Origin of the sequence: Marinobacter sp. KM021, assembly GCF_050707965.1 — a bacterium.
Lineage (GTDB): Bacteria > Pseudomonadota > Gammaproteobacteria > Pseudomonadales > Oleiphilaceae > Marinobacter > Marinobacter shengliensis.
On sequence record NZ_CP136129.1, the window covers coordinates 2,059,640 to 2,174,982 of the forward strand.

102 protein-coding genes and 1 pseudogene (2 of these 103 running past the window's edge) are annotated in these 115,343 nt (G+C 55.7%); 45 read left to right on the forward strand and 58 right to left on the reverse strand.

Translation table 11 applies throughout. The annotated features are described in order from the left end of the window. The 9 genes from pseG to RVM24_RS09755 all read right to left on the reverse strand — a co-directional run. A protein-coding gene (gene pseG / locus RVM24_RS09715) for a UDP-2,4-diacetamido-2,4,6-trideoxy-beta-L-altropyranose hydrolase (protein ID WP_431475319.1) crosses the window boundary here: on the reverse strand, window positions 1-953 show its 5' portion. It extends 157 nt beyond the left edge of the window; 953 of the gene's 1,110 nt are visible here — the first part of the coding sequence; it begins with the start codon at window positions 951-953; its stop codon lies off the left edge, out of view. Beyond that, window positions 953-1,660 carry a pseudaminic acid cytidylyltransferase gene (gene pseF, locus RVM24_RS09720; protein ID WP_431475320.1) on the reverse strand — a complete coding sequence of 236 codons (708 nt, stop codon included), beginning with the start codon at window positions 1,658-1,660 and terminating at the stop codon, window positions 953-955. The genes pseG and pseF overlap by 1 nt, the downstream gene beginning before the upstream one ends. Then, a complete protein-coding gene (gene pseC / locus RVM24_RS09725; protein ID WP_431475321.1) occupies window positions 1,657-2,820 on the reverse strand; it encodes a UDP-4-amino-4,6-dideoxy-N-acetyl-beta-L-altrosamine transaminase in 1,164 nt (387 codons plus the stop codon). Before pseC ends, pseF begins: the two co-directional genes overlap by 4 nt. 2 nt (window positions 2,821-2,822) lie before the next feature. Next, window positions 2,823-3,821 carry a UDP-N-acetylglucosamine 4,6-dehydratase (inverting) gene (pseB, locus tag RVM24_RS09730; RefSeq protein WP_114334064.1) on the reverse strand — a complete coding sequence of 333 codons (999 nt, stop codon included), beginning with the start codon at window positions 3,819-3,821 and terminating at the stop codon, window positions 2,823-2,825. Between the two features lie 39 nt (window positions 3,822-3,860). Beyond that, window positions 3,861-5,102 (reverse strand): lipopolysaccharide biosynthesis protein, encoded by a 1,242-nt coding sequence (locus RVM24_RS09735; RefSeq protein WP_431475322.1) that lies wholly within the window; start codon window positions 5,100-5,102, stop codon window positions 3,861-3,863. After that, window positions 5,099-6,076: a Wzz/FepE/Etk N-terminal domain-containing protein gene (locus RVM24_RS09740; protein WP_431475323.1), complete on the reverse strand. Its 978-nt coding sequence runs from the start codon at window positions 6,074-6,076 to the stop codon at window positions 5,099-5,101. The genes RVM24_RS09735 and RVM24_RS09740 overlap by 4 nt, the downstream gene beginning before the upstream one ends. Window positions 6,077-6,152: 76 nt before the next feature. Beyond that, the gene (locus RVM24_RS09745; protein ID WP_431475324.1) at window positions 6,153-8,708 is read right to left on the reverse strand and encodes an SLBB domain-containing protein; all 2,556 of its coding nucleotides are present in this window, start codon (window positions 8,706-8,708) and stop codon (window positions 6,153-6,155) included. A gap of 35 nt (window positions 8,709-8,743) precedes the next feature. After that, window positions 8,744-10,225 (reverse strand): capsule assembly Wzi family protein, encoded by a 1,482-nt coding sequence (locus RVM24_RS09750; protein WP_431475325.1) that lies wholly within the window; start codon window positions 10,223-10,225, stop codon window positions 8,744-8,746. 20 nt (window positions 10,226-10,245) lie between these two features. Then, the gene (locus RVM24_RS09755) at window positions 10,246-11,625 is read right to left on the reverse strand and encodes an undecaprenyl-phosphate glucose phosphotransferase (RefSeq protein WP_431475399.1); all 1,380 of its coding nucleotides are present in this window, start codon (window positions 11,623-11,625) and stop codon (window positions 10,246-10,248) included. Between the two features lie 921 nt (window positions 11,626-12,546). On the opposite strand from RVM24_RS09755, the gene RVM24_RS09760 reads away from it, so the two are divergent. The 3 genes from RVM24_RS09760 to RVM24_RS09770 all read left to right on the forward strand — a co-directional run bounded on the left by RVM24_RS09760 (window position 12,547) and on the right by RVM24_RS09770 (window position 15,667). Further along, complete coding sequence (locus tag RVM24_RS09760) at window positions 12,547-13,434, forward strand: EAL domain-containing protein (protein ID WP_058089945.1); 888 nt, start codon at window positions 12,547-12,549, stop codon at window positions 13,432-13,434. A gap of 90 nt (window positions 13,435-13,524) precedes the next feature. Beyond that, complete coding sequence (locus tag RVM24_RS09765) at window positions 13,525-14,610, forward strand: hypothetical protein (protein WP_227513260.1); 1,086 nt, start codon at window positions 13,525-13,527, stop codon at window positions 14,608-14,610. A 49-nt stretch (window positions 14,611-14,659) separates the two neighbouring features. Further along, on the forward strand, window positions 14,660-15,667 hold the full coding sequence (locus tag RVM24_RS09770) for a putative solute-binding protein (protein ID WP_058089944.1): 1,008 nt from the start codon (window positions 14,660-14,662) through the stop codon (window positions 15,665-15,667). A 67-nt stretch (window positions 15,668-15,734) separates the two neighbouring features. Here RVM24_RS09770 and RVM24_RS09775 read toward each other — a convergent pair whose 3' ends face one another. The 16 genes from RVM24_RS09775 to RVM24_RS09850 form a co-directional block, all read right to left on the reverse strand. Further along, window positions 15,735-16,019, reverse strand: a complete 285-nt coding sequence (locus tag RVM24_RS09775; RefSeq protein ID WP_106695081.1) for a hypothetical protein — start codon at window positions 16,017-16,019, stop codon at window positions 15,735-15,737. A 91-nt stretch (window positions 16,020-16,110) separates the two neighbouring features. After that, on the reverse strand, window positions 16,111-16,509 hold the full coding sequence (locus RVM24_RS09780) for a hypothetical protein (RefSeq protein WP_106695080.1): 399 nt from the start codon (window positions 16,507-16,509) through the stop codon (window positions 16,111-16,113). A gap of 14 nt (window positions 16,510-16,523) precedes the next feature. Beyond that, on the reverse strand, window positions 16,524-16,892 hold the full coding sequence (locus tag RVM24_RS09785) for an STAS domain-containing protein (RefSeq protein ID WP_058089941.1): 369 nt from the start codon (window positions 16,890-16,892) through the stop codon (window positions 16,524-16,526). Beyond that, the gene (locus RVM24_RS09790) at window positions 16,883-17,308 is read right to left on the reverse strand and encodes an ATP-binding protein (RefSeq protein ID WP_431475326.1); all 426 of its coding nucleotides are present in this window, start codon (window positions 17,306-17,308) and stop codon (window positions 16,883-16,885) included. Before RVM24_RS09790 ends, RVM24_RS09785 begins: the two co-directional genes overlap by 10 nt. Continuing rightward, the gene (locus RVM24_RS09795) at window positions 17,250-19,661 is read right to left on the reverse strand and encodes a GAF domain-containing SpoIIE family protein phosphatase (RefSeq protein ID WP_230714468.1); all 2,412 of its coding nucleotides are present in this window, start codon (window positions 19,659-19,661) and stop codon (window positions 17,250-17,252) included. Before RVM24_RS09795 ends, RVM24_RS09790 begins: the two co-directional genes overlap by 59 nt. 26 nt (window positions 19,662-19,687) lie before the next feature. Continuing rightward, complete coding sequence (locus RVM24_RS09800) at window positions 19,688-21,547, reverse strand: pilus assembly protein TadG-related protein (protein ID WP_374814344.1); 1,860 nt, start codon at window positions 21,545-21,547, stop codon at window positions 19,688-19,690. Then, on the reverse strand, window positions 21,540-22,412 hold the full coding sequence (locus RVM24_RS09805; protein WP_431475327.1) for a tetratricopeptide repeat protein: 873 nt from the start codon (window positions 22,410-22,412) through the stop codon (window positions 21,540-21,542). The genes RVM24_RS09800 and RVM24_RS09805 overlap by 8 nt, the downstream gene beginning before the upstream one ends. Before the next feature lie 71 nt (window positions 22,413-22,483). Next, window positions 22,484-23,356, reverse strand: a complete 873-nt coding sequence (locus tag RVM24_RS09810; protein WP_431475328.1) for a type II secretion system F family protein — start codon at window positions 23,354-23,356, stop codon at window positions 22,484-22,486. Next, window positions 23,349-24,263 carry a type II secretion system F family protein gene (locus RVM24_RS09815; RefSeq protein WP_431475329.1) on the reverse strand — a complete coding sequence of 305 codons (915 nt, stop codon included), beginning with the start codon at window positions 24,261-24,263 and terminating at the stop codon, window positions 23,349-23,351. Before RVM24_RS09815 ends, RVM24_RS09810 begins: the two co-directional genes overlap by 8 nt. Further along, a complete protein-coding gene (locus RVM24_RS09820; RefSeq protein ID WP_106695073.1) occupies window positions 24,260-25,459 on the reverse strand; it encodes a CpaF family protein in 1,200 nt (399 codons plus the stop codon). Before RVM24_RS09820 ends, RVM24_RS09815 begins: the two co-directional genes overlap by 4 nt. Window positions 25,460-25,470: 11 nt before the next feature. Next, window positions 25,471-26,646 (reverse strand): hypothetical protein, encoded by a 1,176-nt coding sequence (locus RVM24_RS09825; RefSeq protein WP_061331471.1) that lies wholly within the window; start codon window positions 26,644-26,646, stop codon window positions 25,471-25,473. 13 nt (window positions 26,647-26,659) lie between these two features. After that, window positions 26,660-27,856, reverse strand: a complete 1,197-nt coding sequence (locus RVM24_RS09830) for a type II and III secretion system protein family protein (RefSeq protein WP_374814352.1) — start codon at window positions 27,854-27,856, stop codon at window positions 26,660-26,662. Then, window positions 27,846-28,742, reverse strand: coding sequence for a Flp pilus assembly protein CpaB (gene cpaB / locus RVM24_RS09835; RefSeq protein ID WP_374814354.1), 897 nt, complete (start codon window positions 28,740-28,742; stop codon window positions 27,846-27,848). The genes RVM24_RS09830 and cpaB overlap by 11 nt, the downstream gene beginning before the upstream one ends. 58 nt (window positions 28,743-28,800) lie before the next feature. Continuing rightward, window positions 28,801-29,241: a TadE/TadG family type IV pilus assembly protein gene (locus RVM24_RS09840; protein WP_106695069.1), complete on the reverse strand. Its 441-nt coding sequence runs from the start codon at window positions 29,239-29,241 to the stop codon at window positions 28,801-28,803. A gap of 48 nt (window positions 29,242-29,289) precedes the next feature. Next, the gene (locus RVM24_RS09845) at window positions 29,290-29,511 is read right to left on the reverse strand and encodes a hypothetical protein (RefSeq protein ID WP_106695068.1); all 222 of its coding nucleotides are present in this window, start codon (window positions 29,509-29,511) and stop codon (window positions 29,290-29,292) included. A gap of 203 nt (window positions 29,512-29,714) precedes the next feature. After that, a complete protein-coding gene (locus RVM24_RS09850; RefSeq protein WP_106695067.1) occupies window positions 29,715-31,082 on the reverse strand; it encodes a hypothetical protein in 1,368 nt (455 codons plus the stop codon). Window positions 31,083-31,302: 220 nt separating this feature from the next. Between RVM24_RS09850 and RVM24_RS09855 the strand changes: the two genes are divergently transcribed. The 4 genes from RVM24_RS09855 (at window position 31,303) to RVM24_RS09870 (ending at window position 36,977) form a co-directional block, all read left to right on the forward strand. Further along, window positions 31,303-31,899 carry a hypothetical protein gene (locus tag RVM24_RS09855; RefSeq protein ID WP_061331476.1) on the forward strand — a complete coding sequence of 199 codons (597 nt, stop codon included), beginning with the start codon at window positions 31,303-31,305 and terminating at the stop codon, window positions 31,897-31,899. A 174-nt stretch (window positions 31,900-32,073) separates the two neighbouring features. Further along, window positions 32,074-33,165, forward strand: coding sequence for an OmpA family protein (locus tag RVM24_RS09860; protein ID WP_061331477.1), 1,092 nt, complete (start codon window positions 32,074-32,076; stop codon window positions 33,163-33,165). Window positions 33,166-33,180: 15 nt separating this feature from the next. After that, window positions 33,181-35,175 carry an Ig-like domain-containing protein gene (locus RVM24_RS09865; protein WP_431475330.1) on the forward strand — a complete coding sequence of 665 codons (1,995 nt, stop codon included), beginning with the start codon at window positions 33,181-33,183 and terminating at the stop codon, window positions 35,173-35,175. Between the two features lie 245 nt (window positions 35,176-35,420). Next, window positions 35,421-36,977 (forward strand): methyl-accepting chemotaxis protein, encoded by a 1,557-nt coding sequence (locus RVM24_RS09870; RefSeq protein ID WP_431475331.1) that lies wholly within the window; start codon window positions 35,421-35,423, stop codon window positions 36,975-36,977. A 62-nt stretch (window positions 36,978-37,039) separates the two neighbouring features. Here RVM24_RS09870 and RVM24_RS09875 read toward each other — a convergent pair whose 3' ends face one another. From RVM24_RS09875 to cysQ, 8 genes are all read right to left on the reverse strand, one after another. After that, window positions 37,040-40,012 carry a parallel beta-helix domain-containing protein gene (locus tag RVM24_RS09875; RefSeq protein ID WP_431475332.1) on the reverse strand — a complete coding sequence of 991 codons (2,973 nt, stop codon included), beginning with the start codon at window positions 40,010-40,012 and terminating at the stop codon, window positions 37,040-37,042. Between the two features lie 84 nt (window positions 40,013-40,096). Next, window positions 40,097-42,583 (reverse strand): hypothetical protein, encoded by a 2,487-nt coding sequence (locus RVM24_RS09880; protein WP_431475333.1) that lies wholly within the window; start codon window positions 42,581-42,583, stop codon window positions 40,097-40,099. 202 nt (window positions 42,584-42,785) lie between these two features. Next, window positions 42,786-44,150: a DUF1329 domain-containing protein gene (locus tag RVM24_RS09885; protein ID WP_431475334.1), complete on the reverse strand. Its 1,365-nt coding sequence runs from the start codon at window positions 44,148-44,150 to the stop codon at window positions 42,786-42,788. A gap of 26 nt (window positions 44,151-44,176) precedes the next feature. Then, the gene (locus tag RVM24_RS09890) at window positions 44,177-46,081 is read right to left on the reverse strand and encodes a DUF1302 domain-containing protein (protein WP_431475335.1); all 1,905 of its coding nucleotides are present in this window, start codon (window positions 46,079-46,081) and stop codon (window positions 44,177-44,179) included. Between the two features lie 95 nt (window positions 46,082-46,176). Further along, window positions 46,177-49,323 carry a hypothetical protein gene (locus RVM24_RS09895; RefSeq protein ID WP_431475336.1) on the reverse strand — a complete coding sequence of 1,049 codons (3,147 nt, stop codon included), beginning with the start codon at window positions 49,321-49,323 and terminating at the stop codon, window positions 46,177-46,179. A 234-nt stretch (window positions 49,324-49,557) separates the two neighbouring features. Then, entirely contained in the window at window positions 49,558-50,829 is a 1,272-nt protein-coding gene (locus RVM24_RS09900; RefSeq protein WP_431475337.1) for a GGDEF domain-containing protein, read from the reverse strand. Between the two features lie 180 nt (window positions 50,830-51,009). Beyond that, the gene (gene rfaH / locus RVM24_RS09905; protein WP_061331484.1) at window positions 51,010-51,489 is read right to left on the reverse strand and encodes a transcription/translation regulatory transformer protein RfaH; all 480 of its coding nucleotides are present in this window, start codon (window positions 51,487-51,489) and stop codon (window positions 51,010-51,012) included. A 72-nt stretch (window positions 51,490-51,561) separates the two neighbouring features. Next, window positions 51,562-52,329, reverse strand: coding sequence for a 3'(2'),5'-bisphosphate nucleotidase CysQ (gene cysQ, locus RVM24_RS09910; RefSeq protein ID WP_431475338.1), 768 nt, complete (start codon window positions 52,327-52,329; stop codon window positions 51,562-51,564). A 165-nt stretch (window positions 52,330-52,494) separates the two neighbouring features. Between cysQ and RVM24_RS09915 the strand changes: the two genes are divergently transcribed. Further along, window positions 52,495-53,145 (forward strand): transposase, encoded by a 651-nt coding sequence (locus RVM24_RS09915; RefSeq protein ID WP_286922178.1) that lies wholly within the window; start codon window positions 52,495-52,497, stop codon window positions 53,143-53,145. 60 nt (window positions 53,146-53,205) lie between these two features. Here the strand turns inward: RVM24_RS09915 and RVM24_RS09920 are convergent, their stop codons facing one another. The 3 genes from RVM24_RS09920 to rlmE form a co-directional block, all read right to left on the reverse strand. Next, window positions 53,206-54,567, reverse strand: coding sequence for an MBL fold metallo-hydrolase RNA specificity domain-containing protein (locus RVM24_RS09920; RefSeq protein ID WP_431475339.1), 1,362 nt, complete (start codon window positions 54,565-54,567; stop codon window positions 53,206-53,208). 175 nt (window positions 54,568-54,742) lie between these two features. Continuing rightward, window positions 54,743-55,381, reverse strand: coding sequence for a c-type cytochrome (locus tag RVM24_RS09925; protein ID WP_431475340.1), 639 nt, complete (start codon window positions 55,379-55,381; stop codon window positions 54,743-54,745). A gap of 104 nt (window positions 55,382-55,485) precedes the next feature. Further along, window positions 55,486-56,124 carry a 23S rRNA (uridine(2552)-2'-O)-methyltransferase RlmE gene (rlmE, locus tag RVM24_RS09930; protein WP_431475341.1) on the reverse strand — a complete coding sequence of 213 codons (639 nt, stop codon included), beginning with the start codon at window positions 56,122-56,124 and terminating at the stop codon, window positions 55,486-55,488. Between the two features lie 170 nt (window positions 56,125-56,294). Here rlmE and RVM24_RS09935 point away from each other — a divergent pair, with 170 nt between their 5' ends. The 6 genes from RVM24_RS09935 (at window position 56,295) to RVM24_RS09960 (ending at window position 60,729) form a co-directional block, all read left to right on the forward strand. Further along, window positions 56,295-57,932 (forward strand): NAD(P)/FAD-dependent oxidoreductase, encoded by a 1,638-nt coding sequence (locus RVM24_RS09935; RefSeq protein WP_431475342.1) that lies wholly within the window; start codon window positions 56,295-56,297, stop codon window positions 57,930-57,932. Then, window positions 57,929-58,699 carry a TrmH family RNA methyltransferase gene (locus tag RVM24_RS09940; protein ID WP_431475343.1) on the forward strand — a complete coding sequence of 257 codons (771 nt, stop codon included), beginning with the start codon at window positions 57,929-57,931 and terminating at the stop codon, window positions 58,697-58,699. The genes RVM24_RS09935 and RVM24_RS09940 overlap by 4 nt, the downstream gene beginning before the upstream one ends. Next, window positions 58,696-59,046, forward strand: a complete 351-nt coding sequence (locus RVM24_RS09945; protein WP_431475344.1) for a hypothetical protein — start codon at window positions 58,696-58,698, stop codon at window positions 59,044-59,046. The genes RVM24_RS09940 and RVM24_RS09945 overlap by 4 nt, the downstream gene beginning before the upstream one ends. Before the next feature lie 85 nt (window positions 59,047-59,131). Further along, window positions 59,132-59,890, forward strand: coding sequence for a hypothetical protein (locus tag RVM24_RS09950; RefSeq protein WP_431475345.1), 759 nt, complete (start codon window positions 59,132-59,134; stop codon window positions 59,888-59,890). Window positions 59,891-60,044: 154 nt separating this feature from the next. Continuing rightward, a complete protein-coding gene (locus RVM24_RS09955; RefSeq protein ID WP_431475346.1) occupies window positions 60,045-60,431 on the forward strand; it encodes a glutaredoxin family protein in 387 nt (128 codons plus the stop codon). Between the two features lie 16 nt (window positions 60,432-60,447). Beyond that, window positions 60,448-60,729: a pyrimidine/purine nucleoside phosphorylase gene (locus RVM24_RS09960; protein WP_342630798.1), complete on the forward strand. Its 282-nt coding sequence runs from the start codon at window positions 60,448-60,450 to the stop codon at window positions 60,727-60,729. 64 nt (window positions 60,730-60,793) lie between these two features. On the opposite strand, the gene RVM24_RS09965 is transcribed toward RVM24_RS09960, so the two are convergent. Further along, complete coding sequence (locus tag RVM24_RS09965; protein WP_354448428.1) at window positions 60,794-61,186, reverse strand: DUF1622 domain-containing protein; 393 nt, start codon at window positions 61,184-61,186, stop codon at window positions 60,794-60,796. A gap of 333 nt (window positions 61,187-61,519) precedes the next feature. On the opposite strand from RVM24_RS09965, the gene RVM24_RS09970 reads away from it, so the two are divergent. From RVM24_RS09970 to RVM24_RS10010, 9 genes and pseudogenes are all read left to right on the forward strand, one after another. After that, entirely contained in the window at window positions 61,520-61,714 is a 195-nt protein-coding gene (locus RVM24_RS09970; protein ID WP_431475347.1) for a hypothetical protein, read from the forward strand. Window positions 61,715-61,842: 128 nt separating this feature from the next. Next, window positions 61,843-62,154 carry an IS66 family insertion sequence element accessory protein TnpA gene (gene tnpA / locus RVM24_RS09975; protein ID WP_431475348.1) on the forward strand — a complete coding sequence of 104 codons (312 nt, stop codon included), beginning with the start codon at window positions 61,843-61,845 and terminating at the stop codon, window positions 62,152-62,154. Between the two features lie 113 nt (window positions 62,155-62,267). Beyond that, on the forward strand, window positions 62,268-62,522 hold the full coding sequence (gene tnpB / locus RVM24_RS09980; protein ID WP_431475400.1) for an IS66 family insertion sequence element accessory protein TnpB: 255 nt from the start codon (window positions 62,268-62,270) through the stop codon (window positions 62,520-62,522). 57 nt (window positions 62,523-62,579) lie between these two features. Continuing rightward, window positions 62,580-63,791: pseudogene (tnpC, locus tag RVM24_RS09985) on the forward strand (IS66 family transposase); the annotation flags it as partial. 100 nt (window positions 63,792-63,891) lie between these two features. Continuing rightward, complete coding sequence (locus tag RVM24_RS09990; RefSeq protein ID WP_431475349.1) at window positions 63,892-64,881, forward strand: IS30 family transposase; 990 nt, start codon at window positions 63,892-63,894, stop codon at window positions 64,879-64,881. 142 nt (window positions 64,882-65,023) lie between these two features. Beyond that, a complete protein-coding gene (locus tag RVM24_RS09995; protein WP_431475350.1) occupies window positions 65,024-66,292 on the forward strand; it encodes a glycosyltransferase family 4 protein in 1,269 nt (422 codons plus the stop codon). Between the two features lie 2 nt (window positions 66,293-66,294). After that, complete coding sequence (gene asnB, locus RVM24_RS10000) at window positions 66,295-68,133, forward strand: asparagine synthase (glutamine-hydrolyzing) (protein WP_431475351.1); 1,839 nt, start codon at window positions 66,295-66,297, stop codon at window positions 68,131-68,133. Window positions 68,134-68,249: 116 nt separating this feature from the next. Beyond that, on the forward strand, window positions 68,250-69,416 hold the full coding sequence (locus tag RVM24_RS10005) for a glycosyltransferase (RefSeq protein ID WP_431475352.1): 1,167 nt from the start codon (window positions 68,250-68,252) through the stop codon (window positions 69,414-69,416). A gap of 5 nt (window positions 69,417-69,421) precedes the next feature. Continuing rightward, a complete protein-coding gene (locus tag RVM24_RS10010) occupies window positions 69,422-70,351 on the forward strand; it encodes a lysylphosphatidylglycerol synthase domain-containing protein (RefSeq protein WP_431475353.1) in 930 nt (309 codons plus the stop codon). On the opposite strand, the gene RVM24_RS10015 is transcribed toward RVM24_RS10010, so the two are convergent. The 5 genes from RVM24_RS10015 to RVM24_RS10035 form a co-directional block, all read right to left on the reverse strand. After that, complete coding sequence (locus RVM24_RS10015; protein ID WP_431475354.1) at window positions 70,328-71,113, reverse strand: TylF/MycF/NovP-related O-methyltransferase; 786 nt, start codon at window positions 71,111-71,113, stop codon at window positions 70,328-70,330. The genes RVM24_RS10010 and RVM24_RS10015 overlap by 24 nt on opposite strands. 32 nt (window positions 71,114-71,145) lie before the next feature. Then, a complete protein-coding gene (locus RVM24_RS10020) occupies window positions 71,146-72,009 on the reverse strand; it encodes a glycosyltransferase family 2 protein (RefSeq protein ID WP_431475355.1) in 864 nt (287 codons plus the stop codon). A 126-nt stretch (window positions 72,010-72,135) separates the two neighbouring features. Next, the gene (locus tag RVM24_RS10025) at window positions 72,136-72,654 is read right to left on the reverse strand and encodes a pilin (RefSeq protein WP_431475356.1); all 519 of its coding nucleotides are present in this window, start codon (window positions 72,652-72,654) and stop codon (window positions 72,136-72,138) included. A 72-nt stretch (window positions 72,655-72,726) separates the two neighbouring features. After that, window positions 72,727-74,685, reverse strand: coding sequence for a hypothetical protein (locus RVM24_RS10030; protein ID WP_431475357.1), 1,959 nt, complete (start codon window positions 74,683-74,685; stop codon window positions 72,727-72,729). 199 nt (window positions 74,686-74,884) lie between these two features. Further along, window positions 74,885-75,496, reverse strand: coding sequence for a pilin (locus tag RVM24_RS10035; RefSeq protein WP_431475358.1), 612 nt, complete (start codon window positions 75,494-75,496; stop codon window positions 74,885-74,887). A gap of 222 nt (window positions 75,497-75,718) precedes the next feature. Between RVM24_RS10035 and pilB the strand changes: the two genes are divergently transcribed. The 12 genes from pilB (at window position 75,719) to RVM24_RS10095 (ending at window position 89,793) form a co-directional block, all read left to right on the forward strand. Further along, the gene (pilB, locus tag RVM24_RS10040; RefSeq protein WP_431475359.1) at window positions 75,719-77,431 is read left to right on the forward strand and encodes a type IV-A pilus assembly ATPase PilB; all 1,713 of its coding nucleotides are present in this window, start codon (window positions 75,719-75,721) and stop codon (window positions 77,429-77,431) included. Between the two features lie 2 nt (window positions 77,432-77,433). Then, entirely contained in the window at window positions 77,434-78,651 is a 1,218-nt protein-coding gene (locus RVM24_RS10045; RefSeq protein ID WP_431475360.1) for a type II secretion system F family protein, read from the forward strand. Between the two features lie 87 nt (window positions 78,652-78,738). Then, window positions 78,739-79,614 carry a prepilin peptidase gene (locus tag RVM24_RS10050; RefSeq protein WP_431475361.1) on the forward strand — a complete coding sequence of 292 codons (876 nt, stop codon included), beginning with the start codon at window positions 78,739-78,741 and terminating at the stop codon, window positions 79,612-79,614. Between the two features lie 98 nt (window positions 79,615-79,712). After that, entirely contained in the window at window positions 79,713-80,318 is a 606-nt protein-coding gene (gene coaE / locus RVM24_RS10055) for a dephospho-CoA kinase (protein WP_431475362.1), read from the forward strand. 82 nt (window positions 80,319-80,400) lie between these two features. Continuing rightward, a complete protein-coding gene (locus RVM24_RS10060; protein WP_286922195.1) occupies window positions 80,401-81,399 on the forward strand; it encodes a hypothetical protein in 999 nt (332 codons plus the stop codon). 1 nt (window position 81,400) lies between these two features. After that, complete coding sequence (gene tsaA, locus RVM24_RS10065) at window positions 81,401-82,150, forward strand: tRNA (N6-threonylcarbamoyladenosine(37)-N6)-methyltransferase TrmO (RefSeq protein WP_286250908.1); 750 nt, start codon at window positions 81,401-81,403, stop codon at window positions 82,148-82,150. A gap of 43 nt (window positions 82,151-82,193) precedes the next feature. Further along, window positions 82,194-84,548 (forward strand): response regulator, encoded by a 2,355-nt coding sequence (locus RVM24_RS10070; protein WP_286922196.1) that lies wholly within the window; start codon window positions 82,194-82,196, stop codon window positions 84,546-84,548. A gap of 34 nt (window positions 84,549-84,582) precedes the next feature. Next, the gene (gene yacG / locus RVM24_RS10075; protein WP_058089895.1) at window positions 84,583-84,771 is read left to right on the forward strand and encodes a DNA gyrase inhibitor YacG; all 189 of its coding nucleotides are present in this window, start codon (window positions 84,583-84,585) and stop codon (window positions 84,769-84,771) included. A gap of 166 nt (window positions 84,772-84,937) precedes the next feature. Then, the gene (locus RVM24_RS10080) at window positions 84,938-85,504 is read left to right on the forward strand and encodes a YfaZ family outer membrane protein (RefSeq protein ID WP_374812229.1); all 567 of its coding nucleotides are present in this window, start codon (window positions 84,938-84,940) and stop codon (window positions 85,502-85,504) included. 128 nt (window positions 85,505-85,632) lie between these two features. Further along, window positions 85,633-87,852: a hypothetical protein gene (locus RVM24_RS10085; protein WP_342630814.1), complete on the forward strand. Its 2,220-nt coding sequence runs from the start codon at window positions 85,633-85,635 to the stop codon at window positions 87,850-87,852. Between the two features lie 85 nt (window positions 87,853-87,937). Then, the gene (locus tag RVM24_RS10090; RefSeq protein ID WP_342630815.1) at window positions 87,938-88,864 is read left to right on the forward strand and encodes a glucosaminidase domain-containing protein; all 927 of its coding nucleotides are present in this window, start codon (window positions 87,938-87,940) and stop codon (window positions 88,862-88,864) included. 32 nt (window positions 88,865-88,896) lie between these two features. Further along, complete coding sequence (locus tag RVM24_RS10095) at window positions 88,897-89,793, forward strand: acyltransferase (protein WP_342630816.1); 897 nt, start codon at window positions 88,897-88,899, stop codon at window positions 89,791-89,793. Here the strand turns inward: RVM24_RS10095 and RVM24_RS10100 are convergent, their stop codons facing one another. From RVM24_RS10100 to zapE, 5 genes are all read right to left on the reverse strand, one after another. Further along, window positions 89,794-92,469, reverse strand: a complete 2,676-nt coding sequence (locus RVM24_RS10100; protein WP_342630817.1) for a helix-turn-helix transcriptional regulator — start codon at window positions 92,467-92,469, stop codon at window positions 89,794-89,796. 273 nt (window positions 92,470-92,742) lie between these two features. Beyond that, window positions 92,743-94,104: a DUF1329 domain-containing protein gene (locus RVM24_RS10105; RefSeq protein WP_342630818.1), complete on the reverse strand. Its 1,362-nt coding sequence runs from the start codon at window positions 94,102-94,104 to the stop codon at window positions 92,743-92,745. Window positions 94,105-94,137: 33 nt separating this feature from the next. Further along, on the reverse strand, window positions 94,138-96,036 hold the full coding sequence (locus tag RVM24_RS10110; RefSeq protein ID WP_286250929.1) for a DUF1302 domain-containing protein: 1,899 nt from the start codon (window positions 96,034-96,036) through the stop codon (window positions 94,138-94,140). Window positions 96,037-96,256: 220 nt separating this feature from the next. After that, a complete protein-coding gene (locus RVM24_RS10115) occupies window positions 96,257-97,441 on the reverse strand; it encodes a thiolase family protein (protein WP_061331515.1) in 1,185 nt (394 codons plus the stop codon). A gap of 165 nt (window positions 97,442-97,606) precedes the next feature. Then, entirely contained in the window at window positions 97,607-98,704 is a 1,098-nt protein-coding gene (zapE, locus tag RVM24_RS10120; RefSeq protein WP_286255699.1) for a cell division protein ZapE, read from the reverse strand. Window positions 98,705-98,980: 276 nt separating this feature from the next. Here zapE and RVM24_RS10125 point away from each other — a divergent pair, with 276 nt between their 5' ends. Continuing rightward, window positions 98,981-99,418, forward strand: coding sequence for a YhcB family protein (locus RVM24_RS10125; protein ID WP_058092005.1), 438 nt, complete (start codon window positions 98,981-98,983; stop codon window positions 99,416-99,418). Between the two features lie 278 nt (window positions 99,419-99,696). Here the strand turns inward: RVM24_RS10125 and RVM24_RS10130 are convergent, their stop codons facing one another. The 11 genes from RVM24_RS10130 to RVM24_RS10180 form a co-directional block, all read right to left on the reverse strand. Beyond that, on the reverse strand, window positions 99,697-100,440 hold the full coding sequence (locus RVM24_RS10130; RefSeq protein WP_431475363.1) for a Nif3-like dinuclear metal center hexameric protein: 744 nt from the start codon (window positions 100,438-100,440) through the stop codon (window positions 99,697-99,699). A gap of 214 nt (window positions 100,441-100,654) precedes the next feature. Beyond that, window positions 100,655-101,716 carry a histidinol-phosphate transaminase gene (gene hisC, locus RVM24_RS10135; RefSeq protein ID WP_431475364.1) on the reverse strand — a complete coding sequence of 354 codons (1,062 nt, stop codon included), beginning with the start codon at window positions 101,714-101,716 and terminating at the stop codon, window positions 100,655-100,657. Continuing rightward, a complete protein-coding gene (gene hisD, locus RVM24_RS10140; RefSeq protein ID WP_286922207.1) occupies window positions 101,709-103,028 on the reverse strand; it encodes a histidinol dehydrogenase in 1,320 nt (439 codons plus the stop codon). The genes hisC and hisD overlap by 8 nt, the downstream gene beginning before the upstream one ends. Window positions 103,029-103,274: 246 nt before the next feature. Continuing rightward, window positions 103,275-103,928, reverse strand: coding sequence for an ATP phosphoribosyltransferase (gene hisG / locus RVM24_RS10145; RefSeq protein ID WP_138437228.1), 654 nt, complete (start codon window positions 103,926-103,928; stop codon window positions 103,275-103,277). Window positions 103,929-103,954: 26 nt separating this feature from the next. Continuing rightward, the gene (gene murA / locus RVM24_RS10150; RefSeq protein WP_106695024.1) at window positions 103,955-105,217 is read right to left on the reverse strand and encodes a UDP-N-acetylglucosamine 1-carboxyvinyltransferase; all 1,263 of its coding nucleotides are present in this window, start codon (window positions 105,215-105,217) and stop codon (window positions 103,955-103,957) included. Between the two features lie 19 nt (window positions 105,218-105,236). Next, complete coding sequence (locus tag RVM24_RS10155) at window positions 105,237-105,485, reverse strand: BolA family protein (RefSeq protein ID WP_061331522.1); 249 nt, start codon at window positions 105,483-105,485, stop codon at window positions 105,237-105,239. Between the two features lie 60 nt (window positions 105,486-105,545). After that, the gene (locus RVM24_RS10160) at window positions 105,546-105,863 is read right to left on the reverse strand and encodes an STAS domain-containing protein (RefSeq protein ID WP_286250945.1); all 318 of its coding nucleotides are present in this window, start codon (window positions 105,861-105,863) and stop codon (window positions 105,546-105,548) included. After that, window positions 105,860-106,513, reverse strand: a complete 654-nt coding sequence (locus RVM24_RS10165; protein WP_061331524.1) for an MlaC/ttg2D family ABC transporter substrate-binding protein — start codon at window positions 106,511-106,513, stop codon at window positions 105,860-105,862. Before RVM24_RS10165 ends, RVM24_RS10160 begins: the two co-directional genes overlap by 4 nt. Before the next feature lie 31 nt (window positions 106,514-106,544). Beyond that, window positions 106,545-106,994, reverse strand: a complete 450-nt coding sequence (mlaD, locus tag RVM24_RS10170) for an outer membrane lipid asymmetry maintenance protein MlaD (protein ID WP_061331525.1) — start codon at window positions 106,992-106,994, stop codon at window positions 106,545-106,547. A gap of 21 nt (window positions 106,995-107,015) precedes the next feature. Continuing rightward, window positions 107,016-107,798 carry a lipid asymmetry maintenance ABC transporter permease subunit MlaE gene (mlaE, locus tag RVM24_RS10175; RefSeq protein ID WP_058092015.1) on the reverse strand — a complete coding sequence of 261 codons (783 nt, stop codon included), beginning with the start codon at window positions 107,796-107,798 and terminating at the stop codon, window positions 107,016-107,018. Next, a complete protein-coding gene (locus tag RVM24_RS10180) occupies window positions 107,795-108,607 on the reverse strand; it encodes an ABC transporter ATP-binding protein (RefSeq protein WP_230713041.1) in 813 nt (270 codons plus the stop codon). The genes mlaE and RVM24_RS10180 overlap by 4 nt, the downstream gene beginning before the upstream one ends. Before the next feature lie 217 nt (window positions 108,608-108,824). On the opposite strand from RVM24_RS10180, the gene RVM24_RS10185 reads away from it, so the two are divergent. From RVM24_RS10185 to rapZ, 9 genes are all read left to right on the forward strand, one after another. Then, complete coding sequence (locus tag RVM24_RS10185) at window positions 108,825-109,814, forward strand: KpsF/GutQ family sugar-phosphate isomerase (protein WP_230713042.1); 990 nt, start codon at window positions 108,825-108,827, stop codon at window positions 109,812-109,814. Beyond that, entirely contained in the window at window positions 109,814-110,383 is a 570-nt protein-coding gene (locus tag RVM24_RS10190) for a KdsC family phosphatase (RefSeq protein ID WP_286922208.1), read from the forward strand. Before RVM24_RS10185 ends, RVM24_RS10190 begins: the two co-directional genes overlap by 1 nt. After that, window positions 110,380-110,979, forward strand: a complete 600-nt coding sequence (lptC, locus tag RVM24_RS10195) for an LPS export ABC transporter periplasmic protein LptC (RefSeq protein ID WP_286250959.1) — start codon at window positions 110,380-110,382, stop codon at window positions 110,977-110,979. The genes RVM24_RS10190 and lptC overlap by 4 nt, the downstream gene beginning before the upstream one ends. Next, on the forward strand, window positions 110,963-111,499 hold the full coding sequence (lptA, locus tag RVM24_RS10200) for a lipopolysaccharide transport periplasmic protein LptA (RefSeq protein WP_286922209.1): 537 nt from the start codon (window positions 110,963-110,965) through the stop codon (window positions 111,497-111,499). The genes lptC and lptA overlap by 17 nt, the downstream gene beginning before the upstream one ends. Before the next feature lie 7 nt (window positions 111,500-111,506). Then, window positions 111,507-112,232, forward strand: coding sequence for an LPS export ABC transporter ATP-binding protein (lptB, locus tag RVM24_RS10205; RefSeq protein ID WP_058092020.1), 726 nt, complete (start codon window positions 111,507-111,509; stop codon window positions 112,230-112,232). A gap of 189 nt (window positions 112,233-112,421) precedes the next feature. Then, the gene (locus RVM24_RS10210) at window positions 112,422-113,951 is read left to right on the forward strand and encodes an RNA polymerase factor sigma-54 (RefSeq protein ID WP_286922210.1); all 1,530 of its coding nucleotides are present in this window, start codon (window positions 112,422-112,424) and stop codon (window positions 113,949-113,951) included. Between the two features lie 73 nt (window positions 113,952-114,024). After that, on the forward strand, window positions 114,025-114,327 hold the full coding sequence (hpf, locus tag RVM24_RS10215) for a ribosome hibernation promoting factor (RefSeq protein WP_094623924.1): 303 nt from the start codon (window positions 114,025-114,027) through the stop codon (window positions 114,325-114,327). A 98-nt stretch (window positions 114,328-114,425) separates the two neighbouring features. Next, a complete protein-coding gene (ptsN, locus tag RVM24_RS10220) occupies window positions 114,426-114,893 on the forward strand; it encodes a PTS IIA-like nitrogen regulatory protein PtsN (RefSeq protein WP_286922211.1) in 468 nt (155 codons plus the stop codon). 40 nt (window positions 114,894-114,933) lie between these two features. After that, a protein-coding gene (rapZ, locus tag RVM24_RS10225; protein WP_431475365.1) for an RNase adapter RapZ crosses the window boundary here: on the forward strand, window positions 114,934-115,343 show its 5' end (the start). The gene runs 475 nt beyond the window's last position; 410 of the gene's 885 nt are visible here — the first part of the coding sequence; its start codon is at window positions 114,934-114,936; the stop codon falls past the right edge of the window.

Sequence of the window (115,343 nt, forward strand, 5' to 3'; positions counted from 1 at the left end):
TTTTCAGCAGGTCCCATAAAATGGACGAGCGACAGACGGCCCAGTTCCTGGTTTATTTTCTCCTGGTTACGCGCCACGCTCACTACAATTGCGGGTAACCCCAAACACATTCGCTCCCAGTTCGTTGCCCCACCGGCACCTAGCATTAGGTCTGCTCTTACCATCAGTGCAGACAGGCTGGGGAGTCCCGAATAGAGCCTTGCCCCTTCTTGGCGATCTACCATCTTCTGAACGATATCGGGCGAGGGGTGATTATTTCCAATGACCACATCTATCGACAGACGTTTGAATGAGGGGCAGGCCAGGGCCTCAAGATACCGTTCCGTAAGATGGTGCGGATCGCTCCCCCCTACAAAAATCAAAACTCTCGACACACATCCATCACGCTGCGGCAAAGCGCTGGCTAATATTCGATACTCCTGGCTCAAAAGAGCATATTGGGGCCCCAAGAGCAGACGACAATCCCGGTTTATTAAGTCCTGATACCGCTCCTTTATCTGATTTCCCAGCGCATTCTGATCCAGAAGAATATCTGCCTGATGTTCTCGATCAGCCAGATCGTCAATCACCAATATACGTTTAACTTTACTGGCAATTTGTCGCTCCCACCGCGAATCCAGCGCATAATGATCGGCGACTAACCAATCGACTTTTTGACCGAACAGAACTCTATTTGTTTGTTCCGCATCTTGCTGCCATGGAACCCCCAACCATTCAGCATGCGCAAGTAGATTATCGCTTTCGTTCTCCAGATCGGTCGGAATCTTATGAGTCAACAGATGAAGCTCATACCCGCGTCGAGTAATCAGCTCGGACAGACATCCCGGATGATCCCGGCAGATAAAGAGGCATTCATGCCCCTGAGCACGCAGCGCGTCCGCCAGGGTAAGGCAGCGCATAACATGGCCGGTGCCAATTCGAACGGAAGCATCTGCCCGGAATGCTATCCGCATTATTCAGTGCCCTGCTCTTGCATGGCTTTAAACAGCCACTCGGCTCGTACCCAGTCTTCCGGTGTATCGATATCCTGAACCCTATGCCGCGGGAGCGTTACAGGTGCGGCATCCTCCGAAAAGATGAGGCGTTCTTCTTTCCAGGCTTGGGCTGTTCCCCAATAGAACTGGCCAGCATCGTGCCAGGCTTCTTCAAGATCCTGGGATCGAGTCTGGAAGTGTTCCGGATTGAACATGGCTACTCGCCCGCTACCTGTGATGCGAATGGCACGCTGGATAGGGAAAGCGTAGCTGGTTACCGAAAAGGCATAGCTGCAGACTTCGCTTTCCAGCAGTTGCTGGCCCCGATTCAGATCTTCAGGGGAAACAAATGGGGCGGTCGCGTAGATACAGCAAGCTTGTGACACCGCGCAGCCATTGTCGGCCAGCCATTCAACCGCATGCCGAATGACGGGGATGGTTCCGGTGTAGTCGTCTGAGAGTTGGGCCGGGCGCATAAAGGGGGTTTCAGCCCCGTATTGCCGGGCAACCGCAGCGATTTCCTCATCATCCGTCGACACGATCACCCGGTCAAAACAGCCGCTTTCCATCGCGGCCTCAATAGACCAGGCAATCATCGGCTTGCCGCAGAACTCTTTGATGTTTTTGCGCGGAATGCGCTTGCTGCCGCCGCGAGCGGGAATGATTGCTACAGCACTCACTATCACTCTCCCGCCAGCGCATTGCGAAGCGCCGAAACCACTTCGTCTTGCTGATCGTCGGTCAGGCCCTGAAACATTGGCAAGCTGATGGCTTCCCGGTAATAGGCCATGGACTGCGGAAAACTCTCTGGCTTAAAACCCATCAACTCATAGTACGGCTGCGTGTGCACGGGAATGTAGTGCAGGTTGACGCCAATTCCCTGTGCCCTCAGAGATTCAAAGACCTTTCTGTGCGTACGGGAGATACAGTCTAACTTCAAACGGATCACATAAAGGTGCAAGCCTGAGTAACTGTCCGGGTGTTGCCAAGGCAGCACGACGGGTAAATCCGCCAGCAGGTGGTTATACCTTTCTGCCAACTCGTGCCTACGAGCCACAAACGCATCCAGCCGCTGCATCTGGCTTACACCCAGCGCTGCCTGCAATTCTGTCATCCGGTAATTAAAGCCCAGATCCACTTGCTGGTAATACCAGGGCCCGTCAGGTTCATGGGTCATCAAGGCTGGGTCTCGGGTAATGCCGTGGCTGCGCAACAGATTCATTTTTTCCGCTAACCGCGCATCGTTGGTTACCGCCATACCGCCCTCGGCCGTCGTCACAATCTTGACCGGGTGGAAGCTGAACACAGTGATATCGCTGTAACGGCAGTTGCCGATGAACTCGTCCTGATATTTGCCGCCAATCGCGTGGGATGCGTCTTCAATTACCTTGAAGCCGTACTCTTTCGCGAGGGTACCAATCGCTTCCATGTTGCAGGGCTGGCCGCACAAGTGAACCGCCACCACCACTTTCGGCAAACGGTCTTCCTGCTTTGCCTGTTCAAGCTTTTTCTTTAGCGCAACCGGGCACAGGTTGTAGGTTTGGGGGTCGATATCCACAAAATCGACCTTCGCACCACAATACAACCCGCAGTTAGCGGAGGCTACAAAGGTAACAGGCGTGGTCCATAGCCAGTCGCCCTCCCCCAGGCCCAATGCCAGGCAGGCAATGTGCAACGCTGAAGTGGCACTGTTAACTGCCAAAGCGTAGTTAGCGCCGACATGCTGGGCTACAGACTGCTCGAATCTCGGCACCATCGGGCCCTGAGTCAGGAAGTCTGACTTCAGCACCTCCAGTACTGCATCGATATCCGCTTGGTTAATGTCCTGCTTACCGTAGGGAATCATGGTCAGATCTTGCCAATTTCGCTGTTGTGGCGATCAATCCAGGATTGCAGCTCTTCGTCTGTCATCCATTCGGTGTTGTTATCACTGGCGTACACAAAGCCTTCAGGCACCGGCTTGCCGTCTTTGATGCGCTCTTTACACGTTCCCCAATCATTGATGTTGGGCAGAATTTTGAAATGCTCGGGGTACTCGTAGGTGAAGTATGAATCCTCGGCACCAATCATCTGCTCATGCAGCTTCTCGCCCGGGCGAATACCTACGATTTCCTGCTCGGCTTCTGGGGCGACAACGCGGGCTAGATCCGTCACTTTCATGGACGGAATTTTCTTCACGTAGATCTCGCCGCCCACCATGTCTTCAAAGGCATGCCATACCAGCTCCACGCCCTGCTCCAGGCTGATCATGAAACGAGTCATACGGGGGTCGGTAATGGGCAGTACGCCTTTGTCTTTGATAGACATAAAAAACGGGATAACTGAGCCGCGGGAACCCATTACGTTGCCATACCGTACCACGGAGAACTTGGTTTGGTGGCCACCCGCGTAGGAATTACCTGCAACGAACAGCTTGTCAGAAGCGAGTTTGGTGGCACCGTACAGATTGATTGGGCTACTGGCTTTATCGGTGGAGAGAGCCACAACGCCCTTGATGCCTTTATCGATGGCGGCGTCGATCAGGTTCATGGCGCCGTGGATGTTGGTCTTAACGCACTCGAACGGGTTGTACTCGGCGGTGGGTACAATTTTGGTGGCGGCTGCATGCACTACGTAGTCCACACCATCCAGCGCCCGATATAAGCGGTCTCTGTCCCGGACATCACCAATAAAGAAGCGCAGGCGGTCGTCGCCCTGGAACAGTTTGGCCATCTCCCACTGCTTCATTTCATCCCGGGAAAACACGATGATTTTCTTGGGGTTGTACTTTTCCAGGGTCATTGGAATGAATTTATGGCCGAAGGAGCCAGTGCCGCCGGTGACGAGGATGGTGGAATTTTCGAGCATAGTCACTTTCTCTGGGTTTTACGGTAAAGATGAATGGTATCACCGCCAGTCGGCGGGTGTTAATCGGTAGAACTGGAAGGTTTTCCAGGCCAGCATAAATGCGAAGGCGGAGATCAGCCCAAAAGGCACGGCCAGTTCTCCGGCTATCGACGCCAGGGCCGCAGTACTGGCCAGGAAAACCACGAATCCGGCTATATGAGCGACAATCAGCGCTTTGTCTTTGCCCCTGGCGTACAAGCCATAATGCGGGATCATGCCAACAACGAACAGACCGGTGGAGAGAAGCAACCAGGCAAACAGATCAATACGCTCAAGATAAAGCGGTTTATCCAGCCACTGCAGTAACGGCATGGCCGCCAGCCACGCACACGCAGAGAACAGTGCAGTAAGGGCTATCGTCTGCCAGGCCAGCTGATGGTACTTTTTCCGGAACTCTGCGGCATTGTTGTTGGCATGGGCGGCGATCATAGCCGGGTAGAGAAAAGTAAACACGCCCGCATCCATAAAGCCCAGCAACGCCATGCACATACCAATAAAAAGCACGTACGCCCCGAGCACATCCAGCCCTGCGAGGGCTTCAAACCAGTACCGATCCACGGTGTAGATGCCACGCAATGCAAGTGTGGCAATCAGCATGGGAATCGCAATCTTCAGGCCTTTTTTCAGCCACCCCCAATCTACGCTTTTAAGCCATCCACCCATCGGTATTCGCCATAACACGGCAACACCAATCAACATCCCGATACTGCTGCCGGCTATCCAACCGGTAAGTACGGTTGGCAGTTCCTGGCTGGGCTCATTGAGGAACATAACTGCGACCACTGCAACACACCAGGCGCCGGCGCGGAAGAACAAAACCCAACTAGCGACGAGTTGCCGTTGCAGCGCCACCAGAAGGCGGTTAAGTTCCTGAGTTATATGCTCCAATACCAGAATGACCAGAAACCAGGGAAGCAACCACCAAGGGAGCAATTCCAGGGCGAACAAGCCGAAAGTAAGCGGCAAGAATACCGCGTACAAGATTAGACTGAGAGCAACCTGACTCTTAAGCAGCTGGCCTCGGTTTTCCGGCTCTGTTTTCAGGATCTCACGGGTGGTAAAGATGTAGAAATCAAAGCCCAGAAAATAGAGCGCATAACTGATGGTAACCGTCAGCAGGCCATATAAGCCCAGCTCGGCGGGCTCCAAAAACCTCGCCAGCATGAAAATGAGCAGAAATTTGCTGACCAGGGTTGTGCCCCGGAGCCCGAGATTGGTAAGCCTGATGAAAAGGTGTTTCATTCGTTGACGGACAGAGCCTGCGGCGTTTCCCGCGAACCTTGATCACTGGGGTTGTCGTTTTTGATGAACGCTCTAATGAAGACCAAAAAAACGCCCAGCATTCCCCCCAGCAGAGTGGCAATCACTACAATTAATGCACGTTTAGGTTCACTCTTTTCTTCCGGAACCACTGCCGGGTCTACGGTGCGGAACACATATTCTCGCTGAGCATTGGCGAGCATTACCGTGCGGGTTTCGTTTTCGATGAGTTGGTAAAACACCTGCTGCATGCCGGCAATGTTGGTTTCCTTGAGTTTGGCGTCCAGGTAGGCAATGCTCGCTTCTGCTTCTTCAACATCCTGTACTCGCATGTGCTCATTAATATCGTGCACTAGCCATTGCGCCCACTGCTGCGCCGCGCGGGGTGAGTAGTGTTTTACACTCACAGTGATCATTCCGGTGTCTTTGGCCTCGCTCACACTGAGGTGGTCTTCTCTGAAAGCCTTTACCAAATCCCAGTTGGTGGGCTCTTGGCTCTTACCTTTACGGTCTGGCAACCATTCTCCCGTGTTCGGGTTGTAGACATCTGTGTCGTAAATCCATTCATCGGTTTCCTCTCGCCAGCCTTTGATAGCATACAAAGGAATCACCAGGTTATGGCGGTGGATGAAGGATGTGAGGAAGGCCCGTGACTGCAGGACCTCTTTAGCAATAACAGTCTGATTGGAGTTTCCTCCACCCAGGCTGATACCCGCGAGGCTGGCCAGGCCACCGAGCTGGCCACTAATACCGCCCAGCTTGCTTTCATCATTAGCTGGGGCCAGAAGGACGCTTGCCTGGTAGATGTTGGGCTTGTAGAGGGCGTAGGCTATGCCTGCGGCGGCGAAGACGAATGTTAAACCCAGGATAAGCCATTTTCCTTGCCATAGGGTGGCGAAGAGTTCTCGGAGGTCTATTTCGTCGTCTGGGTAATGTGTTGTGGTTTGTTCGGCCACGGATATTGTTCCTTGGTTTAGCTTGGGTGCCTGGTGGGTCAGACCCCGTTCGGGGTCAGACCCTTGGCCGCTGATATTACAGGTTGCCGACGGCGGCGGCGCCCAAGGCGATTTGGTAGACGATCTGGCTTACGTTGGTCCAGAGTTCGAGCTGGTTCAGGCGGTCTACGTCGATCGGCATGATGATGGTGTCGCCGGGTTCGAGTTGCTGGCTTCTGCCGCCGAACCAGCGGCTGCGCTGGGGCAGGGTTACGGAGCCGTCGGCTTTTACTACGTAGACTCGGCTTTCGTCTGCCTGGCGGGTGGGGCCGCCGGAGCGTTCGAGGTAGTCATCCACGGTTAGGCCGGCCTGGTGCAGGTGGCTGGTGGGGAATTGTACTTCGCCGAATACGGAGACGGACTGCGGGATGGTGGGTATGGTCAGGCGGTCGCCGTCTTGCAGGCGGATGGCCTGGTAGTTTTCGTTTTCCAGTACCGCAGCCAGATCTATGACCATTCGGCCGACTGGGCGGCTGTTTTGTACTTCTTCCAGCAAGCCTTGTACTTGCTGTACCCGCTCGGCGTTTTGGCCGCCGAAGCTGTCGCCTTGCAGCTGTACGCCAAGCAAGTCACCTTGCAGGCGTTCTTCGGCTTCGCGCAGGCGCTGGGCTTCCAGTTGGCGGAGTTTTTCACGGGTGAATACGGCGCCGCGGGGGAAGGCGTTGCTAGTTACGCCCCCTGCCCTTTGCAGTACGTCTTTCAGGGTTTCGCCATCGCGGAAGGTGTATTCGCCGGGGTAACGCACTTCACCGGCCAGGGTGATGGTGCGAGTTTTGGCGAAGTCCGGGATGGACTTGATCAGGATGGTGTCGCGGCTTTGCAGGCTGAGGTCTGCGTTGCCGGCCATGGCGTCTGCCAGGTTCACGTTGAGAATGTTGGTCTGGCCGATGCCATCGTCATCGGTGGTGTAACGGGCCACTTCGGCTTGATACAGAGAGGCGGAGTCTTTCAACCCGCCAGCAACAAATACGGCATCCGCGAGGCTGCGGGTGGCAGGCATGGGGTATTCGCCGGGGTAGCGCACTGGGCCACTGATGCGGATGGTCTGTTGGGGGCTACCGGGCCGGGCCTGGGCTTTCAGGCGCTGGAGAACCGGTGCGAACAGGCGTTCCCGAGTGAAGTTCTCCGGGCCCTGTTCTGACGCGCCTTTCTCAGCGGTAGCTAAAGCCCCGTTCTCGCGCTCATTTTCTGGTTTCTGCTGCAGGTCCACTTTGCCTGCGTCGGAAAACAGGAAAAGGCGGTCTCGCTCTTCCAGCTCCAGGTCGTGCTCGCCGCCCGGGTTTCGTGCCGCTACTCTGAGACGGAGGTTAAGCACGGAAATGGTGTCGTCTTTGGGGTTGGTACGAACCACAGCTGCGTATTGCTTGTCTGCGACCGGGAGCAGATCGGCATCCAGGTTGCGGATTATGGAACTCACGCGCATGCCCGGCATCCAGGCGAATTTACCAGCACGGGTGGCTGCGCCTTTTACTTCCACATATTGGCCGGTGATGTCTGAGATAGACGGTATGCGAACACGGTCGCCGGCTTGTACGCGGGCATTCTGGCCCTGCTGGGCGGTGTAGTCTGCCTCAGCGATGATGCGCAGGAAGTCCCGGTTGGTTCGCTCGATGTTAACTCGCTGGGGATAGGCTTGCGGGGTTAGGCCGCCGGCCATACGCACCAGGTCCGCCAGGGTGTTGTCGCCTTTGAGCTCGTACAGGGCCGGGCGGTAAACCTCACCCTCTATACCGGCGCGTTTGCCCACGGGCGGGATGAAGATGACATCGCCCGGTTGCAGACGGTTGTCTGCGCTGCTGTCGCCTTTCAGGAGCAGGTCGTACAGGTCCAGGGTGCCTACCAGTTTGCCGTTGCGCTTGTGTTGTACGTTGCGCAGGGAGCCGTTTTGCTTTACCCCGCCGGAGACATAGAGGGCGTTGGTGATGGTAGACAGGGAGCTGACGGTGTAGGAGCCGGGGTTGCGGGCTTCACCCAGAACGAACACCCGCATGCTGCGCAGTTCGCCCAGTGTAATGGAGGCTTCTACGCCGATGTACTGTTCAGATACCCGCTTGCGGATTTGTTGGCGGGCTTCGTCGAAGCTCAGGCCTGCCACGGTGACCGGGCCGGAATCCGGGAAGCTGATGGTGCCATCGCGGCTGATGGGCAGTTCCAGGTTCTGGTTCTGGTTGCCCCACATTTGTATGCGCAGCACGTCGCCCGGGCCCAGGGTGTAATCGGAGGGTACGGGGATTTCGGTTACTGGCGCGAAGGTGGTGGGGCTGCCGGCGAAGAGGTCGTAGCCGTAGGGCTTGAGGCCACCGTTTTTGGTGGTTTGTTTGTCTTCCTGTTCTCTTTGTTCTCGAGCCCGGTCGCGTTCTTCATCAGTGATGGTGGTTACCGGCTCTACTACGTTGACCTGTTCCGGACGCTGGGTGGTGCGTTGGGCGCCGGTAAGACTGCCAAGATCCACACCATATTGACGTGCCAATGCTTCTTGTTGAGCCTGGGGTAGACGCTTGAATTGCTCAATCTGGGCTTGGCTGGGAGCCTGGGCACCAGCCGCCAAAGGGAACAGTATCGCGAGTGCCAGTAACAGCTTTTTCAAATTCACTTGGGCTGATTCCATTTGTTTGTGTGCAAAGTCGATCAAAAGCGGTAAGTCCAGCTTGCTGCAGCAGACCACTGGTCTTGTTCACCGCCTAGCAGCCGGATTTTTTTATCTGTGGCTTGAACATTCAGGCTCAACCAACCGTTCATGAATTCTGTTCCATAACCTGCGCTGGCTATAACAGCTTTTTGCGCACCATCCGGCACAAAGTAGGCAATCTTGTTATCAGGCTGAACAACTCGATTTCCGCCGTCTTTGTTCAGGTTGGCGTGGCTGAGTGAGAAGCTGAGGTCGCTGCCATTATTCATGAAATGAAACAACCCTAGTGTGAGGGTTTCCGAATCGCCATCAAATGTTGGAGCCATGTTTCTACCCAAATACTGGTAACCCGTTCTGTATCGGTAATGACTGTAGGCGTAGTTGGGTATACTGTCCCCGATAAGATCGTCTGCAAGTGTAATGGCATACTCGACAAACCATTGCTGGTTGGCATCTAGAAATTGGGTAGTCCAGTCGGATCCGAATAACCAGGATTTCCGGGAGGGCATATACCCTGCCTCATCTTCCCCCATCATTTCCATATATAGGCTCATGGTTTGACCGCCAACTGGAAAGCCATAACGGATATCGATCGCCCCCAGTTGATTGCCTGGGTCTGAACCATCAATAGAATTATCGTCCCCAATAAAGGCATCCCAAAACGTGGAAAGGCTATTGGAAAAGCCTTCCCCACCAAACATGATGGCCCTGGAGAAGCCTATATCAAGCCCAGGCAAGGGCCTCAAAGCCAAACGCATTCCAACCAGTTGCGTATCGGGAACGACACGCTCCTTTTCCATCTGCCCCGCAAAGACGGTGAGATTCCAGGGGCCAATCCAGCTAAGCCAAGGGTGCTCTGGTGCGGCTGTATCGGCTCGGTTCACGAACACCGCTGGCATTGGTCTGGCATTTGTAGAGAGGAGCAAAGACGATTGCCAACCTGGCCCCCACCAGCGATCAATGGCACCAACCCCGACCACCCAGTTTCCAACAACGCCAGCCACATAGGAGCCGTCTGCACGGAAATCCTTATCATCTGACGGGTTGGCGGCGTATTGAGGCGATAATCCCATGGCCAGGTATTCACCTTGCCACTGAACCGTCAGGGCTACCTCACCCTCTTCCCTCGGTTTTTGTTGGAAACCTCTCACAAAACCAGGCTCAGAAGTGCCCCCAACCATGATTTCTGAGCGGAACCCGGAGCGCCCCTGTTCTGTTCGTTCGAAACGCAAATAGGCATTTTGGGAACCGGTAGCGGGAAGGTCGCTGGAAACGCCAGTCGTTATCCCACTATCTATGTCATTCCACATAATCGGCCAGGTCGTTACACCCCGCTCGTAATGGCCACGATCTGCCAGTTTCTGAACGGCGTGCCTGGCTCTCAAATCGCCCGGTTCAAGCCATGGTGCGGCATTCAGTGCCGATGACGCTAAAAGCGCAGGTACAAAGACGGTTAAACGACGGTTCCGAAGGGATTTCATTAAAATTTTTCCGCTTGTGCTCAATAGATATTCTTAGACAGCAGCGTAAATGGTGTTTTGAGCAGGATTTTGATATCCAACCAAAGACTCCAGTGGTTGATGTACTCCAGGTCTAACTCCACTCGTTTTTGCATTTTATCGATCGTATCGGTTTCACCACGATAGCCGCTGATCTGGGCAAGCCCGGTAATGCCGGGTTTAATACGATGACGGGCCATGTAAGCAAGAATCTTATCTGAGTAGTAGTCATTATGAGCTACAGCATGCGGACGTGGGCCAACTAAAGACATGTCTCCGCGTAAGACGTTGAATAGTTGAGGCAATTCATCGAGAGATGAACGGCGAAGAAAGCGCCCAACTCCGGTTACTCTCGGGTCTTCCTTCTGCGCCTGTTTAACCTGAGCATCATTGTGAACCTTCATCGAACGAAATTTCAGGACGTTAATAATATTTCCGTTCCAACCATGGCGCTTTTGCTTGAAGAGGATCGGGCCTGGGGAGGAAATTCTAACCGCCATTGCGCAAGCCAAAAGAACCGGGCTGGCCAGAACGATGCCAAGCAAGGCAACCGTTCGGTCCATGAACGATTTCATCAACGCACTGCCTGGATACGAGGTTAGAGGGCTCTCATTAAGGTGTATAGCCGCAAGCCCTCCAAGATTGTGGATACTGTGATTGAGCAGTTTCAGGTTTGCGAAGTCAGGTACCCATATGACGTCGACATTGGCGTCCAGCAAATCTACATACAGCCCTTCTATCTGATCAGTTTCCCTGGCGGGAAGCGCTATGTAGACCCGATCTACCTTATTCTCCTGAAGCAAGGCGCGCAGCTGGCTTACCACGCCCAAAGTCGGGAAGTAGGTTGTTTGCGCCAAATCAGAATCCTGATCTTCGTCAAGCGCAACAATACCAAGCATTTGTTCTTTGCGCTCATATCGAAGCTTGGTGGCCAGATTGAATGCCAGTTGGCCAGAACCAATGACAATCGAAGCCGTTGACGCACTCAGCTTATCTTCAAACTTTCTCGCGAGTCTATGCAGTGACAGGTACGCGACAGCCTGAAAGGCAAAACCACCACTTATCCACTGAAGAACCACTTCTCGTGAATATACTTCCGTCGTTTTGGTGACGAATCCAATAAAAATCAGCGTTCCAGTCAGAGTCGCCCACACTGCCGCCAATCGGGCAATTCCTACCAAATAGCCATTGCGGGTGCTGTACAAACGGAACAAGGCACAAAGCGGCACCGCAAGAAGCGCAGAAATAACAGCCAGGATCCGGTACGCGGAGGAAACGTCACCGGACTTATCCAACGTAAGTGCCACCAGCAATCCCACCTGGATAACAGTAGCAATAAACCATTGCCCCCAGAATATTAACTGGACGGGCGCACTCGCCATTGGGGCGAGAGGGTATTCGTGGCGCGGTTTACTGAGTTTCACACCGGCGATGGATTGAGCGTTAAATTTTGGGCGAGACAGATCGTTCATCTATATCCAAACGCTGACGTTGGTGGCTCTGGCTGAGAGAAGTGCACGGTCAAACACGCTACCGCCCCACCGACCAGGGCCCAGTGTTTTGAGGTCATAGGATTTTGTTTTCTTGAGACAAGGATATAACGAAATAAGCGGGAGGAAAGTTCCTAACGCGATCCTTGTCAGGTTGTTTATGGTGTGTTTCAGAAGTGTGACGATTCTACGGGATGCTGGATTACACGCAAGTGACAAAAAGGCTGACTGAGTATTTTGTGGACAGATTTGGGGGTTAAAGTTTGTCAAATATTTGGGAACGCAAGTAACTTGGTCACATTTTCGGCAAGGGTCTGTCCTAGGGGTCTGTCCCCGCATGGGGACTGACCCATTTTGGACCCATGGGCTCTAGTTTGGTGGCAGGGACGGGCAAAGGGGGTCAGCCCCCATGCGGGGACAGACCCTTGGGACAGACCCATAAAAACCAAAAAAAAGCCCGCGGCAGTGGCGGGCAAACAGAACAAGCGACTTCAGTCTCGGTCAGGTCGGCAACACGCTTTACGGAGTACAGCTTTGCAGCGTTCCGAGACTGAGCGAACCAAAGCGTTCGGAGGAGGACTACGATTGGGGCCGGAAACCCCGCTTTAGTTCGCATTTATTATGCTATACGATGCTTTTGCGTTTTTCATCCTTTTCTGTGGATTTTTATGGAATAACGTCAGCGGTTTCTATTTCAGTCGAGCGATTGGCCAAGCCGCCTGCTGACGTCTGCCATTTACGCCATAACCCTGGCCTGTTCTGCACCTGTATAGTCAGAATACGCAACCTCATTCGATAACAAGAAGGTGTGTCATGCCGGAATGCGCGGTTTCTGAGCTCGGTAAGATTGATTCTGCAACACGGATTCGGGATGTCATCCGGTCTGTGGGGTTTGACCTGGTATTTCAGCCCAAGGTGGCGTTCAGCCATGGCAAGCTGGGCGGTATTGAGGTGCTGGTGCGGTGGCCAGAGGTGGTGTCTGGCCGGCAGGCGCCGGATCAGTTTGTGCCCCTGGCGGAGCAGCATGGGCTGGCCCCGATGCTGGACCTTCACGTTCTGGAGCGAACGCTTCGAACCTGGCGTTCCTGGTCTGCCCTTACCCGCCTTTGCTGGAGCCCTTTCCCTATTTCGGTGAATGTCTCTGCCATGAGCGTTCAGGATGAAGACTTCCTGCGCTCGGTTACCTGGCTGCTGGCCGAATCACCCCGGCCCAAGCTGATGTTCGAGCTGACCGAAACCGCGCCTTTCCATAACCCGTTGGCAGCGGCACAAACCCTGGAAGCGCTCTCAGGCCACGGTATTCAGGTATCGCTGGATGATTTCTGCACCGGCTTCAACAACCACGAACGCCTGGACACGTTGCCGGTGGCGGAACTGAAGATCGACCGGGAAGATACCGCCAAACTCGACACGGTTGCCGGCATTCGCCATGTGGGCCAGATGATTGAGCAGGCCAAGGCCGCAGGGCTGACGGTAACGGCGGAAGGTATCGAATGCCGGGACCAATGGAAGACGCTGCGCACCCTGGGTTGCGATTACGGCCAGGGCTACTGGCTGTGCCCGCCCCTGAGTGCTTCAGATGCGGTGGAGTTCGTGCAGGGCTACACCCCCAGCCGGTTGCTGACGGCCACCAACGAGGAACACAGCGCCTTCGAGGCCGTTGATCTTGCCCCGGGACTTGTCCATAATTTGCCAAAATGAATTAAGCATGAATTAGTCCATTCGATTAGTTTAATGTAAGAAAACCGATAACAGACCAACACATCCAACAATTACAACAAGAGGCAGCCCATGACAAAGGCCTTGATCCATCGCTTACGTGAACGTAGCGCCCAGGCGCTGGGTGCATTCTCCGCTGGCAAAACGGTTCTGCTTGCCGGCGCCGCCCTTACCCTGGCCGGCTGCTCGGCCAACCCGGTATACACCACCACGGGCATTGTGCTCTCCAATTACGCGGAGGGCGAAGCCACTCCCTATGTGCTGGAAATGAAAGACCCGGAGATGGCCTGTGCACTGGGGTTGTCACTGGACCCGCTGGTGTATTCCTTCTCCCGCGTGACTTCCCCACCCGACACCACCGGCTCTTTGCTGATGCTGCTGGCGGCGAACTGTTCTGAATACAACGCCATGGAGGCGGAGATCACGTACCTTCGCGCTAACCACGAGGGCAATGTGAACGAAGCGCGGGATGCCCGGGAGCGGGTCAAGCGGCTGAACGCGGAAATTGCCCACCGCCGCCTGCTGGCGTTTGAACGTGCCATGGCGGCCTATAAGTTTGACCCGGGTGCCGAGCCCCTGGAGTGCCCGTTCCTGTTTGATGATCAGGATGAACTGACCTTCCTGATGGGCCTGGTCACCGGGCTGCAAGCCATCGTGAACGATGCCAACTCCGGCGCCATGGCGGGCATTCCGCGCAACATTGCCCCACAAGCCGAGCGGGCCGTGCGCTGTGTCGAGAATGACAAGTGGGGCGGCGTGCCCAATGCGGTGCGGGCCCTCGTTTGGCTGTTGCTGCCGGATACCCGCCCACCGATGTCCCCAGACCCATGGCAGGTACTGGAACACAGTCGGGAGCTGGGCTTTGATCGCGGCTTCCGGGTAGCCAGTGCATTGGAAGTGGTGGCAGCGGAAACCTTTGGCCGGCCGGATGTGCTGGAAGAAGCCATCCGGGCAGCCGCCGATGCGGAATCGGATATGGAGGTGTCTTCAGCCTACCAGTTGCTGGACAGCGTCGCGCACCGGGTGTTGCTGCATTCTTCGGATAAGCACTGGGCTGCCAACTATGGCTACCGAACACCGTCCAACTCATTTGGTAGCCTATCGCCGGTATCGTCCAACCGGTCAACCCAAACAATGGATCTGGACGACCTCCTATAAGGTCGCCCCTGACTGAAAACAAAGACAATGTCTGACGGGAGTAATAACCATGCGTAAGTTTATCGGAGCCCTGGCACTCACTTGTGCCGCCCCGCTGGCCTCGGCCAACACCATGTCTGTTTGCGTGTTCGATGTCATCGGTGCCAACGGCGATGTGTTCAACGTGATGAAGGATTATGCCCTGGAGATGCGTTCTCTGGGGGTTAACCTGCAACTGAAGCCCTATACCGATGAAGGCGTGGCGGTGGGCGATTTCAACGCCGGCCAGTGTGATGCGGTGGCCGCCACAGACCTGCGAACCCGGCCGTTCAACAAGTTTACCGGCTCGATCAGTGCCGTGGGTGCCCTGCCCACCTACGACAACCTGGAAACCCTGCTGGCTACCCTGGCTCAGCCCCGGGCAGCAGATTTGATGAAGAGCGACGGCTACGAGGTGCTGGGTATTTTCCCGGTGGGTGCCGGTTACCTGTTTGTGAATGACCGCTCCATCAACACCGCTGGCGCCCTGGCGGGCAAGCGGATGGCCACCCTGGACTACCAGAAAGACGCCATCCACATGGTGAACTACGTGAAGGCCACCGTGGTGCCATCCGACATCACCAATTTTGCCGGTAAGTTCAACAACGGCTCCGTAGACACCGCCTACGCGCCGGCCTTCGCCTATGAAGCACTGGAACTGTACAAAGGTATTGAGCCAGATGGCGGCGTGGTGGACTATCCGCTGGCGCAGTTGACGGTACAACTGATTGCCCGTGAGGGCGTGGTAGATGGCGACACCGCCCAGAAGGCCCGGGAAGCGGCCTGGGACATGTACCCGCAGGTGATGAACCTGATCAAAAGCCAGGAAGCGGCCATTCCGGATGAAAAATGGATCAAGATCCCCGATCAGGACATTGTGGGTTATCAGGAAATGTTCCGGGAGAACCGCCTGGAGATGCGGGATGGCGTAAACCGTGCCCCATCTGTCTACGACCCGCGCATGCTTAAACTGATGGCGAACATTCGCTGCTCAAGCAATCCGGGTGCGGCTGAGTGTACGGCGGATAATCGGGAATAAACTTTTGGGGTCAGACCCCAGGACATTTGATGAGGTGAAATGTCCGGGGGTCTGACCCCAATTTGGTTTACGAGGTGGTTTTGGCGCGTTGGCTGGTGGTGGCGGTTTTGGTTTCGCCCTGATCGCGTTTGATCAATTGCTCTGCGCTGATATCTGACAAGGCCAGTGAGCCGTGGCATACCGCGGCTACCTGACGGCTGAATTCCTGGGTCATGTAACGTTCAGACGTTTGCGCCTCGGCTTCACCAGAGCGTGCCCTGAGCTCACGACCACTGAGTAGCTGTACGGTCATTCCGTTCTCTGCCATGGCTCGGACGGCGTTTAGGTAGGCGTTCTGGTATTCCTGGCGCATGATGTTCTCCACTGTCTCAAATTAACCATTTGAGTTGCGTTGATTCTTTCAATAAATACATACGTCCTTTCTGTATTATCAGCTTAGTATATTAGCCTACTTTGGCTAATTCGCTGACCATTGTCACATAATCCTCATAATACTTTACAGGAGTAATCCACTCCCGTCGTATCAGACCTTCGTCTGAGGCTATGTCATCGCGCAGGCAGGAGATCAGGATGTAGCCGTAGGTTTTGTAGAAGGCTTTGATTTCATGACCCTGATGCACATCCGCAGATGACTGCCAGTCGGCATAGACCACGTATTCTTCGCCATCCAGCTCGAACGAGACCATCTGGGGCGAGGCCTTGCCAAAGGATTCGTTCAGGAATACGGCATTATTGGGCGCACCGCCGGAAGCCGGCAGGCCATAGAGGAACCAGATCACGTTGGCGACATCACCGCTCTGATCTCTCTGGATTGCGACTGTTCCGTCCAGAACAATAGCCATAGCTTCTCCTTGTGTTACAACTCTTCGCGCCGTTGAATAGCTTCCAGGTACTCGTCCATCTCAGCCTGATCACCAAACACGGTGAGGTCCGGCATGATTTTGACGATTTCGAACACCTTTTTCACCCCTTTGCTCATCTGGCTGACACTTACCTGCCCCTTTCGGGCTTTCATCAGTTTCAGGGTTTTGAAGATGACCCGCAAACCGGCGGAGCTGATAAAGCTGACACCGGCCATGTTGAAGGCCACCAGCCGGGTGGTTGGGGTGATGGCTTCCGCCAGGCGTTCGTCCAGCTGCGGTGCGGTGTCGCTGTCCAGCGAGCCTTGAAGCTCAAAGCTCAACGCCTCATCCGAGGTGTACTGCTCGATAATGGTCAAAGGCATGGGTCGTCTTCCCTGGGCAATGTGGTGTCGAGTGCTACCGTGAGCTTGTTGGTGCCATTCTCGTAGCGATAGTTCATCTCGTCGCTCAGTTGCGACATGATGGCCAACCCCAAACCACCGATGGGGCGGGCCTCCACAGGCTGTTCGCCAGGAGGGTTCGAGTGCGTTGGGTCGAACCCCGGGCCAGCGTATTCAAATTCCAGTTTTACCTTGCCATCATCACACACTACCTCAAGAAACCACTGACAGCTGTCAATTTTTGTAGCGACATGCTCTTTAATATTGGCATGAAATTCATCAATGATGGTGTAGCAGTCACTCACCCTGTCGTTATCCAGGCAATGCTCGCCGTAGTGATCACGAACTTTTTGCAGGATGCTTGCTATCGTCTCTGTGGACTGGATGGATAGTGCCATGATGTTGGATTGTCAGTAAGGTAATGTCATCGGATTGGGGCGCGCCACCAGCGAAAGACAACAGCTGCTCTCGCATGTAACCAAGCAGCCCCTCGCTTTGGTTTATAGCCCGGTAGCCCAGGTTCAGCAAACGCTCTTCGCCAAATTCCTGCCCTTCTTTGTCGAAGGCTTCGGTGACGCCGTCGCTGTACAGGGTAATACTTTGGTCCGGCTGTATTCTGGCACTCTGTACCGTGTAGTCCACGTCTTCATACACGCCAAAAGGTGCTGCAGGGTTCCCCTCCATGAGTTTGGGTGTGGATTTACCATCCACAAACATGGGGGCATTGTGGCCGGCGTTCAGCCATTGTACTTCGCCGGAACTGAGCTCCAACACCCCGAGTACCATGGTGACGAACATGCAGGCGTCGTTAGCCCGGCACAGTTCGTTGTTGAGGGCGTGGGCCATGCCGGCCAGGTCGCCGTCCATGGAGCGGGCCAGGTAATTCAGCAGGCTGACGGTCCTGGCCATGAACAGGGCCGCCGGAGCGCCTTTGTCTGAGACATCGCCCACGGCAATCAGCAGTTTGCCACTGGGCAGGCGGATAAGCTCATATAAGTCCCCGCCCACGGCCCGAGCCGGTTGCAGCCAGGCTTCGATGGTCCAGTTGCGATACTGCTCTCGCAGTTGGCCACCACCGGGCACCATGGACATCTGGATGGAACGGGCCACCGAGAGCTCGCCTTCCAGCTTTTTCCGTGCCCGCTGCTCACTTTCCATATCGCTGGCCATGGAGAGCACCAGGCGGCGGTTGAGCAACACGGTGCGCACCATGGAGCCGATCACCTGCAGGTGATCAATGGTGGCCTGGGGGATGTACATATAGCGGGACTGCACCGCCAGGAAGCCTATAAATCCGCTTTCGTTGAGCTCGTCTGTCAGGGCCGTCAGAAGGATCGGCTTTGGCTCGTCGGTCAACCGAATCCGGTTGTAGATGGTGTCTTGTGGCGTGAGGTATTCGGCTGCGGTTTCGGCCAGCATTTCTCCCACGATGGTCATGGGAATCGGTTGCGCCGAGTTGTTGCGGGTCTCCGAAGCCCCGGAGGCTGACGTATTCTGTTGCACCGTAGCCAGGCACGAAAAATCCTGATCATCTTCGTTGCGCTCCCACAGGGATAAGGCACCGAGTTCGTACTGGGTGACGATGCGGTGCAGCAGGTAACGAAGATTGGGCTCGAATTCCTCACCGCTGGGCAGGTTGACCAGGTCCACCCCAAGCTGGCGAATAAAGCGTTCGCTGGATGCCGCAGCCTCCAGTGTTCTCTGCCACTGCTTGCGCTCGATGGCCAGGCCGGTGAGCGACACGATGGAGGCCAGGTCTTCCAGTTGCTGTTCGTCCGGGTTGCTGGGTTGCTGGCTGAATATGGTTACTACGCCCAGCAACTGATCTTTTTGGCCGACCACGGGCTCAGACCAGGACGCCTGTAAACCCAGATCTGCCACCACCTTGGTGTAGCCCTGCCATCGGTGGTCATCCATGATGGATTCACACACTGTGCGGTTGCGGGTGTAGGCAGCGGTACCGATGGAGGTACTGCCATAGCGAGCGGGAATGGCCGGCAGTGTTTCCCGGAAGTCTTTGGCGAGGCCGCTGTTGCCCACCGGTGTGAGGGTGTCACGCTGCTGGTCGTAACGGGTAATCAGGCACCGGGTATTTTGCAGGCGGATCTCCGCCAGCTTGCATAGGCTGTCGGCCAGGTTTTCCATGGGCGCACTGCTGTTGATGCCGGTAAGAATACGATTGCGCAGTTTGTCCGCCGCCTGGTTCATCTTGTAGGCGTGGATGTTGTTGGCACTGAGCGTACGCGCCGGGCGGCCCTCGAAAACGGTATTGCTGATGTAGCAGTCCATCCAGATGCCTTGTTGCCCCTCTGTGCTGAACAGCCATTCCTGGCGCAGGAATCCGGAAGTCTTGAGCTGGCTGATCCACCTTTCAAAATCCAACAGGGAATAAGGTTTGGTCTGCCAGGCATCCGGGCGCATGAGCACGGTGTCAGACAGCTCTTCAACGGAGTCGCAGCCGAACAGATCCAGGGCGTGGCGGTTGGCGAACAGGAGCGTTAGCGTGATGCGATCGAACACCATGATCACCGAAGAGCCTTGGTCCAGCATGGCCCGGGTGTCTGACATGGAGGAGCGCAGCCGCCGCTGGGCGTCTTCCTTTTCGTTGGCAAGCTGATGCTCTTGCCGCTGAAAGCGGTTGCGGGTGCGCAGATGCCATGCGGCAAGGGCAAGCAATGAAAGACCCAGCAAAGCGACCAGAATTGTCTCTGGTTGCAGTAACCGCTCTGGCCAGGCCGTGCCCTCAAACATCTCTACAGCTCTTTGGTTGCTGGGGGTTATTCTTCAAAGACTACATTCTCTACCAGCTGGGAGCCAGTTTGTTCGGCGCCCAGTACCCGTAAGTGCATGCCACCGAGGTCTGCGCCCAGTGCGGAGAGTAGTGGGGAGACGAGGGTGGTGACGACTTCCTCCAACACCACAGAGAGGAGGCTTGTGAGTGGGCTTACCAGTCCACCGATTAACGTGTCGATCACATTCTGTTCATTACTGGAAGTCGAGCCACTGCATTTGAGCAAAGAAACGTTGTTCACTTCTACATTAATGCTGTCGAGGCCGCCTGTGGATTTAATCTCCCCGATTTCACACACTCCGCCGGGACAAGAGAGGTTGTAGGGGGCCAAGGTTTCGTATTTGGCGCTGGAACCTATATCCACATCCGCGTCTGCGCTGAGACAGACTTCCATATCCACCAGTGTAACCACTCCGAGAAACTTCGCTTCTACATCCAATATTGGTGCGTAAATCGGCTCTGGCACTATCTGTCCATTTGCCGGGTTCAGTGCACCGGACTCGGCACTAACTGCCCCTCCTTCTACTCGAAAATCGAAACGGGTGGTGTTGCTGTCGCCCTTGGCACAATCCGCACCCTCAAAAAAGGCCTCACCACCGCCGACTTTGACAACAAGGGGAATTCGAATGCCACCGTCATCATCCGTTAAGAGTTTGACGTCCAGTGATCCTAGCGTGAGCACGTTCAATAAGGTGGTCACCGTGCCAATCAAACCGGAGCTGAGATCCACCTCTATCCGGGCATCCAGGCCAATATCGGCGGCTGACACCTTCGTCATCCACTGGCCATCACTATCTTGCCGTGCAGGGCCAATAACGATCTTCGGAGGCTCATTCACCCACAAACCCAATGCCACATCCACATCCGCAAGCAGGCTTTCGGAACCTACAAGACTGTTCAGCAACGCTGAATCTGAGGTATCCAGGTCCAGCGACAGCAAACCACTGCCAGCCTGATTTGAAGCTCGAACGCTGTTCATAACCAAACTGATCACGAAATCGTAGACCGGAACGGTCGTCTGCTGCGGAGGTGGCGGTTCTGCCAAAACTTCAAAGATTGCCGATGCGTTCAGGCCGCTGAGACCAAGGGCACCTGTCAGGTCATCCACCACCCGGCCAGCCGGAGTAACTGTGCCACCGGCAAGCGTGACCACGGCGTCCAGCACATCCAGCAACGGCTCGTCGACCAGATCGGTCAGGTTGTCCACGCCTAATGCAGCCAGCAAGTCACCGAGCCCGATCAACGTATTTTCAAGACTGCTGAGGTCAGTAGCATTCAGACTATAGCCAGGCATACCCAACAAGCTGCCAATCAACATGCCCAGCAGGCCGTCCTCCACCGTGGCGGTTGAACCGGCGGCACTCAGGGTGGCGTAGACTTCCTTACGAGCGACAGCATCGGCGGAAACGGTGATGGGCGGGAACAGGGCCTGTGGCAGCAGGAAAGAGATTGGCTCCGTGCGGGTATAACGCACATGGGTGGCGTTGGTCTGGGCCATTTCTGTGGTCGGGTTTCGGCTGGCGAAGCGCATGGGGCTGGTGGCGGTTTCACCGGGGCGGAGCACACCCGGGAGAATTTCCAGATCGCTCGCCTCGCCGTCAAAGCCTGCCGCTTGCGCCGCCAGCAGGGCGCGCTGCTGCATGGCATTCCAGGTAACGTCTGTGCCACCACAGGCCTGGGCTTCATCGGCTGCAGCGGTGGCCGCGGAGTTCACCACAGACTGCATTTGTGACTGCATCATCAGCAGTCGGGAGCCGTCGATCAGCAGGGTCACGAAGATGAACACCAATGCCAGTAGCAACGGTGTTGCAAAAATCAGTACGCCCTGCTGCCGACTCTTATTCATCGCGGGTAGACTCACCTATGCGTTGCGGTATCGGTTGCTGGAAGGACTCTTTGAGTCTTTCCAGGGTCTGGATAACGACCGGTTCGCTCAGCTCACCGCCCCTGGCAGGCTGTTCAGATTGGGCTTCCAGAATCCGGGAAACCGTTGAGTCCGATTGTTGCGCAAAAGAGAGGCCGGCCAATTGGCTCGCCTGACGTTTGCCTGCGGCAATGTGTTCTTCGGTCAGGCCGATTTGCCGCTGCAACTGTTTGATCGCCGCATCGCCACCGTTCAGGTAATAGGCGGCAATCAGATTCTGCCGGGTAGATCGCCTGCCCCGCGACAGCTCGTAGGCGGTGCGCAATTCAAACGCCGCGCGGTCGTAGCGGCCGGCGCGCATCAGGGCGTAGCCCAGGTCGTTACGGATATCGGCATTGGCCGGTGCCTGGGATTTGGCCTTGGTCAGCAAATCGATCGCTTCAAGGGTGTTGTCTTTTTTCACCTGTACCACACCCAGGCCATGCAGTGCCTGGTAGGAATTGCATTCGTCCACGATGGCCCGGAACACTTCCTCGGAATAATCCAGCTGGTCTACCTGCCCCAGTAGCTGAGCCCAGCGCAGCCAATGGGCCTGGGTGTCGAACGACAGCCCTTCCAGCCTGGCCAGTGCTGCATAGTATTGGCGGTCTTCCATGGCGGCATCGATGGCGTCCAGCTCTACCCGGTGCTCGGGCTGCGCCACCTCAGAGCAGTTGATCAGGTAAACCCCGTTATCCAGCGAACCGCTCGTTTTGGCTGGCCCGGTGCTGCCTGTACCTGTGGTGGCCATGGAGGAACAACCCGCCAACGCCAGGCCCAAACCTATAACGCCCAGCTTCGCTGCCATTCCTTGCCATTTGCCTGATGTGTTTACTACCCGCATGGTCAGAGTTCACCTTTTGTTGTCACGGTTATGCGCTATCGCTGGAATGCATCAAGTATCGACAGTACCGCCGGCCCGCCGATTAACATGAACAGAGACGGCAGCATGAAGATCATCATGATGATAGTCATTCGGGCGCCGATCTTGTTGGTTTCTTCTTTCAGTTTGCTGCGTTCTTCGTGCTGGGCTTCTTCCACTATCTGGTCCAGCCCGCCGGCTACCTTGGAGCCCAGGGTGCCGGACTGTTTCATCAGGGCCACGTAATGGCGCAACACGGTGAGGTTTCGGTTTCGTCCCAGTTCGTCCAGGGCGGCGGTGCGGTCTGCCCCGCTTTCCATCACCCGGTTGAACCGGTCAATGCGGTGAATCAGCCGGGGCATAAGATCCCGGGCCTGATGGGAGATCAGTTTCAGGGAGCGCTCGGGGCTGAGGCCGGCCTCCAGCAGCATTCGGGTCATGTGGCAGAGCTCGATGGCTTCGCGGTTCTGCAGTTTTTCGGCGTCTTCACCGGCACTGCGGGCAAAACGCCTGGGCAGGTAGAAGGCTGCCAGCAATACCAGGGCGGCCATGACGAACTCCAGCCACCAGAAGGCGGCAACGGCAACGCCAAATGGCACCAGCCAACACCAGAACAGATAATGTTGACGAGACTGGAGCGGTGTTTTGCCGGTGGCGTCCAGGGCCGGTTCCAGTTCCCGGAAATCCGATGCAAAGAGCTTCCGGTCTACCAGCCACATCAAAAATTCGCTGTAGGGAGATTCCGCCTGGCCGGAGTCCATGGCAATTCGCTCACGGCGTAAACGGGCGCTCACCCGGGCTTTTAGGGCCCAGCGCGGTGCCCCGTAAACACCGGCAATCACCGCTAATACCGCCAGCACGGCGGCCAGAATCAGGGCAAGATCAGCCACGGCCCACCCCCCTGATCAGGTTCCAGATCATCACTATACCCAGTAGCTGCAGGCCGCCAGACACCATTAACAGGGTTTGCCCCACCTCCGAGTGCAGCAGTTTCTCGGAGAACTGCTCGTTCAGCACCACCATGTACACCGCCAGGCCCGGCGGCATGATGGCGAAGACAATGGCGGTAAACCGGGTTTCCGCCGTGGCAGCCATGAACTCCCGGCGCAGCTCCTGCTGGGAACGAATGGCCTTGGCCACTTCAAACAGCACGGGTTTAACCGAAGAACCAAACCGAGAGGAGGTTCTCAGGGCAATGGCGATCTGGGTAAAGGCAGGAATCTGGTAGAAGCTGGCGAAGGCATCCAGTACCAGTGTGTAATCCCGGCCCTGGCTGACGGCGTTTTTAAGCCGGAACACCATGGGGTCGAACACCGGGGAGGCATCGCTGAAGGCGTTGACGATACTCTGTTCCACGGAGCGGCCAACGGAAATGGAGCGCAGCATGCCATCGAGAATGCCGGGCAGTTCTTCAAAAATCTGCCGGCGTTGGCGCTCGAATTTTACCCGCCAGGTGGTCACCAGGGCAGTGATCACAAAAAACAGGGATACCAGCACTTCAACAAGCCCCTGCAAGATAAATACGGCCACCAGTGTTGCCAGTAAAAGGATCGCCTGCAGCAGGATTCTGGCACTGGATACGCGGAAACCCGCCCGTAGCAGCACGCTTTGCAGTGGCCCGAGATCAATCACCGATGGTTTTTGCTCCACCGGCACCTCCGGTGCCAGGCGCCGGGCCGTGCGTTTTTTGATGTCATCGGCGGCCAGCAGGCGGCTCAGGGTGAGCTGCAGCATGATCACCAGCACCGCGGCCACACCGGCCAGCAGGCACAGCAGCCAGGTCAGCTGGGTATTCACGGGGCAACCCCGGTATCTTCCGGCGCCAGCCAGTCCAGTTCGCTGGAGCGGTACAGGGTTTCCATGCGGTAGGGGTCGTCTTTGGTGGGGCGCAGGGCAACCACTTCGCTCACCAGACGGCGGCCGTTGGGCAGGCGGGTGAGCTGAACCACCACATCCAGGGAGGAGCCAATCAACCGGGCGATGGCCCGTTCGCCGGCGTCGTAGCCGTTCACCGCCAGCAGGGTTTCGATACGAATCAGCGCATCTTTGGCGGAGTTGGAGTGGATGGTACTCATGGAGCCTTCGTGGCCGGTGTTCATGGCCTGCAGCAGTTCGATGATTTCTCCGGAGCGAACCTCGCCCACAATTACTCGGTCTGGCCGCATCCGCAGGGCGTTGACGATGAGATCCCGTGCGGTGACGCGGCCGGTGCCTTCGGTGTTGGCGGGGCGGGTTTCCAGGCGCACGATGTGCGGATGGTTCAGCTGCAGCTCGGCGGAATCCTCAATGGTGACGATGCGCTCGTCTTTGGGAATGAATTCGCTGAGCAGGTTCAGGATGGTGGTTTTACCGGTGCCGGTACCGCCGCTGACCAGCAGGTTGCGGCGGGATTCCACAATACCCGCCAGCAGGTCCAGACATTCACGAGTCATGGAGCCCATATTGACCAGCTGGTTGGCGGTCAGATGTTTGCTGGAGAACTTTCGGATGGACATGGACGGCCCATCCAGGGCGATAGGCGGAATGATGGCATTTACCCGGGAGCCGTCCGGCAGGCGGGCATCCACCATGGGGCTGCTTTCGTCCAGCCGGCGCCCGAGGGGGGCCAGAATGCGGCGAATGATGCGCAGCACGTGGTCATCATCAATAAACCGAACCTGCACTTTTTGCAGCACGCCGGCAATTTCCACGAACACACTGCGGGCGCCGTTGATCAGGATGTCATTCACCTGGTCATCCGCTAGCAGCGGCTCCAGCGGACCAAAGCCCACGACTTCGTCCACCATTTCCCGCACCAGCATGGTCTGGTCGGCCATGGCCAGGGGGATGCGGTTGACGGACACGTACTGGTCTACCGTGGACTGGATGAACCGGTGAAGCTGCTGGGCGTCTATCCGTTCAACTTCGATACCCTCTTCGTCGAGGCGTTCCACCACATGGGTGTGAACGTTCTTTTTCAGGTTCTGGTAATCGTCGTCAATACGGGTCGCCATAATCCGCCCTCTTAAACCGCTGTGCGTTTAAAGGTGAATTTGCGGCGGGTTTCCCCGGCGGCACAGCAGGTGTGTATAAAACCGCCCAGGCTCCGGTGATAGGTGCTTTTATGGAGCAGGTTAGCGATGGGCAAGCCCGCGTTCATCGCGTCCAGGCGGTAGCGCCATTCCAGAGGCAGGGCCAGGTCACACTTGTGGTCGAGGGTTTTCTCGATATCAGACAACGATAGGCTGGCCCGTTTCTCATAGCCATCCACCACCACGTAGCGGGAGCACTCGGTAGCCACCCACTCGTTGATTTCCTGCAGCAACTTTTCTGTCGCCTGCACCTGGTCCACCACCGGATGAGTCACGGTGATGATGCGATTAACGTTGGCGCCGATGGCTCGGAGCCATTCCCCTGTGTGGGCGGGATCAACACGGATCACCATGTGGTCAAACAGGGTCGCCAGCTGGCTGATCGTAATATAGAGATCTGCGGCGGCATCGCCTTTCAACAGTTCGCTGCTGATATCTCCAGACAAAAGCCGCAGGCCATCCTGGTATTCTTCCAGGGCGGTTTCCACCAGTGATCGGTCGATGCTGTCGCCACGGCTGATGAGCTCGTCCAGGGTCAGGCGGCTGAGGTTGTCAAAGTAGAAGGTGCGGTTGGCCTCAGAGTTGGAATCCATGGCCAGTATGTTTTTGCCGGCCTGGTATTCGTTCAGTTCCGCCACGAAGTTCTGGCAGAAGAAACGTGTGTCCACAATGCTGGACGCAGACACCACCAGGGTGATGTCGCCCCGGCCGGCACTGGGTGCGGCCGTTGGCGCCTGGGCGGCGGAATCGGCTATGCGGCGAACGCGATCGCGGGCGGTATCGGCGTCCACGCCGGTCACCAGGCAATCCCGGGCACCGGCACGCATGATGCTGAGCAGCAGGTCCTGGGACAGCCGATGGGCAACCCCAATCAGCTGTGAGTTCGGGCAGGCTTTCTGAATGGCGGCAAACACCTTCAGGGCCCGGTTGGCGTCGTTCTCATCGATGGCCACCAGCACCACCGGTGCCCCGGTTGCCTGCACCAGACGGCTGACACGAGACAGATCCATGGAGCTGAGGCATTCCAGATTCCACTCGGATTCGAGCACTCGCTCAAGCCAGACGCGGGCACCTACATCATCGGCTACGCAGATTATGGATTCGCTCATGGGTACCCTTCCCTTACCAGCTCAGGCCGCTTTCGATCGGCTCGCCTGCACTGCGACTATTAATCACCATGTCCAGCCAGCCGGTGCTGCTGTACTCATACTCTTTACCGAAGTTGCGAACATCCGCCGGCAGCTTTCGCTGCGGGCTAACCAGCCTGGGGGTGACCACCATGATCAGCTCCTTGTCTTCGGAGGCGATGCGGTCTGACCGAAAGAACGCGCCCAGAATGGGGATGTTGCCCAGGCCCGGCAGTCGGTCGCTGGTATTGGTAGTGGAGCGGCTAACCAGGCCACTGATGATGAAGCTCTCGCCGGAGGCCATGGAGACCATAGTTTCGGTGCGGCGAATGCGTAACCCGGGCACAGCAACGCCGCCGGTGGCCACGCCTGATGAGAAATCGAGCTCACTGACTTCGGGGGCCACTTTCAGGATGATCTGGTCTTCACTGACCACGGTGGGTGTTAGCGCCAGGCTGACGCCAAATTCCTTGAACTCAATCTGGATATCGCCGTCCCGGGACGACACCGGAATAGGAAACTCACCACCGGAGAGAAAGGTGGCTGTCTGGCCACTGAGGCTGACCAGCGAGGGTTCCGCCAGGGTGTAGGCAAAACCGCCGGATTCCAGGGCGTTGATGATGCTGAGGGAGCTGGAACCAAAGCTGAACAGATTGAAGCCTTCGGCGCCCACGCCCGGCACACCGGCTGCGGAAGCGCCGGGGAAGCCCCGGGTGGCACCGCTGCCCGGCGGGGCGATGGTAACGCTGTTGTTACCGCCATTGAACAGTCGCGAGTAATAAACGCCCAGGGTATTGAGCTCGGAGCGGTTCACTTCCACCACGCGAATGTCGGTTTGCACCTGCATGGGCAGCGGGTTTTTTGACCCCAGAACATCGGACACCTGGAAGTTGGTCTGGCGCGGGCTGGTTTCGCCTTTCAGCCAGGCGCGGACAATGGCGGAACCCTGGGCTTCTGCTGTCACCAGCACTTCCTGTTTTCCGGTGGCGGTGACGGACACGACATCCGGATTGGACACTGAGAGCTTTTCCAGCGGTTTCATAAAGGTCAGCACGTGTTGCTCACCTGGAGCCACGGATACCCTGTCGGCATCGGCCATCGCCGGAGTGGCAATCAAGAGCAACGAGGCAACCAAAGCGGTGGCGAACGCCCTGCCCGATGGCTTCAGGCGGGAACAGAGATCAGCGTACATAGACACTCCTTGTGCCGGAACCTTCGTAAATCTTGACCTCTTGGCCGGGGTTTCTGGCAGGCGCCTGTCGGGGTTGCTGCGCAGGGGCAGGCTTGGGTTTGGCACTGGGGCGGATGTCTGTAAGCAGGCTGATCTGCTGTTCTTCCACCGCTTTGCCGGCGATGTCATCCAGCGCTTCTTCGCCAATGGCTTTCAGCTCTGGTCTGGCGGCGACAAAGCTCAGTCGCGATTCCGAAGCGGCGAGGACCAAACGGGCAACCTCCGCCTGCGGCACTGACAGCACCATGGTCTGGTTGCGGCGCTGGGCGTCGTCACTGGCGTCACTGCCGGGTTCCAGGGCACCGCGTACTGCCAGCACCTCGACATTGCGCATCAGGCGGGTGGTGCCGGTATCGGTTCCGCCAGAACCCTTGAAGGTCGCGTAAATATCCACCTGGTCGCCCGGCTGGATCAGCCCACCGACGCTGGACAGAGCGTTCAGTTCAAAAGCCATGGCGCGAGCGCCGTCGGCCAGGGACAATTGCAGCGGCGTGCCCGAATCAATGCTGGATTGCGACAGCAGCATGCCCGCTTTAAGCGGTCTGTTTAGAGCCGTTCCAAACGGGGCTTGATCTGGGGAGAGAGCGCTTTCCAGGGCCGCCGGCAGTTCAAACTCCTGGAACTGTTCCTGCGCGAGCACGGTGCCGGCTTCCAGGTCCTCAATGGCGACCAGATAGCGGAAAACCGGTGCCGCCTCTTTCTCCTCTACCGCCTGGGCCGGCGCCTGTTCCGCTAACGGGGTGGCTACGGGTGTTTCAGGAGATTGCATGAGCCCGTAGAGGGCAAGGCCGATGGCGGCCAGTGCCAGAACCAGGGAGGGCGCTGCGTATACGAACTTTGACCTCATTCAGCCTGTCCTTATTGTTCGCAATGAGAGTTGCCGCGCAGGGGCAAGGTTTGTCACGTCAAAACGCAATGGCGGAGCGGGCGGTCAGCTGACTGGGCATGGGAGGAAACGCACCAATGCCCGCAAACCGCACCTGGGGCATGAAGGAAGAGTCACCCGCATCTGCCACCAGCACACACTCCAGCAGCTGCACACCACCATGGTTAACCACACCGCATTCGCGGGTAGCAATGTGGTCGGCTGCCGCCGCCGGCAACCGGCCACTGAGCGCTGCAAGCACTTCGCTGCTGTAGGCTACGGCGTTATCTGAAAAGGTGCTGTACTCACGCCGGTCGAGCGAGAATACGGCTGATGCGGCGCGGTCGACTGCTACCTGCATCTGGTACTTGTTATAGAAGAGTACCCCGTATCCCGCCGCCCCATAGATAATTGCAAGAATCATGGGGAAGACCAGCAGAAACTCCAGAGCAATAACGCCTTTTTCTTTTTTTATAGTCATAAGGCACCTGTGCAAATCAATACTTGTACTGCACAAACAAGTTGTTGATCAGTTGGCGTCTACTTGATCCTGAGCGTTGCCAAGCAGGGAGTTGAAAGTATCAACTATTTTACTGCCAATGCCGCCTTCGTCGCCGGCGGTTGCGATGACCACCCCCAGAATAATGACAATGACCGCCCCAAGCATCAGATACTCCAGCGAGGAAGCACCCTTCTGACGAGAACCGGCGAACGGTTTAGAAAGCAGGTTCGAGATATTGTAATTTTTCATGACCAGGCCTCTTTATATAACAAAACAGCATTTATTTGTTTTCCGAATGAATCCAGCTTCTAGTTTATGCGTACAGAATAACTGGGCGCATTCGATCATAGTTCCGTGATCACAATTTCATCCTAACTGCATTATTCGGACTTGACACCTTTATAACTGAAAAGGTTTGTAAAGTTATTTGCCCGAAATGCCAAGTTTCAAGGCTATTTGTGCCAACGGCCATCCCGCCAGAACTGCCCGAGGTCCAGCCCACGGGCGATAACCTCCTCCTCTACACACTCACGCATGGCCCGGTAGATTGGTTCCCCTTTCTGCCTTTGCTGCCAGAAAACGGTGGCAAGGCGGCGGGCGAAGAATGGACAAGCGGCCTCTGGCTCCGCAAATTCATAGCTCATTACCCTGGATGCCCCGAACAAAGGCGCCAGCTGGCTCAGCTTGAAGTCCGGATCTTCCTGCTGGATGGCATCGAAAATGTCACGACCAGAGGCCGGTACCGGCATGAACAGATCGATATCGTCCGGGTAGCGGAACAGATAACGCAGGAGAATAGAGGTAGGGGCATCGATACGCTGGTTCGCCCGCTGGCGGAATCGATAGAAGGCTTTTACCTGAATACCAAATACCCAGTATGCCTCGGCACTGGTGAGGCCAAAGCTTTCCCGGAACAATGAGAAGGGGCTGTCACTGCGACCCAGAATCGGGCGTTGGGCGCGGCTATAGGAGGCCAGTTTCTGGTCAGACACCTCTTCGGTGTTGGTCCATTTACCTTTCTCGATCGCCTGCTCAGGACTGGTATCCCGTGAGGCGGCCTCGTCTTTCAGAATGCCAAGGTATTGATCGTTGAACCAGACCTGAAAGCGCTGATTCACATCGTTTTCGAAGTTCAGCAGCAGTTCATCATTCATCCAGTCAGTTAGTGAATCCCGCTCGCGGAGCAGGGCCCAGCCATTCAGGTTCTTTGCGGTGGCCAGGACATCAGCGGGCACTTCTGGGGTTTTGCTGGCCAATGCCGCGAGTGCGTCTGCGAATGCACGGGCATACTTTGCCACCACCAGTCGCTGCAGGCGAATGATGGGCAAACCGGCCCCTTGGGAGCCGTCAGCGCTCTCTGACAGCAGTTTGTAGGAAGAAATATACGAGCGGCCAAACAAAGGCGCAAAGCCCGCCTTGTTGGGTGTTCTGCCATCCGCCCCCGGCATAAACGGCTGCAGCAGGGAAAACACTTCCGGGTGGGAGGGGCGCAACGGAATGGGTACCCACTCCGGGTGTTTCAGCAGCAACCGCACCAAAATGGCCTGGCTTGGCCGCAATCCGGGAAGTTCGGCCACCGCGTCGTCGTCATCGGCCAGGCCCAGGGTTTCATCGGGCGTTACGTCTCGCCCGACCGTTTCGATAGAGCTTTTCGCTCGCTTAAGCTGGCTCAACCGATTCAACGGGACGTTCATCAGCATGGCCAGATCAAGATCACGGACTTCGCCGCCACCAAGGTAGCTCTCCAGCACTGCTTTGAGGCTCATCAGGGATTGGCCGTTGATCGGTTTTGACGGGTGAGTGAGTTCGCTTCTTGCCATGCTTTGCCTTTATCCTTTAATACTCATTGATAATATCCACACTGAATCACAAATGGCACGCTTTCGTTTTTGTATAATATTTTTTCAATGTTACCATACGAAGCTGAACAGTCTGGGTGCTTCTGATGGACATTGAGCAAACGCTCTGAGGTGCAGAAAATAGTGCACTGACCATTACCCAGGCTTTCATCATGCTGATTTTCCGGAGTGTAAAGCCACCGTGTCTGCCATTGGTACCAAAACGTTCTTCTTCTACGAGGGCGAACAGCAACCTGCAGAATACACCATCTGCCAACCTGACTATTTTCAGGGGCCGGATTTTCAGCTTCCCCGTAAAGGCATTACCCTCCTCTATGGCAACAAGGGCCCTGGCAGTCTGATCGGCGCTGCCGTTCGTGAAAGCGCATCGACAGGCTTGGGCGTCTGCTTTGCCGATATCAAAGTCGATATTGGCGATTGGGACAGCAATAAGCAGAAGCTGTCTACCTTCAACGCTTGCCGCTTCCTCAACTTGCCCCTGCGGGCCAACCGGGAAGTGCTGGACGACGTTAACCGGTTATGGAACCAGTGGCTGGACGCAGAATGCGCTCCCCGTGAGGATTTCCCCCGCAAGCCTTCCAACCGGATGGACCTGCTGGACAAACTGGTGGAGCTGGCCCCATATCGGGAGTTAACGGCCATTGCCTATGACGCCGTCACCCGCTTCGGTACCGCCAAGTTCGTCACCATCTATAACCTGGACGCCATTCTGGACGACCAGATTACCGTGATCCCACCGCAGACAACGCTTCGCTTCTCCCTGCCCGAAAACGCCTGACCCCTTCCCTGCTGCACCACTGCATAAAAGGCCATTAAGCCGCCCCCTACCCCTGCGCAAAGCAAGCCGCTCGGGCCAGAGTGTCAATTAACGTGAAATTGTGTAATCTTTTGTTTGCGTATCGCATAATACAACTTATACTGATTTTGCATTGAGATCACAAGGAGATAATCCATGCAACGACGCATTCTGGCTCTGGCTGCACTGTTCGGTGCCGCCCTTGCGACCGGCCTGGCCGCCGCTTCTGAAAACTTTCCGATCAGTTACACCACGTTGGGACTGGAGGGCAGCTATGTCGACTCCGGCAACTCCCGCAATAAATCCGCGGTGGAGGATAACCTGGCCAATTACTGGGAGGGTGGCCTCAACATTACCCACCAGTTCAACCCCAATTTCAGTTTGTTCGGCCAGGCCAGTTACGCCGAGCCGGAAACCCGCGTAAACAATGTCGATATTGAACTGTGGCGCTTTTCATTAGGTGGCCGCATTCACCCCGGCAAATTCCGCCTGGGTGGCTGGCGCCCGTTCGCCGGCGGCGGCTACAGCAACACCAACCTGGATATTGATGGTGGTGGCAGCAAGAACGAAGACAGCCTCTACCTGGAAGGTGGCCTGCAGCGCATGCTCGCGCCCCGCTTTATGTTTGAGGCCGGCGTGCGCGCCCGTACCGAGCTGGAAGACGGCTATGTGGACGGCCAGTACTTTGCCGGCATTCACTACCTTTTTAACCGCAAGTTCCCCGCGGCACCCAGTGCTGAGATTGCGCCCCGGCGCGAGCCGGTGATTGCACCGCCCAAAGACTCCGACGGCGACGGCGTGATTGACGAACTGGACAAGTGCCCGAACACCCCGCAAGGCGCCCTGGTGGATGCCGACGGCTGCCCGAAAGAGCTTACCCGGGAAATTCGCGAGACCCTTTACGTTGAGTTTGAGCTGGACAAAACCGAAGTACGCGAAGCCTTCTACCCGGACATCGAAAAGCTGGCCAAGGTGATGAAGCAATACCCCACCTCCACGATCTTGTTGGAAGGCCACACCGACAGCACCGGTTCCGCCAGCTACAACCAGCGGCTGTCCAAGAGCCGCGCCGATGCGGTGATGAAGGTGCTGATCAACGAATTCGGCATTATGCGCAACCGGATTACCACATCGGGTATGGGCGAATCCCAACCCGTTGCTTCGAACGACACACCGGAAGGTCGTGCACAGAACCGCCGAGTGGAGGCCGTTGTCTCCGGCGAGCACACCGAAATCATGAAGAAATAAGCAGAGGACGCGATCATGACGATTACAAAACGCACTTTGACAGCATTGGGTATTGCCTCTTCACTGGCCTTGGCAGGCTGCGGCGGCAGTGGTGAAGGCCCGGGTGATCCGAGAGTCTCCGTACCTCAGGACCCGACGCGGGACCAGACTGAGCAGGCGCAGTTCTGCGCATCCTCAAGCAGCACTTTTGCGGTGACGGAATTCGTACCGGCAGATGGCGCAAGCGATGTGGCGCTGAACAGCAACGTGCGAATCACCTTTAACGCCAATGTTGACCCAGCCAGCGTGGCGGCCCACGTTCGCTTGCTGAACGGCGTCAATCAGGTGGCGCTTGAAGAGGGCAGCCCCCGGGTGATGGGCAAGTCTGTGGTGTTGAACCCACAGGGCAATCTGAGCGCCAATACCGAGCACACCATTGAAGCTTTGTCTGGCCTGCAAGCCGATTGCCCGGATAACGACACCGCCAAAACCCTGGGCACCAAAAATGCCGCCAGCTTTACCACCGGCGACGTTACTCAAGAAGACACCACCAGCCCGACCGTGGCGGCTTCCAGCCCACAGAATGGCGAAACCATGGCGTCGCCTGATACTCGCATTTTCATGGAGTTCAGTGAGCCGGTTGACCCTACTACCGTTAATGAGGAGACCTTTGTTGTTCAGGAACTGGACGATAACGGCAATGTTGTAGGCGTGGTCTCCGGCGCCATTGGTGTGGTTGGCAACTCCGTTGAGTTTACGCCTGATCAGAACCTGGCTGGGCAAACCTACTATCGCGTCATTACCACCAACGGCATTACCGATCTTGCCGGCAATGGTGCGGAATCGACGGATTCGGTTGTGTTCCGAACCGGTGGGCTCGTGCTGGCCCTGAATGAAGGCGTGATCAACCAGATCCCGCTGCTGGGCGCGGCCCTGAATGAACTGGGCGGAACCCTGCTGGACCCGCTGGCGTTCGGCGATTCGGAGGACGGCCTTAACAGTCTGGATAACGCACTCATTCTGAAGCTCCCGCTGATTGATGGCCTGTCTGAAATTCTGAACGGCGGCATCCAGCTTGGCGGAATGTCGACCACGAACGTGGATGGCGTTGATTTTCTGAACTTCCTGACGGGGGTGGTCGCGGTTTGTGATCCGAAATCGGTAAACAACGGAGAGCCCGGCGTTAACTGCACCCTGGCACTGGATCTGGGCTTGGGCCAAAGCCAGATCACTGCTCTGGCGGACGCCTTCACTGGAGGCAACCCGGAACAGGTTCCGGACCTGCTGCTGGGGCTGTTTGAGGGCCTGGCATCTGGCGATCTAAGCACGGTTCCGCCGGAGCTGGCTGATCTGTTCGAAGAGAACGACCGTGGTTTGCTGCAGCTTCGCCTGGTGGATGACAACGGCCTGCCGTTGCCAGAACCTCTGGAAGACGGCCTGCTGACTGTTCTGGATGCCGTTGCACAAATCCCGGTGTTGGGCGAACTGACCAACCAACAGGATGCCAAGGCACTGGCCGATATTGGCCTGCTGCAGGGCTCCCTGGTGAGGGTTGACCTTGGCGGCCTGGCTTCCATCACCGTTCTGGACGGCTTCGAAACCTTCGTTGGCCCCAACGGTGTTCTGAATCTGGGCGGCGCCCTGTTCGACACCTTGCTGGCGCTCGCCCCTGAAGAGGGCGGCAATGGCGGCATGCCGAGCCCTGAAGACCTGCCCCTGATTGGTCAGTTGATCGGCCTGCTGGATGCCGGCGGCTTCCCGGACGGTGGAGAGTTTGGGCTGACAGATGAGTTCATCGAAAGACTGCAAAACCTGTTCGAGATGGACACACCCTTTGAGCCGGAAGACCTGCCCCTGCTGGGTGACCTCCTCACCCTGCTGGACCCGGCAAACTTTGGCGAAAGTGACTTGCCGGTGATTGGCGACCTGATCGAGGAACTGATGACTCTGGGCGACCTGTTCGACCCAAGCAACCTGACCGAACTACCCGAAACCTTCGCAGGCCTGTTCGGCAACCTCTTCAACTTCTAATCCCACCTTTGGGGTCAGACCCCCGGACATTTGGCACCATCAAATGTCTTGGGGTCTGACCCCGCTGTTTGTTTTTAATGTCTTGGGGTCTGACCCCATTGTTTGTTTTTCAAGCAAACCCTCCGATTTCTTTCTATAACTGTACTTGAACACTTCCTTACAATTTGCTCCTAGAGAAAATGGGGGCCGCGCCGATAGTGTTAACCGGAATTACATATAACAATATTGCGCTTTACGGAGTGCCCATGAGAAAAAACCTGCCCGTCACCAACAATGAACGTACCTTTTCCCCCAACCAGAAGTTGATTTCTTCCACCGACCTGAAAGGCAAGATCCGGCACTGTAATAAAGCGTTCGTTGACGTCAGTGGCTTCAACCGTGAAGAGCTGATTGGCCAGCCCCACAATATTGTTCGCCACCCAGATATGCCGCCGGAGGCCTACGCGGAGATGTGGGGGTGCCTGAAGTCTGGTAAGCCCTGGATGGGATTGGTGAAGAATCGATGCAAAAACGGCGATTTTTACTGGGTGAGCGCTTACGTCACACCAGTGACCGAAAACGGGGAGATCATCGGGTACGAGTCGGTTCGCTCCTGCCCTGCTCGGGAAGATGTGGCCCGGGCCGAAAAACTGTACGCCAGCATTCGGGCGGGTAAGCCGGCGCTGAAACTTCGGGGCTATGCATCCGCTATTCCGCATATCCTTGTCGGCACTGCGCTGGTTGCGGCAGCCCTTCTTTATGGTGCTGGGCAGGTTGCCGGGGCGGCAAGCTTACTGGCATTCGTCTTTGTTGGGCGGCATGTCTGGGCAACGGTGTCGCAATCGAATCTGATCACCTCCGTAATGGAACAGATGGGCAAGACCTTCACCAGCGATCTGGCAGCACGGAGTTACACCGATGAAAAGCTTGGCCTTGGCCGGCTGAAAGTGGCTGTGATGGCGCAGAAGGCGCACCTGGACGCAGTGCTAACCCGGCTTGAAGATTCATCTGCGGCGATGAGGTCGCACACCACGCGGGACCTCGAGATTGCCTACGACACCCAGCAAACCATGCAAAAACAGCAGCAGGAAACCGAACAGGTGGCGGCTGCCATTCATGAGATGTCGGTGACCATCGGTGAGGTTTCACAGAACGTGCAACTAACGGCCGACAAGGCGGACAACGCCCGCCAGGCGTCTGATCAGGGTGTTGCCACCATCAACTCTACCCGGGCCGCCATCGAGAATTTGAAGCAGACCGTACACAACATCGGCCAATCGGTTAACGATCTGGCCCAGCAAACCCACCGGATTGCCTCTGCCGCGAAAATTATCGAAGACATCGCCGAACAGACCAACCTGCTTGCCCTGAATGCCGCCATTGAAGCAGCACGGGCTGGTGAACACGGCCGGGGCTTTGCGGTGGTGGCCGATGAAGTGCGCAACCTGGCCCGCCGAACCCGGGAATCGACCAAGGAGATTCATGGTGTGGTTTCCGAACTCATTGGCAAATCCGAGCAATCGGTGCAGGTCGCCGAAACCGGCGTGACAGCCGCTGATAATGGCCTGGAAAAGATGCTCGAAGCCCAGGCAAGCCTGTCAGACATAGCCGAGTATGTGGTCACTATCGCTGAAATGGCCCTGCAGATGGCTACCGCCGTTGAAGAGCAGGCGCAGGTGTCTGATCAGATCAACGAACAGGTGGAACGCATCTCAAATATGGCGGAACAGAACCTGGTCAAGGGCGAGGAATCCACCCAAAGCGTGCGCGAGATGGGCGACATCGCTAAAGACCTGCACGAGCTGGTCGTCCGCTTCAAATAAAAGTTGGGGTCAGACCCCAGGACATTTGAGGGTGCGAAATGTCCGGGGGTCTGACCCCAATTTCAGGGGGTGATGGTCTGGAAGATGCCGGAGCCGCCGCAGGCTTCGGCGTTGTCGTAACCGGAATCGACGACCTGGCCAATCCAGTAGTTCAGCAGCTCGACGGCCTCGGTGTGGCTGACGCTCTTGGCGATGGGCGGCATTTTGCGCTGGGGGTCGCTGGCGTCTTCCACTCGGCAGGAGACGATGGAGCGCCCTGGATCACCTGGTACGACGACATGTTGCCGGCCACAGGAGCCGCCGCCGGTGGCGGTGGGTTTCTTGCAGATGCCGTAGCCGGCGTCGATCTTGCGGTAGTGGTCCAGGTAGTAGCCGGTATTAGAGGCCGCGCCTTTGTCGTTGTGGCAGTGCTGGCAATTCACTTCCAGATAGGCCCGCAGGCGTGCTTCCACGTCTTCATCTGAACCACTGGCGGCGCCGCTGTCGCCGGGTACGTTCCAATGGGGCAAGCGTTCGATGTTGGTGGCCACGCCGCGACCATCGATCTGCAGGGGCGGTACGTTGGCGAGCAAGCCCTGGTCCTTCCAGTACTGCAATTGGTTCACCCGGGGGAAGCCGCCCTGCCCTGCGGTGCCCATGAAATCCGATTCCGGTCGATAAGCCCGGTTCAGGTTGCGGGGTTTGGGGCCGATGGGGGCAGCGCCAGCTTCCAGGTCGTCATTGGAATGACAGGTAATGCACTGGTTCTGGTTCGGAATGGCGTAGCTGTCGGTGGACCCGGCCAGCAGTTTGCCAGTGTGCTGGTCTTGATAGTGCCAGCTCACGCTGCGGGTTTCGCCACCGGGGACCAGCTTCGCTACTTTCTGGCCATTGGCATCCGCTGTCCAGCTATAGGTGGGGCCACTCCACACCGCCTTGCCACTCTGGGAGGTGCGCTTGATTAACAGGCGGGTTTCCACCAGTTCCTCTGTACCCTTACTTTCGTCGGTGAAGGCGAAGGTTTTGGCGATCACGGTGCCAGTGGGGAAGTGAATGGTGCCGTTCAGGTTACCGCCGTTCTGGCCATCCACATACAACGCTTTGGTGCCGGGCGGGATGAATGCGACCCGGTACTTGGTGGCGTAGTCTGAGAACAGCTTGGAATTGAGGACAAACGGCACACCGCCTTCGTGGGGCATGCTCCGGGGATCCTGCGCGTCTGCAAACAGGTTGTACTGGTCCAGTCTGGGGCAATCCACGGCCAGGGCGTCGCGGTTGATCTGGCCGTTGGCCACCGGCGCTTCACACAACTGGTTAATAAATTCTTCAGAAGGTGCCGGATCTATGCCTCCGCTGCGCTCAAACGGGGGAATGGTCACCCTGGGCAGGCTGGCCAGGGTACGGCCGAAGCGGGCATGGCAGTCGTGTACGCTCATATCCGAATCGGCAAAGAATTCAGTCGGGCCGGTGAGGATGTCGCTCAGGCTCTGCCAGGAGAGCAGGGATGGGTCTGGGTCCATTGCCGCAAATAACAGCTCCAGGCCGCGGGTGCCGTGGAAGTTCATGTAGGCAAGGCTGTCGCTGGAAAACTCGTTGCTGTGAATACAGGCGCCCCATTCCGGCAGTTTACGGTCGCCCTGGTTGTCAAATTTGTAGGCGTTGTACAGGCACTCAGGATTGGGGTGCTCGTTGGTATGAATCGGCTTGCCATTGGCTTTTTTCGGCACTGGCTGGCCGTTGGCATCCACCGGGTAGGGGCAATCGGCATCCAGCTCATCCAACAGTCCGTCCCAGACAATATGGGCACCTTTTCCCGGCCGATTGAGGTTCTTGATGCCAATCAGTGTCGGCAGCACGGTTTCCACCTCGCCCTCCACCAGCACTTTTTCCAGATTGGGCGGCGGCAGATCGTAGCCGGAGTTCTTCATTACGTTGTTGTGAATGTGCAGGCCTTCGGTGTACGGGTCCAGCTTTTTGTCTGAGGTTTTGCCCTTGCCGTCGATCAGCTCGTAGCTGGTGTAGATGATCGCTGCGGTGCTGTTGTCTTCGAAGAGGTTGTTGTATATCTCGATGTTGTCGTAACCCAGGGTAATGAACCCGGTGCCCCGGGGCACGGCAGAGACGATGCCGCTGGGGGCAAAGTTGTAGGTGTTGTTGTTACGGGAGATGTTGTTCAGCATCACCGAGGTGTCGCCGTACTGGGTGATGTTTTCCAGGTCGTAGATCAGGAAACCGCCGGTGTTGCATTCCGCCAGGTTGTTGTCGTATTCCCCGCCCTGCACGTTTTCGATCTCAAAACCCATGACGTTATAGGCGGCGCGGCTGTTGCGGATGATGGCGTTATTGGTCTGGCCAACGTAGATACCGGCATCCGAGGCGCCGATGGATTCTGAGTTATCCACCAGAATGTTTTCCGACTCCACGGGGTAGATACCGTAACGGCCGCTGGAGGCACTGGGTACGTAATCCGGCGTCGGGTCGCCCTCGTTGAATGGGGGGCTGGTGCATTCCACGTGCAGCCGGCTGGCGACGTTATCCCTGGTGATGGGCTCACCGCCACCGGACCAGATGGCCCGCACGTTCAGCAGGGTGCCCCACTTGACACCCTTCAGCTTGAAGGCATCGCCCGGGGAATCCAGGATGGTGAGGTCCTTCACGGTAATGCCCCTTACATTCAACGCTTCCAGACCGGTCACGTTGTCGCTATTGCGGAAATTCAGCACGGTCTCATCCTTGCCGCAACCGCGAATCTCCACGTCTTCCGTGGCCTGAATCAGCAGGCCGTGGTACAGGTCATAATAGCCGCAGCCGAATTCCAGGCTATCGCCAGGGCGCAGCTGAATCATCGCCGCCACCATGTCTTCCGTGGCCTGCTCACCGGGCGTCACTTTGAATACCCGGCCTTCACTGAATCTGGGCGGTTGCTCCGTTTCCTGGCCCGGCCGGTTGGCATCGGCCCGGTCATTACCCGATGAACCGCCAAAACAACCGGACAACAGCAGCACTGCGCTGATCCCCAGCACCGCAAAACCTGACATTCTCAGTCTCTGTATCATGGCAATTATCCTTCTTCTTATATTTTTGGGGTCAGACCCCAAGACATTTGGTGGTGCGAAATGTCCGGGGGTCTGACCCCAATTTCATAGCGGGGCGTTTTCGATGCGTTCCCACATGCGCAGGTAGGCTTCGGCCGAGGTGAAGAGTTGGTTGACGGCGTCGTCGATCAGCTCTTTCGGGCGATCACTATGAAGCATCATGTCGGCGATCTGGTCCGGGTAGAGGCCGTAGTGGGCCACGCCGCGGCCGTCGTAGAGGCCGAATTCCCGGTCGCCGGTTTTCTGTTTGTGGAAGATCACTCGGCCATCCACGGAGGTGAACGGGTACAGCCTGGCCTCGTCTTCGGCGCTGCCGGGGTTGTTGGCCAGCTGGGCGATGCCGTTTACATCAGAGGCGAAGCCGGCGCCGCCGAAAGGCCCGACTTTCTGGTCATCCGGGCGGGGGCGGTTGCCATCCTGCACCAGTCTGTCGACCCAGTTTTCGCGCACGCCACCGAAGGAGGCGGTGATGCCACCCTGGGCGGCGATGCGATCACGCAGGGCTTCGGTGCCACCCCAGCCGCCGTGGCTGTTGATCACCGGGTAACCGAGTTTTTCGGTGATGTCGAGGATGCGAGCGGCGGCCTTGCGGCTGATATGGTCGGTTTCGATCATCATCTTGCGACGCACCAGTTCCTGGATCAGGAAGTCGCCCAGGTCTGTCAGGCCGCGGCGGTTACACAGGTGCCCGGTGCCCTGGCGGGGGTCCAGGGCTTTGAGCTCTTCCGGTGTTTCCGGGAAACGGTCGCCCAGGTAGTCGATCTGGAACAGCAGCTGGTCCAGGATGCCAAAGGCCTGCATGTCGGCATTCTGATCGGCTTCATCACCAACGTATTCGGTACCTTCCGGGCATTCTTCAAACTCGACAAGGTGGCCGGTTTCCAGCAGGTTTCCGCCATAGAGTACGGCGCCAATACCAACCCCGGAGGAAAGGTCCGGCAGATGGCCGCCGAAGGCGTTGTCGAATTTGTGCACCGGGAACATGTTGCGAACCCCCAGCTGATAGAGCTGGTCCAGCCGCTCCACAATGTCTTGCGCGGTGCATTCGGGCACGCCCATAAACTCGCCGCAGCGCATGACTTTTGACATCTCGATGCCCAGTACCACGGCCATCTTGCCCTCTCCAATCACTTCCCTGGCCTGGGCCGGGCTGGTGACAATCTGGAACCAGCCTTCACCCGGGCCGCCGTGCTGAGCGTCTATGTAGTTCTGCATTTCATACATGCGCTGGATCTGCAGCAGGATGGCTTCCATAGGGTCGCAGTCGTTCTGTTTCTGGGGGTTGATGCCGCAGAGCACTTCGTTATGCACCAGGTGGTTGACCAGGATTTTCATGCCGGAGTAATGGGCACGCTCCAGCCAGCGGTAATAGCTTTGATGGTGCTGGAGGGAGTTGTAACGGGGCCAGTCGTTGAAGGTGGGCCAGCCCTGAGTGTCGTGGGGGCCTGTGCCGCTGGTGACCAGCTCGAGGAAACCGGTGGTGCCCCAGGGGCCGTGGGCCACCTCGCAGTTCTCCAGGGCGTGGGTAACGCCAAACTTGTGGAACGGCGCGCCGTAGTTGATGCGCCCACCGATGAACTCGTAGGCGGAAATATGGGAGTGGGTATCAACGTAGCCGAAGATATCGTCGTTATCGATGCCCTTGATACCTTTGAAGCGATCCACTTCTTTCAGGTAGATGGCCGGGCCACGGTTGTCGGCCACCTCCAGGTTCAGGCCGGCCTCCGGGTATTCGGTGCAGCCTTCGGCTTCGGTGAAGGTAAAGGTGTTGGAGGCATTGCGCAGTGATGGGGATGTGAGTGTTAACCCCTCTTGCGAGGTGCCTAACAGGAGGCCTGTAACGGCTGATGTCATGGTGTACTGGTCTGTACCCTCGTGTTTGTTCAGTTTCCAGACGGCCAGATCATTGGGCCGGTCAACGGCGGCCAGCCGTGGCAACACGTCAACATTGCCCAATTGGCCACCGGCGAAATCCAGGCTCTCGCCCAGCTGGCGAAGAATACCGCCCAGGGGCAAAATCGGATCCAATACCAGGTTGACTGTGTCTCCCAACCCGGACACCAGGTAACTGAGTTCGCCGATAAAGTGCCCGCCGGTATCCAGGAACTCGCCAGCCGGATCACTGATGCCCAGCAGTTCAAACTGGCCAACCTGGGTGTCCTCTCTGGAGAAATCAGACATCATCAGGTAAGAACCCAGCTCGGTTGGCCGCATGGTGAAACGTGCGGCGTCACTGGCATTAGCGGTTACACCATATTGCCCGCCAGTCGGTTCTGACACATAGAGACCATCCGCCTGCAGGCTGTAACAACCGTTGGCGAAGGCGAAACGGGTGTTTTCGTAGGCATACGCATTGGTTGTCTGGCCCGGTGGTGCCGGTGGGGCGCTGTTCCCTGCGCCTGGTGGCTGTTCGCTGTTTTGGTTGACAGCCGGCGATGAATCGCCACCATCACCGCCGCAGGCGGATAAAAGAAGTAGTGAGCTTGTAAAAACCGCAGAAACCAGCAGGCGCCGGCGCGCTAAATTAGCCACGTCATGTCTCCTTTACGGGCTTGGCCCTTTTTTTGTTTTTTATCGCATTAAACCATCTATGCCTAATTATTAAGCAAAAGAAACAGTGTGTCACGTATCTAAAAGAGGCATTCCGGGCCAATCTTTAGTGTTTCAGAAACGGGTAAGGAAGAGAGCCCGCCCCGAATGGGGCAGGCGGAGGTAATACCAGGTAACCTGGCGCTTAACGAACACCTGCACGGCGCAGTGCCGCCGGCGTGAAATCGTTGGAACGGGCATTCACTTCAAAGGTGTAGGGATCGCTTTCTTCGTTAGTCAGCCCCATCACCAGGTATCGGCCCGACATCAGGTCATACAGGGTTTCTGCCGCATAGAAAGGCGCGTTGATGTCATAGCCTTGAACGTGATGCGCCTCGGCCACACGCCAAAGGTCACCGCGCCCATCATAGTGATCGACCACAGCAATCTGCCAGGAATCCTCATCCACATAGAAATCCCGCTGACCATAGATGTGGCGCTCGCCGTTTTTCAGAGTTGCGCGTACATGCCATACACGGTGCAGCTCATAACGGGTATGCTCCGGGTTGATGTGCCCAGGCATGACAATGTCTCTGTAGCTCAGGTCACGGGCACCAAGGCGGTAGGAGTTATAGGGAATGTACATTTCCTTCTTTCCCACCAGCTCCCAGTTGTAACGGTCTGGCGCGCCGTTGAACAAATCCAGGTTGTCGGAAGTCCGCTGGCCGTCTGCGGCGGTACCCGGGCCATCATAAGCCACCTGCGGTGCCCTGCGAACCCGACGCTGGCCGGAGTTGTACAGCCAGGCCCGGCGACCTTCTTTTACCTGGTCCAGGGTTTCGTGAACCAGCAGTACGTTACCCGCCAGGCGAGACGGTGCGGTGATCACCTGCTTGAAGTAGAACAGCACGTTGTCATCCATGCCGGGTTTGTAGTCGGCCAGTTCGACCCGATCAGTCAGGTGCTCAGTGAATTTCACCGGGCTGAAGTCGCCGTTGGCCTGGGGCGTTACCTGGGCCACGTTACGGATGATGGAACCACCGCGGTAGCGGGTGATGTGGTTAAAGATCACTTCCTGGCCCTTCTGGGGAATCGGGAAAGGAACGCCTTTTTCGTAGTTTTGCAGCCCGTTCCCATCCGGTGTCAGGCTTACCCGAGTGGCGTTTTCTTTCGCAAGATTCAAAAATTCCTCGGGATAGGTGGATGTGCGGCGAGTTTCATACACCGGAATCGAGTAGGTACTGTAGGTTTTGATCATCGCGACCTGGCCCGGAGACAAGTTATCTGCGTACTGGTCCACGTTGCTCTGATCGATCACGAACTTCACTTCGTCGTTCGGGAACGGGTCTGGGTAAATACCCTGCTGAGGCTGATTGACTCCGGGGTCGGTCAAACCGCCATCCCAGGCCGGGATGTCGCCGCCGTTGCCGGCCTTTTCAGCACCGATGGGCGTCAGTTCGTTGCCGAGTTTGGCCGCTTCCGCTTCAGACACCGCGGCCATCGCAGACGATACTCCGAACAGCGACAGCGCAATGGCGCCGGCAATCAGGTGTTTCTTGTGGGTTCCCATAATGAGTACTCCTGTGTTTTTTGATATCAGAATGAGTAAGAGATACTGGCTGAGACGAAGTCCCGGTCGGAGATTTCGTTCCAGTCGCCGCCGAAGTAGCTGGTGTAATTGATAGAGCCTGAGTAGCGGTTCTGGTAGCTGGCATCCAGGCCGAGGCTCAGCGATTTGTTGCCTTCCTTGAAGTTACCGCCTGGGTCTGGCGCGTAGCCTTTCACGTCGTGGGTGAAGAACAGCTTGGGCATCAGGTTGATGCCGGCAAATGCATTTGCGTAGTCAAGCGCAAACAGGGTGCGGTATCCCCAGGAGAAAGACGTGGTGAAACCATCGTTCTTACAGAAGGTGGGGTTGATGTTCAGCCTGGAGGTTTCATCACCCGGCCCCGCGCTACAGAAATCCCCGGTAAAGCTGTCGCCCTCGAGAGGCACCGGGCCAATACCAAACATGCCTGAACGACCATATCTGGCCTCGCTCTTGTCTGGCAGGTCGTGCACGTAGGTTGCCCCAACTTCCGCAATGGTGATGAATCGGTCAGCGCCGAACACACGGTCAACGAAGTGAATGAGTGTGGCCTGGGCTTGCGATATATCGTACCGATCAAATCCGTCCACACGCTCACCCGCGTAATTGACCCCAGGATTGGCATCGCGGAAACGCTGTTCCAGTTTGCTGATCACCTGGCCATCGGGACCCCGCTGCTGCAAGCCACCGTAGATCAGTTCGAAGGTATTCCATTGAACAGGTACGTCTTGCTTGAAGCTGTACTCAGCACCCAGTGACGTACCGGTCGGCAAGGTGGTGTTGATGCTGATGCCGTAGAGGTCGATTCCTTTCGGGTAATCAATGTAATAGCTGGGGAACCGGGACTCCGGCAGGTCAGGGTTGCTGAACTGGCTGTCGAACTCCGCTTCCGGGTTAGCCACAACCCCGCTAAGCATAGGCAATCGGCTGTGATAGCGAACGTAGTAAAAGCCCAGTTCGGAATCGAGTGCCGGCACGTACCAACGAAGCGCAACGCCAAACTGGTCTTTGTCACCAGGCTCTACATCGCCTTGGCGGGGAGCGATGAAACCTTCCTCAAACGCTTGTGCATCGGGCACCTGACCTGCCAGCAACACCGGCCCGCAACCGGGGGATGCCACGTCGGCCGTCGAGAAATAGGTGCCACAATCATCAACCTTGAACGGCTCCCATTCGAGCTGTGCATAGGCTTCCAGCGTGATTTCCGAGGTCAGGCCTATCGAAGTGTAGATCATGTTTACCGGCAACAGGGCGTCTTTCAGTTCGGCACCGGGGGTTCTCAGGGCAACCACATCAATCGGGTTGGTTGCGTTGATACCGCCCTGGATGAAGGTGCTCTCGCCCCAACTGACCACTTGCCGGCCAGCCCGGACAGACACCGGTGTGTTGCCCAGGTACCAATCGGTAAAGATATAGGCATCCAGCAGATCCGCGCCTGCGGCGTTGTCTTTGGCTTTGCTGTTAAGTTCACGGCGCTGCCCTACCGGGTCCACCGCTCGTTTGTTGTCTTTCAGTTCGTGATCATAGTAATAGGTGCCACGGACCAGCGCGCCGATACGGGTGAGGTAGTTACTGTTCGGGCTGTAATCCAGGAACAGCTCGGAGCGGCCCCGGAGGATCTGTGAGTACGGGTCGCCTTTGTCAAAATTCAGGTTACCGTCGTCGAAGTTGTTGGATGACGCCCCAATGTTGCTGTAAGCAAATTCTGGCCCCAGATTACCTTGTGAAATCAGGTTTGGGTCACGATCTTCCACACGGACGGCGATACCCGCAGTCAGGGTTGTGCTGAAGGAAGCGTCAATACCATAGAAGTTAAAATCAATGGCGGTTGCCGGAGATGCGATCAATGCAGCAATCGCTGCGGCCAGGCCGGTGTGTTTTCCGGCGAACCGGCTAATCGTTGTTTTTGTCATTGGTATGCTCCTGTGTCTGAGCTGCCCCGGCCCTCTCCGGGCCGGGTTCATTATTAGCAAGTGGTTTGTGGATCAAGGCGTAAAGGTGGGGTGCTTCAGCGCCCGGTGAATGCCCCGAACAAACCGCCGACCAGTCCTGAGAACAGCCCACCTACGGTGTCTGTAAGGAAGTTGCCCGAGCCGCTGGTCCCTGCGGACTCGCCATCACCGTTTTCAACAGGATCACGACCTCCATCCGTGAGCCCCTCGCAGCTGGCGTCGCCCGGATTGGCTCCTACGCCCTGCACAACACACTCGTTATCAATCGACACCTGTCCGCTCAGAAACAGGTCGCGCATCTGCGCGATCATCTCGTCGAAAACCGCACTGGAGCTGAACGGATCTGCGTCTTTCTGGCCAGCCGAGACGGGGTTGCCATGGGAACCCTCGAGGAACCGGGTAATAACCGGTCTGGAGCCGTCGTTGGCGGAACTACCGGTATCAACGGCACCCATAAACCTGGCGAGAGGATCGGTACCCGCCAGCGGCGCTGGCAGACTCTTGATCTCGAATCCTGTATTCAGAACCCGATTCAGCGGGCCTTGGTCGTACAGGTCGCCATCAGCCGAGTTGGGGATAGTGCCGTCGTTCGGGCGGCCCGGATCTCCCGGCATTCCCGCAATGGACGTCAGCAAGGTGGCGTTGTTGCCGGTTTGAGCATACAACGGTGCAAAGGCGACGGGATCTGTTGAATCCAGCAGCGCCTGAAACACATTGAAGTAAATATTCAGCTCTGTACGGCCCTGAGCTAGCAGCCCCTCTGAAGCCCCCTCCAAGGTGGGCAGCAACACGGGCGCAATGGTTTCCCGGGAGTTCTCTGCCAGCCGGCTGAAGTGCCCTCCGGTGTTGAACAATACCGAGGCCCGAATCGGATTCAGGTCCGGATTGTCCTGGGCAGCAAGGTTGTTGATCACCGGGAAAGGCACACCGCTCATACCGCTGAGTGAGTGGCTGATAAAGTGCACCCGGCTGGTATCCATTCGAATCCCGTTGCTGCACTGGCCACGGTCATTGCAATCGTTAATGGCGTTTTCAATGGCCGGCAGCAGGGCATTCACATGCAGCAGGTCCAACACCCCCTGGCGCATGTTGTCACGGGTGTTGGCAAAGTTGGTAAAATTCAGGAACAGGCTACCGGATTCCGGATTTGGCACGGTGCTCGCGTCAACCGCCGCCATCTCTGGCCCTGCGGTAAATCCGAAGTGCCGCTCCATTGCGTGGGGAGAGGCGCCTGCCTGCTCCGTAATCGCCACCATACCGGGGCGACCGTCACTCTGGTCTGAGGTTGCTGCTTGCCCGAAGACACCGTTCAAGGGCAGGTCAATGCCTACGGTGATAAAGCAGTTTCCATCATTCTGGAGTGGCACGCGCTCACTCAGGCATAGCAAACCCGCAGCCGTCGCCATCGGAAGAATGGCAGAGCGATCTTGCGTAGCCGCGTGTTGATAGATGATGACCGGGAATTCAAGGTTTGGAGTCAGGTTTGAAATTTGACTGGGATCAGGTGCCGCCACCACAATAGGAATTGTCACATCACCCTGCTTCTGAGCGAAGGGGAAGCGGTAGCTGACACGATTAGACTTTGCCTGCGGCAAATTGGGATTGGCGCTGAAATCTGCCGGTAGCCAGGAGCCAGTTTGCAGTGGACTGCCATCCGTTCCATTTGGCAAAGACTGGTAGTATGGCAGGGTAATTTCACCCTCGTATACTCTCGGCGTAACCGTGACATTCGGAAAGATCGGAATCTCGATGGCAACCTGTTCCAGCGCCGGGTTTATGTCGCCGCCTTCCTTTTGACTGAAGAAGCGCACAGGCGAGTCAGTGCCACCCTGATGGGCTCTGGGTAGATCCAGCAACTCAGCGGCTTCTTGTGCCAGCTGATTTGCACGCTCAGCAACATCCGTTACCGCGTCCACCGCCTCCACGGCAGCCGCCTGTAAGGTATACGCTAATTGACGGTCTGTGCTGCCAGACTCAACCAGGTCGTTGTAACTCAGAGTCATTCTTGAGGTATTGGCCTCTACCAGCAAGGTGGCCAGCTCCTCGTTATACAACCTGAATTCTTCATCTGTCAGCAACCGGAAGAGTTCCGAGTTGATCTGCTGATCTTCTTCAGACACACCAGACAGCGCTTGGCCCGACACATTGAAGTTTCCGGCAATCAGTTCTCTGATCACCGATTGCTTGCGCTCCATCATCAGGTGCTGACGGAACCAGGCGGCAGGCGCTGCATTCGCCAGCAAGACATCCTCTACCGCGGTGGTGGTGAAGCTGATAGCAAAGGTAACGTCATCAAAGGTGGTGACCTCTGCTTCCGGACCACCCTCCTGGCGCTTAAACTGGAAAAACTCGCTGGCCCAGGCCCGGGCTGGCAACACCGACATGCGCAGGGGCATTAACTGGGGATTACCAAGAACAAAATCAGGGTTGGATGCGGAGTTAAAACGGTTTTCTGCGACCAGGGGGTCGCCATTTTTATCGACAATTTCTTTGCCAAGCGCAACGGCGTACTTGGTTTTCGGGTTGAGCGGTGCCAACGGCTGAATCCGGATGGCATTGTTGGGTGCGCCGCCGGGCTCACCGGCCGGCCCCGAGAGGTCAACGGTGATAATGTCGACCCTGAAGCGCTCCTCCAACAGCTGCCCGAAGATTTCATCCGCTTGCAAGGTGCGGCCCTGCGCTTTCAGCCTCTTGGCCAGCCGGTAGCGGTCCATGCTAACAATGCCTGCAACCTCACCGTCTTGCGGGAATACGGCATCGCCGGAGGGGAAGTCCATCTCCAGAATGAAGACATTCTGATCCGGGTTGGGCACCACCTCGCCATCGATCTCAACGAAGTTGCGGGCGTCCAGTGTCTGGTTCGGGTCCAGGCTGTCGCTGATCTTGATATCGAACGGCGCGAGGATGGAGTTGCCATCCACAAAACCCAAACCGGTGGTAACCGGATTGGCAGGGTCGGTGCCATTGAGCATGGTGCCGTCCAACTCCGGGTTCAGGAAGAACAGCGGATCGCTGGGCAGCGGAAATGCGGTTTCCAGCGGCCGGAAAATGGGCCGAGTTCCCTCAGAAATAGTGTTCGGGTTGCTGATGTTGTACGCGGGATTTGCGTTCTTGTCAGTTTTCCCGCCGCTGTCCAGGCACCCGGTGAGTGCAGTACTGGCGGCGAGGGCGGTGACGAGTGCTCTGTGTTTGAATCTAGCCATTGTGACCATCTCTCCTGCTTATTTTTGTATTTCTGGCAAGACAGACTCCTTTCTACCAAGCCTTTTCACTGAAAAGTCTATCGCATAATATAACGCATTCCAACCTTTTTAATTCAAATATACACCCACTATGGCGACACAACTACCTTATAATACAATTTATGCTTTATTCTCAGATGGTTAAGAAGAAGGAATGAACAAAGATTCAACACTTGGCGGATGGAGATTGTCTGGTCAGGCGACTTTAGACTGCGCCAACACCCGGTTTCGGCCCGCCTTCTTAGCTTTATACAGAGCTTCATCGGCGCGTTTAACCAGGCTTTGGGCGGTATCGTGGGGGGTGAATTCGGCAACACCCAGACTGATGGTGACAGAACGGCACACCTCAAAATGGGCAGATTCAACCGCCTTTCGAACGTTTTCAGCAACCACCATGGCACTGTCGAGGGTGGTTTCTGACAGGATCACCAGAAACTCTTCTCCACCCCAACGGCCTAATACATCGGTTGATCGTATCGCCCCGGCTGAGAGCCGGGATACTTCCTGCAGTACCAGATCGCCCACGTCGTGGCCGTAGGTATCATTGAAAGACTTGAAATGGTCGATATCAAATAGCACGACAGACAAGGGGTTGCGGTAGCGCTGGGAACGCTCAATTTCCTTTACCAGGGACTCTTCGGCAAAGCCCCGATTGGTCAGGCCTGTGAGCTTATCGGTTCTGGCCTGGCTGAGAATACCATTCAGGTAACTGTGGCGCTCCAGAATGATGGAGGTGACAAACAGGTAGTTTGCAATTCTGTTGCTGTCCGGCAGCGGGAATCCTTCGTTGAAGCTCAGGATATCGAAGGTGCCCAGTACACTACCGTCCACTTTTTTGATGGGAAAGGAATGCCAGGCCTGGACGGCTTCCGGTAATCGGGTAGCCGGGGGCTGATCCCGGTGTTTTTGTACGGCGGGCTCCCGCCTGACCACCACGTGTTCGCCCAGCAAGGCCGATGTTGCGTGCGGGGCACTTCCATGTATCAGCCTTGCTTCGCTGAACTGCCGGGCAACCGCCTCCTTGATTCCCTGGTGCCAGGCAAGTTTGAGTGTTTTGGTGTTCTGGTCCAGCACGGAAATGCCGAAGGCCATCCAGAGAGTCGACTCCGGGCTCGGGTGAAGTAGTTCGAAGGCTTTTCCGAGGCCCTTTGGCAGATCGCCCTCGTTGAGGATCGATTTGATAATGCGGTTTTCCTGTTCGGCGGGGGTCACCGCAAGCGAGGAGTCTGGGGCGCTGGTGATAGAGGCCGAGTCGCAAAGGTCATCCAGTGCCGAAGCCACTTCACTGTGCTCATTGCTTAATTGCGCTACACGGGCATTCAACCGCTTCAATTGCTGATTGGAAGTGGTTCTCAGTGTTCTGATATCGGCCCTGAGCTTTACCACGCTGGCAAGCAGTGCAACTGCAAGCACGAGAACAGACAGACCGATCAACATTGAAAACGGCTGATCCAGATATTCGGCCAAGCGTGATCACCATCCTTTGATTACGTCTTACCCCGAGTGCCATTAAAGCATCGCGGTTGCCGACAACACATCGACTAATCAACATGCTGCCTTTAGCCCACTGCCTGATTCAGTATGGTTTATGTAATGATAGAAAGAGAAATGTGAATTCGCGTAATAGCGCACACTTTCCTTTGGTCGCTAGCGACGGATAACGGAAACCGGCACCTTTACCTGCTGCTGTTTCTGCATGAAAGTGATCAGAACGATGGCCCGCTCCTCACCATCGTAGGCCTGAAAGATAGCGCTGATACCTTTGAACGGCCCTTCGTCCAGCTCAACCGGCTGGCCCGGCTTGATACCGCCCTGCTCCGCGACTTTATCCAGGCTGACTTTGATGTGCTCAATCACCTCATCGGCGATGGCGGCCGGCTTGTTGGCAAATCCCACGATACGAGCAACCCCCCGCGTGGAGCGAAGCTTCGACCACATGGGATCGGTCTGCTCCAGGTTCACAAACAGGTAACCGGGAAACAGCGGCTCCAGCTTTCTGGTCCGCTTGCCGGCCCGAATCTTCTCCACCTCAATCTTCGGGTAGAAACAGGCCACCTCCTGATTCTGCAAATGCTGCAGCGCCCGATCTCCCTGCGCTGGCTTGTGTTGTAAAGCATACCAAGTCATGAAAAATCCATCTTTGGGGTCAGACCCCAGAACATTTGATCAGGTGAAATGTCTTGGGGTCTGACCCCAACTTCAAAAATACCAGCTACCCGCTGCAATGAAATGCGGATTCAGCACATCTTCCTTGCCGTACTTCAGGGGTTCGCCCTGGGGTGTTTGCACGTTGCCGCCAGCGGCCAGGAGGATGGCGTGAGCGGCGGCGGTGTCCCATTCGCTGGTAGGCCCCATACGGGGGTAGATGTCGGCATGGCCCTCCGCTATGCGGCAGAACTTCAGGGAACTGCCCGCCTGCACGGTTTCGTGGTCACCAAGGCTATCGATAAAGGTGCGGGTTTCCTCATTCAGGTGGTTTTTACTAGCCACCACCCGCAAGGTTGCCCGGGGTTCCACTACGCGAATGCGGTGTATGCGGCCAGTGCGATCCCGCATGCTGGCACCTTCACCTTTGATGCCCCAGAAGGCTTCTTTCAGTGCCGGCGCGGTAACCACGCCCATCACCGGTTCGCCGTCTTCGATCATGGCGATGTTGACGGTGAACTCACCGGTGCGCTGGGTGAAATCCTTGGTGCCGTCGATGGGGTCAATCAACCAGAAACGGCGCCAGTGCTTGCGCTCTTCCCAGGGAATCTCTGCGCCTTCTTCCGACAGGACCGGTATATCCCGCGTGAGGTTGCGCAGCCCCTTCACGATAATGTCGTGGCTGGCCGTGTCGGCCGCGGTGATGGGTGATTGATCTTCCTTGTAACTCACCTTGAAGTCAGACTGGTAGATATGCAGTACCTTCTCGCTGGCTTCATCAGCAATTCTGATCACTTCCGGAAGAATCGAGCTGTAATACATGTTTGCATCCTGCTGGCCGTATCTACCGCAATAATAGCAAATTTTGGGGTCAGACCCCCGGACATTTGATGGGGCGAAATGTCTTGGGGTCTGACCCCAACTTGAATTTTTGGGCAGGTTGCGGCAGATTGTTGCGGTTACAAATCAATTCACAAGGACTGTGAGATGCCCCGCCGACCACGGATTTGTCCGGCCGGGATGCCCCAGCATGTTATTCAGCGGGGGAATAACCGGCAGGAATGTTTTCAGGATCTGGCCGATCGCGCCACTTATGCGACCTATCTTTCCCGCTATCAACGCGAATTTCAGGTGGATATTCACGCCTGGGTACTGATGAGTAACCATACCCATCTGTTAGTGACGCCCAACGTTGAGGGCGCGCTTTCGAGCCTTATGAAGGCGGTTGGTCAGCGCTATGCCCAGTATTACAACCACAAATATGACCGTTCCGGAACTTTGTGGGAGGGGCGGTTCAAGTCTTGCCTGGTGGATACCGACCAGTACTTTCTGCAATGCCAGCGCTATATCGAACTGAACCCGGTGAAGGCGGGCATGGTGGAGTATGCCGGGGACTATCAATGGTCCAGCTATAACTGCCATGCCTATGGGATGCGTTCGGGTATGCATACGCCACACGACTGCTATCTGAACTTTCAACCCGATGCCGAGAGGCGCTTCATCAGCTACCGCTCGTTCGTCGCCAGTCCCAGCCCTGACGGAATGGATGAGCAGATTCACTATGCGGCGATCTCCGGCAAGCCGCTCGGTTCTGAAGAATTTCGGGAGCGGATCAAGGCGAAATTCGGTGAATTCTAATTTGGGGTCAGACCCCAGGACATTTGAGGAGGTGAAATGTCCGGGGGTCTGACCCCAATTTTATATTTCGACTTCTTCGAAGAGTTCGGGCACTTCGGCGGGCCAGCCGAATTTCTCGGTGATGCGTTTGCGCATGGTGTCGCTGGCGACGGGTTCGCCGTGAGTGACGTAGACTTTTTCCGGCTTCAGGGTGCTCTGCTCCAGCCAGGCCAGGATTTCGTTGTAGTCGCCGTGGGCGCTCATGGAATCGAGGTTGTGGATTTCAGCTTTCACTGGCCAGTATTCGCCATGGATTTTGACGGATTCCGCACCGTTTACGAGTGCATCTCCACGGGTGCCCGGCGCCTGGAAGCCGGCGAACACCACGCTGTTGCGGGGATTGGGCAACAGGGTTTTCAGGTGGTGCAGCACGCGGCCACCTGAGGCCATGCCACTGGCGGAGACGATCACGCAGGGGTAGCGTACGGCGTCCAGCTCAATGGATTCCTCAACGGTGCGGACAAATTCGGTTTTCTCATCCATCAGCTCGCACTGGGCGCGGTTGAGTTTGTGTTCTTTGTGGTGATGGCAAAATATCTCCGTGGCTTTGATAGCCATCGGGCTGTTCAGGTACACCGGCAGTTTCGGGATCTTGCCCTGCCCCATCAGCTTGTGGATAACGTACAGAAGCATCTGGGCGCGGCCCACCGCAAATGCGGGCATCAGGACAATGCCGCCACGGCCGGCAGTCTTGGTGATGATGTCGGCCATATCACCTTCCGGGTCTGATTCCCCGTGGGCGCGGTCGCCGTAGGTGGACTCGCACACCAGAACATCTGCATGTTGCAACGGCTCTGGTGGTCGCATAATAAGGTCGTTCTGGCGCCCCACATCACCGCTGAACACCACCGTGCGCGCGGCGCCTTTGTGGTGAACGTGCACGCAGGATGAACCGAGAATGTGTCCCGCCGGAGTGAAACTCACTTCAAAGCCTTTCACGGGTTCGAACTTCTCGTGGTAGTGCAGAGACTCGAAGTGTTTGAGGGCTTCGCGAGCGTCTTTTTCGGTGAACAGCGGCTCGGGTTTTTCGTGCTTGGAGAATTTTTTCCGGAACGCGTACTTGGCGTCTTCTTCCTGCAGGAAGCCGGCATCTGGCAGCAGCACTTTGCACAACTCGTGAGTTGCCTTGGTGCAGTAGATCTTGCCCTTGAAACCGTTTTTTACCAGTGCTGGCAGGTAGCCGGAGTGGTCAATGTGGGCGTGGGTGAGCACCACGGCGTCTATGGTTGAGGGATCCACCGGAAACGTTGCCCAGTTGCGCCGCCGCAAGGTTTTTACCCCCTGATACATGCCGCAATCCACCAGCAGGCGGTGGTTTTCATCAGAGAGCAGATAGCGAGAGCCGGTGACGGTGCCTGTGCCGCCGAGGAAGCGAAGTTTCATAGGCATGTAACTCTTTGTCGGGTGGATAATAATTCCAGCTTAGCGCAAAAATACTACCGGGTCTGTTCTTGGGGTCTGTCCCCAGCGGGGACTGACCCACCTTTGCCCGTCTGTTGCACTAAGCCAGAGCCAATGGGTTCCAAAATGGGTCAGTCCCCGTTCGGGGACTGACCCTTTAAAGACCTTGCAGATAGGCGGCAAGGGCCTGGATATCTGTTTCGGACAGCACAGCGGAAATACCAATCATAGGGGACGTGTGCTTTGTTGGGTCCATGCCCTGGAAGCGTTTCAGCGCCAGCGTGACGTATTCCGCAGGCTGGCCGGCCAGGCGGGGCATGTCGCGGAAGCCTTCGGCGGTTTGGCCATGGCAGGCGGCGCACCTTTTCTCGTAGAATCGGCCACCTTTCTCCGCAAGGCGAGGATCGCCGCCAGGGCGTGGCTGGGCTATTTGTTCGCTGTAATACACGGCGATATTAATGCGCTCCTCTACGGTGAGCGTTTTCGCCAGCTGAGACATCACGTAATCCTCACGGGCACCGCTGCCGAATTTCTCGAACTGCTCGAACAGGTACAAAGGGTGCTGGCCTGCCAGGTTGGGGATATAGTCGCGTTTACTGTTGCCGTCGCGGCCATGGCAATAGCCGCAGAAGCGGATGCGTTCTTCGCCGGCATCGTAGCTGGCTTGCCGGCGCTCATCGTCGGCGACAATGTCTTCCAGTTGGGCCAAGGCACTGTAGACGGAGGTGGCAACTGCCCAGGGTGTGAGTGCCAGTAATGCGATAAAGACCAGGAGTTGTATTGAGCGATTTTGCATTCGTATTGCCCAGATGAGTTTGGATGGGCACAGGATAACGATGGGGCTACGGTGTGATCTTGCGAAAGATCAATTTATTCGGCGTTTGGGGTCTGTCCCTCGGGTCAGTCCCCGTTCGGGGACTGACCCTTAAAACCCTTACCAACCAAATAAACCTCGCGCGAGCGGGCTCTTGAGGAGTCGGGTTTTCTGACGACGACTTTGGTGAAAACATCGCGCATGGCTTTGACGTAGTCGTCGTAGCCTTCGCCGTGGAAGACTTTGGCGACGAAGCTGCCTTTGGGTTTGAGAACCTGGCAGGCCATGTCCAGGGCGAGTTCCACCAGGTACATTGAGGCAGCCTGGTCGGCGGCGTTGACGCCGCTGATGTTGGGGGCCATGTCTGAAATGACGACGTCTGCCCGGGCGCCATCCAGAATCGCCATGATCTGGTCGAAAACCGCCTGCTCTGTAAAATCGCCCTGGATGAATTCGACACCCGCGATGGCGTCCATAGGCAGGATGTCGGAGGCCACAACCCGGCCTTTGTGACCAACCAGTTTGGCGGCAACCTGAGACCAGCCGCCGGGTGCGGAGCCCAGATCCACCACCAGATTGGTGGGCTGGATGAGGCGGTCTTTTTCGTTGATTTCCAGCAGTTTGTAACTGGCACGGGAACGGTAACCGTCCTGTTGCGCTTGTTTCACAAAGGGGTCGTTAACGTGCTCTTCGAGCCAGCGGTTACTGCTTTTGGAACGGGCCATGGTTTGCTATCTGCGTTACTGCGGGAAAACCGCATTGTACGCTGCCACCGGCATTGCCGCAAAAGCACCGGCGCCTGACAAGTACCCATCTCCAAAGTACAATGGCGGCTATTCTGACTTTCATTCCAACCCTAATCCGCCGGGCAGTCGCCGGGCGGCCTGGACACACCATGATTCGCGTTACCGAACTGGCTTTACCCCTTGACCACCCCGAGGCTGCACTGAAAGCCGCGCTACTGCATCGCCTGAAACTGAAGGGCGAGGAGCTGCTGGATTTCACCGTCTTCAAGCGCAGCTACGACGCCCGCAAGAAGAACACCGAAATCAAGTTTGTTTACATCATCGATCTGGAAGTGCAAGACGAGGCTGCCGTGCTTGCCCGTTTTGCCGACGACAACCACGTTCGCCCGGCACCGGATACCGCCTATTACCCGGTTTCGCAGGCGCCTGCAGGTTTGGAAGAACGGCCGATTGTGGTTGGACTTGGCCCCTGCGGTTTGTTTGCGGCTTTGTTGCTGGCGCAGATGGGTTTCAGGCCGATTGTGTTGGAACGGGGCAAGGATGTACGCCGGCGCACTAAAGACACCTGGGCGCTTTGGCGTAAAAAGCAGCTGTCGCCGGAATCCAACGTGCAGTTTGGTGAGGGCGGTGCCGGGCTGTTCTCCGATGGCAAGCTGTATAGCCAGATCAAAGACCCGAAGTTTTACGGCCGCAAGGTGATGGCGGAGTTCGTGAAAGCGGGCGCGCCGGAGGAAATTCTGTACGTGAGCAAGCCCCATATCGGCACCTTCCGGCTGACTGGCGTGGTGTCAAAAATGCGCGAGGAGATCATTCGCCTGGGTGGCGAGATTCGCTTCGAACAGAAAGTCACCGACCTGCTGGTGGACAGTGGCCAGGTAAAAGGGGTGGAACTGGCCAGTGGCGAGCAACTGGTGAGCCGGCATGTGGTGATGGCTCTGGGCCACAGCGCCCGGGAGACCTTCCGCATGCTGCACCGGCGCGAGGTGTTCCTTGAAGCCAAGCCCTTCGCCATCGGGTTTCGGATTGAGCACCCGCAAAGTCTGATCGACCACGCGCGGCTGGGCAAATACGCCGGCCACCCAGCACTGGGCGCAGCGGATTACAAGCTGGTGTACCACGCCAGCAACGGTCGCGCGGTGTACAGTTTCTGCATGTGCCCGGGCGGCACCGTAGTGGCGGCCACTTCCGAACCGGGGCGAGTGGTTACTAACGGCATGAGCCAGTATTCCCGCAACGAACGCAACGCCAACTCCGGTATTGTCGTGAATATTGACCCGAACAAAGACTTTCCAGGTGGCCCGCTGGCCGGCGTCGACCTGCAGGAGCAACTGGAAGCCAATGCCTACAAGCTGGGCGGCAGTGATTACTGCGCACCGGGCCAATTGGTGGGTGATTTCATCGCGGGCAAGCCGTCTGACAAACTCGGCGAGGTGGTTCCGTCCTACAAGCCCGGTATTCGCCTGGGCGATTTGGCCCCTTCCCTGCCCCCCTACGCCATCGACGCCATCCGCGAAGCGTTGCCCGCCTTCGGCCGGCAGATACGCGGTTTCGATCGGGCCGATGCGGTGTTGACCGGCATTGAAACCCGCACCTCCTCCCCCGTGCGGATCACCCGCGACCGGGACACCCTGCAAAGCCTTAACACCCGCGGTTTGTACCCGGCCGGAGAGGGTGCAGGCTATGCCGGCGGTATCTTATCTGCCGGGGTGGATGGCATCAAAGTGGCCGAAGCAGTTGCCAAAGCCATGATGGCTGAGCTGGACACCGCTGGGAGCAATCCATCGTGAAGCTGGACGACATCAAGAAGCTGCACCAGAAAAAATACCGCCAGGCCTTCGGGCATTTTCTGGTGGAGGGGGAGCATCTGGTGTTGGAGCTGGAAAAGGCTTGTGGTCAGGCGCCTCCCACCTGGGGACAAGCGCAGCTCTATGTCACCAGCGCCTACGAACACTGGAACAGCCCCTGGCCGAAGCACCTGATCAGCGACCGGCAAATGGCCCAGTTGGCCGACACCAAAGCCCCTCAGGGTATTCTGGCCGTGGTACCAATGCCGCCGGCGCCAGCGGCAAGCCCCATGCCCGGTGAAAAAGCCGTTTACCTGCACGAAGTACAGGACCCCGGCAATCTGGGCACCATCTTGCGCACTCTGGCCTGGTTCGGCGGCATGCGCTGCCTGCTCAGCCCCGGCAGTGTAGACCCGTTCAACCCGAAAGTGGTTCGTGCCAGCATGGGGGCGATTTTTCACGTGCCGATTGAAACCGAGGTGTCACTGGACACTCTCGCCAACCGTTATCCTCGCATCGCCTGCCTGGACATTGGCGGTGAAGCCATCGCCAATCCCGCTTTTGCAGAACACGACTGCTACCTGTTCGGCAACGAAGCCCGCGGTGTGCCGCAGGAAGCTTTGAATGAGCTGGCTGCCCAGCGCTTCACCATTCCCGGCGCCGCAAAGATCGAATCCCTGAATCTGGCTTCTGCGGTAAATATGGCGGTTTATGAGCTGAACCGGGGCACCATCGCCAACCTTGCATCCCCCTTCAAGGCAAACCAATGATTCGTAAATACGTGATCGGAACCCTTTCCCTCGGAGTATTCCTGTCCTTCATCCTGGCGATGGTGCTGATGGTGCAACTGCACCGCTACGGTATCGCCGTGGATGTCGCCCGCCTCGAAAACCTGCAAGCCTGGTCTGGCGACGACGAGCAGCGACAGGCGCAGATGCAACAGTACTTCGAACGCTGCATCTCCAACCACCGGGACCCGGAAGACAAACGCAGCCCGGAGCACATTCGCGCGTTGTACCAATGTGCCGAAGCGCACGGCTCCCCCGAGATCGCCCAGGTGGTGCGGCAAGCACCCAACACCGTAAAAGCCCCGGCACCCCTGCGCTGGTTCTGGTAATTCAAATTGGGGTCAGACCCCAGAACATTTGATGGGGTGAAATGTCTTGGGGTCTGACCCCAAATTTAAACGGGAGCTATTCCTTATGGCACGCCTCTTTCTTCTTGCCCTCTCCATGGCCGTGAGCGCTCTTCTCTCGACACCTGCCGCAGCTGATGAAACACGTGACTGGACGTTAACGGTCGAAACCGGGCCCGTCTGGCTTTCCCGCAACGATGTGCAGATACCGAACGACAGCTCAGGAGATCGCTTTGACCTCCTGAAACTGACCGGACAGGGAGCCGACCCGTATTTCCGGGTGCATTTGGCCTACCAGCTATCTGACAAGCATTCCGTCAGTGTTCTTTATGCCCCATTACGCACCTATGGCCATGGCACGCTGCCCAGCCATGTGCGCTTTGCCGGCGAAACATTTGAGGCAGGAAGCAGCGTAAAAGGCGTGTATAAATTCAACACCTACCGGCTCGGTTGGCGCTATCACTGGCCTGAATATGGCGACTGGAAACTAAGCGCCGGGGCCACGCTGCTGGTGCGCGATGCCAATGTTCGACTCAGCCAGGGCACCACAAGCGCCGATGACCCAGACCTTGGCTTAGTCCCACTGCTGTCTTTTCAGGCCCGCCGAGCACTAGCCCAACGCTGGGCTCTGGAGTTTGACGTGGAGGGCCTTGGCGCGCCCCAGGGCCGGGCGATTGATGCCGCCGTGGCCGTAACCTATCAACTGTCACCGCAACTGGAAGGCCGGCTCGGCTACCGAACCCTGGAAGGCGGAGCAGATAACGACAGCGTATACACCTTTGCCTGGGCCCACTATGGCTTGCTGGGATTAAGCTACCGCTTTTAGAGGTGCGCGGTTGACCATCCCAATTTGGGGTCAGACCCCAGAACATTTGGTGGGGTGAAATGTCTTGGGGTCTGACCCCAGATGATCAGCCGTGGTATCCTTGCCGCCCTGTTTCCAGCACATCCGCTCATGTCCAAATAGCTTAGGTTTTATTATGCGAATGATTATCCGCGCTTTTTTCCGCCTGCTGCGGCTGGTTCTAACACCGTTTATGTTGCTTTCGGAGAAGCTCAGTACACCGAAGGCCATCAGCCGTTCGCCTGAGCAGCAAGCAGAGATTGATAAGGCCACCGAAAACCTGGCGCTTTACCAGTTCCGGGCCTGCCCGTTCTGCATCAAAGTTCGCAAAGAGATGGCCCGGCTGGGCCTGAATATCGAGCTGCGTGACGCACAACACGACCCGGCGCATCGTGAGGATCTTTTGAATGGCGGCGGCGCCGTTAAAGTGCCCTGCCTGCTGGTCACCAATGACCAGGGTGAGAAGCAATGGATGTATGAATCTGGTGATATCAATGCCTGGCTGAATCGGCAGTTTGGATAAATAAGGGGTAATGACCATGTTAAGCGTAAACGAATACTTCGACGGCAAAGTAAAATCCATTGCCTTCCAAGGCGAGTCTCTGCCTGCAACCGTAGGTGTGATCAGTTCCGGTGAGTACGAGTTCGGCACCAGTAAAAAAGAAGTGATGACTGTTGTCAGCGGCGCATTAACCGTTCAGCTTCCAGATAGCGATAGCTGGACGCGCTACGGGGCCGGCGATGCCTTTGAAGTAGCGGCTAACACCAGCTTTAAGGTAAAGGCTGACGTAGATACCGCCTACTTCTGCACTTACGAATAACAACATTGGGGTCAGACCCCAGAACATTTGGCGGGGTGAAATGTCTTGGGGTCTGACCCCAAATTCACTCACCCTCGCCGTTATGATCGGATAAACGGCCAGATTGTGCCGACTGGTGAGTTCGTTCCATTTCCCGCTCCAGAAAGTAGCTCAGCACCACCCTGATCAACACAACAGCACCAAGCATGGCAATGTGCTCCCAGGCGGGTGCTATAACGCTTTTGATGATGTCTGCGCCGATAAAAATATCCAGCGCCAACAGAAGATGAGCACCCAGGCGTTCCCGAATACGGGCAGTTTTTCTCACCAGCTTCGCGTGAGCGCCCCTGTGGCCAGCCAGCAGTGTGAGGAAACGAATGACAGCCTCCGCAACCCCCCAGGTAACAACAGCCACACCCAACAGGCTTATCAGGTAGAACAACGTCGTCACGATGCGGACAGTCAGGTCTTCGAGCATGAAGTCTCCAGGTGTGTGGGCATGAGATGCTGCCCGTAGAACAGCATCTCATTCCGATTGTAGCTGGTGAAAAACGTTGTCGTCGTTCAAGTTGGAGCGACGACTATTTGGTTCGCTTACTAATGGCCTGATTTCAGTGATATGTTTAATGGCTATTGACGGCGAGAGTCCAGCTTGCTGATGGTTCTGAGACACGGGTAATGATCAGCCGGCCCGGTCTTCAGCCCGGGCAGAGCATCCAACTGATTGAACAGCGATTTCCCGATGGAACTCTGCGCTACAGCTACCCCGGGGCAGAGCTATAGTAGCCAGTACAGGGGGAGGCAGTTACCCATGATCATCATGGCTTTGTTTGTTCTGACACTGGGCGTTGTAGGCATTGCCTCACTGGTAACGGGGAAGTTCACGCCGTGGTTATCACAGCCGGTCTATTTCCGGCAACGCCCGGTTGTTTTTTTGGCGTGCGTTGCCGCCTGTTTGATCGTTATGGTTTGCCTGATTGCCGTGCTGTGGGCGGGGTTTTGGTAGCTTGTTGAGTTATCATACTGCTGCCTGCCCCTGATCGTTTATGGTGTAAGCGCCGTTAAATCCGCACCTGTAGCTGACGCCCGAGTTTCGCCACACTGATTCCTGCTTTCATACAAAGGAGGAATCCGATGACTACCCCTGATTTACACCAGTTCTGGCAAGAGACGCTGTCGGACTGGCAGGCTTCGGGCTTGTCCGATGCAGCCTACTGCAAACAAGAGTCGCTTGTTTATCATCGGTTTGTCTACTGGCGGCAGAAGCTGACCGGCAGTGTCGAATCCAGTGATGAACCGGTTCAAGCTCGATCCGGATTCACTCGCGTGACTCCGACTCCGGATGCCGGAGTCGGTTTGACCGTGTCACTGCCCGGCGGCGTATCGATCACCGGTCTACATGCCGGTAATATCGATTTGCTGGGTGCCGTCTTGAGACAGCTGTGATGCGTCACCGTTATCTGCGCCCTTCCAGGGATTTGCCCGAGATCTACCTGTACCGAAAGCCCATCGACTTCCGCAAGCAGGCCAACGGCCTGGCCCTGCTGGTTTAACAGGAACTGGGGCACAGCTCATTCTCCGGTGCACTTTACGCATTCACCAACCGGCAGCGGAACAAGATCAAATGCCTGATGTGGGAAGACAACGGCTTTGTGCTCTATTACAAAGCCTTGGCTGAGGAGAAATTCAAGTGGCCAGGGCCTGCGGATGAGCTGATGCCGCTGACCGGTGAACAGATCAACTGGCTGTTGGACGGCTACGATATCAGTCTGTTGCGGGGCCATAAAACACTGCACTATGAGAGTGTCGGATAGCCCTTTTTACATCACTTTTTAGGTGTGCCAGGGCGTTGTTTTTGCTATAATTTCGCCATGAAATCAACGCCTGATAACGCCCTAAAAACCCCGGATCTCAACGGTTTATCGACCGCTGAGATGGTGGCGGTTATCAGCGGCCTTCAGCAGCAACTCGCCTCCAAAGAAGACGCCATCCAGCGACGAGACGCTCGCATCGAGATCCTCGAAGAACTGCTGCGCCATAAGAAGATCCAGCAGTTCGCCGCCAGCAGTGAAAAGCTGTCCAATCCGATCCTGCTGTTCGATGAGGTCGAGCTGGAAGTCGAGATTGATGAACTGCGCGATGAGCTGCCCGACGATGTCGAAGAGGAAGAGACGCCCCGCCGTTCCCGCAAGCGCCGCCAACGTGGTTTCTCCGACACGCTGCTGCGTGAGCGTATTGAATTAACCCTCAGCGACGAAGAAAAAGCCGATGCCAGCAAGACCTTCTTCACCAAGGTGAAGGAAGAACTGGAGTTCATCCCCGCTCAACTGAAAGTGCTGGAGTACTGGCAGGAAAAGGCCGTGTTCGAGCAGGACGGCGAAGAGCGCATTGTTGCGGCTGCCCGTCCGGCGCGCCCGCTGGGCAAGTGCATCGCCACCCCGTCACTGCTGGCTTACCTCATTACCTCCAAGTACGCCGACGGCCTGCCGCTGTACCGTCAGGAGCAGATGTTCAAGCGTCTGGGTCACGAGGTCAGCCGCACCAGCATGGCTCACTGGATCATCCGGCTGAATGACGTCTTCCAGCCGCTGATCAACCTGATGCGGGAAACCCAGAACAGCGGTGATTACCTGCAAGCCGATGAAACCCGGATCCAGGTGCTCAAGGAAGACGGTAAGACCGCCCAATCCGACAAATGGATGTGGGTCACCCGGGGTGGTCCACCGGGAAAACCCTCGGTTCTGTTCGAGTATGATCCATCACGAGGTGGCAAGGTGCCGATGCGTCTGCTGGATGACTTCCAGGGTATTCTGCAAGCCAATGGCTATTCCGGCTATGGGCAGGTCTGTGCCACGAACAAGCTGACGCGGATCGGATGCTGGGATCACGCGAGACGTAAGTACGTGGAAGCGTCCCGGGCGGCACCGGCCAAAGGCAAAAAAGGCCAACCCTCAAAAGCGGATGTAGCCCTGAGCCACATCCGCAAACTGTACGCCATTGAAAAGGCCGCCCGGGATCTGAGCGACGCGGAGCGATATTGGGTTCGCCAGGAAAAGAGTCTGCCGTTGTTGAACGCTTTTCGTGAATTCAGATAATAACTGCAGCACTTTGGCGTAACCAGGTGGAGACGGGAGGGCCGTTGCCGGTACCCTCACGGACTTTACCGACCAAAGTGAAGCAGTGATGAAGTACCGACAACTGACCCAGACACAACGATACCAGATATCGGCCCTGCGTGTGGCCGGCAAAAGCCAACGACAGATCGCGGCTATGCTTGGCTGCCACAGCAGTACCATCAGCCGTGAGTTGCGGCGGAACAGCGTTCACGGCTATGAACCGGAGAGAGCGCAGTATCAGGCGAACACACGGCGTCGAACCGCCTTCAAGCGCCACAAACGGGTGCATTGGCTGACGACCTGGGTGACTGAGAGGGTCAAGCAACACTGGAGCCCAGAGCAAATTTCAGGCTTTATGAGCCGCATGAACGCACCGGTGCGGGTCAGTCACCAATGGATCTACGACTTAATCCATCGTGATCGCCTCGAAGGCGGCAAGCTCTGGACTTACTGTCGTCACCGGAACAACCGTGGTCGAAAACGCAGAGCGAAGGAAGCCGGTCTCGTTAAAATTCCAAATCGGGTCGGGATTGAGTGCCGCCCCAAAGAGGTTGAAAGTCGTGCCGTGCTTGGCCACTGGGAAGGTGACACGATCCTCCAGGGCCACAAACAATCCGGATTGGTGACACTGGTGGAGCGTCGCAGCGGTTACTTGCTCGCAGGCCGCCTAAAGCGGTTCACGGCCAACCAGACAACGCAAACCGTGATCAGGCTATTGAAGCCTGTCCGCGGTGCCGCAAAAACGCTGACACTGGATAACGGCAGTGAGTTTGCGGGGCACGAGCAACTGGCCGAAGCGTTGGGCTTGGTGGCCTATTTCTGTGACCCGTACTGCTCTGGCCAGCGCGGCACGAACGAGAACACAAATGGCTTGCTGCGCCAGTATTATCCTAAAGGGACAAGCTTCGCCAAGCTGTCTCAAACACAAGTCAATCGCGTGGTTGAGCAGTTGAATAACCGGCCCAGAAAACGGCTGGGCTACCGAACACCGGCAGAGGTGTTCTGGGGCGAGTACTCAGGTGCCCTAAAGACAGGTGGTGCTGCATTTATTACTTGAACTCAGGATTTAAGAGGAACACACACTAAAACACCAAGACTAGTATAGCCAGTGTCTGCCCGTGATCGATTGTGCAAGACTTGTTGCATAACTATCAGAAATCCGAGCTAACCATGATAAAATATCAATCCACGAAGCTGCAGTGGAGACCAGAAAAACAAAGGTCATCGTGCACTCAAGAATCAGAGCTGAGAAACCTGCAATGTCCCCCGTCGCGGAAACACGAGCCAAGAAAACAATATCTGTACTAATGACGACCACGTCGTTTCCTGTATACAAGAACCTCATCAGCGGCCCATTTGTACACCAATTAGCAACCGCCCTCGGGCAGAAGCCTGAAGTTGAAGTAGAGATACTTGCGCCGGATGGAGTCTTCCCAAAAACCGAATCCAACAAAACACAATATACCCTCAGAACCTTTCGATATGCGCCTCGCAGATGGCAAAGGCTCGCTCACTTTCCCGGAGGAATTCCAGTCGCTCTCAAAAAGATCCCTCTACTCTGGTTATTTGTTCCAGTTTTCATTTTGTCTTTTCTACTCAAAACCGTGCAATACGGTCGAAAAAAAACAATCATTCATGCGAACTGGGCGTCAACAGGCGTAATCTCTGCGCTGGTCGGAAGGTTTTGCCGTATACCTGTGTGTGCCACTCTCCGTGGAGCGGATGTCACTTCTCTTGGAAGTTCCATCTGGACGCGGTGGACAATCCGTTTCCTTTTGACAAACAGCACATACGTCACTACCGTGAACCGGGCAATGGAAAGCCAACTGAAACACCATTTTCCTCATCACGCCCACAAAGTAACCCACATCCCCAACGGAGTCTCTGATCAGTTCCTCAAGCTGACGCCGCCAACTCCCGGAAAACGAATAAAATTGATCGCCATTGGCAGTCTGATCCCACGAAAGTCTTTTACTACCCTTTTAATCGCTCTTCGTGGAACAGAACGCGCTTTCTCCCTGACAATCGTAGGCGACGGACCAGAAAAAGAAGCTCTAGTAAATGCAACAAAGGAATATGGGTTAGTGAGTAACGTGACTTTTCTGGGCAATCAACCTGCGACGGCCATTCCCAACTTGTTGAACGATCACGATGTTCTTGTTCTTTCAAGCCTCTCAGAAGGACGACCCAATGTCGTACTTGAGGCCATGGCTGCGGGGCGCGCCGTTATATCATCCAAACTACCTGGAGTTGAGGAGTTGATTGAACATCAAGTTTCAGGCCTTCTATACTCGGCAGCGGATCCTGATAGCTTACGGGAAAACTTGCTTACGCTATCCAACAACCCTAGCCTAATACCTTTGCTTGGGAAAGCGGCGCGCAACGTTATCCTTAACCAAGGCCTCACCTGGGAAGCATCAGCACTGCACTATACCAATCTCTATCGTCGAGCTCTCAAGGCCCTATAACTATGTGCGGAATTGTCTTCTTTTATGCTAATCAACTGGGTTCCCACACAGCCAAAGAAAGAATAACTTATAGCCTTGATGCTTTGGCTCACCGCGGGCCAGACGCATGCACTACCATTGAAGCAGCACCTGCCCATTTCGCCCATGCACGGCTTGCAATTGTAGATCTCACAGATAGCAACCAGCCAATGCAGTCACCAGATGGCCGCTACACTCTCATTTTTAATGGAGAAATCTATAACCATTATCGTTTGCGCGACCAGCTCTCTGGGAAGTGGAAGTTTCAAACCCAGGGAGACACAGAAGTACTTCTGGCGGGGCTAATCGAGAAAGGAATACGATTTCTTCCAGAACTGGAGGGCATGTGGGCCTTTGCATTATGGGATAGCACAAAGCGCGAACTACTACTCTCGCGAGATCGAATGGGTAAAAAGCCACTCTTCTACTTTAGGGAGGGGGACCAGTTTAGTTGCGGGTCTGAACTCCCTTCACTGAGATTTCTGGCCACTAATCCCTGGCAGGAAGATCTCGACAGTACCGCCGACTATTTTCGTTATGGCTACCCCTTACCCGGGTATACCGCCTGGAAAGATGTATTCGAAGTCCTCCCCGGACATTGGCTAAAATGGTCACCAGGGAGCGCTCCAACCGAGGAACCCTACTGGCAATTACCATTGCCCGGTCGAGGTAACTCAGCTTTCTCAGACGAGGATCTTCGCTATCAGCTCGGCGAGGCCGTTCGTAAACGCCTGGTAGCTGACGTAGAAGTTGGCGCTTTCCTCTCAGGCGGAATCGATTCATCAATTATTTGTGCACTCGCTCAGCATCAAATGAGCCAGAAACTCAAAACTTACACTATTGGATTCACCGAATCCGCATTTGATGAAACGAAGTTTGCTGCTCAGGTGGCACATCATATCGGCACCGAACATCATTCCGAAATCTTCTCTGATTGGGAAGAAAGCAAATTGGAAGCCCTCCTTAGCAAACACGTTGGCCAACCCTTTGCAGACGCATCGCTGCTTCCCACCGCACTGGTTAGCCAGCTTGCAGCCCGGGATGTCAAGGTGGCCTTGTCCGGAGACGGCGCAGACGAACTGTTCGGAGGATATCAGCGATATCAGGCTCGAATCATTTTACGGTGGTATACCCGACTCCCTCTCTCCCTTCGATCCGGAGTAGAGAGAGCTATTCGCGCTCTCCCTGAACCTACCGCCCATCACAGCAGAAGCCTGCTCAAAAAAGCGTATCTATTTTCGGATATAGCACAGCGCCACCAGTCTGAAAAACCCTACACTGCGCCCTTAATGTTCGATAGCAACCACTTTGCATCCCTCTTCCCTGAACTTGTCGGCCGCGGCCACACACCACGCAATTTAAAGGATCAAACCGAACTGGACGATCTTCAACAAATGCTGTACCGAGACTCTTTGATATACCTGCCACAGGATATTCATACAAAAGTAGACCGGGCCAGCATGGCAGCAAGTCTTGAAACTCGTGCGCCATTCATGGATCACAAAGTAGTAGAACTTGCGTTTTCCCGCCCTGCAAACAAGCATCTTCGTATCGGTTCCGGAAAGCTTTGGTTAAGAAGTGCTTTTAATGACCTACTCCCTGACAGTATCTGGAAACGAAGAAAACAAGGTTTTGGCGTACCGCTTCATGACTGGTTTAGAGGAAAGCTGGGCGTGCGCCTTGAATCCTGCCTTATGGCCAGCATGGCACCAATAAACAAGAACGTTGCCATGCAGTTAATCCAGCAACACCAATCAGGTAAAAGAGACCATGGCTACAGGCTCTGGATGCTCTATGTCTATCTCGCCACGAATCACAGTTAAGGCTGAAAATTTCTGTTTCCGACCCAAACCTGACAAAATCGGCAACCTAGCTTTGAAGATCTGCAATAGGGCCGGCACCTCATTGTGCTATTAAGACTATAGGCTGCCAACGACACATGGCCACTGAGAAGTCCAAATCAAGCAAACAGCAGGCAGACCCTCAGAAGGATGATGCCCTGTCGATACCAAGAAAGCATGTCTCGTTCTTCCTGCCAGAATTGGTAGCAGGGGGCGCTGAGCGTGTATTTATAACGCTTTCGGGCGCTCTTGCAGAAAGAGGTCATCGGGTAGATTTGCTCTTGGCGCGAGGGTGCGGGCCACTGCTATCAGACGTCCACCCAAAAGTGAAGGTTGTGCGCCTTACGAACTGCGCGCCTGATTCGTCCCCGTTACGCCTGGGCCTGCAGTCACTTTGGGGGCTAACCCGATACCTGCGGACACACAAGCCCGACACCCTATTCAGCACACTAACAGGCGCAAATCTAGTAGCAATACTTGCAAACATGCTAACAGGAAAAGCAACGAGGTTATTCGTTAGAGAGGCTGCTACGCTTGCCAACGTAAAGAGCAGGCTTCGATTAACTCTAATGCGATGCCTCTACCAAAAAGCAGACGGTATCATCGCACTCACCGAGTTCATGGCGCAAGAGATGAGAGGGACACTCAAACTACAGGGCTATGATATTCACGTAATTGGGAACCCGGTAGACGGCCAGCGCATCCGACAGTTAGCACAGCAAGAGCCAATCAGTGAAACAGAGCACTATCGCCCTTACCTTGTCGTGGTCGGTCGCCTCTCACCGCAAAAAGACATTGCGACAGCGATAAATGCATTGACGCACCTACGCCGCACCAATAAATCGATAGATCTCGTCGTTGTTGGAGAAGGGCCTATGCGCGACTCACTTGTAGCACACGCTCGAGACTGCGGAGTGGAGCAGAATGTGCACTTTGTTGGCTTCCAGAAAAACCCCTATCCCTGGATTGCGTCAGCCGAAGTATTCATTCTATCCTCCAAATGGGAGGGCTATCCAAATGTTTTGTTTGAGGCCGCTTGTTTAGGAAAAAAGATCGTAGCAACCAACTATGACCCGTCAGTTGAGCAACTGCTCCTCGAAATACGAAAGACCATAATTGTACCTGTAGCCAATCCTAACCATATGTCTAAGGCTATCTCTAAACTCGTGAAACAACCTCCTTCAAAAATTGGACATTCACCAGCATTCATAATGAGCAAAACTATAGAAAACTATGAAGCCCTTCTCATCAGAAAAAGTAAGTAATTAACGTGAAATCTAAAACATCGAAAATATTGGTCTTTTTAAAAGACCGGAAAGACCTTATAATACGATCAATATACCTGGCAGTTATAACTTCCATTTCGATATTCCTACTAGGTTTAGGTTCAGAGCCATGGCTTCTCATTATAGAAAACTGGCCACTATTTCTAATACTAGTCACAACAACTGGCACTGGATTAATTATACAGGCTCGGAGCTTTATAGCTGTCGCCACAGACAGAAACAGTTTACCAAACTTAAAAACCATAATTGAAATTTGGTCAGCATCAAGTGTTGTTTCTGTGGTGGCACCATTTTTTGCTGGGATCGCTACTCGAACCACCTTACTAATACAAAATGGCATGTCAGTTAATTCTTGCTTATCGACAAGTTTTAGGCAAGTATGGATGGGTCTAGAATACGCATTGTTAACCGCATCAATAACACTTCAAGCGACAAATATCACACATGGGCCATCACTTTCACTGAGCATGGCTTTTGTTTGGCTATCAGCCATGCTTTTACGGACAAATTCAAGAAAAGCCGAAAGATTTCAACATTGGCCACGTAGAGCTAAAGATGCCTTTTCCACACTAGGCAAAACCATCTCAATACGCGCTCAAGTCTGGTTCATTCTACAAATTCTAAGCATGACCGCCACCTATTATTTCGCCTTCAACCTTATGGGGGCCGAACTAACGACCAACGAGGCTTTAGCTCTTTCAGCAATTACAATACTTGCAAGCGTTTTAATGTTTGTGCCGAATGGCCTAGGAATAACTGATTCTTTATGGTTTTTCATTGCAATCAACCGGGGTCTAACAGTTGAAACCGCTGCAGCTTTGGCCATAATGATTCGGCTCTCGCACTTAACAAGTTCGCTTATAATATACTTGGCAGGCAAACTAAAACTTTCATCTATCAAGCTTGACAATTAATCCCTGACCCGTTGGAAGATGAACAATCGATTCAAACTTATCCTGCATAAACTCATTTGCGGCTGAAAAAGCGCCCAAACAGTTTTCAAATCCATAATCATCCATAATAATGACACCACCAGGAACCATTCTCTCGTAGAAAAATTCAAGGCTGGCCAGCGTCGGCTCATACAAATCGACATCAACGTGCAAGAATTTAAACTTCTTCCCACTTACTTCATCAAACCGCTCAGGTATCCACCCTTTCATTACGTGCACATTAGAAAATGAAGCAAGTCTTTCCTTTACAATATCCTCACTAACAGCAAGGTCACCTTGCTGCCACTGGCTCACTTTATCGGGGCTCAGATCTCTCTCTCCTGGGGCAGACAAGCCTTCGAATGAGTCAAATAGAAAAAAATCCACCCCCTGAATTTCTCTAGCTATAAACCACGATGAAACTCCAACATAGCTACCGCATTCGGCAACACAACCATCTAATTTGCTTACATGGCGCGCAAACTCCCTCAACACAAACTTTCGTTCCATAGAAAAATAATTGTGGGGTGACATTTTCCTAAATTGATCAGAAAATTCAGAATCTTGCAGCCACAACTTATAGTCGTCACCAATATAGTGCCCACCAAAGAACCTCGCCAAAACACGCACAACTTCATGGAAAACACGCCTCCTATCAGAAACTGGCCCAAACAGCACAGCCCTGACACCTTTCAAAACGCGGCGAAAACCAAACATGCTATCCGGGTGTGGTGCCTTGCTCATCCCTATACTTCCTCAAACGGTCTCTGCTCACATCAATTATTCTTGTACATCAATTGAGTAATTTGCTCAGAAACCAACCCTATCAAAAAGACCGTAACAGACGTCGACCACAGAAAAACCGAAATACTCGAGAGCCTGTGGTCAACTGAAAATGTATAGGCATAATAACCAATCCCTAAAAGCAAATACGCAAAAGAGATCGGTATAAAAAGCTTCAGAGGAGAAAATAACGTTCCGACCTTGAAAATAATTAACAAAAATCGCAAACCGTCCTTCCACAAATTAATATGACTCTTCGAGCCCTCAGCCCTTTGTAGTACCGTAATGGGGATATAGGCCACCGAATAGCCGGCCCTGAAAAAACTCATAGTGATGGTGGTAGGGTAAGAAAATTTGTTGGGCAGCAGGCTTATGAACTCTAGAAACTTCGTCCGGCGAACAGCACGAAAACCGGAAGTCAAATCTCCGATCTTGTGCCCAACCATCCAACTCGCGAATCGGTTATAAAAGCCATTAGCCAAAGAGCGATGTAACCCCGCCTGCCCTTCATGGTCACGAGCACCAACCACCATGTCGTAGCCTTCGTTCACTTTATCAAGTAGCGCGCCAATGTCTTCAGGGCGATGCTGACCGTCGGCATCCATGCACACAACAATGTCTTTCGTTGCCGCCCGAAGTCCGGTTTTTATAGCCGCGCCATTGCCTTTGCTGTAAGGATGTCGTATTACCAGAGCACCATACTTCTCAGCAACACTCGCTGTGCTATCAGTAGATCCATCATCAACCACAATCACTTCAGCGTCAGGAAATAGATTAAAGATACGATCTACTGTGCCACCAATCGATATAACTTCATTTTTAGCTGGCAACAGAACAGAAATCTCATAGCTACTCATAACACCTCAGTTAAAAATAATTCTTCACCATTGAAAAATAGAGCAGTCGCGATCCAAGGCTGAACATTTACGCCCCCCTATTACATCAGAATGCGCGAAGCTACCGGTCTGCAACGCGTCACTGTACTAACGACAACTTGCTGGCACCAGAAGTGGGCTGCCACTGAACTCACAATTCCAATAAACACTACCTTCGCGCAGCCTTGGAGTGAACGTTAGTGTTTCTCCAGCAACATAACCATTCACTTGATTTCCCAGCGTAACCACAATCACACCGTCAAGCACATCGACTGCGCTCACGTATTTCCCTTGCAGGGCATTTGCTATGGGCAGGCCATAACTACCGCTCGACAGCCCAGACAACGCGCCCGTCTGCGCATACAAGGTACCCGCAATATGCTTTTGAATAGCACCAGAGAAGGTCATAGCCTCGGTCACTTGAGTGCGGATAACATAATTCTGGTAGGCAGCCGTAGAAACCACCGAGAGTATACCTACAATAGCCACTACAATCATGAGTTCAATTAATGTAAAACCTTTTTCCTTCATCTGCTTTCCCCCATCAGGTAAAAGCACGAAAGCAATAAGCGTTCCACTATTCAGGACCAGCGCCCACAAGCAGTTAAGCCAGCTCAACTTTTCCATGGGTGCAGGGAACTGACAAACTCTGTCAAAATTTGACGCACCCAGACCCGAAAAAGCGCGCTCTCCCCTCTGCTATTCGCGCCTTTCAAGTTGAGCATCTATTGCAACTAAAGCTGACCGCATGCTTTCTAGCTCCTTTTTTCCCAAAGAAGCCAAGTACCCAGACCCAAAATAGAGTCCAGCCTCGTCAAGCCAAGCAATGGCCAAGGAAATCTCCCCCCGCTGAAAATACCGGGCCGCAATTGCCTTCGCATGACTGATCGACGGATAGTCCTTAAACGACAAAATCTGATAGTCGATTTCCTTTGATAAATCGCTATTGTGCAACGCAATCTGCGCAAGCTCGTAATAGAAATAGTGTCTTATTGGCTTTGTGCGGCTGAGCCTTACATTATCATCAAGGTAGCGCTTGAGAAGCTTCTCGATATCATCGATTTCCAGCCCCGGACAACTTCCAGCCTTTACTTTCTCGGACAGCCTGGGTATCGCCATACCAAGAGTATCCACCCTCTGCACCGCAGCAACATTTCCCAACACATCGTCATACCTCGCCTGAATTCTGCCGGAAGACTCGACATCGCAAGCCAAGACCAAAGCATGAGCAGAGATACCGTTTCTTCCTTCTGAAACCTCAGCAAAGCTGTCAAGCTCTCTAATGGCCGCTGGAGTGAAGCCCATCCTTTGGTATGAAGTTGCCAGAGTCTGAACCGCCCGCACAGAGTTGGGGTGATAGCGGTACCACATCTCTGCAGCCAACGCTGGATTTCCTGTCAGCGATGTTGTCTGGAACAATGCAATGATAGAAATAGCCCCCAGCGCAATACTGCTGACTACGACAACAAGGCGCCCTCTTAACCTGGTCCATCCGAAGAATGCCAAACTCACGGCAAGAACAACTATACCGATTGAGGGCATATAGTTTCTGTGCTCAAAGTAGAGCTCCAGATCAATGATGGTCGACTCGAGAACATGCCCTCCTAAAAAGAAAAGCACGGAAAACCCACTCATCAGGGCCAGCCAGGACGCTCTCTTCCAAATAGCAAAGACCGACACCACAATAGCCGAAACTATTCCGACAAGGCATACCCATACGATCACATCTGACCGGCTATACACCTTGTGGCCGTCTTGAAGCGGGCCTAATTTCGATCCATCAGGAACCAATATCTGCCTTAAATACTCAAACAGAATGACTGCCTGAGTTGCTACCCGCTCTGGTAACGTATAACTCCGCCAAGACTCTTGCCCGACCAAACTTTGCACCCCCAGATAGAGAACATAAACGGGGGCAGAAAAAAGCAGCAACGCAACACCTAGCCTCCATAACCATTTAGGGCACGGCAGAGGCAACTTTCGAAAAAAAACAATCTCGATAAGACCTACAAATAGAATAGTAAGCGCGCCGTTTTCTTTGGAGAACATGGAAAGCAACGTACCCAGGACGATCACAAACGACAACGCAAAAATGGAGGCCGACATTCCGATGTTTTTTGCAGCCAGGTAACAACGTAGATGCGAATAGGAAAGAAGGGTAAGGAGAGAAAAAAACGCCGAAACCAGAGTCATCCTTTGAACAGGGATCAATATCCCGCTGGCATGAATTGGCAGTAACGCCCAAATACCCGCAACAAAAACAGAGAGGATCAGATGCGAAGCACTAACCTCCTGAAATTGTCTAAAAAGCACGCTGAACAACAAGAACACCAGCATCGCATTCATCAGGTGCCAAAGAAGGTTACCCTGCACCACCCCCCAAGGATTGGATGGCCAATGCTCATAGTCTGGCATAAAGGACAACAACGAAATCGGCCTTCCCGTTGGCCCCGCGTTGCCGCCGTATACGAAATCCAGAAAACCACTATAACTGCTGACTTCGCTGAGTTTATTTAGATTATGCCAATCATCAAACTGCCATGTTAGCCCGTCAGCGAAGCTGTAAATTACCCAGCCAAGTAAAACAAAGGACACTCCGGCAACAAACACCTTGAGCTGGCTTTTGATTGATATATCAATACCTGACGACGCTATCACTGATTTATCCGGCATATGTACGGTTGAAAGTCACCCCAGACTGGGAACGGCATCAAAAATCCAAATGACTCCCTTCGCCTTTTGACTGGTCAGTGCTTTCGCACTCAAAGCCATTCCAAACAAGCTTGGGGAACTCAAAACTACCAAAAAAAAAGCTCGGCTTTCGCCGAGCTCCTATATACAAGCATACAAGTGCTGCTTAGTTACGGAAAGCAGACGGACGCCACTTAGTGTCGAAGCTGCAAGTACCGTTCCAGACAATGGAACCACCAGCGTCACGCGGAGTCAAAGAGCATGTTCCGCCACTGATCTTCGAGTTTACGTTGTTACCAAAGGTAGCCGTAATAACACCTCCGTTAGCAACAGCAACTCCGCTCACGTACGTACCGACAATTGACGCGGAAGCCGGAACGCCAGCAGAAGTATTCGAGCCGGGGAAGCCACCCCTATCCGCCCAATACTCTTCCACACCAGACTTCGCCCCTGACATGAGCGCCAAACCCTCACTGACCTGAGAGCGAATGGTGTAGTCCTGATAAGCAGGAATAGCAACAGCCGCCAAAATACCGATGATTGCTACAACGATCATCAATTCGATCAGAGTGAAACCCTGCTGACCTTTTTTCATTTGAATCTTTTGCATGTTATCGACCTCTAGAGTTGTCGTTTCTTTTACCAAAGCTCTGCCATCCAGGATGCACCCCGGGTTGCTGCGCTGAGCCTGCGATAAGTTAAGCACTCTGCGTGCCAATTGCAAGATAATGTCAAAAATATTCGTTTCTTCAACACCTTGCACCCTCTGCAACATCATTGACTCACAGCAACCCCTTGAACAGCCCCCGCCAGCGTGCCCAAGAGTGACGTTTTTTGTCACCCCCCACTAACAGAAATCGACCACCACATTTCAACGACACATCTTTGAGAAAGATCAAACCCGAGCCCCACCCTACTTTCCAAACCCCGGCCATGCATCTAAACTCGGTGTTTATAGATGTAACTTTCAGCCACTTACAAGACTTTCCTCAGGGCATTTATGGCGAGCAGCAACCGAAACGTAACTCTGACGGGCCTGGCCCGTCGCTTTGTGGATGACGGGCTTCTGGATGAAGATACCGCCAAAGATGCCTTTATTCAGGCGTCCCATAACCGCATTCCACTAATAACTTACCTCACGCAAAACCAACTCGCAGACAGTTCCAAACTGGCATTTTCTGCCGCGATGGAGTTTGGAGTCTCCGTTCTCGACCTGGATTCTTTCCTTCCGGAAATGATGCCCGAGAAGGTGGTTGACGAAAAGCTGGTAAGGAAGCACAACGCCCTGCCTCTATATAAACGGGGCAACCGACTATTCATTGCAGTGTCGGACCCCACCAACATTCAGGCATTGGATGAGATCAAGTTCAATACCGGCCTTAGCACCGATGCTATCCTCGTAGACGACGCCAAGCTACGGGTGGCTATCGACAAATACCTGGAAGCCCATGACACCACTATGGGCGATCTGGATGATGCTGACCTGGAAGGTGTGGAGACTGAAGGCGGCGATCAGGACGACGATGGCGGCATCAGTACTGCGGAAGTGGATGATGCACCGATTGTTAAATATGTTAACAAGATGCTACTTGATGCCATACGGGGCGGTGCTTCCGACATTCACTTCGAGCCCTACGAAAAGATCTACCGGGTTCGCTACAGAACAGATGGCATTCTGAAAGAGATTTCCCGCCCCTCTATTAAGCTAGCCCCGAAGATATCAGCCCGAGTGAAGATTATGGCGCAGCTGGACATCTCAGAACGTCGAATTCCTCAAGACGGCCGGATCAAGATGAAGCTGTCCAAAACGAAGGCTATCGACTTCCGGGTGAACACCCTACCCACACTGTGGGGAGAAAAGATTGTTCTGCGGATTCTGGACCCCAGCCAGGCCAAGCTGGGCATCGATGTGCTGGGCTACGAAGAAGACCAAAAGCAGTTGTACATGGACGCTCTCGCCCAGCCCCAGGGCATGATTCTGGTCACCGGCCCAACGGGTTCCGGTAAAACCGTCTCCCTATATACGGGCCTGAACATTTTGAACACTCCGGGCATAAATATATCTACAGCAGAAGACCCGGCGGAAATTAACCTGGAAGGCATCAACCAGGTTAACGTGAACACCAAAGTAGGCCTGGGCTTTGCCGAAGCACTTCGGGCCTTCCTGCGGCAAGATCCGGATGTGATCATGGTGGGTGAGATCCGGGATCTGGAAACCGCCAACATTGCTATCAAAGCGGCACAAACCGGGCATCTGGTTCTCTCCACCCTGCACACCAACAGCGCCGCCGAAACCCTGACCCGGATGATGAACATGGGCGTGCCTGCGTTCAACATTGCCACGTCCGTGAGCCTGATCATCGCCCAGCGCCTTGGCCGGCGCCTATGTAGCTGCAAAAAGCCCATGGACGTGCCCAAAGATGTGCTTTTAAAGGAAGGGTTCACACAAGAACAAATTGATACAGGCTTTACGTTGTACCGCCCCAAGGGCTGTGATAAATGCACTAATGGATACAAAGGCCGCGTCGGTATTTACGAAGTGGTTAAGATTACCGAAGAACTGGCCAACATGATTATGGAAGAAGCCAGTTCGATAAAAATTGCAAAACAAGCGCAGGCAGAAGGCTTCCGCAACCTGAGGCAATCCGCCCTTCTGAAAGTAATGGAAGGAGTGACCAGCCTTGAGGAAGCCAACCGCGTGACGAAGGATTAAGCATGGCAGAAAAAGCGCAGAAGCTGGAATCGTACGTTTGGGAAGGTAAAGACCGGAGAGGCAACAAAGCCAAGGGCGAGTTGACCGGCTCCAATCTGGCTTTGGTAAAAGCCCAACTGCGAAAGCAGGGCATTATCCCAGACAAGGTGAAGAAGAAACCCAAACCGTTGTTTGGTGGCAGCAAGAAAATCACGCCTTTTGATATTGCGATGCTGACTCGACAGCTGGCAACCATGATGAAAGCCGGCGTTCCTCTGGTGCAGAGCTTTGACATCGTGACTGATGGGCTTGAGAATAAGGGGCTCCAAGAGCTAGTGATGAGTATCCGGAACGATATTTCCTCGGGTACTGGTTTCGCTGCTTCCTTGCGCAAGCATCCCAAGTACTTTGATGACCTCTACTGCAACCTTGTCGATTCTGGCGAGAAGGCTGGTGCGCTTGAGCAGATGCTGGACCGTATTGCCACCTATCTTGAGAAAACCGAAATTCTGAAGAAAAAGGTCAAAAAGGCGATGACATATCCGATTGCCGTCATCGTAGTTGCCATCGTGGTTACTGCCATTCTACTCGTGAAAGTAGTTCCTCAGTTTGAAAGCCTGTTCCAGGGCTTTGGAGCGGACTTACCAGTCTTCACACAGTTTATTATCAACATTTCAGAGTGGATGCAGAAATGGTGGTTTATTGTGCTCCTGGGAATTGTAGGTACCGTATTCCTTTTCAAAGAGTCCAAACGGCGTTCTCAGAGATTCTCCGACTTTGTCGATAAATACGTCCTGAAAGTACCGATCATTGGTGAGATTTTGGACAAATCTGCGGTTGCCAAGTTTGGCCGCGTGCTTTCTACTACGTTCGCCGCAGGTGTACCTCTGGTAGATGCTTTGGACTCTGTAGCCGGCGCTACCGGGAATGCGGTTTATCGCGATGCGGTTATGAACATCAAGAACGATGTCTCCAGCGGTACGCAGTTGCAGGCTTCAATGCGTCAGCAGGATGTGTTTCCGGTTATGGCCGTCCAGCTTACGGCTATCGGCGAGGAGTCCGGTAATCTTGACGATATGCTGCAGAAAGTTGCGGAGCATTACGAGGCAGTTGTAGATGACATGGTAGACAACCTCACGGCACTGATGGAGCCGATGATTATGGCTGTCCTCGGGGTACTTGTTGGTGGCTTAATCATCGGCATGTACCTCCCCATATTCCAGATGGGGCAAGTGGTTTAACCCAGCCCAAAGGCGCTCGCAAGCGCAAGATCGCCCCCTCTCCGTGGAGGGGGCGTGTAATTTAAAACGTCAACAACGAGCCCCCGAATGCCCTCTCTAGACCAATTCCTCTCCACCCCCTGGCTCCTATACCTAACCGTCACCCTATTCTCCCTCTGCATCGGCAGCTTCCTGAACGTCGCCATCCTGCGCCTGCCAAAAATGATGCAACAGGAATGGCGTTGCCAGTGCGAGGAATTCCTGGAGGTTCCTGAGAAGCAAAGAAAACGGGAAACACCACTCTCCCTCTCGAAACCCGCTTCCACCTGCCCCTCCTGCGGCCACCAGATCCGGGCCTGGGAAAATATCCCGGTAATCAGTTGGCTGGTGCTTCGGGGCAAGTGTTCATCGTGCAAGGCATCAATCTCATCACGCTACCCTATCATTGAAGCCATCACCGCGATCTTCTCAGCGGTGACCATCGCTTTGCTGGGGCCGACGGAAGCGGCGCTTTGGGCCTTGCTGCTGGTTTGGGCCCTGGTGGCGCTGACGATGATCGATTTCGACACGCAGCTGTTGCCAGACAGCATTACCCTGCCCCTGATGTGGCTGGGGCTGGTGTTGAACTATTTTGGTGTGCTGACAGATTTTAACAGTGCCTTCTGGGGTGCCATTGCCGGGTACTTGTCGCTTTGGTCGGTGTACTGGCTATTCAAGCTGGTGACTGGCAAAGAAGGCATGGGTCATGGGGATTTCAAGCTGCTGGCGGCTCTGGGGGCCTGGCTGGGGTGGCAGTTATTGCCGGCGGTGATTTTGTTGTCGTCCCTGGTGGGGGCGGTGGTTGGTATTGCGCTGATGGTGTTCAAGAAGCATGGGCGTGAGGTGCCGATTCCGTTTGGGCCTTATCTGGCGGCGGCTGGGTTACTTTGTTTGTGGTTTGGGGTGGAGATTCAGGCGATTTGGTTTGGGTTTTTGGGGGTTTGACGAGGTCGCTATTCTTGGAGATTGGCGCTGGCAGAAGGGTGGGGTCTGACCCCGTTCGGGGTCAGACCCCTTTGTAGACTGGTTGTTGGGGTATTTATTTGAAGATTGTTGGGTTAACTGGCGGGATTGGTTCCGGGAAGTCTACGGTGGTGCGTATCTTTGGGGATTTAGGTGTGCACTGGGTGGATGCGGATGATGTGGCTCGGGAGGTGGTTGAGCCTGGAACGGCGGCGTTGGCGGCGATTGCAGAGCATTTTGGCCGCGACATTCTGCAGGCGGACGGCGCGCTGGACAGAGCCGCGCTTCGGCAGCGGGTGTTTGAGAATCCGGAAGAGCGAAACTGGCTTGAATGCCTGTTACATCCGGTCATCCGCGAGGAGCTAGTCAGGCAACTGAAATCACCAGAAGTCCCCAATTCCCAGCCTTATGCGCTGCTGGTTTCGCCATTACTCCTGGAAACCGACCAACATGAACTGGTGGATCGCGTGGTGGTGGTTGATGTGCCCGAACACATTCAGATTGAACGCACCATGGCCCGGGACGATAATAGCCGGGTTCAGGTAGAGCGCATTATGGCTGCGCAGATGGCCAGGGATGAGCGGCGTTCACGGGCAGACGCTGTTATCGACAACAACCGCCCTTTACAGGATGTGGAACGCCAGGTTTGTGAATTGCATAATCGGTTCCTGTTTGAGTTTCGTTAAGGAGCCCCGGCCGAGACATCTGGCCGCCCCGCTTTTACTTTATACGTTGCTGGTCTCATCGCTCGCTCATTCAGCAGAGCCCGTGTTTACGGTAAGAGATTCCGCCATTCCGGATGTGCTGGCACCGGAATCACTCCCGTATTCGTTCTACACGTTTGAACCCGATGAATACTGGGCGGAACCAGAAGACTCCTGGTGGATGAACTTCAGCAACTGGGTCATCCGACAGGAGCGCATTCATGGCAGCACGGTCCAGAACTTTGGCGCCTGGACAGATCGCACTTTGTCCCGATCTTCTCATTCGCTTCCAAACAATGAGAGTTATCTGAGAGTCGGGTTTGCGGCAGAATCCGAGTACAGTGATCCGGCGCAATTCAAACCGGAGCTGAGGTTCCGGCTGGACGTGCCCACCACCCAGAAAAAGTTGCGCCTGGTCATCGAAAGTGAAAGCGATGAGCTGATCCCGCTTGGTGAAAGGGAACGGGACCGACAACTCACAGAGCCCAACCGTACCGATACGGAAACCACCGGCGCCCTGCGTTTCCTTTCACAGGTGGGCGACGCCATCAACCTGTCCACCGATGTGGGCGGCCGCCTGAGATTGCCACCGGAAATGTTCTGGCGAACCACCGCCAGCAAGGGCTGGCAACTGGATGATGCCTGGGCGCTGAATGTACAGCAGCGGGTATACTACTACCATACCCGGGGATGGGGCGCGCGGTCATGGTTCGGCGCAGACCGGTCACTTGGCAACGGCTGGCATTTCTACACGTCATCGGAGCTCGAGTGGTTGCACCAGGACCGCAAGTTTGAGGCAGCACAAATCTTCAGTACGCGTAAACGGCTCAGCCATCGTTCCGTCCTCACCCCCAGGCTGGGGGCCCTTGGTGAAAGTCAGCCATCGTGGCGAACCACGTCCTACTTTGCCGATCTCACATGGCGTTATCGCTTGTACGAAGATTGGCTGTTTGCGGAACTGATTCCAGCCCTGGAGTTTCCCAGAGAAGAGGGTTTCAAAGATCAGGCCTCGGTGGTGTTCCGTATCGAAATGTACTTCTCAGGAACCATTGACCGGCAATGATATGACCAGACCACGCCACAAATCCCGACCGGCAGACCAGGCTCTCACCCTCACCCCCATTGCCATTACCCACTCTTGCTTCAAAGACAAGTTCGGGGTGCCACGCCAACCGGGGCTTACGCGCCATGCCCATGCTGAGCTGCTGATCCAGAGCCCGTTTGACCGGGAGGACGCCTTTCGGGGCCTGGAAACCGCCAGTCATCTGTGGCTTACGTTTCAGTTCCACGAGGCCATTCGTGCCGAGTGGCGGCCAGTGGTTCGCCCCCCACGGCTAGGCGGTAACAAAAAGATCGGCGTCTTCGCCAGTCGCTCGCCTTTCAGGCCTAACAGCCTTGGTTTGTCGGTGGTCAGGAACGAAGGGTTGATTCGCAAAAACGGGCAGCTGGTTCTGCGCATTAGCGACCACGACCTGATCGAAGGCACGCCAATATTAGATATCAAACCCTATTTGCCGTTTGCCGATTCGGTGCCGGAGGCTTCGCTCGGCTGGGCAGAATCCGCGCCCACCGAGCGTGCCGACGTGGTATTCAGCCTTGAGGCTACCGCGCAGCTGGCAACCCTGCCGGTAGAGGAGTATCCGGATGTGAGGGCGCTGATCGAAGACGTTGTGAGTTATGACCCCAGGCCATCATTTCGCCGCGGACGAGATGAAGAGCGCATCTACGGTGCCAACCTTTATGACCTGAATGTGCGTTTTCGTTTTGTGAACGATGATTCAAAGATACGTGTGGAAGTGATATCCGTCTGTTAAACTGCTGCTGGTGATTTTGTAGTCGACACAGGGAACTTGTGCCTTGCTTTCCAACCGGTTTTTAAAGCGTTTAGGTGTTCGCCCGCTGGCTCTCCGCTTGCTGGGGTGGGTGCTGCTTTACAGCCTGATTCTGTCTCTGGTGGCGACCGGCGTGCAGATGATTGGCGAGTTTGATCGCCAGAAAACGGAACTTCAGTCGAGCCAGGAGCGGGCTGTTGAGCTGATATCCGGCAGCATGGGCACCAACCTTTGGGTAATGAACTTCAGCGAGGTGGCCAACAGCCTCGACGACATGCGGGCCATGCCGTCGGTGCAGTATGCCCGTGTCATCACCACCACGGGTGAGGAATTCAGCACTGGCCAGTATCCGGAAGGCCGGGTGATTTCCCAGACATTTCCCCTTGAGTTCAATCGATCCACGTTTGACCAGCCCCGGCGAGTTGGGGAGCTAACCGTGGTGTCCTCCGTTGAGCAGATTTACGACAACGTTCTGGATCAGGCTTTGATGAACCTGTTGTTCCAGTCCATTGTGGTTATGCTGGGCACCCTGGGGTTACTGCTGATTGTGCGGGTGACCTTATCCCGGCACCTGGAAACCATGGCTGATTACGCCGCCAAGCTAAACCTCGATGCCCTGGTTGACCCACTTCAGTTACGCCGAAAGCCGCCCCGCCGGCCGGATGAGCTGTCAGAGCTTGAGCAGGCACTCAACAAGATGCGCCTGCAGATTCTGGAAGACACTCGCTCCCTTAGGCAGACCACCATTAAGTCCCAGGATGAGCGGGATGAAGCTATTCGGGCCAACCATGCCAAGAACCAGTTTCTGGCCAATGTCAGCCACGAGTTGCGCATTCCGCTGCAGTCGGTGTTGGGGTACGCCAACCTGCTGACCGACACCCCTCTGGACCAGGAACAGCGGGAGTATGTCAGCACCCTGCTTAACGCCTCTGAAAGCCTGTCGGCCATTATCAATGACCTGCTGGATATCTCCAGTATGGAAGCCGGCAAGCTGGAACTGGAAGCCATTCCGTTCGACCTCAGGGAAACCCTCAACGATCTGATCCACATGCTGGGCTCCCGGGCGAGGGAAAAAGGCCTGGCTCTTGAAATGCGGGTTGATGAGAACCTGCCCTGGGCTATGATCGGCGACCCGGTGCGGCTGCGGCAGATATTGCTCAATCTGCTCTCCAATGCCATCAAGTTTACCGATTCCGGCCATGTGCTGATCAGCATAGAAGTACTTGGGCGGAAAGAGGGCAATGTTCGCTTACGCCTTGCGGTTGAAGATACCGGCGTCGGCATTAACCCCGAAGACATCCCCCTGGTGTATGAACCCTATGTGCAGCTGGGCCAACGGTTCCAGCGGCAACTGCCCGGTGCGGGATTGGGGTTGACGATCTGCCGCCAGCTTGTTGATCTGATGGGGGGCTCCATGGATCTGGAAAGCCGCCCCGGGCAGGGCTCCACGTTCTGGGTGGAGCTGACCCTGCAGGCGGCCGGAGATGCCTCAACCCGTATTCGGCCAGACTCCCATATGGTCCGGGGGCGAAAGATCCTGGTGGTGGATTCTTACGAGCTGTCACGCAAGATCACACTGGAAATGCTGTCCCGATATGAGGTTCAGATCGAGGCAGTGAAAGCCGCCGGTGAGGCCCTGACCTCGCTACGCCAGGCCTTCGATGCCGGCGACCCATACCACGCCATCATCCTTGATGGTTTTGTGCCGGATATGGACAGCGATTTGTTATGCCGGCAGATTCGCAGTAACCCGCAATGGGCCGACATGCGGCTACTGATTCTCTCATCCAATCCTCAGCGCGGTGATGCCGAACATTTTCGGCAGGCCGGGGCTGACGCTTTCCTGAGCAAATCGCTGCGGGAGTCTTACCTGATTCCCATCCTTAACCAACTGTTTCTGGAGGTGGAGAAACAGGAACGCCGTTTCCTGACCCGCTTTTCGCTACAGGCAATAACCGATGTCACGGTCAAACAACGGCAAATTCCCTGCGGGCGGATGCGGGTTCTTCTGGTTGAAGATAACCCGGTGAACCGCACCCTCACCCGCCGGCTACTGGAAAAGCTTGGCTGCGAGGTAATGACCGCCAACGACGGCCAGGCGGCGTCGGCCCTGTGGCAATGGCATCAGTTTGATCTGATATTCATGGATTGCGTTATGCCTCGAATGGATGGTTTTGAAGCCACCAGGCGGCTGCGTCGCTGGGAAGAAGATCATCACCGGGCCAGGGTGCCCGTGGTTGCGCTAACCGCCAGCGCGATGGAAGAAGACGAGGAACGCTGCCGGGCGGCGGGCATGGATGCGTTTGTTGCCAAGCCTGTCAACCTTGAAATGCTGCGGGCAGTACTGGAACAATACTGTCAGGCCGCTGCTGAATCCTGAGCACCGGCATGTTACCCATAGCCCGGATTCTGATATGAATGTTGAATGCCCCACTTGCAAAAAGTCTGTCGAATGGACGGAAACCAACCCATTTCGGCCTTTCTGTTCCGAACGATGCAAGCTGATTGACCTTGGCGCCTGGGCCAATGAGGAATATCGGGTGCCGGCGGAGAACGTTTCTCCCGATGACCTCGACCAGATCGACGAAGCCACCCGGCACTGAATCAGCTAGGCCACATCAGCCCGACTGACTACCCTTTCCAACGGCTTACGGGCATTTAAGTTGTGATGCGGTTGGCAGGTCGTTACCATCCTCTCAGTCATAACTATCGCTGATGCCGGCAGTTCCGGCCGGTCTGAACTCAAACGACAGCAATAAAGGTGTAAACATGAAAGTAACCCGCATCTCCGCTCTGGCGCTTTCTCTGGCAGCCGCCCCTGTGTTCGCCGCTGATCTGGACCTGAGCCTGACCAATAACTCGGCGAAGGGCCAGGTCAACTTTTTCGGTGCTCAGAACGATATTCAGCTGGGTGCAGGCTACACCTACCGTGACAGCCGCCGCCATATCGGCAACCTCGACTTTCACGCGCAAGGCCGCACCTCGATCGGCAACCTGCCGACCACTGCCGGTGTAGGCCTCAAAGGTGTCTTCTATGACGAGCGTCGCCGGGACGTAGACGGCGGTGCGGTTGGCCTGGGCGGCTTTGCCACCGTGAATGTGCCAGACGTACCAGGCCTGTCATTCAGCGGCAGCCTCCACTACGCCCCAACCATTCTTTCGTTTGGCGATTCCGACGACATGACCAGCCTGGAACTGCGCGGAAGCTACCGCGTGATTCGAAACGCTGAGGTGTTTGCCGGTTACCGCTACCTGAACACCGAGCTGGATTTTGCCGGCTCCCCAGACATCAACCTGGATGAAGGTGTGCTGGCCGGTATCAAGATTTTCTTCTAACCGCGCCACACCGATACTGAATCCGTTACCCGGCGAACAGGCGGGTAACGGATTCGTGCTACTCCTCACGCTCTCCCCCGCTTTTTGTTGCTAGGCTTCCCGGATACTTACTCAACGGATTGTCTGGCATGAGATTGAACCTCCCCACCCTTCTGGCCGCCACCCTGATACTCACCGCCTGCAGCGGCGACAGCGCTATTGATGGTGTCAAGGAGATCCCCAACCGGTTCGGCAATGCCGTCAATGCCCTGGACGATTTCAGCCCTGGCAGCACCGGCGACTCCAACAACGCCCGCGGGCTGAGACCGAACGAAGTCCGGGTTACCATGGAAGTGCCGGCCAGCGTTGCCCCGCAGGGTGAACCCACACGCAGGAATCTGCGGATTGTGGTGCCCGATCGTGTCGAGGTTTACCGGACGGACTATACCCTCAGGAAAGACCTTGGCACGGTGCGTTTTTCAACTGCCACGGACGATGATGGTTACCTGATCATTGCGTTTGAGGACGGGGTCCCCATCGGGCCCGATGTTGTTATCGAAGCCTCCTATCGCGGCACCACGCTCAAAGCCCTCGCCGCCGACTCGGACCGGGATGTGAAGGTAAACCCGTTTTCCCATTACCTGGTTGTCGAGGGGCTGGGGAATTACGATGCCGTCGATTTTCAAACGGTCATGAATTGTGTCAACAGCAGCCTTTGCCTGAATAAGTATGTCTGGGGCACGGTCGCGGACCAGGTGCATGACTTCGAGATCGATATCGGCACCAATGCAAGTATTGCCAGCGCCCTCGACCGGCTGGATAACCGGGCCGACTTCAAAGCCTACGTGGCGGCCATGGCAGATTATGCCCTGCTCGGCCAGGATAATTCAGACACCGTCCGCGCCAGTTCCGCCGATTACAATTCGATCTTCCTGGGGCTGGAGCTTGGCCAGACCTTCCGGGAATCCAATGCGTTCGGTGCCGGCCAATGGGGTGTCCGTACCGCCCAGGAAGAGGCGCTCACAGCCACCGGGAGCGCCTATCTTTACCCAGCGCTCACGCTCACATCGTTTGAAGCGTTCAACATCAATGTCACCTCTTTGGCCACCGACATTCCGTACGATCGGCAAACACTCATTCACGGTCTGGACAACGGCGGCGCCCAGACTTTCTTCAACCGGAGTTCGGATCTTTGGGCGCGCAACAGCCATTCAAGCGCTCCCGGAGCCGCCACACTCACCCCACCCCGAAGCGATGCCCAGAATGCTGATGCTATCGACCCCGCCCGGTTGCTGGCGGGCCGCGCCCTGTACCAGAGTGTGACTGGCCGCGATAGCAGCAGAATCACGGGTTGGACCCGAAACCCCTATTACCTGGACGCATTCACCTCCGCGCCGGCAGAGCCGGATAGCAGCCCGGACCGCGTGCTCACCAGCTATTTCTCGGCCGGCAAAGCCATTGAGCTGCAGGAAGAGGGAGGCAAACTCAAACGCCAGGACACTTTGGAAGACCACTACCTTTCTGTGTTTGAACTCCACCTGGAGCGCAGCAGCGATTTCAGTCTGTCCACACTGGCAGAGCAACGCTATAACCTGGTGTATATCGCACCCCGATTCGGCAATGAAGATGACCCACTGGTTTTCGAAACCGGGCACGGCACCTGGGACACCCAAACCCCTGACGGCAACCGGCTGGCAGCTGAGGTGACACTCGATCAGTTTCGGGTTGTCCGGGCCAGTAATGGCCAGGTGCGAGCAGAGGCAAGTTCTGGAACCGGTGACTGGAATCTGGCTAACCGATTGTCTCGCCTGAGCCAGTCAGACCAGTATATGGGCAGGTTGACCCTCTATGAAGACCAGCCCGGCGAAGAGTTTGGAACACCGGACATGGGCCTTGGCGCCACCATCCCGGACGGCTCACTGATGGCCTTCAATCTGGATGACAGTTACCTCGGCGACGGCCTGGTGATCGCCGGCCAGCCTCCCACTGACTCACTGGTGCCGGCCCGCTACAGGCTTCAGGGGGTTATCATCGCCATGACCGATAACACCAGTCGGATGCATCAGATCCACAACGGCTTGCTGGAACTGGACGACGGAGGCGGCGCGACCATTAACGCTGCCGGCTTTGAGATTCACCACGATATCCCATCCAGTAACGTCTCTGAGCCAAGGCAAGCCGGCCTGGCATCCTCACTCGGCGTCACTGCCTCGGAAGACGGCGAGATCACCCTTAGCGGCGGCGAACTCACACTCGCGGGATTCTACACAGGAACAGGTGACCAGATATTTCTGACCTTGCGGGATAACACCGGCCCCGAGTTTCAGACCGGGTTACTGATAGCCACGGTGATCCCGGAATCGGACTAACAGAACCAATACTCAGGACGCTCTCGTATAACCTGTTATAATTTCTGCCATATCGCCTGACATACCCATAAAGACGAGAGGTTTTATGACTGCAGTTACCCGGGCGCTGATGCTGTTTGTTCCTTTGATTCTGTTTGCTACTGCTGGCGCCCTGTATGTTCCACCCGGCAGTTCTGGTGGTGGAGGTGACGATGACGAAGTGATTCTGGCATCGCTTCCCCGCCTCCCAGCCTGGGCACAGGACGACCTGCCCGACTTTTCGGTCTATCGTGATGCCACCGAACGTAAAGTCGCGTTCTTCTCGTTCCTTTACCCGCGGATTGTTCTTGCCAACTCCCGCATTCTGCTTGAGCGCGAATACCTTGAGTCGCTTGCCAGCAAAACCGAGCTCTCAAACCGGGAAGAACGATGGCTGACCGATCAGGCGCAGCGCCTGAGAGTTGACGCCCCAACAGGGAGCAATGAGCAATTTGCACTTTTAAGAAAGCGCCTGGATGTTATTCCGCCATCGCTGATTCTTGCCCAGGCGGCCAATGAATCTGCCTGGGGCACGTCTCGCTTTGCCACTGAGGGTAATAACCTGTTCGGTCAGTGGTGCTTCAGCAAAGGCTGTGGTCTTGTACCCCTGAGCCGTGTTGAAGGGGCCAGCCATGAGGTGGCCAAATTCTCCTCTCCCTATCAATCCGTTCGCTCGTATATCCAGAACCTGAACCGACACCCCACCTACCAACTGGTCAGAGACCTCCGATTGCAGAACCGCCAGGCGGAACAGCCGCTTTCCGGGCTGGCAATGGCGGAAGGCCTACTTGGCTATTCCGAACGGGGTGAGGAGTATATAAAAGAGATTCGCTCCATGATTCGCTACAACAACCTTGAGTTCTATGATCAGGAATTCAGGAATTTGTTGGGAGAGCGCACCCCCGCCAAGTTCAAACAACTGGCCTCAGCAAAGGCAGATACTGCGCTGCTTCCCGGCGCGGAAGACGCCTTGGCCAGCCCGTTTGAAGGCTGACATTAAAATCTGAACCTACAGAGATCGTGCCCATGCTCAATTTCCTGCCCGCCCCATTGAAAGGGGTTCTGGTGGTTCTGCTTATCCTGCTGAATACCATTGTTTTCCTTCCGTTCCTGCTGCTGTTCGCCATCATCAAACTGGTGATCCCGGTCACGGCCGTGCGCAAGGTCTGCACTGTGATCGTCAATGGCATCGCCTGGTACTGGATAGGCTTCAATAACACACTGGTAAAACTGTTCCACAAAGTTGAATGGGACGTTCGGGGCGCTCAGGAACTCAGCCGCAAGCACTGGTACTTCGTGACCTGTAACCACCAGAGCTGGACAGACATCCCCGCCATCCAGTACGTGCTGAATAGCAAGATCCCCTTGCTCAAGTTTTTTCTCAAGAAGCAATTGATTTGGGTACCCCTGCTGGGCGTTGCCTGGTGGGCGCTGGATTTTCCGTTCATGCATCGCCATACCAAAGAGCAGATCGCCAAACGTCCGGAACTGAAAGGCAAAGACATCGCAGCCACCCGAGCGGCTTGTGAGAAATTTCGCTACACGCCAGTGACCATCTTCAACTTTATGGAAGGCACCCGCTTTACACCAGAAAAACAGGCCCGCCAGAATTCACCCTATAAAAACCTGCTGAAACCCCGCGCCGGTGGAACGGCGTTTGTATTTGGCGCCATGGGCGAGATGATTCACACCATGCTGGATGTGACCATCGTGTACCCCAACGGCAAGCCGGGCATCTGGGACTACCTGTGCGGCAGGGTAGACAAGATCATTATCGACATTCGCACCCGGGAGGTACCAGAGCGATTTCTGGGTATGGATTATGAGGGTAACCGGGAACTGCGCGTGGACTTCCAGCGTTGGATAAGCGAGATATGGGCGGAGAAAGATGCCCGGATTGAGGAGCTGAAGGCCGGGGGCTGACTAAAGCAGCCCCAACTCCCGGGCCCGCACAATCGCCTGGGTTCTGGACTTCACTTCCAGCTTGGCATTGATTCTGCGGGCATGGGTTTTCACCGTATGCAGGGAGATGTGCAGCTTGTCTGCGATTTCCTGGTTTGACAGGCCCTTGGCAATCAACTCAAGAACACCCTGCTCCCGGTCACTGATTGGCTCCGCGAGCGCATCGGCAACCACCACCGCGCCCTCGATACCAAACAGTTCGCCCAACGCACTGGTAAAGGGACATTTCTCCAACCCTCTGAAGGTCTTTTCCATGAGGGGGCGTAGCTCCTGCATCAGTTCTGCGAAAGGACTGATAAAGTGCTCCCTGGCGGCCTCGCGAACGACGCTTTCCAACTGACGCCTGCCAGCAGGCAGCCCTTTTTCTTCTGCCAGGAGCACCGCATCCAGCAGGCCCGCATGAAGCAGAAGGCCCCAGGGTAAGGTGTCTTCGTACCGGTGATACACAGCAGAGAGATGTTCGCGGGCCCGAATCAGGTCGCCGTTCACCAGATCAATCCGCACCTGCAAACAGTCCAGCAAGCCCGGAATCATCGGGAACAGTTCAGGAACACAGCCGTCCTTACGGAAAGGTGCCAGCTTTGTCATCGCCTGAGAGGCGCTCTCAGGTTGACCACAAGCCAACCAACAGCTCGCCTTCAGCGCCTCTAGTACAGGCAGATAGACAGACTCGTCAACCTGCCAGGAATGCATGGTTCGTTCGGCACGGCCAATCCATACAAAGGCATCATCCATGCGGCCCTGAGCGCGACACATCAAAACTCTCAACGCCATAGCCAGCAGCAACCCCAGATCCCGAGTTTGCTCCGCATGCCGGGCACAGCTAACCAGCAGGCGATCAGCCTCTTTCAGACGCCCTTTATGCCAGAGCACCAGAACCAGATTCAGTTGTAACCGTGTTTCCCCAATCCGGGCGGGCCGACTGAGCTCTTGCATGGCGGTATCCAGCCCGGTTCGCAAAAGCTGTTCTGCATGGCCCAGAGCACCCTTGCCCAGCTCAATTCTGGCGTGAGCATAGACTGCCAGTGCTTCAGAACCAGAGTCGCCAGCTTCCCGAGCCAACTTTGCAGCGGTTCGATTGGCATCCCGCGCTGCCTGAAAGTACCCACCAGCGCATAACGCACTGGACCTGACAATTTGAGTCACCAGTTGCGCCTGAGTAGACAAGCCTCCGGTTGCCAGCGCCTTGTCAGCCATCTCAAGCGCAGGTGCCACAAAGCCCTCTCCACGAAGGATAAACGCTTTAAGGGCGTATATTCGAGCTTCCTGTTCTCTCAGATCTGACACACTGAACGATTCGAGCAACTCTCGCGCCTGGCGGAATTGACCACCGATTGCATGAACCCAGCTGTAGACGATTCGCAGCCTGGCACTCCGCTCCAGCAACTGGGCAGGCAGGCTTCGTCGCAGCGTCAGCAACGACGCCGTGTCTTGCCCCAACAGCAGCGCCTCGGTGCCCTCGGACGCGATGCGTATGACTTCATCATTTTCACCCGCCAGCAAGGCGTACTTGAGCGCCTCCGGAAACTGCTCCCGTTGCCCAAACCAACGGCTTGCCATCAACATACGGGTGGCATAACCGCCCATCACGGGCGCCTGTAACCAGGCTTGGAGCAATGGGTTCAAACGATACCAACGCCCCCTCCCCGGCACCTGCTTTAATGGCAATCCGCGTTCCGCCGCCGACGATGGCGGCATATCCGGCTCTGCGGTGGTGCCCTCCAGTGTCAGGAACAGCTCATCTGAACAGCTTTCGAGCTCCGCCATCACTCGCAAACTGCGAACCTGTGACTGCGCCAACGGCGCAAGCACGGTGCTCTTGATAAACCGTTCCACGGACTCGGTTTCGTGAACCGGCTTTCTTTCATCGCCACGAGCGAGCTCACGAAGGTACAGGGCCAATGGGGTTGGCCAGCCTTCCGTCAGGTTGTACAGGTGGTCGATGGCCACACTGGTAATCAGGCGTTCATCACGTGCTTGCTGAAAAAACTCGAACGTTTCCGACCGGGAGAACTCGAGGCGATCCACAGACAAGTGCTGGTAGACACCCTGCAGATCCAGCGTGTGGCTTTCAAACGGCAGGGGTAAACGTGATGCCATCACCACCGCCAGGTTGCCAGGAATGTTCGTAGCCAGTTGATGGAGTAATCCCACCACAGCCGGGTTCGTCAGATGATGAAGATTATCCAGAACCAGTACATCCCGATTGGACTCCTTCTTTCGGGCTTTGGTGACCAGAAGAACAGAAAGATGATCCTGGAAAGTACCGCCATTTGGCGCTGAGACGTCAGACAGACCAAGGGCCGTGGCCAACAGTGAGAGAAAACGAGAAGGGGCGTTGTCACCGCCGTTAAGTGTAACCCAACGAATACTGGCATCCGGCGCAGCATTGAGCGCGCTGACCAGGGAGTGGGTTTTGCCATAACCACTGGGCGCCTCCAGAAACAACAGATGCCCTGGCGACATAGCGGCCAGGATCTGCTGGTCCAGCTCTGGCCGGATTAGCCTGGAGACAGGAATTGCCGGCATCTGAAGCCTTTGCTCCAGAAGGTCTCGCACAAGCTCTCCATGCGCAAGGCCATTGTTGGCGGACTGAAATTCATCGTTGGCTGCACAGCCATCATTATAGGATTTCACGCACTGCCCCATTTAAAACCGGCTTCCTGCTATCAACAGGCCGGCGTAAAAAGAATCTTCTTTTCACGGATTATGGCTTGGCGTCCTGCATCGGGTACGCCTTTAGTATGAGTTGCTTGGAAGAAGGTTAAACCAAAGGTGGGGTGAGCTGCAAAATTTTGACGTGTAAAAAGTTTGTCAGTGGCGAATTTTTAACACCAAAAGTTCGGTTACAACCACAAAAAAACGGCGGACCAGAGGCCCGCCGTTTTCGATTACTGCTACGCCCGCCTGTTATCGGGTACCCGCACGGCGCAACGCAGCCGGCGTGTAGTCCCGCGACTGACGCTCAACGCCGAAGGTATACGGGTTGTTTTCTTCGTTAGTCAAGCCAAGCGCCAGATAGCGACCAGATAACAGGTCGTACAGCACTTCAATGGCATACCAGGGCACGTTCTGATCGTAGAACTGCATACCATGTGCTTCAGCCACACGCCACAACTCGCCACGACCGTCGTAATGATCAATGACAGACGCCTGCCAGGAGTCTTCATTCAGGTAGAAATCACGCTGGGCATACACATGACGCTCGCCGTCTTTCAGGGTGGCACGGACATGCCATACCCGGTGCAGCTCGTAGCGAGCCAGATCCTGATTGATATGGCCAGCCTTGATGATGTCGTTATAGCTCAGACCACGATCAACAAGCTTGTAAGAGTTGTAGGGGATGTACATCTCTTTCTTGCCCACCAGCTCCCAGTTGTAACGATCAGGAGCGCCGTTGAACATGTCGAAGTTATCAGAGGTACGCATGCCGTCAGCCGCGGTACCCGGGCCATCGTAAGCTACCTGCGGAGCACGGCGAACACGACGCTGACCAGCGTTGTAGATCCACGCACGGCGAGGCTCCTTCACCTGATCCAGGGTCTCGTGAACCAGCAGCACGTTACCTGCAAGACGTGCCGGAGCAGTAATCGCCTGCTTGAAATAGAACAGGACGTTATCGTCCTGACCTTCCTGGTAATCCGACAGATAGCGGTTCCAGGTCAGCTCGTCCTGAAACTTCACGACCGAGAATGCACCGTTGGCAGTGGGGGTAACCTGGCCGACGTTGCGCTGAACCGAGCCACCACGGTACCGGGTGATGTGGTTCCAGATTGCTTCCAAGCCGTTCTGGGGGATCGGAAATGGCGTTGCATTAGCGTAGTTGCCAATACCATTTCCGCCCTGAATCAGCTCGGAACGGGTAGCGTTTCTGACAGTCTCATCCATGATGTCCTGGGGATAGACAGCCGTTCGATGAGTCGGATAGACCGGCATTTTATAAGTAGGATACTGCCTGATCATGGCAACCTGGCCCGGGGACAGCTTGTCTGCGTATTGATCAACGTTGCTTTGATCAATGACAAACTTTGGCTGCTCGTTCGGGAATGGGTTTACATAAATACCATCACCCTTATAGCCTGCCGGCGGGGTGGTCATGCCACCTGTCCACTCAGGGATGTCGCCACCGTTGCCTGCGCGCTCCGCACCCATCGGTGTCAGCGTATCGCCCAGTTTGGCTGCTTCTTCAGCAGAAACCGCGCCCCAGGCCTGGCCCGCAAAGAGACTTGCAGCCAGTACGCCTGTGGCCAGTAGTTTCTTGTTCAGTTTCATTTAAATTACCTCGTTAAACGAATTCGGTCCGGTTCAGAATGAGTAAGAGACGCTAGCACTCACGAAATCACGGTCGGTCAACTCGTTATACGGCTTGCCACCGAAAAAGTTTGTGTAACCAATGTTACCGGTGATTTTGTTCTGGTAAACCGCTTCCAGAGACAGGCCGATGGCCTTGTTACCCTCGTTGAAGGCGCCGCCCGGCTGAGGCGAATAGCCCTTCACGTCGTGGCTCCACGCCAATTGCGGAGACAGGTTGATACCCGCAAAAACGTTGGGGTAATCCCACACCAGGCGCGAACGGTAGCCCCAGGAGAAGGATGTCGTGAAGCCTTCGTTGTTGCAGTAGTTGACGTTGATGTTTGCACCGTTGGCACAAAGATCCGCGCCACCCAGGGAAGCCAGGGGAAGCTCACCGATACCAAAGGTGCCGGAACGGCCGTAACGGGCCTCAGAGTAGTCCGGCAGGTCATGGACATAGGTGGCACCAAATTCCGTGATCAGAGACAAGCGGCTGGCGCCCATCACCTGGTCGAAGAACTTGATCAGCGTAAACTGTGCCTGGGACACCTTGAAGCGGTCATAGCCCTCGACTGGCTTGCCAGCCAGGTTGGCGTTATTGGATTCTGCAAGACGCTGGCGCTCCAGGCCACTCAGAACTTCGCCATTCGGCCCACGCTGCTGAAGACCACCAAAGATCAGTTCAAACGCGTTCCACTGCAGCGGCACGTTGTCCCGGAAGCTATACTCGGCCCCCAATGACCAGCCACCCGGAGTGGTGGTGTTCACACTGATACCATAAAGGTTGATATTCTCAGGGTACTCAATGAAGTAACTTGGGAAGCTGGAGTTTGGCAGGTTCGGATCGTTCTGCTGCGTGGCACTGGGCGACGCCGGGTTGTTTACAAGGCCACTTACATAAGGCAGGCGGCTGTTGTACTTGATGTAGTAGAAACCAAATTCGGAGTCATTGAGCGCTGGAACGTACCAACGGAATGCCACACCGAACTGGTCTTTGGAATCTGCTTCTTTATCGGCCAGACGCGGTGCAACAAAGCCCTGCGCCAATGCCTGAGAGTCAGGCAGCTGGCCAGCCAACAATACCGGGCCGCAACCGTCAGCGGCGAAGTCATTGGTTGAGAAGAAGGTACCACAATCGTCTGGACGAACCGGTTCCCAATCCGCTTGCACGAACGCCTCAACAGAAACCGTATCTGTCAGGCCAACAGAAACATAAAACATTTCCACTGGCAGAAGGGCGTCTTTCAATTCTGAGCCCGGGGCACGGAAGGCAGGCACGTCAATCGGGTTGATGGTATTGATACCACCCTGAATAAACGTACTTTCACCCCAGCTAACTACCTGCTTACCATAACGGGCACTGACCGGCATATTGCCGAAATACCAGTCGGTAAAAATGTACGCATCAAGAATTTCACCACCGGAAGCGTTAGCCTTGGCGCGGTCATTCAGCTCTCGCTGCTGGCCCACATCGTCAGTCGCCCGACCTTCGTCTTTTAGTTCGAAGTCATACCAGTAACGGCCACGTACAAGGCCACCCACACGAGTCAAGACATTGCTGTCTACAGCGTAATCCAGGAAGAGTTCACTGTTGCCCTTAACAATCTTTGAGTAGGTATCACCCTTGTCAAAGTTCAGGTTACCGTCATCATAGTTGTTAGTGGATGCGCCAATATTGGCAAGGGGTCCACCCGGTGCATAATCTGGCCCCAAGTTACCCTGTGCAATCAAGCGCTTATCCTGATTTTGAGTTCTCCAACCCACACCAGCTGACAACGTGGTATTGAACTGCGCTTCAACATCTCCCACATAAAAGGAAATAGCAGAGGCCGGGGCGGACACGCCGGCGGCTATGGCGACGGCAAGCGGTAACTTGGTCCAACGCTGCCACGGTTGAGTTTTTCTTGTCATTGGAAGGCTACTCCGTTGTTGTTCTGAGTCGCTGCTCGGTTGTTCTGATTTTGGTGTCTTGGCGGCTGTGCATACAGTGCCCTGATGCTTGCACTATAGCTAAGGCCTTTGAGGGCTTTGATCAGTCAAAAGTATGATTTTGCTGTCACTCTCCGTTTAGCCGTGTTTTCGCACTCCCTCACTATAGACAAGATTCGGGAGTGCAACCACTTTGACTGTATTACAGAACTTCGATGGCCATGGCGGTGGCTTCACCCCCTCCAATACACAGTGCGGCAACGCCCTTTTTCTTGCCATAGTGCTTCAGGGAGTGCATCAGCGTGACCAGCAGGCGAGAGCCGGTGGAACCGACCGGATGGCCCTGGGCGCAGGCGCCGCCGTGCACGTTCACCTTGGCCGGGTCCAGGCCAAGTTCTTTGATCGGCATCATGGCAACCATGGCGAAGGCTTCATTGATCTCGAAAAGATCAACGTCGTCTTTGGTCCAGCCGGTTTTCGCGAACAGGGTTTCAATGGCTCCCACCGGTGCGCAGGTGAACTCGCTCGGGTGCTGTGACTGGGTGCTGTGAGCTACGATACGGGCCATCGGCTTCAGGCCGCGCTTCTGAGCTTCGGACTCACGCATCAGAACCAGAGCGGAGGAGCCGTCAGAAATAGATGAAGCGTTTGCTGCGGTCACGGTACCATCTTTTGCAAATGCCGGGCGCAAGGTCGGGATTTTTTCGATGTTGGCGGCATGGGGTTGCTCGTCGTCTTCCACCACCACCTCGCCTTTGCGGGTTTTTACAGTGACGGGGATGATTTCTTCTTTCAGCAAACCTTCTTCGATGGCTTTCTTGGCACGAGTCAGGGACTGGATGGCGTACTCATCCATGTCTTCCCGGCTGTAGCCTTTCTTATCTGCCATTTCCTGGGCAAAGGAACCCATCAGGCGACCGGTTTCCGCATCTTCCAGACCGTCCAGGAACATATGATCCTGCGGCGCCTGTCCGGGCCCCATACGATAGCCCTGGCGGGCGCCAAGCAGTACGTAGGGTGCATTGGACATGCTTTCCATACCACCGGCGACCATGATGTCGTTGGTGCCTGCCTTGATCAGGTCATGGGCCAGCATGGCCGCTTTCATGCCGGAGCCGCACAGTTTGTTGATGGTGGTGGCACCGGTGCTGTCCGGCAAGCCGGCCTTACGCATGGCCTGGCGGGCCGGGCCTTGCTTGAGGCCGGCAGGCAGCACGTTGCCCATGATGACTTCCTGGATATCGGCAGGCTGCAGGCCGGCGCGCTTGACGGCTTCGGCGATGGAGATGGCGCCCAGTTCAGGGGCTGAAACCGGGGCGAGACTGCCCATAAATCCGCCCATGGGAGTGCGTACGCCGCTTACGATAACTACGTTGTCTTGGCTCATTTGTGACCTCTCTTGGTAACGGGTCTGTCCCCGTATGGGGACTGACCCTCTTTTATGGAGTTGGGTTCTAAAATGGGTCAGTCCCCTGCGGGGACAGACCCTATAACCGCTCTGATTTTTGGAGCTGGATTCCAAAATGGGTCAGTCCCCGTTCGGGGACAGACCCTATGGCTTATGGGGCGCTTCCAGGTATTCCCGGGATTGCATTTCGAGCAGGCGGGATTCGGTGCGCTCGAATTCGAAACTCAGGCGGCCGCCGGTGTAGAGTTCGGTGATGGGGGCAGCAGCCGAGATGATGACCTTGACGTTCCGGTCGTAGAACTCGTCAATCATATTGATAAAGCGACGAGCCTGGTCGTCATTGTTTTTACCCAGCTGTGGTACGTTGCTGATGATTATGGCGTGGAACTGACGCGCCATTTCGATGTAGTCGTTCTGGCTCCTCGGGCCGTCACACACGGATTTAAAATCGAACCACACCACATCATCTGCGTGGGCCTCGGCCGGAATTTTGCGGCCGTTGATTTCCATGGTTTTACTGTGCTTACCCGCCTCAACAGCAAGGGCATCAAAGCTGGTGCGCAGGCTGACATCGGCCTGGTCGTCCAGCGGGCAATGGTAAAGTTCAGCCTGTTCAAGGGTTCTCAACCGGTAATCCACGCCGCCGTCGACGTTCACCACGTCGGTATGTTTCTTCACCAGCTCTATAGCGGGGAGGAAACGGGCCCGTTGCAAGCCATCCTTGTAGAGGCCGTCTGGCACGATATTCGATGTGCATACCAGGGTAACACCGCGGCCAAACAGGCCATCCATCAGCGTGGCGAGAATCATTGCATCGCCGATATCGGAGACGAAGAACTCATCGAAACAGATAACACGGGTTTCATCGGCAAACTTTTTGGCCACCCTGTCCAGCGGATTTTTCTCGCCCTTAAGCTGCTTAAGCTCGTTGTGAACCCGCTGCATGAAGCGATGAAAATGCACCCGCATCTTGCGGTCAAACGGCAACGCCTCGTAGAAAGTGTCCATCAGATAGGTCTTGCCGCGGCCCACACCACCCCAGAAATAGAGCCCCTTGACTGGATCTTCTTTACCTTTCTTCAATTTACGGCGCAGTTTTGCCAGACCTTTGTGGCGTTCACTTTCGGCATCCACCAGTTTGTCGTACAGTGCCTGAAGGCGACGGACGGCATCTTCCTGGGCCGGGTCTTTGTGAAAGTCCGGGCGTTCAAGGTCCTTTTGGTAACGCTCCCAAGGGCTCAGGTTCGCGACGGTTTCAGAAGACATGGCTGCTGTCATCAGGGTTTCCCGGGATTGTAATGGTGTTGGATTTTCGGCGCGGTATTGTCGCTTATTTCGCACTTTTTCGCCACGCCGGACGGGTGCTAGTGTCTCGTCTGGCTAATTCCTTAGCCAGACGAGACACTAGAGCAATACGACGATTCGCTCAGTGCCTGGCCATGGGCTCAATCAGTCAGGGGAGTTATACTCTTTGAATGAGGATTAGCTCACTCGCATGCAACGAAAGGACGTTTTTATATGACAAACCTGATTCTGGCGGCGGTAGCCGCGTTGGTGGTTGGCATTGTCATCGGGATTCTGGTGGGCCGTTCAGGCCAGGGAGCAACGCTCCGGCAGCGCCGGGCGGAGCAGCAAATTGAAGAATTGCGCAGTGAGTTTACTCGCTATCAGGCACAGGTGAATGAGCATTTCATGGAATCTGCGCATCTGCTGCGCCGGTTTAATGATGCTTATCGCGATGTAAATCAGCATATGGCGCGCGGCGCAAACCGGCTTTGTAATGATGAAGACTGGCTGGAAGAGCTGGGACAGGATGGCTCGGGTCGGCTGGAGCACGGCAGCGATGAAAACTCAGAGCCGCCACGGGATTATGCGCCGAAGGCTGATCCTGAGGACAAAGGCACACTGGCCGAGGATTATGGCCTGAATGCGGATGGTACCAAGCGGTCTGCTTGAACTCCTGGTTCCAGCGCCAGCCGGGCGTTTTGGCTTGGAGCCTTACCTTAAATAGCCTTGTGGCTCTGGGCATGGCCAGTCAGGGGGTAGGGCTTCCAAAAACCGCTCCTTCGGCACATCCATGTGGCGCTTCTGCTCCGCCATCCATGGCTCCGCACATTTTTGGAAGCCCTACCCCCTGACTGACCAACCTGACTTCACCGAGACCTCCCACGACCCACGAAATCAGATAGCCTCGGAACATTTGTGAGGGTTTCCGACGAGAACCAACCAATACTCTATACCGGGTTATCACAATCGACGAACTGGTGCCTCACACCACACTCTTTGGCCAACGCCTCTCCCAGCGCTTGCACACCGTAGCGTTCTGTGGCGTGGTGGCCCGCTGCAAAGTAATGGACTCCACACTCTCTGGCAGTGTGAGTGGTAGGCTCGGAAATTTCTCCGCTGATGTAAGCATCAACCCCTGCGTTCAACGCGACATTTATAAACCCTTGAGCTGCGCCGGTGCACCAGGCTACGGTTTTGATTTTCTCTGGGCCGTCCCCCACATGAAGGGGCTGCCGGTGAAGGGCTCTGGCGATGTGGAGACCAAACGTTTCCGGAGTCATTGGTTCAGAAAGCTCGCCCTGCCAAACCAGTCCGCCGATCGGCGTGGGGTTCTGAATATTCAGGACATTGGCGAGTTGGCGGTTATTGCCGTATTCAGGGTGGTCATCGAGCGGCAAGTGGTAGGCCACCAGGTTGATGTCGTTATCCAGCAGCTGCTTGATGCGGTTCTTTTTCATGCCGCGGATGGTCTGATCTTCACCTTTCCAGAAGTAGCCGTGGTGAACCAGAATCATATCGGCGTTTTGTTTCACCGCTTCGTCGATCAACGCCTGCGATGCTGTCACTCCGGAGACGATGGTTGCTACGTTTTCATTACCCTCTACTTGCAGGCCGTTCGGGGCGTAGTCCTGAAAGTTCTCCGGCTGTAGCCATTCATCAATCTTCTTCAGGATGTCTATACGGGTTGCCATAATATTGAACCTCCATGATTCGGAGTTTTCGGTATCGGCGCTTCAGGCCTTATTGCAAAGCTAGGGGCCGGAGGGGCTTTCCAAAAAACGCCTCGAGACATCCATGTGCGGCTTGGGCTCCGCCATCCATGGCTCCGCACATTTTTGAAAGCCCCTCCGGCCCCTCGCTCCAGACTTTATGCGCGCCGATTCCTCGTTCAGCCCCGGTGAAAGCCTAGAGGAAATCCAGCCCCTTGATCAAAGAATTGTTTTGTTCAGCGGTGCCAATAGTAATTCGCAGGAAGTCGCTAATACGCGGCTTGTTGAAGTGACGAACGATAATACCTTGCTCTCTGAGCTTGGAGGCGATATCGGCACCTTCGTGACTCGGGTGACGGGCGAAGACGAAATTTGCCTTGGATGGCAGCACTTCAAAGCCAAGATTCTCCAGCTCAGCCGTTACCCGCTCACGTTCTTCAATCACACCACCACAGCATTTCTCAAACCACTCATGGTCCTCGAACGCCGCGATCGCGCCGACCAACGCCAGACGATCGAGCGGGTAGGAGTTAAAGCTGTCTTTTACCCGATTCAAGGCTTCAATCAGTTCTTCATTACCTACCGCAAACCCTACCCGAAGACCAGCCAGAGAGCGGGCCTTGGACAAGGTTTGGCTGACTAACAGATTCGGATACTGGTTAACCAGTGAAATAGCCGTCTGCCCACCGAAGTCTACATAGGCTTCGTCTACCACCACCACGCTGTCCGGATTCGCCGTCAGGATTTCTTCCACATGCTCCAGCCCCAAATAACGACCAGTCGGAGCATTCGGGTTCGGGAAGATGATGCCGCCGTTCGGGCGCTTGTAATCGTCCGAGTTGATTTCGAAGCTGTCAGTCAATGGGATGACGTCGCTTTCGATCTGATACAGACCGCAGTACACCGGATAGAAGCTGTAGGTGATATCCGGGAACAGGATCGGTTTGTCGTGTTTGAGCAAGCCCTGGAAGATATGCGCCAGAACCTCGTCTGAACCGTTACCCACGAACACCTGCCTGACGGAAATACCGTAATCCGCGTGATAGGCAGCAATCGCTTCTTTCAACGCCTGCCCTTCCGGGTCCGGGTACAAGCGAAGGTTGTCATTCAGCTCAGACTGAATGGCGGCAATCACCTTCGGGGAGGGCCCGAAGGGATTTTCGTTGGTGTTCAGCTTGACCAGGTTGGCCATTTTCGGCTGTTCACCCGGCACATACGGCTGCAATTCGCTGACCAGCGCGCTCCAGAACTTACTCATTGGCAGGGTTCTCTTTAATGCGATATTCGGCAGAGCGGGCGTGAGCAGTCAGACCCTCACCCCTTGCCAGCACAGAGGCGACCCGCCCCATCCGGTCGGCACCCTTGGGGCTGAAGCCGATCAGGGAAGAGCGTTTCTGGAAATCGTAAACGCCCAGCGGCGAACTGAACCTTGCCGTGCCGCTGGTAGGCAGAACGTGGTTCGGGCCGGCACAGTAGTCACCAAGGGCTTCGGCGGTGTAACGGCCCATGAAAATGGCACCGGCGTGGCGAATGTCTTCCAACATCGCCTGCGGATCTTCCACCGACAGTTCCAGGTGTTCCGGAGCAATCCGATTGGAGACTTCCGCCGCTTCCTTCAAATCGGCCACGTGAATCAGCGCACCACGGCCAATCATGGACGTACGGATAATCTCCTCCCGCTCCATGGTCGGCAGCAGCTTGTTGATACTGGCTTCCACCGCATCCAGGAACGCCGCATCCGGGCTGATCAGAATACTCTGGGCCTGCTCGTCGTGCTCGGCCTGGGAGAACAAATCCATCGCGATCCAGTCCGGGTCGGTCTTGCCATCGCAGATCACCAGAATCTCGGACGGGCCGGCAATCATATCGATACCCACAACCCCGAACACTTCCCGCTTGGCCGTGGCCACAAAAATATTCCCCGGGCCCACAATCTTGTCCACTGCCGGCACAGTCTCTGTACCGTAGGCCAGCGCAGCCACAGCTTGCGCACCGCCAAGCGTAAACACCCGGTCAACCCCGGCAATCGCGGCCGCCGCAAGCACCATGTCGTTCACCACGCCATCCGGCGTCGGCACCACCATGATCAACTCACCGACACCCGCCACCTTCGCCGGAATGGCATTCATCAGCACCGAAGACGGATACGCCGCCTTACCGCCGGGCACATAAAGCCCCGCCCGATCCAGCGGCGTCACCTTCTGCCCCAGAATCGTCCCGTCCTCGTCTTCATACTGCCAGGACTTCTGATCCTGCCGCTCATGATAATCCCGAACCCGCTCAGCCGCCTTCTCCAAAGCCACCCGCTGGTCCTGCGGAATCCGCTCCAACGCTTCCTGAAGACGGCTCTTGTCCATCTCCAGCTCGGCCATGGAGCCGACCTTCAACCGGTCAAACTGCTCGGTAAACTCCAGAACCGCCGCATCGCCGCGGGTTTTCACCTCACGCAGGATATGCCGAACCGACTCATTCACCTGATGGTCAACACTGTCATCCCACGCCAACAGCTTGGCCAGCGCATCGTCAAAGTCGCTTTGGGTTGCAGTCAGTCTGGTGATTCTGTCGTTCATCTCGTTAATCCTGCGTTGGATTGAAAACTTACAACCGCTGAATTACCCGCCAGCGAATCGGGGAAAGCTCAACGAAACTCTGGGGCTTCGAAACTCAAAAGTATGCGGAAGACCACAGGGAAGGCCTTCCAAAACTGTGCGGAGCCATGGATGGCGGAGCCCAAGCGTCACATGGACGTGCCGAAGGAGCGTGTTTTGGAAGGCCTTCCCTGTGGGCTGACATACTCCCAAGCAAAAAAGGAAGCCTTACTCCGAACCCGAGCCCCGACGGCGATCCACCGCAACCGCCATCTTCTCTATGATGGGATTAATCTGCCCATGCTTCATCTTCATAGAAGCCCGATTAACCACCAACCGCGAACTGATATGATCAATCAGCTCCCGAGGCTCCAGCCCATTGGCCTTCAGCGTATTGCCCGTATCCACAATATCGACAATCTCATCCGCCAGATCCAGAATCGGCGCCAGCTCCATTGCCCCATAGAGCTTGATAATATCCGCCTGCCGCCCCTGTGCCGCATAATACCTCCGCGCAAGATTTACGAACTTGGTGGCCACCCGGATTCGCCCGGCCGGCGGCTGCTCACCCTTCTTGCCCGCAGTCATCAGCTTGCAGCGGGAAATGTTCAGATCCAGCGGCTCATACAGGCCTTCCCCGCCGTGCTCCATCAGCACATCCTTGCCCGTGACTCCAAGATCGGCCCCGCCATACTGCACATAAGTGGGCACATCGGTGGCACGGATAATCAGAATCCGCACGTTCGGGTCTGTGGTCGGGAACACCAGCTTGCGGGACTTCTTCACGTCGTCGACCAGCTCAATACCGGCCTCCGCCAGCAGCGGCAAGGTCTCTTCGAGAATTCGTCCCTTCGACAAGGCGATGGTGATGGAATCTGTCATGGGTCTTTTCGGGTCCCGTTGGTTCATTATGCCGGCAAACGGCGAATACTTGCGCCCAGCAGCTGCAGTTTTTCCTCAATACATTCATAGCCACGGTCTATGTGGTAAATGCGGTCTACGATGGTGTCGCCATCAGCCACCAGGCCTGCGATAACCAGACTGGCCGAGGCTCGCAGATCCGTGGCCATAACCGGCGCGCCCGTCAGATGCCCCACACCTTTAATGATGGCGGCGTTACCTTCCAGACTGATATCCGCACCCATGCGAATCAGCTCCTGCAGGTGCATAAAGCGGTTTTCAAAGACCGTCTCTACAATGGTTCCCGTGCCCTCGGCGACGGCGTTCATCGCCGCAAACTGGGCTTGCATATCCGTCGGAAAGGCGGGGTATGGCGCCGTTCGCAGGTTAACCGCCTTCGGGCGCTTACCCTTCATATCCAGCTCAATCCAGTCCGGCCCGGTGGTGATGTGGGCGCCAGCTTCTTCCAGCTTCAGTAATACCGCCTCAAGCAGGTCTTCGCGGGTATCTTTAACCTTCACCCGGCCACCCGTGGCGGCCGCAGCCACCAGATAGGTACCGGTTTCAATGCGATCCGGCAGCACGTTGTAGTGGCAACCGTGCAGTCGCTCTACGCCATTGATCTCGATCGTGGCGGTGCCATGGCCCTTGATGTCAGCGCCCATGGCAATCAGGCACTCGGCCAGGTCAACCACTTCCGGTTCACGGGCGGCGTTTTCAAGGATGGTTTTACCCTCAGCCAGGGTTGCAGCCATCAGCAGGTTTTCGGTGCCGGTTACCGTCACCGTATCCATAAAGATATGGGCACCTTTCAGACGGCCGTTGGTCTTGGCCTTGATGTAACCATTCTCAACCTTGATATCCGCGCCCATCAGTTCCAGGCCGTGGATGTGCAGGTTGACCGGGCGGGTACCGATGGCACAACCGCCAGGCAGGGAAACTTCTGCCTCACCAAAATGCGCCACCAGCGGGCCCAGCACCAGAATAGAGGCGCGCATGGTTTTCACCAGCTCATAGGGCGCATGAAAATGCTTGATGGTGTTGGCGTGAACCTCAACACTCATCTTCTCGTCTATCAGCAGCTCGACACCCATCCGGCCAAGCAGTTCGATCATCGTTGTGATGTCGTTCAGGTGCGGCAGGTTGCCAACGGTCACCGGCTCATCCGCCAGCAGGGTGGCTGCCAGAATCGGCAGCGCCGCGTTCTTGGCACCGGAGATGCGAATCTCGCCATCCAGAGGCTTGCGCCCCCTGATCAGAAGTTTATCCACAATATCTGTCCTGTTCGGTTCAGGCGTTGGCCTGCCGCTCGGCCCACTCGCTCGGGGTGTAGGCCTTCGGGTGAAGGGCGTGAATGGTGCCGTCCATGATGTGCTGGAACAGTACCTTGTTAATCATTTGCTGCCGTTTGATGGTTGGCAGGCCTTCGAATACCTCACCCACCGCGACCACGAGGTAATGGTTGCCATCAACCTGCACCTGCACCTCGCAATCGGGCAGTGCTTGTTTTACTAGATCGGTAACCTGGGCGGCGTCCATAGGGATTCCTCGGCTGTATTGAAATCAGGGGCGGAATTGTAACCAATTCCCGGGCGCCGGTCAGCTGTGTGAGGCAAATCCGGGAATCTGATCTTTAAGATTGCTGAGCGCAGCCAGCGACAATAGGCGGTCGCTGGCGCCTTCAAAGGTAAGGGATACTTGCCGACTGAGCGCCAGCCGATGCCAGCAAAGGAGCATAGAGAGCACCACGCTGTGGGCGGTGCCCAGCCCGGCAAGGTCGACCGTAAGCGAGCTCTGGGCGCCGTTGATTAGCTGTTCACCCTGTTTGCGCAACGGAATCACCGAATCGGCATCAACCGATCCGGTTACCCGCAAAGTAACGCCATCCAAAATGACCGCAGGCGCGTCACTGGTCATGACTGGTCAATTTCCTCGTCCAGGTTCAGCGATTCCACCGCGTCGCTCCAACCATCGATGACCAGTTGAATCTGGCCCCGATTAGCCTCCATTTCCTGGGCAAAACGGTCGCGGAAAGCCAGGCCGATATTGATACCCTCAACGATGACGTTTTCCATCATCCACCGACCTTCGGCATTGCGGTACATGGAATAAGTGACGGGATAGCGATTACCGGAGGAGGTGACGACTTCCATCTGCACGGTTGCGCGATCGTTGTTCTGGGCCATGATGGACGCCTCTTTCACCTGGATAGTGAAATCATCGGCCGACACCAACGCCTGGGCATAACTGTCAAACAGGCTGCGCTTGAACTTCTCGACAAAGTCATCGCGCTGCTCTGGCGTCGACTGCCGGGCGTAGCGGCCCATTACCCGAGCCGCAATGCGACGGAAATCCACAAACTGGTCAAGGGTTTCATCCATGCTCGCGTAAAAGGCTTCCGGGTCAGATGCGTAGAGCCCCTTCTCCGCCTGAAGCTTTTTTACCAACTTCTGGGTATTGTCATCCACATACTGCCTAAGCTCTTCTTCCGGCCCTGCCCAGGCCTGGCCAAGCCCTACTGCAAACAGGGCAAATATCAGTATAAGGCGTTGTTTCAAAACAAGCATTGCAGTCTCCTGTGCGTTTATTCCCATTGCCTCAACGGCCCGAGGCGAAATTGCTGATCATCCGTTCCAGATTCATGGCAGATTGGGTGGAATAGAAAGTATCGCCTTCTTTTAAAGACTCAAGATCCCCACCAATGGAGATATCAATGTACTGCTCCCCCAGAATTCCGGATGTACGTATTACTGCTGCACTGTCCGCCGGGATGTTATCCACGTCTTTGTGGATAGACATGGTCACCCTGGCCTGAAAGGTTTCCCGGTCCAGAGTGATCGACTCAATGGTGCCTACCGTCACACCCGCCATGGATATCCGGCCCCGGGGCGCCAGCCCACCGATATCGTTAAAGTTTGCGTGGAGCTTGTAGGTAGCGCCAGCGGCCTTGGGGGACAGGCCACTGACCTGCAACGCCAGGAACAGCAAGGCTGCCAGCCCGGCGATAATAAACAGACCGACGATGATTTCTGTTGTTCGTTGTGCCATGAGAGGCTCCCGGAATACCTGTTAGAAATTTCCAAACATGACAGCGGTCAGCACGAAATCCAGACCCAGTACCGCCAAAGATGAATACACCACAGTTTTGGTAGTGGCCGAACTGATCCCTGCTGAGGTGGGCACACAGTCATAACCCTGGTACACCGCAATCCAGGCGCAGACAAAACCGAACACCACGCTCTTGATCAGCCCGTTGAGAACGTCATCTACAAAGTCCACTGAGGCCTGCATATTGCCCCAATATGAGCCTTCGTATACACCTAACCATTCAACACCCACCAACATGCCACCCCAGACGCCAACCACCGCGAATATCATGGCCAGAATAGGCAGTGAAATAAAACCCGCCCACAACCTTGGGGCGATCACCCGGCGCAACGGGTCGACCCCCATCATTTCCATACTGGAGAGCTGCTCGGTCGCTTTCATCAAACCGATTTCGGCGGTTAACGCAGAACCAGCACGGCCAGCAAACAACAATGCCGCCACCACTGGCGCCAGTTCACGCACCAGGGTCAATGCGATCATCTGGCCGATGGCCGCCTCCGAACCAAAATCGCTGAGAATGGTGTACCCCTGAAGACCAAGCACCATGCCGATAAACAAACCCGACACCACCACAATGGCCAGCGACAGCACACCGACTGCATATAACTGCTTTACCAGGAGCGGAAAACCTACAGAGGGCTTGGGTACGCCCCCGACAACGCCCGCCAGAAACTGACAGGCCCGCCCCAGCGACGCAATAACATCAAGACCCGTTCGCCCCAGGGCCGCTATGCGATCCATCATGCGCCACCCCCGAAGATACCGAAATCAGATGCTGCATCGCTGGTCGGATAATGGAACGGTACCGGGCCATCGGGCTGGCCTTTGAGGAACTGTTGAACCCGCTCGGAGGGGTGCGCCCTGAGTTCATCCGGAGTTCCCTCACCAATGACCTTGCCATCCGCAATAATGCACGCGTAGTGACATATACTCAGGGATTCCGGCACGTCATGGGAAACGAGCACACTGGTCAGACCCATGGAGCTGTTCAGATCGCGAATCAATTTGACCAGAACCCCCATGGCAATAGGGTCCTGTCCGGCGAAAGGCTCATCGTACATGATCAGCTCCGGATCCAGCGCGATACTGCGGGCCAGCGCCACCCGACGAGTCATCCCGCCGGACAGCTCAGAGGGCATCAATTTGCGGGCGCCACGCAGGCCCACCGCCTCGAGCTTCATCAGCACGATATCCCGTATCATGTCTTCCGGCAGGCGGGTATGAACCCGTAAAGGAAAGGCAACGTTCTCGTACACGCTGAGATCGGTGAACAGGGCGCCGCTCTGGAACAACATGCCCATCTTTTCCCGCAGCACGTACAATTCCTTGCGCTTGAGCTTTGGCACCTCACGGCCTGCCACCACCACCTGACCGGAGTCGGGACGCAGCTGGCCGCCAATCAGTCGCAACAGCGTGGTCTTACCGGTGCCACTGGGACCCATGATCGCGGTGATCCGCCCCTTCGGAATATCCAGCGAGACACCATCGAATATGCGCCGGCCGGAGCGGGAAAACACCACGTCGTTAAGGCTTATGTATGCAGATGACGCCATAATCCATCCTGATTAAAGAGCGCCTACATTATGACATGCGCCGCTTCAGCTCAATGAAAAGCCGGTTAAAGCTACGTAAAATGTCTTGATGGCAATGATCAGTTTCCCTGAACGTTGGCTGCCACGCGTCTGAACAATGATATACTCACGGCTCAGTCGCCCGATCACCGACGTTTGGCCGGGCAAACCAGACCGACCGAGCAGACTATCCGCCGAGATGACAGATTCACACGCTCCAGACACCCCCGACTACCGCTCCTCAGCAGTGCGAGCCATCCGCATCGAGCGGGAAGCTATCGAAGCCCTGGAAGGCCGTATCAACGGCGACTTCACCAGAGCCTGCGACGTTATCATGGCCTGCAAAGGCCGGGTAGTGGTAACCGGCATGGGTAAATCCGGCCATATCGGCAACAAGATTGCAGCGACATTGGCCAGCACCGGCACACCCTCCTTTTTTGTTCACCCGGGTGAAGCCAGCCACGGCGATATGGGCATGATCACCCCGCAAGATGTGGTGATTGCCATCTCCAACAGTGGCAGCACCAGCGAAGTGGTGACCATTCTGCCGCTGATCAAACGCATGGGGGCACCGTTGATCAGTATGACCGGCAACCCGAACTCTGTGCTGGCTCAGGAAGCGGTCGCCAATCTGGATGTCAGCGTTGCCCTTGAGGCCTGCCCGCTTGGCCTGGCACCCACATCCAGCACCACAGCGACCCTGGTCATGGGCGATGCGTTGGCCGTAGCCCTGCTGGAAGCCCGCGGCTTCAGTGCCGAAGACTTTGCCTTCTCTCACCCGGGCGGCAGTCTGGGGCGGCGCTTGCTGCTGCGGGTTTCTGACATCATGCATACCGGCGACCAGATTCCCAAAGTTCTTGAAAATACCACCCTCAGCGGCGCCCTGCTGGAGATCAGCCGTAAAGGGCTGGGCATGACCACCATCGTCGACGCCCAGGGGCATCTGACCGGCATCTTTACCGATGGCGACCTGCGCCGGACCCTGGACAAATCCGTCGACGTTCACACCACCCCGATCCGGGACGTCATGACCCGCCACGGCAAAACCATTCAGGCTGACCACCTGGCGGCCGAGGCACTGAACATCATGGAAGAGATGAAGATCAATGCCCTACCCGTCACCGACGACGACGGCAACCTGGTTGGCGCCATCAACATGCATGACCTGCTGCGTGCGGGGGTGATTTAATGAGTGACTTCGCACCGCCTATGCACACCGGCTGGAACGACACGCTCAAGGCAAAAGCCGCCAGAATTCGCCTGATCGCCCTGGACGTGGACGGCATCATGAGCGATGGCCGGTTGTATTTCAGCGCTGCCGGCGACGAGCTCAAAGCGTTCAATATACTGGATGGTCTGGGCCTGAAGCAGTTGATGAAGGCCGGAATTACCGTGGCAGTCATTACCGGGCGCCGGTCACCACTGACAGAGAAACGGATAACCGACCTCGGCATCCCGCACCTGATGCAGGGCCGGGAAGACAAAAAAGTTGCGTTACAGGAACTGGTTGCAGGCATGGATATCGCTCCGGACCAGATTGCCTATATGGGCGATGATCTGCCAGATCTGCCCGCCCTGACATTCGCCGGCCTGGGCATCAGTGTACCCAACGGCTACTGGCTGGTGCGTCAGCAAGCCGACTATTGCACCCAGGCCCCGGGAGGGCATGGCGCCGTGCGTGAAGCATGTGACCTGATACTCTGGGCGCAGAACCGGCTGGACGCTACTCTGGCCCCCTATCTGGGCAAGCCGTCATGATCCCGGGGGCCCTGTCGGACATCGTTCGCAAACCCTGGGTTCGAACCCTGGCGCTGGCAGCCACGGTTCTCGCCACCGTCTTCCTGATGTGGCAGAACGAGGAAGGTGACAGTGTGCGGGGCGATGCCGCAGAACTCAGGGGCCCGTCGGAACCCGACAGTTTTATCATCGAGGGCCGCTACACAACCTGGGACGAACACGGCAACCTGAAGATGTCGATATCCAGCCCCCGAATTGAGCAGTTTGAAGACACCAACTACGCCACCATGAATGCCCCAAGAGCCAGGATTTTCAGCGAACAGGCCACCCCACCATGGATAATCGAAGCGGATGAAGGTAGCCTCCGGCAAGACGATGATCAGGTGACCTTGACGGGCAACGTTGTCGTACTCCGGCAAACCGGCGACTCTGAAGCCACTCTGAAAACCGAATCACTGACCCTGGATAACCGCCAGGGCACGGTATACACCGATCAACCGGTCACCATTACCGAACCGTTCGGCGTTACCCAGGCCAATGGCATGAAAGCCTGGGTAAACGAACGCATACTGGAACTCAACTCCCGGGTGGAAGGGCAATATGAAACCATCAGGTAAGCGCACACACCGACTGCCGGTCATGCTGGCCGCACTGATGCTGGCCAGCCCGGCAACCGCGTTTGATCTGGATTCCGACACCCCCATCAAGGTCAGCGCTGATTCCGCCCGCCTGGACGATACCGAAGGGACCGCCATCTACACCGGTGACGTTGAACTGGTCCAGGGGGCCACCCAGCTGAACGCAGAGCGGGTGGTGCTGTACCGAAGCCCCGAAGGTCTCAGCCGGATTGAGGCGAACGGCGAACCCGCCCGATATCGCCAGCCGGCACGGGAAGGTGAAGCCATGACAGACGCCCGGGCGCGGACCATCACCTGGTCAGCGGCGGAAAACCGGCTGACGTTCGAGCGCCAGGCAGTGATTGAGCAAGGCAACAATGTGTTCCGGGGCGACGTCATCCAATACGACACCGTGCGCAGGGTGGTCACGGCAGAAGGCGGCACGCCTTCGGAAGAAAGCTCTGGCCGGGTGGAAATGGTGATTCAGCCTCGCGGCTCCAGCAACCTCACAGACGAATAGGTTACTGATGGCAGTTCTCAGGGCCAGCAACCTGGCAAAAAGCTACAAACAGAAAAAAGTGGTTCTGGATGTGTCTCTGGAAATCCGGTCCGGAGAAATCGTAGGCCTGCTCGGCCCCAACGGAGCAGGGAAAACTACCTGTTTTTACATGATTGTCGGGCTTGTACCCTCCGACCGCGGCCGAATCACCATTGACAGCCAGGACATCACGCCCCTGCCCATGCATGGCCGGGCACGCAAAGGCATCGGCTACCTGCCCCAGGAAGCCTCGGTATTCCGCAAACTAACCGTGCGCGACAACATCATGGCCATTCTGGAAACCCGAAAAGGCATGAAACGGCCGGAGCGGGAAGCCAAACTTGAGGAACTGCTCGAGGAATTTCACATCACCCATATCCGGGACAGCCTGGGTATGGCGTTGTCCGGTGGTGAACGGCGGCGCGTCGAAATCGCCAGAGCGCTGGCCATGGAACCTGCGTTTATTCTGCTGGATGAGCCCTTCGCCGGGGTAGACCCGATTTCAGTCAGTGACATCAAGCACATCATTCGGCATTTGCGGGACAAGGGCATTGGCGTGCTGATCACCGATCACAACGTGCGGGAAACCCTCGATATTTGTGAAAACGCCTACATTGTCTCCGGCGGCCATATCATCGCCTCCGGCAATGCGGAAGCCATCCTGGCCAACCAGCAGGTCAAGGAAGTCTACCTGGGTGATGAGTTCCACCTGTGAGCGGAAGAAAACCCCTCGACGACCGAGGTCTGATTGTTTTGATGATCTGTAGCAAGTAAACTCGGCAAAGAACTTGCTTATACTGATACCAGTGAGCGGCAAGTAACCAGCGTATAACAATTTTTTTGCCTGACAGCAGGCAACGTCACTACCGGGACACCCTTGATTTATGGATCTTGAGCCATGGTTATGAAAGCCTCATTACAGCTTAAGATGGGCCAGAGTCTGACCATGACGCCCCAGCTGCAACAGGCCATTCGCCTGCTTCAGCTTTCCACCCTCGACCTCCAGCAGGAAATCCAGCAGGCACTGGAATCCAACCCCATGCTGGAAACCTCCGAGGATGACGATCAGTCTGACACCCCCGATACGGATGACGATACCTGGGACGAACATAAAGACCGGGATTCCGACCACGATGAACCAGCCACCGAGGCTGCCTCTGACTGGGATGAAAACGAAAATGGCCCGGACTGGGCTTCCGAAAACGACATCCCGGATAACATCCCCGACGACCTGCCCGTAGACACCGCCTGGGACGATATCTACCAGTCTGCACCGGCGCCAGCCAGCAAAGGGGACGACGAGAACGAATCGGATTTCGAAACCCGCAATTCACCGGCCGAAACCCTTCAGGACCACCTGGAATGGCAGCTCAACCTGACCCCCATGAGCGAGCGTGACCAGGCAATCGCCCACGCCCTGATGGACGCTGTGGATGAGCGCGGTTACCTGACCTCACCGATTGAGGAAATCCATTCCGGCCTGCAGGACGAAACCGAAGAAGACCCCCTGGAACTGGACGAAGTGGAAGCGGTTCTGCACCGACTCCAACACTTCGACCCGCCCGGCGTGTTCGCCAGAGACCTGCAGGAATGCCTGCTGATTCAGCTCAACCAGTTACCGCCAGACACTCCCTGGCTTCGCCAGGCGCGCCTGGTGGTTACCCAGTTCCTGCATCTTCTGGGCAACCGGGATTACGCCCAACTGCTGCGCCGCAGCCGGTTGAAGGAAGACCAGCTCAGAGACGTGCTGGCCCTGATTACCAGCCTGAACCCAAGGCCGGGCGATGTTATTGACCGAGCTGAACCAGACTACGTCATTCCAGACGTGATCGTAAGGAAGCATGAGGGCCGGTGGCGTGTGGAATTGAATCCGGAGATTGCCCCTCGTATTCGGGTTAACGCCAGTTATGCGTCACTTATCCGCCGGGCCGACAGCAGTGCCGACAATACCTACCTGCGGGATCAGTTGCAGGAAGCCAAGTGGTTCATCAAAAGTCTGCAAAGCCGAAATGAAACCCTTCTGAAAGTGGCGACCCGAATCGTTGAACACCAGCAAGGCTTTCTGGACCACGGCGAGGAGGCCATGAAGCCGTTGATCCTGTCTGACATCGCTCAGGCGGTGGAAATGCACGAGTCCACCATTTCCCGGGTGACCACACAAAAATACATGCACACGCCCCGGGGCATCTTTGAGCTCAAGTACTTTTTCTCCAGCCACGTCAGTACCGCCGAGGGAGGCGAATGTTCCTCCACGGCAATTCGTGCGATGATCAAAAAACTGATTTCAGAAGAAACTCCAAAAAAGCCGTTGAGCGATAGCAAGATTGCAGCCATGCTTGGAGATCAGGGCATCAATGTGGCCCGGCGCACCGTTGCCAAATACCGGGAGGCCATGCACATCCCTCCCTCGAACGAGCGCAAACGACTGGTTTAATATTTTGCCAGTGCATGAAGCACTGGCCCTCAGCCCGGTGGTAACACCGGCATGATGACAACAGGAGACGCCTATGCAACTCAACATTTCAGGCCATCACGTAGAACTGACCCCTGCACTGAAGGATTACGTCAACACCAAGTTCGAGAAGCTGGAGCGTCACTTTGACCACATCAGTAACTGTCAGGTGACGCTGGAAGTTGAGAAGGTACGTCAGATGGCCGAAGCCACCCTGCATGTTATCGGTGGCGAGATCCACGCAAAGGCAGAAAATGAGGATATGTACGCGGCTATTGACGCGCTGGTAGACAAGCTGGACCGCCAGATCCTCAAGCACAAAGAAAAGAACGTAGACCGGATGCACGGTAACGGCTGAGCACGCGTTCCGCGCCAGTCTACCGGGTGTTTCAATGAAGCGAGCTGCGGCGGGGCTTACCGGCCGCAGCCTTTTTTTTACGGAATCCAAGTCGATCCATGAGCGAATCATCCCTGACTATCGACAACATTCTGGCTCCTGCACTGACGCTGTGCCGGGTGCCAGCCTCCAGTAAAAAGCGGGTGCTGGAAACTATCGCAGAGCAGATTCATCATCAGGATGAAACCCTCAGCGATACCGAAATTTTCAGCAATCTGGTTTCTCGCGAGCGGCTTGGCAGCACAGGTATTGGCCAGGGCATCGCCATACCCCATTGCCGTCTTGAAGGGCTTGACCGGGTTATTGGCGTACTAATGACCCTGGAGGAGAGTATCGATTTCGACTCCATCGACAATCAGCCGGTAGACCTGGTGTTTGCCCTGATCGTACCCAAAGAAGCCACCAGCGAACATCTTGAACTGCTCAGCCAACTGGCGGAGAAATTCAACGATAACGGTTTCTGCGAACAGCTTCGCCAATGTCAGGATGCCAGTTCGCTTTACCAGCGTATGACCGCGGCATCCTGATAAGCAGTAGCACCAACAGAAGCAGGCAGGAGCGTCCATCATGAAACTGATCATCGTCAGTGGCCGATCCGGGTCCGGTAAGAGTACCGCGTTGCATGTGCTCGAAGATCTGGGTTTTTATTGCATTGATAACCTTCCCATCGGACTGCTGTTCCCGCTGACCCGGGAAGCGGCGCAACAGGAAACGCCGGGGCGGCTCCGGAAAATGGCCGTCAGCATCGACGCCCGCAACCTGTCTGCCGAACTGGCCAACTTCGAACAGATCTATCGCCAGCTTCGCGAAGCGGGAGTCGTTGTCGAGATTATCTTTCTGGATGCCGATGAACAATCCCTGTTGCAGCGGTTCCACGCCACACGCCGGAAGCACCCGCTGAGCGACGACCGCACCTCCCTCCGAGAAGCCATCACCAACGAAAAGGCACTGTTGGAACCGCTGTCAAAACTGGCAGA

Excerpts from the sequence above, each read along its gene's own strand:
- pseC (WP_431475321.1), bottom strand. The coding sequence starts at position 2,820 with ATGATTCCCTACGGTAAGCAGGACATTAACCAAGCGGATATCGATGCA.
- pseB (WP_114334064.1), bottom strand. The coding sequence starts at position 3,821 with ATGCTCGAAAATTCCACCATCCTCGTCACCGGCGGCACTGGCTCCTTC.
- RVM24_RS09735 (WP_431475322.1), bottom strand. The coding sequence starts at position 5,102 with ATGAAACACCTTTTCATCAGGCTTACCAATCTCGGGCTCCGGGGCACA.
- RVM24_RS09750 (WP_431475325.1), bottom strand. The coding sequence starts at position 10,225 with ATGAAATCCCTTCGGAACCGTCGTTTAACCGTCTTTGTACCTGCGCTT.
- RVM24_RS09755 (WP_431475399.1), bottom strand. The coding sequence starts at position 11,625 with ATGGCGAGTGCGCCCGTCCAGTTAATATTCTGGGGGCAATGGTTTATT.
- RVM24_RS09760 (WP_058089945.1), top strand. The coding sequence starts at position 12,547 with ATGCCGGAATGCGCGGTTTCTGAGCTCGGTAAGATTGATTCTGCAACA.
- RVM24_RS09765 (WP_227513260.1), top strand. The coding sequence starts at position 13,525 with ATGACAAAGGCCTTGATCCATCGCTTACGTGAACGTAGCGCCCAGGCG.
- RVM24_RS09770 (WP_058089944.1), top strand. The coding sequence starts at position 14,660 with ATGCGTAAGTTTATCGGAGCCCTGGCACTCACTTGTGCCGCCCCGCTG.
- RVM24_RS09775 (WP_106695081.1), bottom strand. The coding sequence starts at position 16,019 with ATGCGCCAGGAATACCAGAACGCCTACCTAAACGCCGTCCGAGCCATG.
- RVM24_RS09780 (WP_106695080.1), bottom strand. The coding sequence starts at position 16,509 with ATGGCTATTGTTCTGGACGGAACAGTCGCAATCCAGAGAGATCAGAGC.
- RVM24_RS09785 (WP_058089941.1), bottom strand. The coding sequence starts at position 16,892 with ATGCCTTTGACCATTATCGAGCAGTACACCTCGGATGAGGCGTTGAGC.
- RVM24_RS09790 (WP_431475326.1), bottom strand. The coding sequence starts at position 17,308 with ATGGCACTATCCATCCAGTCCACAGAGACGATAGCAAGCATCCTGCAA.
- RVM24_RS09795 (WP_230714468.1), bottom strand. The coding sequence starts at position 19,661 with ATGTTTGAGGGCACGGCCTGGCCAGAGCGGTTACTGCAACCAGAGACA.
- RVM24_RS09800 (WP_374814344.1), bottom strand. The coding sequence starts at position 21,547 with ATGAATAAGAGTCGGCAGCAGGGCGTACTGATTTTTGCAACACCGTTG.
- RVM24_RS09805 (WP_431475327.1), bottom strand. The coding sequence starts at position 22,412 with ATGGCAGCGAAGCTGGGCGTTATAGGTTTGGGCCTGGCGTTGGCGGGT.
- RVM24_RS09820 (WP_106695073.1), bottom strand. The coding sequence starts at position 25,459 with ATGGCGACCCGTATTGACGACGATTACCAGAACCTGAAAAAGAACGTT.
- RVM24_RS09825 (WP_061331471.1), bottom strand. The coding sequence starts at position 26,646 with ATGAGCGAATCCATAATCTGCGTAGCCGATGATGTAGGTGCCCGCGTC.
- RVM24_RS09830 (WP_374814352.1), bottom strand. The coding sequence starts at position 27,856 with ATGTACGCTGATCTCTGTTCCCGCCTGAAGCCATCGGGCAGGGCGTTC.
- cpaB (WP_374814354.1), bottom strand. The coding sequence starts at position 28,742 with ATGAGGTCAAAGTTCGTATACGCAGCGCCCTCCCTGGTTCTGGCACTG.
- RVM24_RS09840 (WP_106695069.1), bottom strand. The coding sequence starts at position 29,241 with ATGACTATAAAAAAAGAAAAAGGCGTTATTGCTCTGGAGTTTCTGCTG.
- RVM24_RS09845 (WP_106695068.1), bottom strand. The coding sequence starts at position 29,511 with ATGAAAAATTACAATATCTCGAACCTGCTTTCTAAACCGTTCGCCGGT.
- RVM24_RS09850 (WP_106695067.1), bottom strand. The coding sequence starts at position 31,082 with ATGGCAAGAAGCGAACTCACTCACCCGTCAAAACCGATCAACGGCCAA.
- RVM24_RS09860 (WP_061331477.1), top strand. The coding sequence starts at position 32,074 with ATGCAACGACGCATTCTGGCTCTGGCTGCACTGTTCGGTGCCGCCCTT.
- RVM24_RS09865 (WP_431475330.1), top strand. The coding sequence starts at position 33,181 with ATGACGATTACAAAACGCACTTTGACAGCATTGGGTATTGCCTCTTCA.
- RVM24_RS09870 (WP_431475331.1), top strand. The coding sequence starts at position 35,421 with ATGAGAAAAAACCTGCCCGTCACCAACAATGAACGTACCTTTTCCCCC.
- RVM24_RS09875 (WP_431475332.1), bottom strand. The coding sequence starts at position 40,012 with ATGATACAGAGACTGAGAATGTCAGGTTTTGCGGTGCTGGGGATCAGC.
- RVM24_RS09885 (WP_431475334.1), bottom strand. The coding sequence starts at position 44,150 with ATGGGAACCCACAAGAAACACCTGATTGCCGGCGCCATTGCGCTGTCG.
- RVM24_RS09890 (WP_431475335.1), bottom strand. The coding sequence starts at position 46,081 with ATGACAAAAACAACGATTAGCCGGTTCGCCGGAAAACACACCGGCCTG.
- RVM24_RS09895 (WP_431475336.1), bottom strand. The coding sequence starts at position 49,323 with ATGGCTAGATTCAAACACAGAGCACTCGTCACCGCCCTCGCCGCCAGT.
- rfaH (WP_061331484.1), bottom strand. The coding sequence starts at position 51,489 with ATGACTTGGTATGCTTTACAACACAAGCCAGCGCAGGGAGATCGGGCG.
- cysQ (WP_431475338.1), bottom strand. The coding sequence starts at position 52,329 with ATGTATTACAGCTCGATTCTTCCGGAAGTGATCAGAATTGCTGATGAA.
- RVM24_RS09915 (WP_286922178.1), top strand. The coding sequence starts at position 52,495 with ATGCCCCGCCGACCACGGATTTGTCCGGCCGGGATGCCCCAGCATGTT.
- RVM24_RS09920 (WP_431475339.1), bottom strand. The coding sequence starts at position 54,567 with ATGAAACTTCGCTTCCTCGGCGGCACAGGCACCGTCACCGGCTCTCGC.
- RVM24_RS09925 (WP_431475340.1), bottom strand. The coding sequence starts at position 55,381 with ATGCAAAATCGCTCAATACAACTCCTGGTCTTTATCGCATTACTGGCA.
- rlmE (WP_431475341.1), bottom strand. The coding sequence starts at position 56,124 with ATGGCCCGTTCCAAAAGCAGTAACCGCTGGCTCGAAGAGCACGTTAAC.
- RVM24_RS09935 (WP_431475342.1), top strand. The coding sequence starts at position 56,295 with ATGATTCGCGTTACCGAACTGGCTTTACCCCTTGACCACCCCGAGGCT.
- RVM24_RS09945 (WP_431475344.1), top strand. The coding sequence starts at position 58,696 with ATGATTCGTAAATACGTGATCGGAACCCTTTCCCTCGGAGTATTCCTG.
- RVM24_RS09950 (WP_431475345.1), top strand. The coding sequence starts at position 59,132 with ATGGCACGCCTCTTTCTTCTTGCCCTCTCCATGGCCGTGAGCGCTCTT.
- RVM24_RS09955 (WP_431475346.1), top strand. The coding sequence starts at position 60,045 with ATGCGAATGATTATCCGCGCTTTTTTCCGCCTGCTGCGGCTGGTTCTA.
- RVM24_RS09960 (WP_342630798.1), top strand. The coding sequence starts at position 60,448 with ATGTTAAGCGTAAACGAATACTTCGACGGCAAAGTAAAATCCATTGCC.
- RVM24_RS09965 (WP_354448428.1), bottom strand. The coding sequence starts at position 61,186 with ATGCTCGAAGACCTGACTGTCCGCATCGTGACGACGTTGTTCTACCTG.
- RVM24_RS09970 (WP_431475347.1), top strand. The coding sequence starts at position 61,520 with ATGATCATCATGGCTTTGTTTGTTCTGACACTGGGCGTTGTAGGCATT.
- tnpA (WP_431475348.1), top strand. The coding sequence starts at position 61,843 with ATGACTACCCCTGATTTACACCAGTTCTGGCAAGAGACGCTGTCGGAC.
- RVM24_RS09990 (WP_431475349.1), top strand. The coding sequence starts at position 63,892 with ATGAAGTACCGACAACTGACCCAGACACAACGATACCAGATATCGGCC.
- asnB (WP_431475351.1), top strand. The coding sequence starts at position 66,295 with ATGTGCGGAATTGTCTTCTTTTATGCTAATCAACTGGGTTCCCACACA.
- RVM24_RS10005 (WP_431475352.1), top strand. The coding sequence starts at position 68,250 with ATGGCCACTGAGAAGTCCAAATCAAGCAAACAGCAGGCAGACCCTCAG.
- RVM24_RS10015 (WP_431475354.1), bottom strand. The coding sequence starts at position 71,113 with ATGAGCAAGGCACCACACCCGGATAGCATGTTTGGTTTTCGCCGCGTT.
- RVM24_RS10020 (WP_431475355.1), bottom strand. The coding sequence starts at position 72,009 with ATGAGTAGCTATGAGATTTCTGTTCTGTTGCCAGCTAAAAATGAAGTT.
- RVM24_RS10025 (WP_431475356.1), bottom strand. The coding sequence starts at position 72,654 with ATGGAAAAGTTGAGCTGGCTTAACTGCTTGTGGGCGCTGGTCCTGAAT.
- RVM24_RS10035 (WP_431475358.1), bottom strand. The coding sequence starts at position 75,496 with ATGATGTTGCAGAGGGTGCAAGGTGTTGAAGAAACGAATATTTTTGAC.
- pilB (WP_431475359.1), top strand. The coding sequence starts at position 75,719 with ATGGCGAGCAGCAACCGAAACGTAACTCTGACGGGCCTGGCCCGTCGC.
- RVM24_RS10045 (WP_431475360.1), top strand. The coding sequence starts at position 77,434 with ATGGCAGAAAAAGCGCAGAAGCTGGAATCGTACGTTTGGGAAGGTAAA.
- RVM24_RS10050 (WP_431475361.1), top strand. The coding sequence starts at position 78,739 with ATGCCCTCTCTAGACCAATTCCTCTCCACCCCCTGGCTCCTATACCTA.
- tsaA (WP_286250908.1), top strand. The coding sequence starts at position 81,401 with ATGACCAGACCACGCCACAAATCCCGACCGGCAGACCAGGCTCTCACC.
- yacG (WP_058089895.1), top strand. The coding sequence starts at position 84,583 with ATGAATGTTGAATGCCCCACTTGCAAAAAGTCTGTCGAATGGACGGAA.
- RVM24_RS10080 (WP_374812229.1), top strand. The coding sequence starts at position 84,938 with ATGAAAGTAACCCGCATCTCCGCTCTGGCGCTTTCTCTGGCAGCCGCC.
- RVM24_RS10085 (WP_342630814.1), top strand. The coding sequence starts at position 85,633 with ATGAGATTGAACCTCCCCACCCTTCTGGCCGCCACCCTGATACTCACC.
- RVM24_RS10090 (WP_342630815.1), top strand. The coding sequence starts at position 87,938 with ATGACTGCAGTTACCCGGGCGCTGATGCTGTTTGTTCCTTTGATTCTG.
- RVM24_RS10095 (WP_342630816.1), top strand. The coding sequence starts at position 88,897 with ATGCTCAATTTCCTGCCCGCCCCATTGAAAGGGGTTCTGGTGGTTCTG.
- RVM24_RS10105 (WP_342630818.1), bottom strand. The coding sequence starts at position 94,104 with ATGAAACTGAACAAGAAACTACTGGCCACAGGCGTACTGGCTGCAAGT.
- RVM24_RS10110 (WP_286250929.1), bottom strand. The coding sequence starts at position 96,036 with ATGACAAGAAAAACTCAACCGTGGCAGCGTTGGACCAAGTTACCGCTT.
- RVM24_RS10115 (WP_061331515.1), bottom strand. The coding sequence starts at position 97,441 with ATGAGCCAAGACAACGTAGTTATCGTAAGCGGCGTACGCACTCCCATG.
- RVM24_RS10125 (WP_058092005.1), top strand. The coding sequence starts at position 98,981 with ATGACAAACCTGATTCTGGCGGCGGTAGCCGCGTTGGTGGTTGGCATT.
- RVM24_RS10130 (WP_431475363.1), bottom strand. The coding sequence starts at position 100,440 with ATGGCAACCCGTATAGACATCCTGAAGAAGATTGATGAATGGCTACAG.
- hisC (WP_431475364.1), bottom strand. The coding sequence starts at position 101,716 with ATGAGTAAGTTCTGGAGCGCGCTGGTCAGCGAATTGCAGCCGTATGTG.
- hisD (WP_286922207.1), bottom strand. The coding sequence starts at position 103,028 with ATGAACGACAGAATCACCAGACTGACTGCAACCCAAAGCGACTTTGAC.
- hisG (WP_138437228.1), bottom strand. The coding sequence starts at position 103,928 with ATGACAGATTCCATCACCATCGCCTTGTCGAAGGGACGAATTCTCGAA.
- RVM24_RS10155 (WP_061331522.1), bottom strand. The coding sequence starts at position 105,485 with ATGGACGCCGCCCAGGTTACCGATCTAGTAAAACAAGCACTGCCCGAT.
- RVM24_RS10160 (WP_286250945.1), bottom strand. The coding sequence starts at position 105,863 with ATGACCAGTGACGCGCCTGCGGTCATTTTGGATGGCGTTACTTTGCGG.
- RVM24_RS10165 (WP_061331524.1), bottom strand. The coding sequence starts at position 106,513 with ATGCTTGTTTTGAAACAACGCCTTATACTGATATTTGCCCTGTTTGCA.
- mlaD (WP_061331525.1), bottom strand. The coding sequence starts at position 106,994 with ATGGCACAACGAACAACAGAAATCATCGTCGGTCTGTTTATTATCGCC.
- mlaE (WP_058092015.1), bottom strand. The coding sequence starts at position 107,798 with ATGATGGATCGCATAGCGGCCCTGGGGCGAACGGGTCTTGATGTTATT.
- RVM24_RS10180 (WP_230713041.1), bottom strand. The coding sequence starts at position 108,607 with ATGGCGTCATCTGCATACATAAGCCTTAACGACGTGGTGTTTTCCCGC.
- RVM24_RS10185 (WP_230713042.1), top strand. The coding sequence starts at position 108,825 with ATGACAGATTCACACGCTCCAGACACCCCCGACTACCGCTCCTCAGCA.
- RVM24_RS10190 (WP_286922208.1), top strand. The coding sequence starts at position 109,814 with ATGAGTGACTTCGCACCGCCTATGCACACCGGCTGGAACGACACGCTC.
- lptC (WP_286250959.1), top strand. The coding sequence starts at position 110,380 with ATGATCCCGGGGGCCCTGTCGGACATCGTTCGCAAACCCTGGGTTCGA.
- lptA (WP_286922209.1), top strand. The coding sequence starts at position 110,963 with ATGAAACCATCAGGTAAGCGCACACACCGACTGCCGGTCATGCTGGCC.
- lptB (WP_058092020.1), top strand. The coding sequence starts at position 111,507 with ATGGCAGTTCTCAGGGCCAGCAACCTGGCAAAAAGCTACAAACAGAAA.
- RVM24_RS10210 (WP_286922210.1), top strand. The coding sequence starts at position 112,422 with ATGAAAGCCTCATTACAGCTTAAGATGGGCCAGAGTCTGACCATGACG.
- hpf (WP_094623924.1), top strand. The coding sequence starts at position 114,025 with ATGCAACTCAACATTTCAGGCCATCACGTAGAACTGACCCCTGCACTG.
- ptsN (WP_286922211.1), top strand. The coding sequence starts at position 114,426 with ATGAGCGAATCATCCCTGACTATCGACAACATTCTGGCTCCTGCACTG.